Source organism: Pseudoalteromonas sp. R3 (genome assembly GCF_004014715.1).
GTDB lineage: Bacteria > Pseudomonadota > Gammaproteobacteria > Enterobacterales > Alteromonadaceae > Pseudoalteromonas.
This window is the reverse complement of the sequence record NZ_CP034835.1, coordinates 922744-1038086: the sequence shown is the minus strand read 5'-3', so window position 1 is coordinate 1038086 and position 115343 is coordinate 922744. Positions and strand designations below refer to the sequence as shown.

General features: G+C 48.0%; 87 protein-coding genes, 36 tRNA genes and 4 pseudogenes (2 of these 127 only partly in view). 67 read left to right on the top strand and 60 right to left on the bottom strand.

The genetic code is table 11. The features are described from left to right. The 4 genes in view from ELR70_RS09585 to ELR70_RS09570 are tightly spaced (each overlapping or abutting the next) and all read left to right on the top strand, a layout consistent with a single transcriptional unit that may run on beyond the window. A protein-coding gene (locus tag ELR70_RS09585) for an ABC transporter permease subunit (RefSeq protein WP_054017325.1) crosses the window boundary here: on the top strand, positions 1 to 81 show its final stretch. 954 nt of this gene lie to the left of the window's left edge; 81 of the gene's 1035 nt are visible here — the last part of the coding sequence; its start codon lies beyond the left edge, outside the window; its stop codon occupies positions 79 to 81. Continuing rightward, positions 68 to 961 (top strand): ABC transporter permease subunit, encoded by an 894-nt coding sequence (locus tag ELR70_RS09580; protein ID WP_054017324.1) that lies wholly within the window; start codon positions 68 to 70, stop codon positions 959 to 961. The genes ELR70_RS09585 and ELR70_RS09580 overlap by 14 nt, the downstream gene beginning before the upstream one ends. Next, positions 961 to 1968 carry an oligopeptide/dipeptide ABC transporter ATP-binding protein gene (locus tag ELR70_RS09575; protein ID WP_054017323.1) on the top strand — a complete coding sequence of 336 codons (1008 nt, stop codon included), beginning with the start codon at positions 961 to 963 and terminating at the stop codon, positions 1966 to 1968. Before ELR70_RS09580 ends, ELR70_RS09575 begins: the two co-directional genes overlap by 1 nt. Continuing rightward, positions 1953 to 2714, top strand: a complete 762-nt coding sequence (locus ELR70_RS09570) for an ABC transporter ATP-binding protein (RefSeq protein WP_054017322.1) — start codon at positions 1953 to 1955, stop codon at positions 2712 to 2714. The genes ELR70_RS09575 and ELR70_RS09570 overlap by 16 nt, the downstream gene beginning before the upstream one ends. Positions 2715 to 2786: 72 nt before the next feature. Here the strand turns inward: ELR70_RS09570 and ELR70_RS09565 are convergent, their stop codons facing one another. The 11 genes from ELR70_RS09565 to ELR70_RS09515 all read right to left on the bottom strand — a co-directional run bounded on the left by ELR70_RS09565 (position 2787) and on the right by ELR70_RS09515 (position 12722). After that, positions 2787 to 4700, bottom strand: a complete 1914-nt coding sequence (locus ELR70_RS09565; protein ID WP_054017321.1) for a SurA N-terminal domain-containing protein — start codon at positions 4698 to 4700, stop codon at positions 2787 to 2789. Between the two features lie 335 nt (positions 4701 to 5035). Next, entirely contained in the window at positions 5036 to 5308 is a 273-nt protein-coding gene (gene hupB / locus ELR70_RS09560; RefSeq protein ID WP_010386462.1) for a nucleoid-associated protein HU-beta, read from the bottom strand. Positions 5309 to 5534: 226 nt separating this feature from the next. Next, the gene (gene lon / locus ELR70_RS09555; protein ID WP_054017320.1) at positions 5535 to 7898 is read right to left on the bottom strand and encodes an endopeptidase La; all 2364 of its coding nucleotides are present in this window, start codon (positions 7896 to 7898) and stop codon (positions 5535 to 5537) included. 345 nt (positions 7899 to 8243) lie between these two features. Then, the gene (gene clpX, locus ELR70_RS09550) at positions 8244 to 9527 is read right to left on the bottom strand and encodes an ATP-dependent protease ATP-binding subunit ClpX (protein ID WP_054017319.1); all 1284 of its coding nucleotides are present in this window, start codon (positions 9525 to 9527) and stop codon (positions 8244 to 8246) included. A 142-nt stretch (positions 9528 to 9669) separates the two neighbouring features. Beyond that, positions 9670 to 10287 carry an ATP-dependent Clp endopeptidase proteolytic subunit ClpP gene (gene clpP / locus ELR70_RS09545; RefSeq protein WP_054017318.1) on the bottom strand — a complete coding sequence of 206 codons (618 nt, stop codon included), beginning with the start codon at positions 10285 to 10287 and terminating at the stop codon, positions 9670 to 9672. 282 nt (positions 10288 to 10569) lie between these two features. Beyond that, positions 10570 to 11877 (bottom strand): trigger factor, encoded by a 1308-nt coding sequence (tig, locus tag ELR70_RS09540; RefSeq protein WP_054017317.1) that lies wholly within the window; start codon positions 11875 to 11877, stop codon positions 10570 to 10572. 333 nt (positions 11878 to 12210) lie between these two features. After that, positions 12211 to 12287, bottom strand: a tRNA-Pro gene (locus tag ELR70_RS09535). A 19-nt stretch (positions 12288 to 12306) separates the two neighbouring features. Then, positions 12307 to 12383, bottom strand: a tRNA-Pro gene (locus ELR70_RS09530). Positions 12384 to 12402: 19 nt separating this feature from the next. After that, positions 12403 to 12478 (bottom strand) — tRNA-His (locus ELR70_RS09525). A gap of 21 nt (positions 12479 to 12499) precedes the next feature. Next, positions 12500 to 12576 (bottom strand) — tRNA-Arg (locus ELR70_RS09520). 69 nt (positions 12577 to 12645) lie between these two features. Then, positions 12646 to 12722, bottom strand: a tRNA-Pro gene (locus ELR70_RS09515). A gap of 392 nt (positions 12723 to 13114) precedes the next feature. On the opposite strand from ELR70_RS09515, the gene folD reads away from it, so the two are divergent. Next, complete coding sequence (folD, locus tag ELR70_RS09510; protein WP_054017316.1) at positions 13115 to 13969, top strand: bifunctional methylenetetrahydrofolate dehydrogenase/methenyltetrahydrofolate cyclohydrolase FolD; 855 nt, start codon at positions 13115 to 13117, stop codon at positions 13967 to 13969. 132 nt (positions 13970 to 14101) lie between these two features. Further along, on the top strand, positions 14102 to 14653 hold the full coding sequence (locus tag ELR70_RS09505; protein ID WP_054017315.1) for a GNAT family N-acetyltransferase: 552 nt from the start codon (positions 14102 to 14104) through the stop codon (positions 14651 to 14653). Between the two features lie 14 nt (positions 14654 to 14667). On the opposite strand, the gene ELR70_RS09500 is transcribed toward ELR70_RS09505, so the two are convergent. Beyond that, entirely contained in the window at positions 14668 to 14973 is a 306-nt protein-coding gene (locus tag ELR70_RS09500; RefSeq protein WP_054017314.1) for an FHA domain-containing protein, read from the bottom strand. A 233-nt stretch (positions 14974 to 15206) separates the two neighbouring features. Here ELR70_RS09500 and ELR70_RS09495 point away from each other — a divergent pair, with 233 nt between their 5' ends. Then, positions 15207 to 16037: a transporter substrate-binding domain-containing protein gene (locus ELR70_RS09495; protein ID WP_054017313.1), complete on the top strand. Its 831-nt coding sequence runs from the start codon at positions 15207 to 15209 to the stop codon at positions 16035 to 16037. A gap of 89 nt (positions 16038 to 16126) precedes the next feature. On the opposite strand, the gene pyrC is transcribed toward ELR70_RS09495, so the two are convergent. After that, positions 16127 to 17170 (bottom strand): dihydroorotase, encoded by a 1044-nt coding sequence (gene pyrC / locus ELR70_RS09490; RefSeq protein ID WP_054017312.1) that lies wholly within the window; start codon positions 17168 to 17170, stop codon positions 16127 to 16129. Positions 17171 to 17380: 210 nt separating this feature from the next. Between pyrC and ELR70_RS09485 the strand changes: the two genes are divergently transcribed. The 5 genes from ELR70_RS09485 to ELR70_RS09465 all read left to right on the top strand — a co-directional run bounded on the left by ELR70_RS09485 (position 17381) and on the right by ELR70_RS09465 (position 23969). Beyond that, the gene (locus ELR70_RS09485) at positions 17381 to 19771 is read left to right on the top strand and encodes an EAL domain-containing protein (protein WP_200908229.1); all 2391 of its coding nucleotides are present in this window, start codon (positions 17381 to 17383) and stop codon (positions 19769 to 19771) included. Between the two features lie 585 nt (positions 19772 to 20356). Beyond that, positions 20357 to 21244, top strand: a complete 888-nt coding sequence (locus ELR70_RS09480; RefSeq protein ID WP_054017350.1) for a LysR family transcriptional regulator — start codon at positions 20357 to 20359, stop codon at positions 21242 to 21244. Positions 21245 to 21325: 81 nt separating this feature from the next. After that, positions 21326 to 22090 (top strand): YdcF family protein, encoded by a 765-nt coding sequence (locus ELR70_RS09475; RefSeq protein WP_054017311.1) that lies wholly within the window; start codon positions 21326 to 21328, stop codon positions 22088 to 22090. A 173-nt stretch (positions 22091 to 22263) separates the two neighbouring features. Next, positions 22264 to 22623: a hypothetical protein gene (locus tag ELR70_RS09470; protein ID WP_054017310.1), complete on the top strand. Its 360-nt coding sequence runs from the start codon at positions 22264 to 22266 to the stop codon at positions 22621 to 22623. A 149-nt stretch (positions 22624 to 22772) separates the two neighbouring features. Beyond that, on the top strand, positions 22773 to 23969 hold the full coding sequence (locus tag ELR70_RS09465; RefSeq protein WP_054017309.1) for an iron-containing alcohol dehydrogenase: 1197 nt from the start codon (positions 22773 to 22775) through the stop codon (positions 23967 to 23969). 21 nt (positions 23970 to 23990) lie between these two features. Here ELR70_RS09465 and ELR70_RS09460 read toward each other — a convergent pair whose 3' ends face one another. Beyond that, on the bottom strand, positions 23991 to 24455 hold the full coding sequence (locus tag ELR70_RS09460) for a GNAT family N-acetyltransferase (RefSeq protein ID WP_054017308.1): 465 nt from the start codon (positions 24453 to 24455) through the stop codon (positions 23991 to 23993). Positions 24456 to 24553: 98 nt separating this feature from the next. Further along, positions 24554 to 25210, bottom strand: a complete 657-nt coding sequence (locus ELR70_RS09455; protein ID WP_054017349.1) for a glutathione S-transferase family protein — start codon at positions 25208 to 25210, stop codon at positions 24554 to 24556. Between the two features lie 110 nt (positions 25211 to 25320). Here ELR70_RS09455 and ELR70_RS09450 point away from each other — a divergent pair, with 110 nt between their 5' ends. Both ELR70_RS09450 and ELR70_RS09445 read left to right on the top strand, forming a co-directional pair. Further along, positions 25321 to 26151, top strand: a complete 831-nt coding sequence (locus ELR70_RS09450; protein WP_054017348.1) for a LysR substrate-binding domain-containing protein — start codon at positions 25321 to 25323, stop codon at positions 26149 to 26151. Positions 26152 to 26272: 121 nt separating this feature from the next. Then, the gene (locus ELR70_RS09445; protein ID WP_054017307.1) at positions 26273 to 26869 is read left to right on the top strand and encodes a porin family protein; all 597 of its coding nucleotides are present in this window, start codon (positions 26273 to 26275) and stop codon (positions 26867 to 26869) included. Between the two features lie 41 nt (positions 26870 to 26910). Here ELR70_RS09445 and uvrB read toward each other — a convergent pair whose 3' ends face one another. Together uvrB and ELR70_RS09435 are read right to left on the bottom strand one after the other, a co-directional pair. After that, the gene (gene uvrB, locus ELR70_RS09440; protein WP_054017306.1) at positions 26911 to 28923 is read right to left on the bottom strand and encodes an excinuclease ABC subunit UvrB; all 2013 of its coding nucleotides are present in this window, start codon (positions 28921 to 28923) and stop codon (positions 26911 to 26913) included. Beyond that, a complete protein-coding gene (locus tag ELR70_RS09435) occupies positions 28920 to 30299 on the bottom strand; it encodes an MATE family efflux transporter (RefSeq protein ID WP_054017305.1) in 1380 nt (459 codons plus the stop codon). Before ELR70_RS09435 ends, uvrB begins: the two co-directional genes overlap by 4 nt. A 1119-nt stretch (positions 30300 to 31418) precedes the next feature. Here ELR70_RS09435 and ELR70_RS09430 point away from each other — a divergent pair. The 13 genes from ELR70_RS09430 (at position 31419) to ELR70_RS09370 (ending at position 42762) form a co-directional block, all read left to right on the top strand. After that, positions 31419 to 31495 (top strand) — tRNA-Asn (locus tag ELR70_RS09430). A 19-nt stretch (positions 31496 to 31514) separates the two neighbouring features. Then, positions 31515 to 31591, top strand: a tRNA-Asn gene (locus ELR70_RS09425). Positions 31592 to 31625: 34 nt separating this feature from the next. Continuing rightward, positions 31626 to 31702, top strand: a tRNA-Asn gene (locus ELR70_RS09420). A gap of 21 nt (positions 31703 to 31723) precedes the next feature. Next, positions 31724 to 31800, top strand: a tRNA-Asn gene (locus ELR70_RS09415). 195 nt (positions 31801 to 31995) lie between these two features. After that, the gene (locus ELR70_RS09410; RefSeq protein WP_054017304.1) at positions 31996 to 33939 is read left to right on the top strand and encodes an EAL domain-containing protein; all 1944 of its coding nucleotides are present in this window, start codon (positions 31996 to 31998) and stop codon (positions 33937 to 33939) included. A 171-nt stretch (positions 33940 to 34110) separates the two neighbouring features. Then, on the top strand, positions 34111 to 34692 hold the full coding sequence (rsxA, locus tag ELR70_RS09405) for an electron transport complex subunit RsxA (protein WP_010386487.1): 582 nt from the start codon (positions 34111 to 34113) through the stop codon (positions 34690 to 34692). A 1-nt stretch (position 34693) separates the two neighbouring features. Then, positions 34694 to 35248, top strand: a complete 555-nt coding sequence (rsxB, locus tag ELR70_RS09400) for an electron transport complex subunit RsxB (RefSeq protein ID WP_054017303.1) — start codon at positions 34694 to 34696, stop codon at positions 35246 to 35248. Between the two features lie 9 nt (positions 35249 to 35257). Next, a complete protein-coding gene (gene rsxC, locus ELR70_RS09395) occupies positions 35258 to 37993 on the top strand; it encodes an electron transport complex subunit RsxC (protein ID WP_054017302.1) in 2736 nt (911 codons plus the stop codon). Continuing rightward, positions 37990 to 39048 (top strand): electron transport complex subunit RsxD, encoded by a 1059-nt coding sequence (rsxD, locus tag ELR70_RS09390; protein WP_054017301.1) that lies wholly within the window; start codon positions 37990 to 37992, stop codon positions 39046 to 39048. Before rsxC ends, rsxD begins: the two co-directional genes overlap by 4 nt. Further along, positions 39045 to 39686 (top strand): electron transport complex subunit RsxG, encoded by a 642-nt coding sequence (rsxG, locus tag ELR70_RS09385; RefSeq protein WP_054017300.1) that lies wholly within the window; start codon positions 39045 to 39047, stop codon positions 39684 to 39686. Before rsxD ends, rsxG begins: the two co-directional genes overlap by 4 nt. Then, complete coding sequence (locus ELR70_RS09380; protein ID WP_054017299.1) at positions 39679 to 40377, top strand: electron transport complex subunit E; 699 nt, start codon at positions 39679 to 39681, stop codon at positions 40375 to 40377. Before rsxG ends, ELR70_RS09380 begins: the two co-directional genes overlap by 8 nt. Positions 40378 to 40445: 68 nt before the next feature. Then, positions 40446 to 41081 (top strand): endonuclease III, encoded by a 636-nt coding sequence (gene nth / locus ELR70_RS09375; RefSeq protein ID WP_054017298.1) that lies wholly within the window; start codon positions 40446 to 40448, stop codon positions 41079 to 41081. 106 nt (positions 41082 to 41187) lie between these two features. After that, positions 41188 to 42762, top strand: a complete 1575-nt coding sequence (locus ELR70_RS09370) for an L-lactate permease (RefSeq protein WP_054017297.1) — start codon at positions 41188 to 41190, stop codon at positions 42760 to 42762. Between the two features lie 31 nt (positions 42763 to 42793). Here the strand turns inward: ELR70_RS09370 and ELR70_RS09365 are convergent, their stop codons facing one another. From ELR70_RS09365 to ELR70_RS09315, 11 genes are all read right to left on the bottom strand, one after another. Next, positions 42794 to 43594, bottom strand: a complete 801-nt coding sequence (locus ELR70_RS09365; RefSeq protein ID WP_054017296.1) for a hypothetical protein — start codon at positions 43592 to 43594, stop codon at positions 42794 to 42796. A gap of 58 nt (positions 43595 to 43652) precedes the next feature. Beyond that, a complete protein-coding gene (locus tag ELR70_RS09360) occupies positions 43653 to 44207 on the bottom strand; it encodes a hypothetical protein (RefSeq protein ID WP_054017295.1) in 555 nt (184 codons plus the stop codon). Positions 44208 to 44334: 127 nt separating this feature from the next. After that, a complete protein-coding gene (locus ELR70_RS09355) occupies positions 44335 to 45915 on the bottom strand; it encodes a PAS domain-containing methyl-accepting chemotaxis protein (protein WP_054017294.1) in 1581 nt (526 codons plus the stop codon). Positions 45916 to 46114: 199 nt separating this feature from the next. Further along, positions 46115 to 46190: transfer RNA gene (locus ELR70_RS09350), tRNA-Glu, on the bottom strand. Positions 46191 to 46259: 69 nt separating this feature from the next. Beyond that, a tRNA-Glu gene (locus tag ELR70_RS09345) sits at positions 46260 to 46335 on the bottom strand. Between the two features lie 153 nt (positions 46336 to 46488). Continuing rightward, positions 46489 to 46564, bottom strand: a tRNA-Glu gene (locus ELR70_RS09340). Between the two features lie 153 nt (positions 46565 to 46717). Further along, a tRNA-Glu gene (locus ELR70_RS09335) sits at positions 46718 to 46793 on the bottom strand. A gap of 69 nt (positions 46794 to 46862) precedes the next feature. Then, a tRNA-Glu gene (locus tag ELR70_RS09330) sits at positions 46863 to 46938 on the bottom strand. Between the two features lie 70 nt (positions 46939 to 47008). Continuing rightward, a tRNA-Glu gene (locus ELR70_RS09325) sits at positions 47009 to 47084 on the bottom strand. Between the two features lie 69 nt (positions 47085 to 47153). Further along, positions 47154 to 47229 (bottom strand) — tRNA-Glu (locus ELR70_RS09320). 71 nt (positions 47230 to 47300) lie between these two features. After that, positions 47301 to 47376, bottom strand: a tRNA-Ala gene (locus tag ELR70_RS09315). Positions 47377 to 48017: 641 nt separating this feature from the next. Between ELR70_RS09315 and ELR70_RS09310 the strand changes: the two genes are divergently transcribed. The 8 genes from ELR70_RS09310 (at position 48018) to ELR70_RS09280 (ending at position 51348) form a co-directional block, all read left to right on the top strand. Beyond that, a tRNA-Val gene (locus ELR70_RS09310) sits at positions 48018 to 48093 on the top strand. Positions 48094 to 48188: 95 nt separating this feature from the next. Continuing rightward, positions 48189 to 48264 (top strand) — tRNA-Val (locus tag ELR70_RS09305). Between the two features lie 149 nt (positions 48265 to 48413). After that, positions 48414 to 48489 (top strand) — tRNA-Val (locus ELR70_RS09300). Positions 48490 to 48597: 108 nt separating this feature from the next. Beyond that, a tRNA-Val gene (locus ELR70_RS09295) sits at positions 48598 to 48673 on the top strand. Positions 48674 to 48788: 115 nt separating this feature from the next. Next, positions 48789 to 48864: transfer RNA gene (locus tag ELR70_RS09290), tRNA-Val, on the top strand. A gap of 34 nt (positions 48865 to 48898) precedes the next feature. Beyond that, positions 48899 to 48974 (top strand) — tRNA-Val (locus ELR70_RS09285). Between the two features lie 55 nt (positions 48975 to 49029). After that, positions 49030 to 49106: transfer RNA gene (locus ELR70_RS24820), tRNA-Gly, on the top strand. Between the two features lie 607 nt (positions 49107 to 49713). Then, entirely contained in the window at positions 49714 to 51348 is a 1635-nt protein-coding gene (locus tag ELR70_RS09280) for a response regulator (protein ID WP_054017229.1), read from the top strand. A gap of 28 nt (positions 51349 to 51376) precedes the next feature. Here ELR70_RS09280 and msrB read toward each other — a convergent pair whose 3' ends face one another. The 6 genes from msrB to ELR70_RS09250 all read right to left on the bottom strand — a co-directional run bounded on the left by msrB (position 51377) and on the right by ELR70_RS09250 (position 59641). After that, positions 51377 to 51832 (bottom strand): peptide-methionine (R)-S-oxide reductase MsrB, encoded by a 456-nt coding sequence (gene msrB / locus ELR70_RS09275; RefSeq protein ID WP_054017230.1) that lies wholly within the window; start codon positions 51830 to 51832, stop codon positions 51377 to 51379. Positions 51833 to 52003: 171 nt separating this feature from the next. After that, positions 52004 to 52489 (bottom strand): DUF2919 family protein, encoded by a 486-nt coding sequence (locus ELR70_RS09270; RefSeq protein WP_054017231.1) that lies wholly within the window; start codon positions 52487 to 52489, stop codon positions 52004 to 52006. Positions 52490 to 52605: 116 nt separating this feature from the next. After that, on the bottom strand, positions 52606 to 54627 hold the full coding sequence (ligA, locus tag ELR70_RS09265) for an NAD-dependent DNA ligase LigA (protein WP_054017232.1): 2022 nt from the start codon (positions 54625 to 54627) through the stop codon (positions 52606 to 52608). Positions 54628 to 54708: 81 nt separating this feature from the next. Further along, positions 54709 to 55437: a cell division protein ZipA gene (gene zipA / locus ELR70_RS09260; RefSeq protein WP_054017233.1), complete on the bottom strand. Its 729-nt coding sequence runs from the start codon at positions 55435 to 55437 to the stop codon at positions 54709 to 54711. A 16-nt stretch (positions 55438 to 55453) separates the two neighbouring features. Beyond that, a complete protein-coding gene (locus tag ELR70_RS09255; RefSeq protein ID WP_054017234.1) occupies positions 55454 to 58861 on the bottom strand; it encodes an AAA family ATPase in 3408 nt (1135 codons plus the stop codon). Positions 58862 to 58909: 48 nt separating this feature from the next. Continuing rightward, the gene (locus ELR70_RS09250; RefSeq protein WP_054017235.1) at positions 58910 to 59641 is read right to left on the bottom strand and encodes an RNA methyltransferase; all 732 of its coding nucleotides are present in this window, start codon (positions 59639 to 59641) and stop codon (positions 58910 to 58912) included. Between the two features lie 134 nt (positions 59642 to 59775). Here ELR70_RS09250 and ELR70_RS09245 point away from each other — a divergent pair, with 134 nt between their 5' ends. After that, positions 59776 to 60072, top strand: coding sequence for a hypothetical protein (locus ELR70_RS09245; RefSeq protein WP_054017236.1), 297 nt, complete (start codon positions 59776 to 59778; stop codon positions 60070 to 60072). A 134-nt stretch (positions 60073 to 60206) separates the two neighbouring features. On the opposite strand, the gene ELR70_RS09240 is transcribed toward ELR70_RS09245, so the two are convergent. Next, the gene (locus ELR70_RS09240; RefSeq protein WP_054017237.1) at positions 60207 to 60809 is read right to left on the bottom strand and encodes a CBS domain-containing protein; all 603 of its coding nucleotides are present in this window, start codon (positions 60807 to 60809) and stop codon (positions 60207 to 60209) included. 226 nt (positions 60810 to 61035) lie between these two features. Further along, positions 61036 to 61311 (bottom strand): hypothetical protein, encoded by a 276-nt coding sequence (locus ELR70_RS09235; RefSeq protein WP_054017238.1) that lies wholly within the window; start codon positions 61309 to 61311, stop codon positions 61036 to 61038. Positions 61312 to 61564: 253 nt separating this feature from the next. Between ELR70_RS09235 and cysZ the strand changes: the two genes are divergently transcribed. Then, a complete protein-coding gene (gene cysZ, locus ELR70_RS09230; protein WP_054017239.1) occupies positions 61565 to 62293 on the top strand; it encodes a sulfate transporter CysZ in 729 nt (242 codons plus the stop codon). A 42-nt stretch (positions 62294 to 62335) separates the two neighbouring features. Here the strand turns inward: cysZ and ELR70_RS09225 are convergent, their stop codons facing one another. Continuing rightward, complete coding sequence (locus tag ELR70_RS09225) at positions 62336 to 63865, bottom strand: response regulator (RefSeq protein WP_054017240.1); 1530 nt, start codon at positions 63863 to 63865, stop codon at positions 62336 to 62338. A gap of 156 nt (positions 63866 to 64021) precedes the next feature. Here ELR70_RS09225 and ELR70_RS09220 point away from each other — a divergent pair, with 156 nt between their 5' ends. Next, entirely contained in the window at positions 64022 to 69586 is a 5565-nt protein-coding gene (locus tag ELR70_RS09220; RefSeq protein ID WP_054017241.1) for a response regulator, read from the top strand. Here the strand turns inward: ELR70_RS09220 and ELR70_RS09215 are convergent. The 15 genes and pseudogenes from ELR70_RS09215 to hemA form a co-directional block, all read right to left on the bottom strand. Continuing rightward, on the bottom strand, positions 69572 to 70108 hold the full coding sequence (locus ELR70_RS09215; RefSeq protein ID WP_200908227.1) for an ATP-binding protein: 537 nt from the start codon (positions 70106 to 70108) through the stop codon (positions 69572 to 69574). The two genes, ELR70_RS09220 and ELR70_RS09215, sit on opposite strands and share 15 nt — an antisense overlap. A gap of 74 nt (positions 70109 to 70182) precedes the next feature. Then, a complete protein-coding gene (locus ELR70_RS09210) occupies positions 70183 to 71691 on the bottom strand; it encodes a serine hydrolase (RefSeq protein WP_054017242.1) in 1509 nt (502 codons plus the stop codon). A 69-nt stretch (positions 71692 to 71760) separates the two neighbouring features. Next, positions 71761 to 72543, bottom strand: a complete 783-nt coding sequence (locus ELR70_RS09205; RefSeq protein ID WP_054017243.1) for an AraC family transcriptional regulator — start codon at positions 72541 to 72543, stop codon at positions 71761 to 71763. A gap of 133 nt (positions 72544 to 72676) precedes the next feature. Further along, positions 72677 to 73761: pseudogene (gene rlmM, locus ELR70_RS09200) on the bottom strand (23S rRNA (cytidine(2498)-2'-O)-methyltransferase RlmM). A gap of 23 nt (positions 73762 to 73784) precedes the next feature. Then, entirely contained in the window at positions 73785 to 74153 is a 369-nt protein-coding gene (locus ELR70_RS09195) for a DUF423 domain-containing protein (RefSeq protein WP_054017245.1), read from the bottom strand. Continuing rightward, a complete protein-coding gene (locus ELR70_RS09190) occupies positions 74146 to 74808 on the bottom strand; it encodes an alpha/beta family hydrolase (RefSeq protein WP_054017246.1) in 663 nt (220 codons plus the stop codon). The genes ELR70_RS09195 and ELR70_RS09190 overlap by 8 nt, the downstream gene beginning before the upstream one ends. Next, positions 74805 to 75698 carry a transcriptional regulator GcvA gene (locus ELR70_RS09185; RefSeq protein ID WP_054017247.1) on the bottom strand — a complete coding sequence of 298 codons (894 nt, stop codon included), beginning with the start codon at positions 75696 to 75698 and terminating at the stop codon, positions 74805 to 74807. Before ELR70_RS09185 ends, ELR70_RS09190 begins: the two co-directional genes overlap by 4 nt. Before the next feature lie 62 nt (positions 75699 to 75760). Continuing rightward, positions 75761 to 76615, bottom strand: a complete 855-nt coding sequence (gene kdsA / locus ELR70_RS09180; protein WP_054017248.1) for a 3-deoxy-8-phosphooctulonate synthase — start codon at positions 76613 to 76615, stop codon at positions 75761 to 75763. A gap of 34 nt (positions 76616 to 76649) precedes the next feature. Further along, positions 76650 to 77899: pseudogene (locus ELR70_RS09175) on the bottom strand (DUF819 family protein). A gap of 97 nt (positions 77900 to 77996) precedes the next feature. After that, positions 77997 to 78800, bottom strand: coding sequence for a tetratricopeptide repeat protein (locus ELR70_RS09170; RefSeq protein WP_054017250.1), 804 nt, complete (start codon positions 78798 to 78800; stop codon positions 77997 to 77999). A gap of 144 nt (positions 78801 to 78944) precedes the next feature. Next, the gene (locus tag ELR70_RS09165) at positions 78945 to 79319 is read right to left on the bottom strand and encodes a SirB2 family protein (protein ID WP_054017251.1); all 375 of its coding nucleotides are present in this window, start codon (positions 79317 to 79319) and stop codon (positions 78945 to 78947) included. Between the two features lie 30 nt (positions 79320 to 79349). Next, positions 79350 to 80891 carry a DUF3369 domain-containing protein gene (locus ELR70_RS09160; RefSeq protein WP_054017252.1) on the bottom strand — a complete coding sequence of 514 codons (1542 nt, stop codon included), beginning with the start codon at positions 80889 to 80891 and terminating at the stop codon, positions 79350 to 79352. Between the two features lie 145 nt (positions 80892 to 81036). Then, positions 81037 to 81884: pseudogene (gene prmC / locus ELR70_RS09155) on the bottom strand (peptide chain release factor N(5)-glutamine methyltransferase). After that, complete coding sequence (gene prfA / locus ELR70_RS09150) at positions 81884 to 82969, bottom strand: peptide chain release factor 1 (RefSeq protein WP_054017254.1); 1086 nt, start codon at positions 82967 to 82969, stop codon at positions 81884 to 81886. The pseudogene prmC and the gene prfA overlap by 1 nt, the downstream one beginning before the upstream one ends. Positions 82970 to 82976: 7 nt before the next feature. Continuing rightward, positions 82977 to 84233, bottom strand: coding sequence for a glutamyl-tRNA reductase (hemA, locus tag ELR70_RS09145; RefSeq protein WP_054017255.1), 1257 nt, complete (start codon positions 84231 to 84233; stop codon positions 82977 to 82979). Between the two features lie 83 nt (positions 84234 to 84316). On the opposite strand from hemA, the gene lolB reads away from it, so the two are divergent. The 18 genes from lolB (at position 84317) to ELR70_RS09055 (ending at position 91261) form a co-directional block, all read left to right on the top strand. After that, on the top strand, positions 84317 to 84904 hold the full coding sequence (gene lolB, locus ELR70_RS09140) for a lipoprotein insertase outer membrane protein LolB (protein WP_082353338.1): 588 nt from the start codon (positions 84317 to 84319) through the stop codon (positions 84902 to 84904). After that, entirely contained in the window at positions 84901 to 85758 is an 858-nt protein-coding gene (gene ispE / locus ELR70_RS09135; RefSeq protein WP_054017257.1) for a 4-(cytidine 5'-diphospho)-2-C-methyl-D-erythritol kinase, read from the top strand. The genes lolB and ispE overlap by 4 nt, the downstream gene beginning before the upstream one ends. Positions 85759 to 85836: 78 nt before the next feature. Next, on the top strand, positions 85837 to 86784 hold the full coding sequence (locus tag ELR70_RS09130) for a ribose-phosphate pyrophosphokinase (RefSeq protein ID WP_010386544.1): 948 nt from the start codon (positions 85837 to 85839) through the stop codon (positions 86782 to 86784). Between the two features lie 199 nt (positions 86785 to 86983). Then, positions 86984 to 87592 (top strand): 50S ribosomal protein L25/general stress protein Ctc, encoded by a 609-nt coding sequence (locus tag ELR70_RS09125; protein ID WP_054017258.1) that lies wholly within the window; start codon positions 86984 to 86986, stop codon positions 87590 to 87592. 19 nt (positions 87593 to 87611) lie between these two features. Then, positions 87612 to 88196: an aminoacyl-tRNA hydrolase gene (pth, locus tag ELR70_RS09120; protein WP_054017259.1), complete on the top strand. Its 585-nt coding sequence runs from the start codon at positions 87612 to 87614 to the stop codon at positions 88194 to 88196. A gap of 58 nt (positions 88197 to 88254) precedes the next feature. Continuing rightward, complete coding sequence (gene ychF / locus ELR70_RS09115) at positions 88255 to 89346, top strand: redox-regulated ATPase YchF (protein ID WP_054017260.1); 1092 nt, start codon at positions 88255 to 88257, stop codon at positions 89344 to 89346. A 245-nt stretch (positions 89347 to 89591) separates the two neighbouring features. Further along, a tRNA-Met gene (locus ELR70_RS09110) sits at positions 89592 to 89668 on the top strand. A gap of 114 nt (positions 89669 to 89782) precedes the next feature. After that, positions 89783 to 89867 (top strand) — tRNA-Leu (locus ELR70_RS09105). A 39-nt stretch (positions 89868 to 89906) separates the two neighbouring features. Then, positions 89907 to 89981, top strand: a tRNA-Gln gene (locus tag ELR70_RS09100). Between the two features lie 2 nt (positions 89982 to 89983). Next, positions 89984 to 90060, top strand: a tRNA-Met gene (locus ELR70_RS09095). A 4-nt stretch (positions 90061 to 90064) separates the two neighbouring features. Continuing rightward, positions 90065 to 90149 (top strand) — tRNA-Leu (locus tag ELR70_RS09090). Between the two features lie 36 nt (positions 90150 to 90185). Beyond that, positions 90186 to 90260, top strand: a tRNA-Gln gene (locus ELR70_RS09085). A gap of 19 nt (positions 90261 to 90279) precedes the next feature. Continuing rightward, a tRNA-Leu gene (locus ELR70_RS09080) sits at positions 90280 to 90364 on the top strand. Between the two features lie 42 nt (positions 90365 to 90406). Continuing rightward, positions 90407 to 90481, top strand: a tRNA-Gln gene (locus ELR70_RS09075). Between the two features lie 103 nt (positions 90482 to 90584). Further along, positions 90585 to 90669: transfer RNA gene (locus tag ELR70_RS09070), tRNA-Leu, on the top strand. 117 nt (positions 90670 to 90786) lie between these two features. After that, positions 90787 to 90861, top strand: a tRNA-Gln gene (locus ELR70_RS09065). 116 nt (positions 90862 to 90977) lie between these two features. Further along, a tRNA-Leu gene (locus ELR70_RS09060) sits at positions 90978 to 91062 on the top strand. 114 nt (positions 91063 to 91176) lie between these two features. Next, positions 91177 to 91261: transfer RNA gene (locus tag ELR70_RS09055), tRNA-Leu, on the top strand. A 116-nt stretch (positions 91262 to 91377) separates the two neighbouring features. On the opposite strand, the gene ELR70_RS09050 is transcribed toward ELR70_RS09055, so the two are convergent. After that, complete coding sequence (locus ELR70_RS09050; protein WP_054017261.1) at positions 91378 to 92541, bottom strand: FAD-dependent oxidoreductase; 1164 nt, start codon at positions 92539 to 92541, stop codon at positions 91378 to 91380. Between the two features lie 326 nt (positions 92542 to 92867). Between ELR70_RS09050 and miaB the strand changes: the two genes are divergently transcribed. The 7 genes from miaB (at position 92868) to ELR70_RS09015 (ending at position 99447) form a co-directional block, all read left to right on the top strand. Beyond that, positions 92868 to 94301, top strand: a complete 1434-nt coding sequence (gene miaB / locus ELR70_RS09045; protein ID WP_054017262.1) for a tRNA (N6-isopentenyl adenosine(37)-C2)-methylthiotransferase MiaB — start codon at positions 92868 to 92870, stop codon at positions 94299 to 94301. Between the two features lie 53 nt (positions 94302 to 94354). Next, positions 94355 to 95437, top strand: a complete 1083-nt coding sequence (locus tag ELR70_RS09040; RefSeq protein WP_054017263.1) for a PhoH family protein — start codon at positions 94355 to 94357, stop codon at positions 95435 to 95437. After that, positions 95437 to 95895 (top strand): rRNA maturation RNase YbeY, encoded by a 459-nt coding sequence (gene ybeY, locus ELR70_RS09035; RefSeq protein ID WP_046002926.1) that lies wholly within the window; start codon positions 95437 to 95439, stop codon positions 95893 to 95895. The genes ELR70_RS09040 and ybeY overlap by 1 nt, the downstream gene beginning before the upstream one ends. A gap of 22 nt (positions 95896 to 95917) precedes the next feature. Further along, positions 95918 to 96796: a CNNM family magnesium/cobalt transport protein CorC gene (gene corC / locus ELR70_RS09030; RefSeq protein WP_054017264.1), complete on the top strand. Its 879-nt coding sequence runs from the start codon at positions 95918 to 95920 to the stop codon at positions 96794 to 96796. Further along, positions 96774 to 98354 carry an apolipoprotein N-acyltransferase gene (gene lnt, locus ELR70_RS09025; RefSeq protein WP_054017265.1) on the top strand — a complete coding sequence of 527 codons (1581 nt, stop codon included), beginning with the start codon at positions 96774 to 96776 and terminating at the stop codon, positions 98352 to 98354. Before corC ends, lnt begins: the two co-directional genes overlap by 23 nt. Before the next feature lie 318 nt (positions 98355 to 98672). After that, positions 98673 to 98939, top strand: coding sequence for a helix-turn-helix domain-containing protein (locus ELR70_RS09020; RefSeq protein WP_054017266.1), 267 nt, complete (start codon positions 98673 to 98675; stop codon positions 98937 to 98939). Continuing rightward, positions 98923 to 99447 carry a GNAT family N-acetyltransferase gene (locus ELR70_RS09015; RefSeq protein ID WP_054017267.1) on the top strand — a complete coding sequence of 175 codons (525 nt, stop codon included), beginning with the start codon at positions 98923 to 98925 and terminating at the stop codon, positions 99445 to 99447. The genes ELR70_RS09020 and ELR70_RS09015 overlap by 17 nt, the downstream gene beginning before the upstream one ends. Positions 99448 to 99713: 266 nt before the next feature. Here ELR70_RS09015 and ELR70_RS09010 read toward each other — a convergent pair whose 3' ends face one another. From ELR70_RS09010 to ELR70_RS09000, 3 genes are all read right to left on the bottom strand, one after another. Further along, the gene (locus ELR70_RS09010) at positions 99714 to 100118 is read right to left on the bottom strand and encodes a hypothetical protein (RefSeq protein WP_152968683.1); all 405 of its coding nucleotides are present in this window, start codon (positions 100116 to 100118) and stop codon (positions 99714 to 99716) included. A gap of 57 nt (positions 100119 to 100175) precedes the next feature. Further along, positions 100176 to 100649: a hypothetical protein gene (locus ELR70_RS09005; protein ID WP_054017269.1), complete on the bottom strand. Its 474-nt coding sequence runs from the start codon at positions 100647 to 100649 to the stop codon at positions 100176 to 100178. A gap of 184 nt (positions 100650 to 100833) precedes the next feature. After that, a complete protein-coding gene (locus ELR70_RS09000; protein ID WP_128064553.1) occupies positions 100834 to 101379 on the bottom strand; it encodes a hypothetical protein in 546 nt (181 codons plus the stop codon). Between the two features lie 391 nt (positions 101380 to 101770). On the opposite strand from ELR70_RS09000, the gene ELR70_RS08995 reads away from it, so the two are divergent. Continuing rightward, complete coding sequence (locus ELR70_RS08995) at positions 101771 to 103729, top strand: discoidin domain-containing protein (protein ID WP_054017271.1); 1959 nt, start codon at positions 101771 to 101773, stop codon at positions 103727 to 103729. A 58-nt stretch (positions 103730 to 103787) separates the two neighbouring features. On the opposite strand, the gene ELR70_RS08990 is transcribed toward ELR70_RS08995, so the two are convergent. The 3 genes from ELR70_RS08990 to ELR70_RS08980 form a co-directional block, all read right to left on the bottom strand. Beyond that, entirely contained in the window at positions 103788 to 104534 is a 747-nt protein-coding gene (locus ELR70_RS08990; RefSeq protein ID WP_054017272.1) for an SDR family oxidoreductase, read from the bottom strand. 86 nt (positions 104535 to 104620) lie between these two features. Further along, on the bottom strand, positions 104621 to 107845 hold the full coding sequence (locus ELR70_RS08985) for a S41 family peptidase (RefSeq protein ID WP_054017273.1): 3225 nt from the start codon (positions 107843 to 107845) through the stop codon (positions 104621 to 104623). Between the two features lie 142 nt (positions 107846 to 107987). Next, positions 107988 to 108476, bottom strand: coding sequence for a winged helix-turn-helix transcriptional regulator (locus ELR70_RS08980; RefSeq protein WP_054017274.1), 489 nt, complete (start codon positions 108474 to 108476; stop codon positions 107988 to 107990). A 372-nt stretch (positions 108477 to 108848) separates the two neighbouring features. On the opposite strand from ELR70_RS08980, the pseudogene putA reads away from it, so the two are divergent. The 3 genes and pseudogenes from putA (at position 108849) to ELR70_RS08965 (ending at position 115040) form a co-directional block, all read left to right on the top strand. Further along, a pseudogene (putA, locus tag ELR70_RS08975) lies at positions 108849 to 112651 on the top strand (bifunctional proline dehydrogenase/L-glutamate gamma-semialdehyde dehydrogenase PutA). A gap of 190 nt (positions 112652 to 112841) precedes the next feature. Continuing rightward, on the top strand, positions 112842 to 114065 hold the full coding sequence (locus ELR70_RS08970) for an aromatic amino acid transport family protein (protein WP_054017276.1): 1224 nt from the start codon (positions 112842 to 112844) through the stop codon (positions 114063 to 114065). Positions 114066 to 114374: 309 nt separating this feature from the next. Next, positions 114375 to 115040, top strand: coding sequence for a hypothetical protein (locus ELR70_RS08965; RefSeq protein WP_128064552.1), 666 nt, complete (start codon positions 114375 to 114377; stop codon positions 115038 to 115040). A gap of 298 nt (positions 115041 to 115338) precedes the next feature. Here ELR70_RS08965 and ELR70_RS08960 read toward each other — a convergent pair whose 3' ends face one another. Beyond that, positions 115339 to 115343 carry the 3' portion of a hypothetical protein gene (locus ELR70_RS08960; protein ID WP_082353340.1) on the bottom strand. 520 nt of this gene lie beyond the right edge of the window, so only the last 5 of its 525 coding nucleotides appear in the window; its start codon lies off the right edge, out of view; it ends in the stop codon at positions 115339 to 115341.

Genomic DNA, 115343 nt, shown 5'->3' with positions numbered 1-115343 from the left:
ATTTTCGCGAATATGCTGGCAGATGTGATCCACACACTCCTTGACCCGCTAGCCAGGAATCAGGCCCATGGCAAAGTTTAACCTCTTTACAGAAGAGTCTAACCGCTCTCCATTATCCCGGCTGTGGCGTAAGTTTAAAGCGAACCACCCGGCATTGGTTGGGCTGTGGCTATTTATTGCGTTGACGCTGCTCGCCCTGTTGGCTCCTTTGTTAGCCCCTTATGGTATCGATCAGCAGCATGCCGATGCCTTATTGCTTCCCCCTTCCTGGCACGATGAGGGGAATGTTAACTTTATTCTGGGTACAGATGATTTGGGACGTGACGTTTTGTCTCGCCTGATGCGAGGTGCCACTTACACCTTTGGCTTGTCAATCGTCGCGGCACTGTTAACCACTCTGATGGGGGTAGTGCTGGGCACGTTAGCTGGGTGTAGTCAGGGTTTTAAGTCTAGCTTGCTCAACCACCTACTGGATATTACCCTGGCCATCCCGTCGCTGCTACTGGCCATTATCATTATCGCCATTTTAGGTCCTGGTCTGTTTAACACTGTATGGGCGATTATCTTCGCGTTGCTCCCTCAGTATATTCATTCTATCCGAAACCTGGTGGTTGAAGAGCTTAATAAGGATTATATCAGCGCGTTCAGACTGGATGGTGCAAGCCGCTGGCAATTAATTATGCGTGGTGTACTACCCAATATCTATGAACATATCGTGGTTATTTTCACCTTAGCTCTGTCGACTGCCATTCTGGATATCGCGGCCCTGGGCTTTTTAAAACTCGGTGCTCAACCCCCCACCACTGAATGGGGAGCGATGTTGGCGGAAAACCTGGGGTTGATCTATCTGGCTCCATGGACCGTGGGCCTGCCCGGCGCGCTGTTGTTTTTATCCGTGCTTGCGACTAACCTTGTCGGTGACGGGCTACGCGACGCATTGCAGGCGAGAAAGGCAGATTAATGCAATTACTTGATATCAAAAACCTCACCATCGAATTACCCACTGACAATGGCGTGATCCGCGCTGTAGACCGGGTTAGCCTAAGTCTTAAGGAGGGTGAGGTGCATGCCCTGGTGGGTGAATCCGGGTCTGGCAAAAGCTTGATAGCAAAAGCCATCGTTGGGGTTTTAAACAACCGCTGGCGCGTTACCGCTGACCGCATGCACTGGCAGGGGGTAGATCTGATGCGCTTGAGCCCGGAAAAACGCCGTAAGCTGGTGAGCCGGGATATTGCCATGATCTATCAGGAGCCAAGCCGGAGTCTGGACCCGACCGCCAAGATTTTTGAGCAAGTGGCAGAGTCACTGCCCGATAGCTGTTTTAAAGGCGGCTTTTTTAGTCGCCGCAATGAGCGCAAAGAAAAAGTAAAAGCCTTACTGCACAAAGTCGGGATCCGGGATCACCGTCGCGTGTCGAGCAGCTACCCTCATGAGCTTTCAGAAGGTGTCTGCCAGAAGGTGATGATTGCCATGGCCATTGCAAGAAGTCCCAAACTGTTAATTGCAGACGAGCCGACTACAGCACTCGAAACCACGACCCGGGCGCAGGTTTTCCGTTTATTGAAAAGCCTCAACCAGCTTAAAAATATGTCAATTTTGATGATCACTCATGAGCTGGAAGAAATCGCCGACTGGTCTCATGCTATGCATGTGCTCTATTGTGGCCAGATGGTCGAAGCGGGACCCACAACGAAAGTGTTTTGCCACCCTTACCATCCCTATACACAAGCACTGGTGAAATCACTGCCTGACTATGCTCACGGAATTGGCCACAAAGCATCATTCTTTGCACTTAAAGGCACAATACCACCGTTACAGCACTTACCAATAGGTTGCCGGCTGGGCCCTCGTTGCCCGCAAGCACAGCGTGAGTGTGTCGTTACACCGGATCAGGTTAAGTCGCACGGCCATGCCTATGCCTGCCACTTTCCGTTGCTTCAGGAGAAGAAAAAATGCAACCCGTGTTAAAAGTGCAATCACTGAATAAGACTTTTAACACGCGCGCAGGTCTGTTCCGAAGAAAGCGCGTCAAAGTGCTTAAAGACGTTTCCTTCGCAGTTGCCCCCGGTGAAACACTGGCTGTGATTGGCGAAACAGGGTCTGGAAAAAGCACTCTGGCCCGCGTTCTGGCAGGTGCCGAACACGCAGACTCAGGGCAGATCTTGCTCAACGGTGAAATGATTGAAGACAATGGCCATCAAAATCATGATTGTCGTCATATTCGTCTTATCTTTCAGGACCCCACTCGCTCGCTTAACCCGGGTCTGACCATTGGCGATATGCTGGACGACTGTCTGAGATTAAACACGCAGCTCACCAAACACCAGCGTGACAAAAAAATAGTTGCCACACTATCTCGAGTCGGGTTGCTCTCTGAGCACTATGATTATTACCCACATATGTTCAGTGGCGGACAATTACAGCGGGTCGCACTCGCCCGGGCATTAATCCTGGACCCTAAAGTCGTGGTACTGGATGAAGCACTGTCATCGCTCGACCCTTCAGTACGTGCTCAGACTGTGAACCTGCTGCTACAATTACAACGTGATTCCGGGCTCAGCTACATTTTGATTACCCACCACCTGAGTCTGGTGCGCCATATGAGTGACAAACTACTCGTCCTGAGCCGAGGTAAAAGCGTTGAGTATGGCCAGAGCGAGTCTATTTTTCGCGCGCCCAAATCTAAAGTTATGCAGAAGCTTCTGGCAGTATAATACCAACTAACGCATTATCCAGACATAAAAAAACGCCGGACAATACCGGCGTTTTTTATTCAATACAGTGAATTACTGAACTTCGTCGCTGAACTGAAGCGTCGGACGCACCACATCAGCGTCAGACTCCAGCGCATTCAATAATGCCAGGAAGTTCTTATTCACGACTGACATAGTGATGTTCTGTTTCTGTTGTGGCTCAACCTCACCTGTTACTGCCGTGGTAGTTACACCTTTCAATACTAACAGTGCTGCGTCACCGCTATTTAGCTCAACTAAAGCAGGTAGTGTCTTATCACTCTCTGGGTGAGCCAGTTTAAACGCCTGCTGGACAATCTCAGGAGCAACCGCAAAGCTTTGTCTCTTCAGCGCAGCTTCACTTTTAACCTCAGCAGACTCTGCTGCTGCGATATCGCTCAGTGCTTTGCCGCCTTCAAGTTGTGCAAATAAAGTTTTCGCTTTCTCTTTAATAAGCTCAGAAGCCTTTTCATTCTCAAGACGCGTTTTGATCTGTGCAGTCACATCTTCCAGTGGTTTAACTGTTGCAGGCTTGTGCTCTAGTACACGCACCACAACGATGTGCTCATTACCCGCTTCTAATACTTCTGAATTTACTCGGTCTTCAATCAATTCCGGAGTAAAAATGGCATTAGCAATTGTCGGGTCGTTAAGCGGTGCAGGCAACGCCATGCGCGATACCAGCTCAGTGCTTTTAAGTTCAATGTCAGCCACAGCTGCTGCATCTTCAAGAGAATCGGCCACTTCAAAGGCTACCTCAGCAATTTGAGATTGTTTTTCATAAAACGCATTTGCCTTCGCAGTGCTTTCCAACTCCGCTCTTAAGTCTGCTGCAACATCTTCGAATGCTTTAGACTGCTGAGCCTGAAGGTCCGTCAGCTTAATGATATGGAAACCAAATTCAGTTTCAACTACCGGAGAAATATCACCGACGTTTGCCAGTGCAAATGCAGCCTCTTCAAACTCAGGCTCCATCATGTCGCGCTCGATCCAATCCAGATCACCGCCCACTTCCGCAGACGCAATGTCATCGGACTCGGTAGATGCAAGCTCAGCAAAGTCTTTTCCACCTTGCAACTGCTGGTAAAGAGATTCCGCTTTTTGTTTCGCCGCATCTGCGTCTTCTGCATTTTCAATCAGAATGTGCGCCACACGACGACGCTCTTCTTCCAGGTACTGCGCCTGGTTTTCTTCATAGTAAGCACGTACCTCTTCGTCAGAGATCGGCTTTTCCAATGTAATATCGTCTGATTTCAGTTCAAGATACTGCAATGCAATCTGCTCAGGAGCCTGGAATTGCTCTTGATTCAGCTGATAGTAGTCTGAAATCTCTTCTTCAGTAACTACCACGTCTTGCTTCACTGTATCTTTGCTCAGCGTCATGTAGTCAATGTCACGGGTCTGCTGTTGCAATGCCAAAGTGTGCTTAAGCTCGTTATCCAGCACAAAATCGGAACCAGCCACGGCAGAAACCAATTGATTGCGGGTCATTTCTTCACGCATGTATTCGCGGAATGTATCCGGTTGGAAGTTCATCTGACGGATCAGCTGTAGATATCTGTCGTTACTGAACTCACCACCAAGCTGGAAGTAAGGCAGCTCAAAAATTGCCTGCTTTACTTGATCATCGCTCACTCTGAGTCCCAGCTCTATCGCTAACTGGTTTTGTAATTCTTGTTGTACCAGACGGTCAACGACCCCACTGCGGACCTGAGCCATGTATGCTGGATCAGCAGAGATTTGCGTAAAATACTCACCAAACTGACGCTCCAGACGTGCACGTTCATTTTCAAAGGCGCGTGAGAATTCCATTTGTGTGATCTTTACCCCATTGACTTCTGCTACGGCCTGCTCTGTGGTTTGACCTAGGTAACCACCGATCCCTGCCAACGCAAAAGACAAGATCACTACACCAAGAATAATTTTGGCTGCCAGGCCTTGTGAGCCCTCTCTAATCTTTTCTAGCATTTATTCTATCTCTTATCTAAGTCAAAGCATGTTCAGTACTTTGGGTTTATCGCATATCCAGGTCTGTTGTGCATGGCACATCAGCACCTGTCTTGTCTCTGTACCTATTTATATGGATAAGTGCTGCGATTGCAAGCATATTCACGCGACCTGTCGGCAAGCCACTTACACTTCAGTATGATTAGCTCAGTCCACAATGGAGCAAGCCAATTGCGGCATCATCCAGATGGTATAAAAAAAGCGTATCTTAGCAGATACGCTTTTTATCTTGAAGCTTATCTCGTCTAATTACACTATCTTAACATAGGTAGTTCGACAGATTGAGCTGAATCTGCTTAGTTTACCGCGTCTTTCAGAGCTTTACCGGCTTTGAAAGAAGGGATGTTAGCTGCAGCGATTTCGATTGCGGCGCCAGTTTGTGGGTTACGACCAGTACGTGCTGCACGCTCGCGTACTGAGAAAGTACCAAAACCAACTAGGGCAACTGAGTCACCATCTTTTAGCGCACCAGTTACTGACTCAATGAATGAATCCAGAGCACGACCAGCAGCCGCTTTAGAAATATCAGCATCAGCTGCGATTTGATCGATTAATTGAGATTTATTCACAATATCATCCTCTTACATTGTTATTATCAAGAGCGATGAGGGCTTACCACTAACATCACTTTTGTAGTTAACTCAGAGAGATCTGACGACTCTCTATTTCATCTAATGTCTCAAAGCCTAGTAACTACGGGGGTTTGTGAGCTACCAGGCTAAATACAGTGCTTAAGTTAGCATACCATTTAGATTTGAAAACCCTTTTTACGCACTTTTATGTACTTTTTCTGCTTTACTCGGCCGACTTTTGCGACTCAATGGTAAAACTGTCTACCGGATGAGCAAGTGCCAGCGATAAAACGTCATCAATCCAGCTCACCGGATGAATTTCAAGACCTTCCAGAACATTTTGCGGGATCTCTTTGAGGTCGCGCTCGTTCTTTTTAGGGATAACAACAGTTTTGATGCCACCTCGATGTGCAGCTAACAGTTTTTCTTTTAATCCACCGATTGGTAAAACTTCACCACGTAACGTGATTTCCCCGGTCATAGCCACATCGCTACGTACGGGGTTGCCTGTGAGGCTTGAGACCAGGGCTGTCACCATGGCGATACCGGCACTGGGGCCATCTTTGGGCGTCGCCCCTTCTGGCACATGCACATGGATATCACGCTTCTCGTAAAAATCATCATTAATTCTGAGCTTTTCAGCGCGATTACGTACCACCGTCGTTGCAGCCTGAATCGACTCTTGCATTACATCGCCCAAAGAGCCCGTGTAAGCAAGCTTACCTTTACCAGGTACCGCCGCACACTCGATTGTCAGTAAATCACCACCCACTTCTGTCCACGCCAAACCAGTCACTAAACCAACGCGGTCGCCATCTTCTGCCTTACCGTAATCAAAGCGCTGAACACCCAGATAGCTCTCCAGATTGTCGGCATTGATCACCACTTTGTCCTTAGACTTACTTAGCAGAATACTCTTAACCGCTTTACGGCATAGTTTGGACATTTCACGCTCTAGGTTACGTACGCCTGCTTCACGCGTGTAGTAGCGGATAGTATCAATAATGGCACTATCTTCAATCTCAATTTCGTGTTCCTTCAACCCATTACGTTTAATTTGTTTCGGGATAAGGTGCTGCTTAGAGATGTTGAGCTTTTCATCTTCGGTATAGCCAGAAAGGCGGATCACCTCCATCCTGTCAAGTAAAGGACCTGGAATGTTGAAGCTGTTGGAGGTCGCCACAAACATTACATCAGACAAATCGTACTCTACTTCGAGATAATGATCGGCAAAGCTACTGTTTTGTTCTGGATCCAGCACTTCGAGTAGCGCTGAAGCAGGGTCGCCTCGCATGTCAGAAGACATTTTGTCGATTTCGTCTAGCAAGAACAGCGGATTCTTTACACCCACTTTGGTCATGCTCTGGATGAGCTTACCTGGCATTGAACCGATGTAAGTACGTCTGTGACCACGGATCTCAGCCTCATCTCGCACGCCACCCAATGCCATGCGTACATATTTACGTCCCGTTGAACGAGCAATCGATTGTCCCAAGCTGGTTTTACCTACCCCTGGCGGACCGACCAAACACAAAATGGGCCCTTTCAGCTTGTTGGTGCGCTGTTGAACCGCCAAATATTCGATAATTCGCTCTTTAACTTTCTCAAGTCCATAATGGTCGGCGTCGAGGATTTTTTGCGCATTCGCAAGATCTTTTTTGACCTTAGAGCGCTTTTTCCACGGCACACCTATCAAAGTGTCAATATAGGAGCGTACCACAGTCGCCTCAGCAGACATGGGCGACATCATCTTAAGCTTGTTCAGCTCCGAGGTCGCTTTTTCTTCCGCTTCTTTGGGCATCTGAGCTTCAGCAATGCGTTTTTTCAATGCTTCAAACTCGTCTGGCACATCATCGAGCTCACCCAGCTCTTTCTGGATGGCTTTCATTTGTTCATTGAGATAATACTCACGTTGAGACTTTTCCATTTGCTTTTTAACGCGCGAACGGATTTTCTTCTCAACCTGAAGCAGGTCAATCTCACCTTCCATTAGTGCCATCAGATACTCTAGGCGGTCAGTGACATTGTAAAGTTCCAATACTTTTTGTTTTTCTGGCACTTTTATTGGCATGTGGGCCGCCATAGTATCAGCAAGACGTGCCGTTTCATCAATGCCGGAAACGGAAGTCAGTACTTCTGGCGGGATCTTCTTGTTGAGTTTTACATACCCTTCAAACTGACTAATGGCACTGCGAATAAAGATATCCTGCTCCGGGCCTTCGATGTTTTCAGAGGCAATAAACTGTGCTTCTGCTAAAAAGTAGTCGTCGGTTACCAGAAACTTTTCAATTTTCGCTCGCTGAGTACCTTCTACCAGTACTTTGACAGTACCGTCAGGCAGCTTTAGTAATTGCAAGACAGTGGCGACAGTACCGACCTGATAAATATCATCAGTGTCGGGATCATCAATAGATGCCTCTTTTTGTGCCACTAAAAAAATTTGCTTGTCATTTTCCATCGCGGCTTCGAGGCATTTTATTGATTTTTCTCTGCCTACAAATAGCGGGATCACCATATGAGGGTATACGACCACATCACGCAGTGCCAATACGGGTATCTCGACTCGATCCATTCTCTCAAGCGTCATTATATTCTCTTCGCACTTCATTAATTTCAAGGATTAGGGTGGTATATGGGGGTTGTCTTCAAAAAGTTCAACCTATCTACCAACCCGTATCGATTTCTAGTTTGAGTTTATACCAATTTGCTTAATTAAGTGTTCTATTTTGAGGCGAGAAAACAGGCTCGATAACAAGGCAAAAATTTTGCTATTTAGTTGTTCTAAATGAGAAATTTTTAACGCTGGTAGCGTCATATTTGCTCCGTCAAATTGAACAGGTATTAAGTGAAATTGGTATTATAGATTACTGGTACTACCAAACTGTAGACAAAAAAAGGAGCCCGAGGCTCCTTTTGCGATAAAACGAGGCCATTACTCCGACGCTGCTTTATCCTGATTGTTATTCTCGTATATTAAAATTGGGTCTGACTCACCTTTAATGACGGTTTCGTCTACCACAACTTTACTCACATCTTCTATCGAAGGTAGTTCGTACATGGTGTCTAGTAGCACACCTTCCACAATGGAACGTAACCCACGAGCACCGGTTTTTCTTTCCATGGCTTTATGAGCAATCGCTTTAAGCGCGTCTTCGCGGAACTCAAGCTCAACCCCTTCCATCTTGAACAGTGCACCATACTGTTTAGTTAATGCATTTTTAGGTTCATTGAGGATTTGGATCAAAGCATCTTCATCCAGCTCGGCTAAAGTAGCCACGACAGGTAAACGGCCAATGAACTCAGGAATTAGGCCATACTTGACCAAGTCTTCAGGCTCGACATCTTTGAAGGTTTCGCTCAAAGAACGTTCGCTGTCCGAAGATTTAACCTGAGCACCAAATCCGATACCGGTGTTAGTGTGGCTGCGCTGCTCGATCACTTTGTCTAAGCCCGCAAATGCCCCACCACAGATAAACAAGATTTTTGATGTGTCAACTTGCAAAAACTCTTGTTGCGGATGTTTACGTCCACCTTGCGGTGGTACTGATGCAACTGTGCCTTCAATTAATTTTAGCAACGCTTGTTGCACACCTTCACCAGATACATCACGTGTGATTGACGGGTTATCTGACTTACGTGAAATTTTGTCAATTTCGTCAATGTAGACAATACCACGTTGCGCTTTTTCTACATCGTAGTCACACTTCTGTAAGAGCTTCTGGATAATATTTTCAACATCCTCACCCACATAGCCAGCTTCAGTCAACGTGGTAGCATCAGCCATTGTGAAGGGCACGTCTAGCAAACGCGCTAGTGTTTCTGCAAGGAGTGTTTTACCACTACCTGTTGGACCAATCAGCAAAATGTTACTTTTGCCCAGCTCAACATCGCCTTTCAGACCCTGATTTTTTAAACGCTTGTAATGGTTGTACACTGCAACCGACAGCACTTTCTTGGCATGCTCCTGGCCGATTACATAGTCATCAAGGTGATTTCGGATCTCTCTAGGTACCGGCAATTTATCAGACGAATCATGTTGCGGCGCTATATCCTTGATTTCTTCTCTAATGATGTCGTTACACAGTTCGACGCATTCATCACAAATGTACACTGACGGACCAGCGATCAACTTGCGTACTTCATGTTGGCTCTTACCACAAAATGAGCAGTATAAGAGCTTACTATTCTTGTCGCCGTCTGTAGGAGTGTCTGACATTCAGCTACCTCTTAAATTTGGTCAGTTATCTATTTAGATAACACAATACATATTTTAACTATACCAAAGAAATTTGCCTTTAGCATAGCCGGGCCAGTTGCATTTATCTAACGAATCTCAGATTGCCCCTGACCCAAATAGATTATTTGATGTTTCTGCTGCTGTGAACAGCATCAACCAGGCCATAATCTACGGCTTGTTCTGCATTCATAAAGTTGTCACGATCGGTGTCATTCGCAACCACTTCATAAGGCTGGCCCGTGTGCTCAGCCATCAGACGATTAAGCTTTTCTTTGATCGTCAGGATTTCTTTCGCATGAATTTCAAAATCGGACGCCTGGCCCTGGAAGCCACCAAGAGGTTGGTGGATCATCACTCGTGAATTTGGCAGACAGTAACGCTTGCCTTTCGCGCCACCAGATAGCAAAAATGCGCCCATACTTGCGGCTTGCCCTACACACACAGTGCTAACGTCTGGCTTGATAAAATTCATCGTATCATAAATAGACATACCCGCGGTGACAGAGCCACCAGGAGAGTTAATATAAAGGTAGATGTCTTTTTCAGGGCTTTCTGATTCCAAGAACAGCAGTTGAGCAACGATCAAGTTTGCCATATGGTCCTCAACCTGACCGGTCAAGAAAATGATCCGCTCTTTGAGCAAACGAGAATAGATGTCATACGAACGCTCACCTTTTGCTGTTTGTTCAACAACCATCGGGACTAAAGCGTTTAGAGGATCAAACATACCGTCATTCATTTTATAGATTCCTTATAAACAGGGAAGTGCACTGCAAAACCTGGCCACCTGTCAGTCTCATCGGGAAGACAAGCGATATTCGTTTACTCAATTGACTAGGAGTTTATAGACATAAGTTTATACATAAGATGCTGATAAACAAAAGTATACACACAACCGTGTTGCTTTGAGCAAATAAACAAAAATGGCTCGCAGCACTGCAAAACACAGAGCAATACGAGCCATTTAAACGTTAGCTTAACAGTAAGTCAATAATTTCGTCTTTGACGAGATCAAAAGGGCTTACTGAGCCGCCTGTTGTGGGTTCATGATGTCGTCAAAAGACTTCTCAACATCAGCAACCTGAGCAGCTGCCAGAATCGCATCTACTGCCTGCTCTTCCATTGCTACGTTACGCATTTGCTGCATTAGCTGGTCGTTACCTTTGTAATAAGCAACAACTTCACTTGGATCTTCATAAGCAGAAGCAACTGTCTCGATCAACTCTTCAACTTTTGCATCGTCTACTTTGATGTCGTTCGCTTTGATAACTTCACCCAGTAGAAGGCCCGTTTTAACGCGTGTTACTGCTTGCTCGTGGAATAGCTCAGCCGGAAGCTCAGGCATATTCTTAGCATCACCACCGAAACGCTGTGCAGCTTGCTGACGTAGCGCGTCGATTTCTTGGTCGATCAGTGCTTTAGGCACGTCAACTTCGTTAGTCTCTAACAGACCTTTGATCGCTTGATCTTTGATTTGAGCTTTTACAGCCTGACCAAGTTCACGCGTCATGTTTTTCTTCACTTCTTCTTTCAGTGCGTCAACGCCACCTTCAGCTACACCGAACTTAGTTGCGAATTCGTCAGTCAGCTCAGGCAACTCCTGAACTTCAACTTTCTTCACAGTGATCTTGAACTGAGCCGCTTTACCTTTCAGGTTTTCAGCGTGATACTCTTCAGGGAAAGTCACATCTGCAACCACTTCTTCGCCTGCTTTCTTACCGATGATGCCATCTTCGAAACCTGGGATCATGCGACCTTGGCCTAGCTCCAGTGGGAAGTCTTCAGCTTTACCGCCTTCGAATTCTTCACCTTCAACAGTGCCCAGGAAGTCGATTGTTACACGGTCTTTTTCACCCGCAGCTGCATCGCTTTCAGTCCAGCTTGCGTGCTGTTTGCGCAGAGTTTCCAGCATGTTAGCCAGATCTTCTTCTGTTACGTCAACAACAGGCTTCTCAACTGAAATCTTTTCCAGGTCTTTCAGTTCAACTTCTGGATAAACTTCAAAAGTCGCATCAAATTCAAGGTCCTTACCCGCTTCCAGTGACTTAGGAGCAAAAGTAGGTGCGCCAGCAGGATTAATTTTCTCAGCGATAATTGCCTCGATGTAGTTGCGTTGCATCAGTTCACCAGCAACCTCTTGCATTACAGCGGCACCGTAGCGCTTTTTGATAACAGATACAGGTACTTTACCGTGACGGAAGCCATCGATACGCTGTGTTTTAGCCAGTTGTTGTAAGCGTTTTTTTACTTCAGTCTCAACGTTCTCAGCTGGAACTGTGATAGTCAGACGGCGCTCAAGACCTTGAGTCGTCTCAACAGAAACTTGCATGATATAACCTCAATTTTCATTTTTGGCGACTACGCGCCTTCCTTACAAACAAGCCGACTTTTTGTCAGATCAGATGACAGCAGAGCATCATATCTACTCAATCTCGATTGAGCAGACCACCGCAAAAAACACCCCTACATTTGATGTTTAGAATCAGTGCTGATCCCCGTCAGACTTGCTGCCTGCCCAGACAGGGCGCTATGTTAAATAATAGACGCGGCATTATAACCTATAAAACGGGAGAGTCGAGTAATCACAGCAAATAATTGATATAGCAAAGAGTAAAAATAAGGGGATAAAAAGAGATTTGTACGAAATAAAGAGAAGAAGAGATGGTCGGCGATGCAGGATTTGAACCTGCGACCCCTTGGACCCAAACCAAGTGCGCTACCAAGCTGCGCTAATCGCCGAATTTTAACTTTTTGAAGATGGTCGGCGATGCAGGATTTGAACCTGCGACCCCTTGGACCCAAACCAAGTGCGCTACCAAGCTGCGCTAATCGCCGAACATATAGGTTTTGTAGATGGGGCGACTGACGAGGCTTGAACTCGCGACAACCGGAATCACAATCCGGGGCTCTACCAACTGAGCTACAGCCGCCACTACAATGTGGATTTAAAATGGCGCACCCGGAAGGATTCGAACCTTCGACCGACGGCTTAGAAGGCCGTTGCTCTATCCAACTGAGCTACGGGCGCGGCGCAAAGAATGCTTCTTCGTGCATACCACCAACTTTCGTTGATTTACTTTACTCTTAGTAAGTAAAGTGGTCGGCGATGCAGGATTTGAACCTGCGACCCCTTGGACCCAAACCAAGTGCGCTACCAAGCTGCGCTAATCGCCGATTTGTTATTTTCAGAGTTTCTCTTGCGAGCCCCTCGTTGACAACGGGGTGCATAATAGTGATTTGCCTGGGTGAGGTCAAACATTTTTTTTAGAAATCATGCCAACTGACTATTTTTACTGCAAAACGTTTAATTTATATAACAAGACGACTGGTTTTTCAGCAATTTTGCCTGTCGCTGAGATAATAAAGTTACGCGGCATCGGATCCAGCTTGGCTATTTGAGGGATTTTTGCGAAAATAGTAGCGGCTTCATAAGTTTTTCAGTACTCAGTTCTGAGCAAGCCCTCACGCTGATACAGATGACTCAGTGAACTCCTATAAATAGAGTATCCTCTTTAATACACTCTATAATCGTTCAAGTAATTAACCCTTAAATTTAAAGGTCAGTCATGACGGCAAACATCATCGACGGTAAAGTCATTGCGAAACAAGTTCGCAGCACCGTAGCCAACCGCGTTGCAGCGCGGATCAATCAGGGTCTCAGAGCGCCAGGACTAGCAGTTGTACTTGTTGGCCAGGACCCCGCTAGTCAGGTATACGTAGGCTCAAAGCGCAAAGCATGTGAAGAAGTAGGCTTCGTATCTAAGTCATATGATCTACCCGCAGACACAAGTGAAGAGCAGTTACTGGAATTGGTGGACTCACTCAACCAAGATCCTAGCGTTGATGGTATCCTGGTTCAGCTTCCATTGCCTGACGGATTAGATGCCGAGAAAGTGCTGGAACGTATTCACCCGCACAAAGATGTTGATGGTTTCCACCCTTATAATGTCGGACGACTGGCGCAACGTATGCCAGCGCTACGCCCCTGCACGCCAAAAGGGATCATTACGCTGCTTGATTCAACGGGCGTTAGATATAAAGGGATGCATGCAGTCGTTGTTGGTGCGTCTAATATCGTTGGCCGCCCCATGTCGCTTGAGCTATTGCTCGCAGGATGCACAACCACTGTCTGCCATAAGTTCACCCAAGACCTGGAAGCCCACGTGAGGCGTGCCGATCTGCTGGTCGTTGCTGTTGGTAAACCTGAGTTCATTCCAGGTGACTGGATAAAAGAAGGTGCCATAGTCATCGATGTGGGCATTAATCGACTTGAATCAGGCAAGTTAGTCGGCGACGTACAATATGATGTGGCCGAACAACGCGCCAGCTTCATCACCCCTGTGCCCGGTGGTGTAGGACCAATGACCGTCGCAAGCTTAATTGAGAACACACTTGAGGCCTGCGAAAACTACCATAGCTAAATCCTATATTGCAGGTGCACATAGCACCTGCTCCTTTCCCGCTTTCTCGCCATTTCAATCTGGAACACAATCTAGCATGTTTTCAAATATGGGCTAATATTGAGCTGCCATTGCTCTCAATAAAGGACCATAATGACAGCTTTAATCCAGCCACATCAGCAAGCCTATTCGCTGCAATGCTATGCACCGGGCACACTTAACGATATAGACAAGCTTAGACTGGGTGAGTTTCGCAGCGCAGTATGGCGCGAGCAAGGCCATATCGTCAGTCACTGCCCAACACCCGATTCATGGCTTGAGAGCGCAGATATTGAGGCATATATCTGGCTGGCAGCACACCAGGGAAACATCATCGCCACAGCCAGAATGAACCTTTGCACTGACCTGGCACATTTACCCGAACAACAACTTTACCAACCGCTGAGTCACCAACTGCTTACCCCGCTGGCAACCTGGGGACGGCTTGCCGTCGCTACGCAGTGGCGTAACCAAGGGTTGGCTAATCATCTGATTAAAGCGCGCCTGATGCTGGCTAAAGAATTGGGTTGTCGGAATATCGTGTTAGATTGTCCGGTTTCACGGGTCGCAGCTATGCGGGCACATAGCTTTAAGGTGCTGCTACCACCACAGGCTGGTATTTTTTTCCCTGACATTCAATTTGTCGTCATGGGCCGTACGCTCTAGGACGTCATTCTGTTTTAACCGGGCGGCGCCAAGCAACTCACAATAAAGCTGTGCGGGTGTAAATCTGAAAAAGTGATCACATCGCCCAGGTTAAGCACTCTATCTGCATCAGGTGATATCTTAAGCTGGTTCACAAACACACCGTTTTTACTGATATCTCTGAGCGTCCAATGCTCACCTGTCCAGGCAATTACCGCATGGTGACGCGATATCTCGATTCCTAACACCAAAGTATCAACCTCACTCTCTGCCCGACCAAAACGGTGCTTAGATTTAAGAAGGATGTGGTCATTGGTTTGTGTTAATAAAAGATGTGCCATGCCTGTGCCTATCTGAGTATCCTAACGTCGAATCTTGCTAAAGTGCGTATCTCACAAAGAAGAAATACCCAACTCCTGAGCATGAGATTGTAATCGTTACTTCATAATGATGACATTACGCCGCCTTACACTTTTCGTAGCTTGCATTATTAATTCTGTATGTAAATCCAATACTGGCATCTGGACAGATATTATCTAAAGTTAAAATAAGATTTACCGCTGGAAATACAGCCGTGTCAGAAGTGGGTAAGGCGAGACGATGCAGGAAACTGCATCAAAAGTATTCAGATTATATACAAGCGGTGCGCTTGCTGGTGTTATGTATTTTTTTTGCCAGCGCCCTTGTACGTGCCGCAAGCCCGATACCAGTCACTATTTTAGCTGATGATAGCTATCCACCCTACTCTTATGTTCAAGATGGAAAATTGGTTGGGATATACCCCACCCTAATCCTGGAAGCCGCAAAACTCATTAAGGAAGAATATCTGGTTGAGTTGCGTCCCATTCCCTGGAAAAGAGGCGTTGCCGCGCTAGAACATGGTGAAGCATTCGCTCTGATGCCACCTTATATCCATCTTGACACACGCCCCTATATTTGGCCCTACTCTGTTGCGCTCAAACAAGAAGAAGTCGTGGCCTTTTGCAACCCCGGTGTCACGTTACAAAATATCACTCAGAGTCATAGCGAGAAGGAGCCAATTAATATCGGCTTGAACGCGGGCTTTTTGATCCTGGACGATGCACTCAAGCAAGCAAGAAAAAACGGACATATTGTTGTCTGGGAAAACAAGAACACCCGCGCTAACATCATCAAGCTATTTAAAAAGAGGATCGACTGTTACATTAATGACCGACTCTCAACCTTAATTGGTATTAGTGAGCTACAGGATCAATTGCCCGGATTATCAGCACAATCATTTGTCGAAGACCGTGTGGTACTGAGCCGCAGTGCCCATATCGGATACTTGAAAGGGTACGAAGGAAAATATCCCTTTAAAGCTGACTTTATCACAAAAATGGATGCGGCCTTGAACACCGTTTTGCAAAAATCGACACATCCCTGACGAGTGCGAAGCGAAGCCAGCTAGATCGCACTGTATCAAATTACACAAAAAAGGCAGCCGAGGCTGCCTTTTCATGTGTGGTTGAGTGGTTACTCAGCGATAACCTGCCAATCAACGCTGGCACCCGCTTTGATTGGCACAACCTGAGTAGCGCCCAGAGGATAAGACTCAGGTACTTGCCAACTGTTTTTTTCCAGTGTGATGGTATCTGCATTACGTGGTAAACCGTAAAAATCCGGACCAAAGTGGCTCGCAAAACCTTCTAGTTTATCCAGTGCGCCAGCCTCTTCGAATGCTTCTGCATACAGCTCTATGGCTGCATGGGCTGTATAAGCACCAGCACAACCACATGCCGCTTCTTTTTTATCTTTAGCATGAGGCGCCGAATCCGTGCCCAGGAAGAACTTTTTACTGCCACTGGTCGCAGCACGCAATAGCGCTTGCTGATGTGTATTGCGCTTTAGTATCGGTAGACAGTAGTAGTGAGGGCGGATGCCACCAGCTAGCATGTGATTACGGTTGTACAGTAGATGGTGCGCAGTAATTGTCGCTGCGACATTATCCGGTGCCGATTCAACAAACTCGACCGCATCCTCAGTGGTAATGTGTTCTAACACGATTTTCAGTTTGGGAAACGCGTCGACAACTTTTTTAAGTTTAGTGTCGATAAACACTTTTTCACGATCGAAAATATCAATCGAAGAGTCCGTCACTTCACCGTGCACAAGCAATAACATACCCACTTCCTGCATCACTTCAAGAATAGGGTAAATATTTTCAACGTCAGTCACACCAGAGTCTGAGTTGGTGGTCGCACCTGCCGGGTAAAGCTTTGCAGCAACTATATGTCCACTGGCTTTTGCAGCTCGGATCTCATCAGCACTGGTATTATCAGTCAGGTACAATACCATCAGCGGCTCAAATTGCGCTTTCGGCTGTGCTGCAAGGATACGCTCCCGATAAGCCAGTGCGCTTTGCGTACAAGTCGCCGGCGGCACCAGATTAGGCATGATGATAGCACGCCCCATGTAGCGACTGATGTCGCGCACAGTGTCAACGAGTACCGCACCATCACGAAGATGCACATGCCAGTCGTCCGGACGAGTGATTGTTAAGGTCTGTTTACTTGTCATTGCTATTTCCCACTACTGAATTTGCCCGATCATAGGCCGAGCCAGCAGGTTAGTAAAGTTTTTCAGGTTAACCCGACACCCTTTGGGATTTGCAATGTCGCAAAAGTGTCATCAGGTTTACAGCGAATAGCAATTTAATTGCAACATTGACTGTAACGCATGATTTAAGAGCGTTAACATGGTAGAAGATTAAGTAATCAGGCCCATGCCATGCCAATACTGTCAGAAACAAAACTAGAATCAAAAACCGAACAGTTAAGCATCATTAACCAGTTTTCATCGTCGCTATTGCAGATCACGCACCTGGATGAACTCTTTGAGTATGTAACCAGTCAGGTAGTAAGCCGATTGGGGTTTGTTGATTGTGTTATTTATCTTAGCGACCCTGCGGGTCAGTTTTTGGATGTCGTCGCCAGTATGGGGGTTGCACACAAAGACATTGGCCACGAAGTACGTCAACAACGTATCCCTATTGCAGCTGGGATCACAGGTCATGTTGCGCGTACTAAGCAACCGTTTCTCTCTGGTAACGTTGCCCTTGAACCTATGTACATAGCCGACGCCCGGCCTGCGCTGTCAGAGCTATGTGTGCCATTGGTTTATGAAAACACGTTATTGGGCGTGATTGACTGTGAGCACCCTGAGCCCGATTACTTCACACAGGGGCATTTGCAGATCCTCTCTACAGTTGCCCACCTACTCAGTGCTAAGATTCATCAGGTGCGAACACTGGACCACCTTACAGCCACAGTAGATCAACTGCATCAGGCACAACAACTGGAAAAGTGCTTGCTGAAAATCGCGAATATCACTTATCAGTCAAGAAACCTAGAGGCATTTTATGATGAACTTTATAGCATCATCTGCTCACAACTACCTGCGGAAAACTGCTTTATCGGGCTTTACGACACCCAACTTGACGTCCTGGAGATAGATTATCTAATCGAGGCGGGCGTAAAATGCAGTGCTCACCAAAAGGTCTCCAAAGAACAGATCAAGCACACAGCCTCTTACTATATTATCAAACAACAAAAACCCTTATTGTGTGATCACCAGCAGTTTTTAACACATATAAGGCAGCAGAATTTTAAGATGGTCGGTCGCTCCCCCCGCTCCTGGCTAGGTGTTCCCTTTGTCGTCAATGATCAATATCAGGGCGTCGTTGTACTGCAAAGCTATGACAACGACCAGGCATTCAGCCAACACCATAAAGCCATTTTAACCTACATCAGTCGTCAGCTTAGTATGGCTATCGACCGACGCCTTGCCCGTCAAGCTCTGGAACACAGAGCACTGCATGATGACTTGACCGGCCTGGCCAATCGCTACCTATTACTGGAGCGTATCAAACATGCCATTTTATCTTTAGGGCGGAGTCAGTCTGCACACCAGCATTGTTTGTTATACCTTGACCTGGATCGCTTCAAAAGCATCAATGATGCGCTGGGGCACGATGTCGGCGATCACTTTTTAGTGGCCATAGTTGATCTTATCCGTGGCTGCATTCGCAAAACTGACACGTTTGCGCGCCTGGGAGGTGATGAATTCGCCATCTTTATGGAAAACATTAGTGACAAACACCAGGTCGAGCTGGCCCTGGAGCGGATCACGGGAGCCATTGCCAAGCCCATTCAAATCGACGGTCACCTACTGCAAGCTTCAAGCAGCATAGGTGTCGCCTTTACCTCGAGCGACTCAGACAACGCAATTACCCTGCTGCAACAGGCCGATGCAGCCATGTACGAAGCTAAATCTGCAGGACGTAGTCAGATCCGCTATTTCAATAATGAAATGCGTAAAAAGTTAAAGCAACAGGCCGATATAGAAAACGATCTACAAAATGGGATTAAGAACGGAGAGTTTGAGCTGTACTATCAGCCAATTTTTACACTCACTCAACCCAGAGTAGTCAGTTTCGAATCTCTGGTTCGCTGGCACCACCCTAAAAATGGCCTCGTCACACCGGATGACTTTATTCCCATCGCCGAACAGACGGGGCAAATTATTGAGCTCGATTTACACTTACTTGAATTGGCGGCACAACAAGTAGCACAGTGGCAGAGCGCCGGGTTTCAGGACATCAGCCTGACCGTCAATGTCTCTTCACGTCACTTTGCCAGTTTGGAATTTGTAGAGCAGATCGCAGCTTTATACCATACCTACCAACTGAACCAGGGGGCGCTCAGTCTTGAAATCACGGAGTCTGGGCTGATTGAAAACCTCAATCTGGCTACCAAGGTTATCAATGGCCTGTCACCTTTTGGTGTGAAGTTATATCTGGACGACTTTGGCACCGGATATTCGGCGCTTGGCTACCTGCACCAGCTACCGATCCATGTCCTTAAAATCGACAAGAGTTTTATCAATCAACTAACTGATGAAGAAAACCCACTGGTTGACGCCATTTTATCACTCGCGAAGTCACTGGACCTGGAAGTTGTTGCAGAGGGCATAGAAACTCAGCAACAGTTTCAGTTGTTGAGCACAAAATCATGTCAGTATGGACAAGGCTTTTTAATTTCTCACCCTCTTAAAACTGCACAGGCTTTGGCCTTTCTACAAACAGGACAGATTACGGGTACAATGAAAAATGCCCCCTGAGGGGCATTGGTTAACTGGCTTACACATTAAGCCGGTGTGGCTCTCAATGTTTTTATGCATATTGAATTGATTATGTCACTCCCCTATTAGACCTGCCCGGCAAACTCAAACCCGGCAGTGCTTCGAGACAAGTTAACCGACCATGATACATTTCTTTCATGCCTCGTAATTCACTGGGGCGTGAAGACCCTTAGCAGCGCCTGTTGTATTGGTTGTCTCATTAAATCCTTTTAACTGTTCAGTTGAGAGCACACTGCGTCGAGATAAACGAAAGTCTCTGAGTGTATCATGTCAGCATGCCAAGTTTTTTTGAAAGTTTAGATGGCCAAAATTTGCACCTCAGCTCTCATTTTCACAACGGATGCTTTCTCAAAACCAACTTGAGTAAAATTAAATTGTATTTTTTTAAAAAAAAGTCAAATAAAGAATGACAACGCTGTCAAAAATAATGCTATAGTGATTTTGTAAATATTTAGTCAATCGCTGTTGGATTTTTAGACGTCTAGACGTTGAATAGCTAAGGTTCACAGCGTAGTATGGGTGTAATCTGAGTTTTACTCACGTTTAGAATGAGATTTGTTGATGATGATAGATATAAAGCACTTAAAAACCATAGCGACCCTGAAAGAAACCGGATCACTGGTCAATACAGCGCGTGAGTTATTCCTCACTCAGTCAGCACTTTCTCACCAAATCAAAGATCTGGAAAACAAACTAGATTGTCAGTTGTTTGAACGCAAGACCCAGCCTGTCCGATTCACTCCACAAGGTATGCTGTTACTAGAATTGGCCAATGATGTTTTACCTAAAGTAGAAGCAACCAAATGTCGTCTGAAGGAAAGTCTGAATCAACCTATCTCACAATTGAGACTCAGTGTTGAATGTCACGCCTGTTTCCATTGGTTACTACCAACCATAAAAGAGTTCAATAACTTCTGGCCAGACATAAAGGTGGATTATGAACGTGGTTTTAGCTACGACGCAATCCCCGAATTACTCAGTGATGAGTTAGATTTAGTCCTGACCTCGGATATTCGCGAGCCTGAGCACGTAGAGTATGCACATATTTTTGACTTTAAACTGAAACTCATTGTTGCACCTGATCATGAGCTCGCCAAAAAAGCCTATGTCACTGCACTGGACCTAAAAGACGAGACCATCATTTCTTACCCCATCCCCAAAGAGCGTCAGGATATCTTCAAACATTTTATCCAGAATGCCCGATTTGATGGCACTTTGAAAACTGTGGACCAGGGGCTACTGATATTTCAGTTGGTCAGTGCTGGTATGGGTGTAGCAGCCCTGCCAGACTGGTTAGTTACCCCTTATGAAAGTCAGGGGTTGATCAAATCTATACCGTTAGGCGCATTGGGCCTGAATCGCCCCATGTATCTTGCAATGAAAAAAAATATGAAGGATAACCCAGTTTACCGCCACTTCCTGAATACATGTAAACAATCCGTCAATCGCTGAACAAGTAGTCAGCAGATTTACCCAAGCAATTGAGAGATAATGAGGTAAACTAGGGGCAAACTGATATAAACGGATCATTTTATGTTTGAGGTAAAAAAGGTGATTGGGTCGCTATTGATGCCCTTACCACTGACCCTGCTGTTGCTTGCGCTCTGCTTGCTGTTTGTCGCCAGGACAAACCACAAGTCATACCTGACCAGCTGGCTATTGGTGATTGGCCTCTGGGCAATCAGTACCCCTTACTTTGCAAATGTACTCATTACACCCACAGAGCAAAAGTTGACCCCGTTTTCAACAACCAAGCATAAAAATGTAGACTATGTTGTCGTACTGGGGTGTGGTGTACACCCAGCTCCCCAGCTGCCGGCAAATTTACAACTATCAGGCTGTGCGCTTTCCCGCCTGTCCGAGGGGTTGAGGCTGATTCACATCTACCCACAGGCTCAGCTAATTGTTTCAGGCGCCGGATATGGCAAAACAACAAACAGCGCTATGATGGCCAAGACTGCAATTGCCCTTGGCATACCGGCAAACAAAATTATTCAAAATCCAAAGGCCAGAGACACAGCTGAAGAAGCTTTATTACTCGCAACCAGACTAGTTGACAGTAAAGTAGCCTTGGTCACTTCCGCCAGCCACATGGCGCGGGCTCAGGATTTATTCTCTGCACAGGGTGTCGATACCCTTGCCGCGCCCGTACAATTTTATAGTTACGGCAATTCGCCGGAGTATCGGCGCTTTATCGCCAATGCATCTGTATTACACGCTGTAACCACCTATGCCCATGAACTGATAGGAAAGCAATGGATAGCACTGCGCCGAATGATCGACCCACAGGCTTTGTAATACCAATTTCACTTAATTAATCCAAAAGTTGGATATTTCCCCCTTGAGCAGGGACTGATTTGCGATGAATCAGAGCTTAAAAACGCAAAAAATTGAAAAATTACTCAAAAATAGGTATAAATATCGTTTAATCTTAACCTGCGTATCCGCGTATAACACGACTGGGATTTACGATGAGTAAACTAGATAAAACTGAAGTTTTAAGTGCATTTGAAGCCGCATATGAAGCCGCACACGGCAAAAAGCCAGAGATCACCACTAAACCTGGCTGGTACAGCATTGACGGTGGCAAAAATATGCGTCTGGCAGATGTAGCAGCTTTAACCGAAGAGCTAACTTCAGGAACAGCCGCGACAGAACAACCTGCGCCAAAGAAAAAAGCAACAACCAAGGCAGCAGCGCCAGCGGTTAAAAAAGCAACCCCATTCACGGTTGTCAAAGCAAATGAAGATGGCTATACCGCAGAAGAGGCCTGGATCATTGAGCTAGCAGAAAAGGACCATGACTGCCGTTTACCACGCGGAGTAGTGTAACTCTCTGCGTATGGGCCAGCACTTAAGCTGGCTCACCCTCCTTCTAAAGTAGCTTAATTTCAAGTACCTGCCACATTAAATCTTTGCCATACACGGGCAATTTCAGCTATGCTTTTGTGCAATAAACCACCACTCGAGCTATCCGGGTTATGCACCTACTCTATCGCTGTTATCACTTTTTACTGAAATGCATTGTCAGATTTATTGGTATTCCGGCACCGGAACTCTATAAAGGGTTAACGGGGCTTAACAGCGCCATTCAAGATCTGACTTTACCACATGATACTCAGGTCTTGCTGGTAACAGACAAAGTCCTGAATGAGCTAAACGTCATTTCACCCGTCATCACAGCACTGGAGGCTCAAAACCTGCGCCCTGTCGTTTATGATCAAGTTCAGGCAAACCCCACGGTAGAAAACATAGAACAAGGCTATCAAACCTACCTTTCAAATGAGTGCAAGGCGATTATCAGTGTTGGGGGTGGTTCGGTACTAGACGCAGCAAAGCTTATTGGTGCTCGGGCTGCTCGGCCAAAACACACTGTTGATGCCTTTTCAGGCTTGTTTAAGGTGCTTAAAACACTACCACCAAATATTGCAATACCGACTACAGCTGGCACAGGATCTGAAACAACGGTTGCAGCTGTGTTCAACGACGAAAAAAGGGGTAAAAAGCTCGCTGCTGCGGACTTTTGTCTGGTCCCGCAACGTGCTGTTTTGCTGAGCCAGCTCACTACCAGTTTACCGGCCGGGATAACAGCAACTACAGCAATCGACGCACTGACTCACGCCATTGAAGCCATCTTAAGCATAAACGCGACTAAGCTCACGAATGCCAAAGCACTCGAAGCATGTGAGCTCATATTCACCCATCTGCCTATTGCTTACACTGATGGTCAGAACCTGCTGGCAAGAGAAAAACTACTATATGCATCTTTCCTGGCAGGGCAAGCATTCACACGAACATCGGTAGGCTATGTGCATGCCATTTCACATCAACTCACAGCCAGATATGGTACCCCACATGGTCTGGCAAACGCAGTATTGCTGTTACCAGTTCTACATTGGTACGGCAGCAGAATACATCGTCAGTTGGCGGACATTGCTCGTCATTGTAGCCTGACTTCTTTGGATTACCCTATTGAGCAACAAGCGCAAGACTTCATCACACACATTACGCAATTGCTGACACAGCTCAACATTCAGGCTCACCTCAGTGAAGTACTCAGTGACGATATTCAGTCACTGGCAGTCCAGGCACTTGAAGAGGCTCATCCAGATTACCCAGTACCACACTTTATGGCGCTGCCAGACTGCCAGCACATTCTGACACAAATACGCGCCTGACAGCCAACTCAGTTTGACTGATTACACATCGTTTCTGAATCGTTGCCGCGTTACAGTGCCCCAATGTGGGTCATCGTATGTATCTTCTTCCATATCTTTTACGCCGGCCTCAGCAATTGCCCTGCGCCAGAATTGCGTTGCATAGTCAGCACCAGCAATCTGCTTAACTGTCCACAGGCCTGGTGAATTGACCCAGATAGCGCGAGCAAACCGAGTACCTAGTCCTGCTTTGCGAAAACGAGGTACTATATAAAATTCACAGACCTCAAACTCTTTATCGTGATGCTGTGCAATCGCGGCCAACCCTGCCGGCGTTTTGTTTACATAACACAAATAGCCCGTGACACTCCCTTCCAACAAAGTATCTAATGCAAATAGCCCGTCAGGGCCCGGGCTTTTATCTGTGAGAGGAGAAAACTCAGCCTCGTAAGCCTGAGCCAGATTATTATAGATGGTTTGATTAACAGGGGTAACCGGGGTCAGCATTAGACATTTCCGCTATTGAGCAACATACAGCAATAAGTATATTGCTCAAATAAGGACACAGTATGCAGATAACCCTGATTTTAATACCCGCGGCTTAATTAGTCGCGAGGACTGCCAGCTTCATCACTTGGCACTATATCCCGCTCAAGCAAGGCAGCGGCTCGCCATTTATCTATGGCAGGGCAAGCAAGTACTTTTTCCATATACACACTTTCTTCAGAGCCAAGCTCTATGCCATAGGTGAGAAATCGCATTACAACCGGCGCAAACATGGCATCGGCTATACTCCAGTCACCAAATAGCCAGCCTCCCTGCTGGCCAAATTCCTGCAATTGTTCTCGCCAAATTTGTGTGATCCTTTCTATGTCTTTTTGTGCTGCCGCAGATAAGTTCACATAACGTTTTGCCCTAATATTCATTGGCATTTCCGCTCTAAGCGCCAAAAAACCGCTGTGCATTTCACTACTAAGTGCACGTGCCCGTGCCCGTAACTCTGGGTTCGCAGGCCAAGCCTTCCCAGAAAGATAAGCCTCGTTGATGTATTCGCAGATTGCTAAAGACTCCCAGACCACCACATCTCCATCAACAAGAAGCGGCACCTTGTTGGTTGGGCTAATACCAGACAAGGTCTGATAAAATGCGTCTGTTTCTAGTTTCAATATGGTTTCCTGAAAATTTAAGTCATACTTTTCAAGCAATAACCAAGCTCTCAAAGACCATGTAGAGTAATTTTTGTTGCCGATATAAAGCTTCATAGTCGTCCTTCTTTCAATAGCGATAATTTTTACAGCCCCCACTTTAAGTTGCTTTATCAAGCGAAACCAACGGATAATTCTAATATCAAACATCAAGAACTCTTATGGGTATGGATATAGAATCATTGCGCAGCTTTATCGCTTGCGTCGAAAACGACAGCTTTACTCGTGCAGCTAACCAGCTACACCGCACTCAGTCAGCCATTAGTATGCAGATGAAAAAACTCCAGGAAGATATAGGTAAGCCTCTGTTTGAAAAATCAGGCCGTAAAATGCATTTAACTCAAGATGGGCATACTTTAATGCGCTATGCAAAACAACTAGTTAGACTGCACGATGACACTCTGACACACATGCGTCAAAGCGAACGAGCCACACTGCTCAGGCTGGGTTGTCCTGACGATTATGCTGACACTATTTTACCTTCACTCATCACTTTGCTGCATCAACATTGGCAGAACCTTGAACTTGATATTCACTGCATGTCCAGCAACCGAATAAAAGACGCCCTCGATCAGGGTGAACTGGATTTGGGTGTGATCACGCGAAGCCCAGATTCCGAGGAAGGATTATTCCTATACCATGATCAGGGGGTATGGGTTGGCACTTGGCATCCAGAAACGCCTATTTCACTCGCCGTATTTCAACGAGATTGTCGCTTTCATCAGGCCGCCATTGAGGGGTTAATGAAGCAGGAACGGCCATTTAAAGTCATTGCTAATTGCCAAAATGCTTCAGCTTTACGCGCTCTGGTTAAGGCTGAGTTAGCAATCGGCGCGCTCGCACGAAGTAGCGTAGAAGGTCTTAATATTCTTAGTGATCAGGATTTGCCACCATTACCTTCTATAGACGTTGTTCTGATCAGAAGCAATACCCCCCCAAACCCTGTCAAGGAGACAGACCTTAAGCAAATCAGCCGTGGTTTTCACCCTACTGACTAATTGATTCATATTTGCTCACAGCCCCCCTACAAGCGCTTACATTTTATGACACCCCACAAACAGACTCTCACAAGGAGTCTGAATAAACTTGTCAGCAAGTTAATCAAACGGAATGACAGCAATGAAATCTTTATCTCTCCTCTCACTGGTTTTTGCAGTTTCAGCCTCTTTTGCATCGCAGGCTGCACAGCATGATGAACAACACCGCGTAGGTGCTCAGCTATTTGGCGGTAGCGCCTCTTACAATAGCTCCGATCAGGATGGTGACGGTGTTACCCATGTATACTTTTACTACAACTATCAATACGATTCGACCTGGGCACTGGAAGCCGCTTACAACACAGGTATGGAAGCGGATGAATGGGAATGTAAGGACGATAGTGATGATAAGTTCACTTGTACACGTAACGATAAAGCCTTGTTTGGCCTTGGTGCAAACGAGTTAGACTATGACAACTTTGTATTGGCTGTTAAAGGTCAGTACCAGCTTAGCGATAATAACTACCTGTATGCTAAGCTCGGCGCACATTATTACGACTATGAAATTGGCTACAAAGGCAAAACCATGGTTGAAGAAGATGGCATCAGTTTCCTGACAGAAGCCGGCTGGCAGTACGATTGGGACAATGGGATGTCGGTTAACGCCAGTATTCAATACCTGGATATGGGTGACCTGGACACAACAAACTTAGGTTTAGGTGTCAGCTACCGCTTCTAAATAAAAACCAAAAGCGCAGCCCTTGCTGCGCTTTATTGTATTTAACTTTTCAGCAATTGTTGCTGCAACAGATGCACTTCATCTCGTATTGCAGCCGCCTTCTCGAACTCCAACTCACGTGCGTATTGCATCATCTGAGACTCTAGCTGCTTTATCTGCTCAGTCAATTCAGCAACACTGTGTGTTTGCTTAGAAGGTGTTGCCTTTTTCGACATTTTCGGCATAACTTTAGACTGCTCTGCCGAGACTTCTTCACCCAAATCCATTACATCTGTGATTTTCTTCACTAAGGCTTGCGGTTTTAAGCCATGCTTTTCGTTGTAAGCATGCTGAATAGCTCGACGTCGCTCTGTTTCATCAATTGCCTGACGCATAGATTTGGTGATCGAATCCCCATACAAAATGGCTTTACCATTGATGTGCCGCGCAGCCCGACCAATTGTCTGAATAAGTGACCGTGCTGAGCGCAAGAAGCCCTCTTTATCCGCATCCAGAATGGCAACCAATGAAACCTCTGGCATATCCAGGCCTTCACGTAGCAAGTTAATGCCAACCAAGACGTCAAACACTCCTTTGCGCAGATCCCGGATAATTTCCATTCGTTCTACGGTATCAATATCAGAGTGTAAATAACGTACCCGGACATCATGGTCATTGAGGTAGTCGGTAAGATCTTCTGCCATACGCTTGGTCAGAGTCGTAACCAGAACACGCTCCTTGAGCTCGACACGACGATAAATTTCAGATAAGAGATCATCAACTTGAGTTGCCACGGGGCGTACTTCCAGTTCCGGGTCTAACAGCCCCGTAGGGCGGATCACCTGCTCGGCCACTTCACCACTGGATCTATTGAGTTCATAGTCCCCAGGCGTAGCAGAGACATAAATAGTCTGCGGTGCAATCGCTTCGAACTCTTCAAATTTCAGTGGGCGATTATCCATGGCAGAAGGTAGCCTGAACCCGTACTCAACCAGGTTCTCTTTGCGGCTGCGATCCCCCTTATACATGGCACCAATCTGTGAAACGGTGACATGAGATTCGTCAATGATCATCAAGGCATCATCTGGCAAATAATCCAGCAAGGTCGGTGGTGGCTCTCCAGGTGCACGACCAGATAAGTAACGGCTATAGTTTTCGATGCCTGAGCAATAACCCAACTCGGTCATCATTTCAATGTCATACTGTGTGCGTTGTGCGACCCTTTGCTCTTCTATCAACCGATTGTCAGTCAATAACTTGTTGCGCCGCTCTTTGAGCTCAAGTTTGATTTTTTCAATCGCATCAAGAATTTTTTCACGCGGTGTAACATAGTGAGTTTTAGGATAAATAGTGGCCCGAACTAAGTGTTTTTCCACAGCGCCGGTTAGTGGGTCAAACATGCTGATACGCTCGATTTCTTCATCGAACATTTCTACTCTGATAGCATAGGTATCTGATTCTGCGGGGAAGATATCAATTACCTCGCCTCTGACCCGATATGTGCCGCGGCTAAAATCCATATCGTTACGGGTATACTGAAGTTCAGCCAAACGCCTGAGCATTGCGCGCTGTTCCATAGTTTCGCCCACTTTAAGCAACAGCATCATCTTCATATATGAATCTGGATCGCCCAAACCATAAATGGCAGAGACAGATGCAACGATAATCGTATCCCGACGCTCCAGCAATGCTTTTGTCGCAGACAAACGCATCTGTTCTATGTGCTCATTGATTGACGCATCTTTCTCTATAAAGGTGTCACTGGCCACCACATAAGCTTCTGGCTGGTAATAATCATAGTAAGATACGAAATACTCAACCGCATTATTAGGGAAAAATTCTTTCATCTCACCATACAGCTGCGCTGCCAGTGTTTTGTTATGCGCCATGATGATGGTTGGCCGATTCAGGGTATGGATAATATTAGCCATGGTAAAGGTTTTACCAGTTCCGGTAGCCCCCAGCAGAGTCTGATGGGCCAAACCCGCTTCCAATCCGTCACAGAGCTGAGCTATTGCCGTAGGCTGATCACCACTGGGTGAAAAGTCCGAAACCAGGTCAAATACATCACTCATACCACTTCCTCCTGTCGTGTGCTTAGCTGCATTGCTGCTAACGTACTGGTGAACCATTTATACGCCAATATGGCAGTAAATAGATTACCAAATGCAGCACCGATAAATAGCCCCTGAATGCCAGCAAAGTGAGAACCCAGATAGGCACATGGTATATAGAAGACAAACAACCTAACCACACTTAATACTAATGCGCGCATTGGCTTATGCAATGCATTGAACGATGAGTTAGTCAGGATGATTACCCCTTGCAAGCCATAACTTAAGGGTAAGGTATAGATAAATAATTTAATGATCTCGACAACTTGTGGTTCATCACCAAAGGCCTGACTGATCCAATGGGAAGCCGTAATGAGCAATATATAAATACCAAATTGCCACGCCATGACAAACTTCAGAGTGGTACGATATGCGTCTTCAACTCGCTGATATTTCTGTGCTCCGAAATTTTGACTGACAAAAGGAGGCAGGGTCATAGACAAAGCTAACACCACCAGACTGGCGATGGATTCGATACGGCTACCAACACCAAAAGCGGCCACGGCCTCTGCACCATACGTGGCGATAATCGCCGTCATGACCGCCATCGCTATTGGCGTGAGCATATTGGCCCCTGCAGCTGGCAATCCAATCTTTAATATTTTACTGGTCGCCTGAACAATGCTCTGTTGCGGACTGGATAATTGTAGTAAACGCTTCTTAACTGCCAGCAGATATAAAATAAATACTACGCCTACGCTCCAGGCAATCACACTGGCAATGGCCGCCCCTTTGACACCTAATTCAGGAAATGGACCATAGCCAAAAATCAGCAAGGGATCCAAAATGGCGTTAATCAGTCCGCCCAAACCCATAATCAAACTTGGCGTTTTCGTATCACCACTGGCTCTGAGGATTGAGTTACCAATCATCGGCATAATCAGAAATACAGCGCCCGCAAACCAGATTGAAATATAGTCATAGATATAAGGCATGGTTTGCGCACTGGCACCCAGCAAGGTAAAAATAGGCTCTATCGATGCGTAACCAATGGCTGATAAAATTGCCACCATCACCGCAGATACCAGCAGTGCAACAAAGCCATCGAATTTAGCTTCTTCCATGTTGTTGGCACCTAAGGCTTTTGCAATGACCGCAGATGTTCCAATACCCAACCCGATGGCAAGACTAATAACAGTAAAAGTTACTGGGAAGGTAAAACTCACAGCCGCTAGAGGCTCTGTGCCGAGTAAGCTGATAAAAAAAGTGTCGATTAAGTTAAAACTCATCAGAGTGATCATGCCAAAAATCATGGGAACGGTCATACGTCTGAGCGTTTCCACGATTGACCCATTGAGAATATCACTACCGGGATTTGATTGACGAACTGCGGACATAGTTTGCTTTACCTCATTTGGAAGCGAGTATTCTAATGGATCACTTTCGATGATGCACTTAATTAAACATCCAGCCTGTGCGGATTAAACAGCTGTTATGTATTACGTTTGGCACTGCTACCAGGGTTTAGTCCAAAACGGCCATCGCATGACAATATCCTGCTTTGACGACAAACGAGTGAAGCGGTTAAGTTCGCGGATACCTGGCAGTGCATTAAAAATTGTTTTATTGGGGTATTTCACACCAACTCAAACATTTTTAGCAAAAAGTTGGTTTTTTAGAAAAACAGAACTTGATTCGGGTCACTTTTTGCACATCTATGGGGCGAGGACGAAATAAATCCGTCATATTGTGCATTTCTCGTTCCAGTATGGTGCAAATTAAATAACCACTTGAAATGTAACAACTAATTATTTTTCATCAAAACACTTGCATCGTCGCTATGCCGCGGAATATATGGCGTTGTAGCACTTTTTAAAGTTTAATAAACAATGTTATCCACAGATTCCGTGGATAACTTATCACAGCCTTTAAAAATAAAGGCCTAGCTCGCGATCCAAATGAAGGATCGCGCCCTTGCACCTGATCATCAGCTTATTCGATCTGGATCGAGTCACATTTCAAGGAAAGATCCAGCGCTGCTAGACCAATATCAAAATATTGCAAATTGGTAGCAACGACCCCAAAAAACACCTAAGCAATTGATAAAAAATGACTTTATATATTTTAGAACATTTATATGCAATAATTCTGTATATATTGGGTAATTTTTGTGCAATAAATTCCAATTATACTGTATTGTTATTCGATCATTTTCACGATCTTCGCGGGATCTCAAACCACAGACAAATCGGATCTCTGTTAAAGTGCAAAAAAAGTTCGCTTCGAACAAAATAACGACATAAGCATCAAAAATTATACATTTCGTAACTTTGTCCCACTCTGACTAGTTATCCCCTTCTCTCATTAGAAGGGGTCCAAATAGCTTAAAGGCAGCTAAAAAAGGGGCAAATCGAGCATTAATTCAACGAACGAACTGATTTTTTACAATTCAATGATTTTTATTGTTGACACCTTGCCTAGCGGTCATTAATATTTCGCCCCGTTGAGAGACATGCTTCCCCTTAGCTCAGTTGGTTAGAGCGACGGACTGTTAATCCGCAGGTCCCCCGTTCGAGTCGGGGAGGGGGAGCCAATCTTTCAATATAAACGATTCCCCCTTAGCTCAGTTGGTTAGAGCGACGGACTGTTAATCCGCAGGTCCCCCGTTCGAGTCGGGGAGGGGGAGCCACTTATTTTGGCTCATCGTTATTTACTCAAAAAGTTCCCCCTTAGCTCAGTTGGTTAGAGCGACGGACTGTTAATCCGCAGGTCCCCCGTTCGAGTCGGGGAGGGGGAGCCAATTTGAGTAACAGCATTTTGTTCCCCCTTAGCTCAGTTGGTTAGAGCGACGGACTGTTAATCCGCAGGTCCCCCGTTCGAGTCGGGGAGGGGGAGCCATCTCATTACATTCCCTTCTTTTTACTTAATCTCAGCTTTCTTTGTATTGGCAATTGTTCGATTATATTAGACTTTTTCCAATGAATGCTCTACCCTACAGGCATTCTAGGCGGCTATTTCACTCCTCAAAAATGCTGCTAAAGCAAGTCAGTCGACGAACGGAATTTAATCCCAGTTTCAGGTAGATGAATAACAATGGCAGGTTTTAAAAAACTCATATTTCTCCAGCTCGTTTCCTGGATTGTTTTTTCTGCGCTTGGTAGCTTCTTAATTGCAAGTAGCTTTGACAACGCCGTCAGCAGAGCCCAGCAAAATGCACAGAGTATGGTAAGTAACTATATTCAGGAAAAAACTATGGCAGATGTCACGCCAGAGCATATTCGCTTGTCTCTTGGCAGTGGCAATGTGTTTTCTTCCTTTATAGTGCGCGACTTTGCAGGTCAAACCGTACTAAACATCAATACCCAAAGCGAAATGCCAGTGTTAGCGGGCATTATTGCCGACACACTAAACTCTATCAGACCTCAGTTTGCGGTTAATAAAAGTAAAGACATCAAAATTGAATTTTTGATCAATGTGCAGAGTCAGGCTGAACTGTTACAGCAGGCGCTCGTTTTCATGACCATCATCTCCGCACTGATGGCCTTTATACCCATCTTCTATATGAAGACAATTTACCGCAAGCTCAACCGCAATGTGAGTATGACAGTTGCCGATGCTGTAGACATCTATATTACGCAAAACCAAGTAACTGAAAGCATAGATCAGGATTTCAACACCAATAAAGTGGCTGAACTTGGTGCTGAGTTGGCGCCCTCTTTCAATCGCCTTGCCCACTTTTTGAAGAGCAAGCAGGAAGACATTAAGTCTGCGGCACAGTCTATCAAGCAAGAAGCCTATAAAGATGTGGTGACCGGACTTGGAAACCGCAATATGTTTGTTGAGTACTATGAACACCAAATTGAGTCCGCCAGCGATAAGAGTTTCGGCTCACTGGCGATGGTGCGTTGTAGTGAACTGCAAATGATTAACCAAACTCGTGGTTATCAGAAAGGCGATTTGTATATTAAGGGGATTGCCGACATCGTCAAACATGTCAGCGGTACTTACACCGGTAGTCAGGTGTTCCGTCTCAACAGCTCTGATTTTGCGGTTATCTTACCTAATATCCCGTCTAAAGAAGCTGAACGCTTTGGTGAAACCCTGCAAGCCAGATTCACACAGTATCAGCAAAACCAGGAATTAAGTTCGGTTGCGAACACAGGTATTGTCCCTTATGAGTCTGGCAAGCCCTTAGGCGAGTTGCTATCCGTTGTGGACAACGCAATGAGTATGGCACAAAGCAAGCAAGCCAACGCCTGGCACCTACAACGCGAAACCGATTTGGTGAATAATGTCGGCGCGGGTTTCGGGAATCAAAACTGGCGACGTGTTATTCGTGAAGTCATTGAAAGCCGTCGCGTTATGCTAATGATGCAAAACATTATGCCAATTGGTAAAAATGTTAAAGCCTATGCCGAAATACAAGCACGCTTTAAAACCGAAGACGGGCAAATGCTACCCACAGCCTCTTTCCTCGCTATGGCCGAGAAATTGGAAATGGCGGTAGAAATTGATCAACTCATCATCGACACCTCAATCGAGATGATTAAGTCGCGCAATTTCAATGAGAAGTTCTTCGGGATCAATGTAACCGCCTCCAGTGCGCACAGCGACCAGTTTGTTATTTGGCTTGAGCGACGCTTGTTAAAAGAAGCCAACCTGGCATCTAAGCTTATCTTTGAAGTCAGCGAATTCGGATTGCAACAGAATATCAAAGCCAGTAAGCGCTTTATTGATATGGTACACCGGGTTGGTGCTCGGATAACCGTTGAACGGTTCGGTGTTGGACTCACATCCTTTAAGTTCTTCCGCGACCTGAAACCCGACTTTATTAAGATGGATGCCAGCTATACCCGGGGACTGGAAGAGGACAAAAACAACCAGTACTTTATGCGTCTGATGGTCGACCTGGCTCACCGCATCGGGGTCAGTGTGTTTGCCGAAGGAGTCGAAAGTCAGGAAGAAAAACACATAGTTGAAACCTTATGTCTGGATGGCGTTCAGGGTTACTACATCGAAAAGCCAAAAGAAATTTAATACTCTGATGACAAAGGGGCGAGTCTGTCGCCCTTTTGTCAACTTTACTAGCCATTTTTAACAAACTTTCCCCCTCTCTCCCGGCTAAATGCTGTGATCTCAGGCCCGAAATTGTTAGAATTCTCAGTCTATTCTGGTTCTCTGTAAATTCATTCACACTAAGGGGCAAGCATGACAGAGTATATTCTGTTGCTTATTGGCACAGTGCTGGTAAATAACTTTGTATTGGTGCAATTCCTCGGCTTGTGCCCGTTTATGGGTGTCTCAGGCAAACTCGAAACCGCTATTGGTATGTCACTCGCGACCACCTTCGTTCTGACATTGGCTTCTGTCACCAGCTACCTGGTCAATCAGTACATTTTGCTTCCCCTGGATCTGACTTTCCTGCGCACCATGAGCTTTATTCTGGTGATTGCTGTGGTTGTGCAGTTTACAGAGATGGTCGTTCGTAAAACCAGCCCCACTTTGTATCGCTTACTTGGCATCTTTTTGCCGCTTATCACCACCAATTGCGCGGTGTTAGGGGTTGCGCTGCTCAACATCAAAAACGATCACACCTTTATTGGTTCGGCAGTATATGGGTTCGGCGCGGCCGTTGGCTTTTCACTGGTGTTGGTGTTATTTGCCGCACTGAGAGAACGTCTGGCCGTCGCAGATGTACCAGCACCGTTTAAAGGTGCCTCAATTGCCATGATCACAGCCGGACTGATGTCATTGGCCTTTATGGGTTTTTCTGGATTGGTGAAGTTCTAAGATGACACTGTTTTATGCACTTATTGCCATCGGCGCACTGGCGCTGGTTTTTGGCCTTATTCTCGGCTACGCCGCTGTTAAGTACCGCGTTGAAAGTAACCCGATTGTTGATCAGGTAGATGCCATCTTACCGCAAACACAATGTGGTCAGTGTGGTTATCCTGGTTGCCGCCCCTATGCAGAAGCGATTGCAAATGGGGACGACGTAAACAAATGCCCACCAGGTGGCGAGGCAACGGTGAAAAAATTGGCCGATTTAATGGGCGTTGAGGCCAAACCCCTGGCCGGTGGCGAAGAAGCCGAGCCCATTAAAAAGGTTGCCTATATACGCGAAGATGAGTGCATTGGTTGCACTAAGTGCATTCAGGCCTGTCCGGTTGATGCCATCGTCGGCGCGACCCGGCAAATGCATACCGTCATTGCAGACGAATGTACCGGCTGCGACCTGTGTGTCGACCCCTGCCCTGTCGATTGTATTGATATGATCCCGGTGGCACCAACCGTCCAAACCTGGAAGTGGCAAATTGACGCCATTCCTGTAAAGCAAATCGACTAAGAGGTTTAAGTGGAAACTTTACTTGAGCAAATTGAACACGGTAAACTGTGGCAGTTTCCCGGTGGCATTCATCCACCGGAGCAAAAATCTGTGTCAAATCAGGCGAGTATTGGTCGTATTCCCCTGCCCGACTATCTGGTGCTACCTCTGAAGCAGCATATTGGAGCCAACGGTCAGCTGCTGGTAAATAAAGGGGACACCGTACTAAAAGGTCAGGCACTAACCCGCCCGGGCGCAAACTGGTCATTGCCTGTGCATGCCCCTACTTCAGGGGTGATCTGTGACATCAAACCTATGCCTTCAGCACACCCTTCCGCTTTGCCTGAGTTGAGTATCGTACTCACCCCGGACGGCAAGGACAGCTGGTGTGAACTTAGGCCGGTTCCGGACTTCACCCAGCTCGATAACCAGGCATTAATCGACATTATTCACCATGCTGGTATTGCCGGGATGGGCGGCGCGGGTTTTCCAACCTATGTCAAAGCAGACAGCGCAAAGCATAAACCTGTTGAATTTTTAGTGGTCAACGGCGTTGAATGCGAGCCTTATATCACCGCTGATGATCTGCTCATGCGCGAACATGCCGAGCAAATTGTACAGGGCATAGAGATTATGCAGCACCTGCTAAATCCGGAGTATGTGCTGGTTGGCATTGAAACCAATAAACCTGAAGCCATTCAGGCGATGACCGCAGCGGCGGCTCACAATAATAAAATCCTAATACGCGGTCTACCGGTGAAATACCCCTCGGGTGGTGAGAAACAATTGATACAGGTACTGACCTCTAAAGAAGTCCCCAGCGGTGGAATACCTGCCGATGTTGGCGTTTTGGTACAGAATGTCGGTACTTTGTTTGCCGTCAGCGAAGCCGTATGCAAAGGCAAACCGCTGATTGAACGCGTGGTAACTGTGACCGGAAACACCATCCAGACACCACAAAATGTCTGGGCACTGCTAGGCACAGAGATTAAGCACTTACTTACTTGCCAGGGCTTTGAACCTGTAACTGAACAGCGAGTTATCATGGGGGGGCCTATGATGGGTTTTACCCTGCCAACGGTACGAATTCCAGTCGTAAAAACCACTAACTGTATTCTGGCACCGGATAACCAGGAGCTGGCCGTTGCCGGCCCTGAGCAGGCATGTATTCGTTGTAGCGCTTGTGCTGATGCCTGCCCTCAAACTCTGCTGCCACAACAACTACAGTGGTTTGCCAAAGGCAAAGAGTACGACAAGCTGGAAGAGCACAATTTGTTCGACTGTATTGAGTGCGGTGCCTGTGCCTATGTTTGTCCAAGTGAAATCCCGCTGGTGCAATATTATCGGGTTGCCAAAGCCGAGATCCGCGAACAAAAGCTCGAAAAAGTGAAGGCAGAGCGTGCTAAAGAACGCTTTGAGGCACGTAAAGAACGACTCGAGCGGGAGCAGGAAGAACGTCAGAATCGTCATAAGCGCTCAGCTCGCAGCAGTACCCGCAGTGCAGAGCAAAGCGATAAAGTCAGCGCCGCAATGGAGCGCGTCAAACAGAAAAAAGACAGCCAGTCTGCTGTACAAGCCGCGATTGAGCGGGCCAAAGCCAAAAAAGCGGCCGATGGCACGCTGGAGCCGGACAATTCAGAAGTGGCACTGGAGCGTGCTAAGCGCAAAGAAAAAGCGCGTCAGTACAAAGCAGAAAAAGACGCACAAGCTGCACCTGAGATGCATGCCGGCGGAGAAGGCTCACGCAAAGATGCCGTTGCCGCCGCCATAGCAAGGGCTAAAGCTAAAAAAGCAGCACAACAAAATGACGCGACTGACTCTTTTGCTGCCACAGCAGAGGATCCGCGTAAAGCCGCTGTCGCTGCTGCCATTGCACGCGCCAAGGCGAAAAAGTCAGCCCAACAGGACAACGAGGCGACGCCGTCGCAAAGCGACACAGGAGCCGAAGATCCTCGCAAGGCTGCTGTGGCCGCCGCCATCGCCCGTGCTAAAGCAAAGAAAGCCGCCAAAGAAGCCGAACAGCAAATAGACGCTAAGCCAGCCGATTCTACCGCTGAACCGGAAGATCCTCGCAAGGCCGCTGTCGCCGCTGCGATTGCCCGTGCTAAGGCAAAGAAAGCCGCCAAAGAAGCCGAACAGCAAATAGACGCTAAGCCAGCCGATTCTACCGCTGAACCGGAAGATCCTCGCAAGGCCGCTGTCGCCGCTGCCATTGCCCGTGCTAAGGCGAAGAAAGCCGCCAAAGAGGCCGAACAGCAAGCAGACGCAGAACCTAGCGATACACCTTCTGAGCCGGAAGATCCCCGTAAGGCCGCCGTCGCTGCTGCGATTGCCCGTGCTAAGGCGAAGAAAGCCGCCAAAGAGGCCGAACAGCAAACAGACGTAGAACCTAGCGATACACCTTCTGAGCCGGAAGATCCCCGTAAGGCCGCCGTCGCCGCTGCAATAGCCCGTGCTAAGGCGAAGAAAGCCGCCAAAGAAGCCGAGCAGCAAACAGACGCAGAACTTGTCGAGGCACCCGTTGAGCCGGAAGATCCCCGCAAGGCCGCCGTTGCCGCTGCGATTGCCCGTGCTAAGGCGAAGAAAGCCGCCAAAGAGGCCGAGCAACAAACAGGTATAGAACCTGGCGACGCGCCTCAGAGCACTCATGAAGCGCCGCTTAGCGCCGAAGAAAAACGTCAGGCCGCGATTAAAGCCGCTGTTGCACGCGCAAAAGCAAAAAAGCAGGCCGCAGCCGAAGACCAAGAAGGAAATGATCCGTCATGAAATTAACCATGGCTTCATCGCCCCACAATCACAGCCACAAAACCCTCAGCCGCCTGATGCTGACGGTTATCGCCGCCTGTATCCCGGGTATTCTGGTACAAAGTTACTTTTTTGGCCCCGGCACCCTGTTTCAGCTCTTGCTGGCACTGTTAACGGTCAGCGCGACCGAAGCCGCAATGATGAAACTGCGCAACCGCCCAGTGTGGCCAACACTCAGTGACGGCAGTGCCTGGCTGACTGCCGTACTGCTTGCTGTGAGCATTCCGCCTCTGGCTCCCTGGTGGGTCACCGTAATTGGCTGTGTGTTTGCCATTGCAATAGTTAAACAGCTCTATGGCGGGCTGGGCTTTAATCTGTTCAACCCCGCCATGGCCGCTTATGTGTTGCTGTTGATCTCATTTCCGGTGCAAATGACCAGCTGGACACCCATTATCGAAATACAGGCAACGCCGCTGTCAACCGTGGATCAACTGGTGCTCATTTTTACCGAACAAACCCTGTCGGGCATCCCGCTGGCAGAAGCGCGTCAGGTGATTGATGGCACAACCTCAGCCACACCGCTTGACCATGTGAAAACGGCCGTATCACAAAATCTGACTGTTTCAGAAGCCACTAACAATGTCGCGTTCGGCGACTATGCCGGGCAAGGCTGGCAGTGGGTTAACCTGGCTTACCTGTTGGGTGGTTTGTATCTGCTAAAAACCAAAGTCATTAACTGGCATATCCCGGTGGCATTTATCGTGACCCTGGCGGTGTGCAGCGGCATTGGCTATGTTTTGTCACCTGCAGCACAGGCGGGTACGCTTTTCCATCTATTCAGTGGTGCAACTATGCTGGGCGCGTTTTTTATTGCCACCGATCCGGTATCGGCCAGTACCACCAACCGTGGCCGTTTAATTTATGGTGCGCTGATTGGTCTATTGGTTTATCTGATCCGCCACTTTGGTGGCTACCCGGATGCCGTCGCTTTTGCCGTGCTGATCATGAACATGGCGGTACCTTTGATTGATTACTATACGCAGCCTCGTACTTACGGGCATGGAGCAAGCTCATGATCCTGTCATCGATGAAAAAGAACGGCCTGATCCTGACCGCCTTTGCACTGGCGACCACCGGCAGTGTTGCGCTGGTACAAACCTTTACAGCGCCAGAGATTGCCAAACAGGAACAACGCCACCTAATGCGCATATTGACCCAGGTCATTCCAAAAGCGCAATACGACAACGAGCTTTACCTCGATTGTACTTTGAGTGAAGCTCCAGAGCTTGGCCCCAATGGCCCGCATATTATCTACCGCGCGCGCTTACAGGATGAGCCAGTCGCCTTGCTGGTGCAACATATCACCCCTCGTGGCTATAGCGGTAATATCGACATACTGAGCGCGGTCTATAACACAGGTGAAATTGCCGGTGTGCGGGTCACTCGCCACGAGGAGACTCCCGGGCTTGGCGATAAAGTAGAACTGGCCAAATCTGACTGGATCACCCGTTTCAGGGGAACAACCGTGACCCAGGAGCAAGACCCCGCTTTTAATGTACAAAAAGATGGCGGACAGTTTGACCAATTCACCGGCGCAACGATTACACCACGCGCCGTAGTGCAAAGCGTCAATGCCGCTGCCTGGTATGCTCGCAGCAACTTTGACGCGCTGTTCGCAGAGCCAAACCACTGTCAGGAGACCATCGATGAGTGAATTTAAACAACTCGCCCATGAAGGTATGTGGAAGAATAACCCGGCACTGGTCCAGCTACTGGGTCTGTGCCCGTTGCTGGCCGTCACCAGCACGATAACCAACGCTTTGGGCCTGGGGCTGGCCACACTGCTGGTATTGGTTGGCTCCAATGTCACGGTTTCCGTCGTGCGAAACTGGGTACCTAAAGACATTCGGATCCCGGTATTTGTGATGATCATCGCCGCCTTTGTAACCATAGTGCAGCTGCTAATGAATGCTTACACTTTCGGTCTGTACCAGTCACTTGGCATCTTTATTCCGCTGATTGTGACCAATTGTGCCATCATCGGCCGGGCTGAAGCCTATGCCTCAAAAAATACGCCCCTGTTATCAGCTTGGGATGGGGTCATGATGGGTCTGGGATTTGGTGCTGTACTGGTATTACTGGGAGCCATGCGTGAGCTGATTGGTCAGGGCACGCTGTTTGATGGCGCCAACCTGCTACTGGGAGATTGGGCAACCGCATTACGCATCGAAGTCATAGAGTTCGACAGTCAGTTTCTGGTGGCCATTTTACCGCCAGGTGCCTTTTTAGGGTTGGGGTTAATCATCGCTGCCAAAAACTATATTGATGCACGTAAAGAGGCCCAGGCTGAGCCCGTCGCCAGTTTGGAAAAAGCGCCCCGTGCCCGTGTCACCAGCTTAGATTAACGCGCGGTGGGAGAGCCGTCACTCTCCCACTGAGCTCAGATAGGATCAACAGCAAGTAAGTCAGTACTATGAATAAAGCAAAACGACTCGAAATTCTCACCCGTCTGCGGGATGACAACCCTAACCCGGAGACTGAGCTGGAATACACCTCACCGTTTGAGCTGCTGGTCGCCGTCACTTTATCAGCCCAGGCCACAGACGTGAGCGTGAATAAAGCCACCCGTAAGCTATTCCCAATCGCCAACACACCACAGGGGATTATTGATCTGGGTGTGGATGGCCTCAGGGACTACATCAAAACCATCGGCTTGTTTAACTCCAAAGCCAACAACGTCTACAAAATGTGCCACATTTTGATGGAGCAGCATGGCGGCGAAGTGCCGGAGAATCGCGAAGCGCTGGAAGCCCTGCCTGGCGTGGGTCGTAAGACCGCCAATGTGGTGCTTAATTGTGCCTTCGGCTGGCCTACTATCGCCGTCGATACCCACATTTTCCGTGTATCAAACCGCACCAAATTTGCCATGGGCAAAGACGTCGTCGCGGTTGAAGAAAAGCTCGAAAAGGTAGTCCCCAAAGAGTTTAAAGTCGACGTACATCACTGGCTGATTTTGCTGGGCCGCTACGTATGTACCGCGCGCAAGCCCAAATGTGGCAGCTGCATTATTGAAGATTTATGTGAGTTTAAAGAAAAAACCTCTGGCTAACCTATCGCGCCAATAAGACCATGGCTGTTCAGTAATAAACAACATATTCATTGTCTTATTGGCATGCTAAGCTCATCACATTAAGTAATGGATTTCTTAAACCCCGATGACGCTACCACAACTGTTCACGGCCCTGGTGCCTATTCTCAGCGTATTTATCCTGTTGGTCCTGTTCAGACTGCCAGCTAAGCAGGCCATGCCATTTAGCCTGCTCGTTACCTCCTTATCGGCTTATTTTATCTGGCAAGTGCCTTTAGCGCATATCATTGCCGCCACGTTGGAAGGGCTTGTCATCGCCCTGACCATAGTGTGGATTGTTTTCGGCGCAATTTTTTTACTGAAAGTGCTGCAGCAAACTGGCGCTATCCATACTATTAAACATGGCTTTGCCGGGATAAGCCCCGACAAGCGGGTGCAGCTGATCATCATTGCCTGGTTGTTTGGCAGTTTTCTGGAGGGGGCCGCGGGGTTTGGTACGCCCGCTGCCATTGCCGCCCCTTTGCTGGTTGCGCTGGGGTTTACACCGCTGAGCGCCGTGGTGCTGGCACTGATTGCCGACTCCAGTGCGGTCTCATTTGGTGCCGTTGGTACACCTGCGATTGTCGGGATTGGTCAGGGTGCGGCGAATATTGATTACGCCGAGGTGAAGCACATTGCCTTAACTGCCATTGGTATTGATATCATTGCCGCCGCCCTGCTACCTCTGATCATGGTTGTACTGTATTGCCGCTTTTTCAGCGACTCACCCAGCTGGCGCACCGGGTTCGTTATGGCACCTTTTGCGGTTTTCAGTGCGCTGGCATTTACCCTGCCCGCCTATAGCGTCGCCTGGTTGCTGGGGCCTGAGTTTCCTTCTGTACTTGGAGCGATGGCAGGCTTGGCCATCGTCTGCCCTCTAGCACGTAAGGGGTTCTTATTGCCGAAACCCGAAGCCTCAACAGCACCTCAAGTTGAAGATACACCCGTCCCCTCACTAAGCTTACTCAGAGCCTGGTTACCATACGTCTTGGTTGCAACACTCCTGGTGCTGACCCGGATCCCTGCGCTACCTTTTAAGGCTATGCTGCAAAGCGTGAACTTTGAATGGGATCAGATCCTGGGGTCAGCCATTTCTGTGAATGTGATGCCTCTGTACCTGCCTGGCAGTGTGTTTGTTGTGACCGCGCTCCTGGCACTTTGGCTGCAAAATGGCAAGACGGTACAGCTGCGCGTAGCCCTGAGCAATAGTGTCAGAATGTTATTCCCCTCTTTGATTGCGCTGAGTGCAGCGGTGCCTATGGTGCGCATTTTTCTTCACTCTGAGGTCAACAACGCCGCCCTCCCAGCTATGCCCATGGCGCTGGCCGAGACGGTTGCCATGCATTTGAGTGATCTGTGGTTATTTCTCGCGCCCTTGGTAGGCGCGTTGGGGGCATTTATCGCGGGTTCGGCGACCTTTTCTAACCTGATGTTTGCCAGCTTTCAGCAAGCGTTGGCGGCAGAAGCCGGGCTGGAGATGCAACTGGTGCTCGCACTACAAATGCTCGGCGCGAATGGCGGCAACATGATTGCCGTGGTGAATGTGGTTGCCGCCGCCAGTGTCGTCGGCCTGCACGGCAAAGAGGGGGATATTATTCGCTACACCCTGATTCCAATGCTCTATTACTGCCTGGCGGCCAGCCTGATTGCCTGGCTGCTTTAAATTATCGCATTGCGCGAGGTAAGACACTGGTTCAATGGTTATTTAATTTATCAGCCTGTGCCATATGATAATTAAGCAGCGTAATTTTTGCCTGTATCACCGCCGACTCATCTGCCTGAAACTGTTCAAGCAGGCGCTTTAGTTGTGCCTGATCCGCGCTTATTGTTGCCAGAGACTCCAGCGCACTCAGGCGTACCAGTTCACTCTCGCTGTGACGGGCTTTGGCGACAATATCCTGCATCTGACTGAGCGGCTCTGTGCCTGGTTCAAACTGCTCCACGCTTTGCGCCAGCAGGTGAATGGCAAAACTCTGAGACAGCTCACCTTTGTGCCTGGCTTGTGTCAGTAAATCAGAAAAAAACTGCACGGAGGCAATCTGTGGCATGGCTTCAAGATAGTGCTCTACCTCATCAAACTGAGCATACACATCGCCCTGTGAAGTACGCAGATTTGTCAGCAGATGCTGTTCAATGAGTCTGGTTATATCCTGATTTTCATAATTAGCCAGATCCGGATAAACACTGCTGTTTAAGCCTATATCCTGCGCTATTGATAACAGCCTGGCCTTGTTTTCGTCTTTGTTTTCAGGTTCATCATTAAGCTCTGAGTGCGCGGACAACGCACTGGTGTAAAGCCGTTCTTCCTGTATTGGCTGTTCCGAGCTCAATCGCGGTGGGCGCTCCTCTGCCTGAGGTGCAGATATAGTGTCAAGGCTTTCTATGCCGCCTGCTGAGGTATCGAGGTGGGACACTTCTTTGTGCAGTGTCGCGGCAGCCACGAGAAAGCCGAGCATAAAGCACAACACGTTGATCATCAGGTATTTTGCTTTCATCGTTAAATCCCGGCTGTAAAGCTAAGGCTGACCTTATTGTGCCAGCCCCAGGTAGCGCTTAGTGAATATCGAAGCGTACGCCCTGACAACCATTGTTATGATAGGCTGTGCCCGCACTCTTGATTGACCAGAATACTTCTCCGCGCGTTGAATTAGCATTGGTTGGGGTGAAAGTACGTTTGCAGGTTTTGGTTTTTTTATTGTCCCAGACCGGCTTTCCGTGTTTCAATTTTACGAAGGTATAATCCAGTTCCATTTTATATTCTTCGTTGATATTGGCGCTCAGGTCAGGATAAAAACCGTGACCATACCCTGATGTGAGGTTTTGTTTTCTTTTTTCACGAAACACGACGGTGTTGTCACTCAAACGCTTGATCTTTAACTCAACCGTGGTGACGGTATAACCACCTCGGTTGCAATAGAAAATCATGGACTGGTTGCCGCGCGTAGTGTTAGCCCAGTTGTAAGGTGCCACGTCTCGCCAGATCTCGCAGTCTTGCTTTTTGCCAGAGAAATAACCGCCATCAACCCCTGCGACGCTCACTTGCGTATTGGCCAGAGTCATAACAAGCGCAGTGGCACCTATTTTTAAAGTTTTCTGTAAATTGCTCATTCATCATCCCTTTGTGTGATTTTTATGTGCATATCCAGGTTAAAAGCGGCGATTTTGCCACATAAATTACCCAAGCGAAATCATACCAGCAAGGAATTTTCTATTCACATCTTTTTAATATTTTTCTTTAATGGCTAAGCCTGAGCAGGAATTGATCAACCAGAGCAGCCTGATCTGCCAGCGCTTGCTCTGTGTTCCGCATTGCTGCTGTGGTGTTGTCTGCACTTTGCATAGACGCATTGGCCAGTTGCGAGATATTGACCGCCTTGTCATTTATCTCGTTGCTTGCACCCGACATTTGATCAGTTGCAGTGGCGATTTCGTAATTCAAAGCAGAAATATCTTTCACCATATGCTCTATCGATGCCAGGTTCTCTTTGGTTTGTTCCGCTTGTGCTACACATTCATTAGACTTTTCAACCCCATTTTGAATGGCCTCTACCGCGCGCTCGGCACGTTGCTTTAGCCCTGCAACAATATCATCTATCTCTCTGGTCGATTCCTGAGTGCGTTGTGCAAGCGCTCTGACTTCATCTGCCACCACAGCGAACCCTCTGCCCTGCTCACCAGCTCTTGCCGCTTCTATCGCAGCATTCAGAGCCAGCAAATTAGTTTGCTCAGAAATATCTCGTATTACGTCAACAACTCCGCCGATCTGCACCGTTTGCTCATTCAATTGGGCAATATCATGTTGAGTACGACTCAATTCTTCGCATAAAGTGTGGTTGATTTGCATGCTGGCCTGCACCACAGAGTTAGAATCCAGTACCGATCGCAGTGCACCTTCTGAGCGATTCGCTGCATCACTGGTATTGCCGGCAATGTCAGAAATAGCGGTCGTCATTTCGTTCATAGCCGTAGCCAAAGAGCCTGTCTGGCTCTGCTGCTCCTGTAACAGCTCTGTATTGCTGTGACATTCCGACACCGTTTCCTGCGCATGTTGGTCAACCAGCTGGCTGGCATCCTGAACCCTGCCAAGGACCGCACGTAATTCAGATCCCCGTGCCAGCAGTGCCAGTTCAATCGCCGCGACATCATTAACTTTATCCAGGTAAATTTTTTGCATTAGAGGGTTATCGTAGACCTGTTTGGCTTTTTCACTCAAACGACGCACCGGAGACAACCTTTGATAAGTCAGCGCGAGCACACCAATTAACAGTAATGTTTCCAGGACATAGTTCCACGGTGCCGGTAAGCTGGTAAAAACCATACTTAAGATATAAGACACAACTAAGATCAACATCATCTGCGCGGACAAAGACATAGAAGAACGTGTCAGTTTGGCAGACGCAACGCCTTTATCGAGCTGCTGATAGATACTTTCAGCCCGTTTTACCACATCCCGATCTGGCTTGGTTCTGACCGACTGATACTCGGCGGTTTGACCATGCTGATCTTTGATAGGCGTCACATAAGCATTTACCCAGTAATGATCACCATTTTTACAACGGTTTTTTACTATGCCCATCCAGGGCTTGCCGGAGCCTATAAACTGCCAGAGATCTTTGAAGGCTGCCCTGGGCATGGTTGGGTGACGTACCAGATTGTGTGGTTGACCTTCAAGTTCGTCCAGTTCAAAGCCAGCAACGTCACAAAAGCTTTGGTTCGCATATGTGATCCGCCCTTTGGTATCTGTGGTAGACAGCAGGTTATAAGAGACCGGATAATCATTTTCCTTATCCGTATAATCGGTACATCTTTTGGCCATGATACTCACCTAAAAAACGCGATACTAACCCATTTTTCGTAGGTGAGCTTGTTAATAAAGCCCTAACTTTGTTTTAAATCAAACAATTTAAGTAAATGAAATATATGAAAAAATTCATTTAAATGTTGATATTTAAGATTGATAGAGATAATCGGAGAAAAAAGGAGTGTTACTGAGGGAATAGTATTACTAAGAAGAGTGGCGTCCCCTAGGGGATTCGAACCCCTGTTACCGCCGTGAAAGGGCGGTGTCCTAGGCCTCTAGACGAAGGGGACACTGAATGTGTCACTAGGACTGGCTATTTATACTCTTACCATACGAGTTTCGTACTTACTGAAAGTAAGTGGCGTCCCCTAGGGGATTCGAACCCCTGTTACCGCCGTGAAAGGGCGGTGTCCTAGGCCTCTAGACGAAGGGGACAAAAAATTTGCTTATTGAAGCACCGCTTCAATAATTTTTTGTTAGCGTGAAAGTCGAGCCAGCGAGACCGAACTTCCTTTAACAAAATCTTTTGTCACTAGGACTGGCTATTTAGACTCTTACCATACGAGTTTGGTACTTACTAAAAGTAAGTGGCGTCCCCTAGGGGATTCGAACCCCTGTTACCGCCGTGAAAGGGCGGTGTCCTAGGCCTCTAGACGAAGGGGACAAAAAATTTGCTTATTGAAGCACCGCTTCAATAATTTTTTGTTAGCGTGAAAGTCGAGCCAGCGAGACCGAACTTCCTTTAACAAAATCTTTTGTCACTAGGACTGGCTATTTATACTCTTACCATACGAGTTGGTACTTACTAAAAAGTAAGTGGCGTCCCCTAGGGGATTCGAACCCCTGTTACCGCCGTGAAAGGGCGGTGTCCTAGGCCTCTAGACGAAGGGGACACTGAATGTGTCACTAGGACTGGCTATTTAGACTCTTACCATACGAGTTTCGTACTTACTGAAAGTAAGTGGCGTCCCCTAGGGGATTCGAACCCCTGTTACCGCCGTGAAAGGGCGGTGTCCTAGGCCTCTAGACGAAGGGGACACTGAATGTGTCACTAGGACTGGCTATTTAGACTCTTACCATACGAGTTTGGTACTTACTAAAAAGTAAGTGGCGTCCCCTAGGGGATTCGAACCCCTGTTACCGCCGTGAAAGGGCGGTGTCCTAGGCCTCTAGACGAAGGGGACACTGAATGTGTCACTAGGACTGGTTGTTTATACTCTTACCATACGAGTTGGTACTTACTAAAAAGTAAGTGGCGTCCCCTAGGGGATTCGAACCCCTGTTACCGCCGTGAAAGGGCGGTGTCCTAGGCCTCTAGACGAAGGGGACACAATCATTTAGAAGCAGCATTCGAAGCCAGTTCCAAATATTATATCACTAGGACATTTACGCACTGAATTTGGTGGAGCTAGGCGGGATCGAACCGCCGACCTCTTGCATGCCATGCAAGCGCTCTCCCAGCTGAGCTATAGCCCCTCACCAACAGCAATGAAACTGTAACGCCACATCGCTGAGTGCGGGGCGCATTCTATGCATCACAGAAAACAAAGTCAACACCTTTTCTGCAAGTTTTTTCTAACTGCTGCAAAAACACCCCAAGAGGACAGAATATAAGCGAATTCACCTGGCCAATCAATAGAAGTATCTGTTTTTGCTTAATTAAAAACCAATTATTCACAATGAGACTAGCAATCGTTTAATTCGTCAATATATCAATGCCTCTAAGCATGTTATCAATCAACGCAGACAATAAGGCCTGACAGACGCTCTGTAATCATTCAACGATCAACCGTTACTCAAATCAGAAATACCACTTTGACATAAATGTCTTTATATACCCATAAAGCCGCCCTAATTTAAAAAGTCTATTGTTCATACAACTCTTATACACATGTACTTACTTGCTCACCCCCTGCCCTATTGCATTCAGCTATCATTGCATTTTGCAATACATGTATTGCTTAGGCATATAATGAAGAGAAATACCTAAAAAACGAACACCTGAACACAAAAGAAGCATACAGATAAAAAATCAGGATTTTGTGTTGACTCCTTTGAAAGGAAACATATAATAGCGCCCCACAACGACACGGCAATGTGTAGTTGGTTTCAAATATGGGTTGTTAGCTCAGTTGGGAGAGCATCGCCCTTACAAGGCGAGGGTCACTGGTTCAAGTCCAGTACAACCCACCATAATTTTGGTGACTTGGTCGATGTAGCATCGTTTTAGTTTTCACCAAGATTTGGGGGAAGGTCAGTATAGACATTCACATTTGAAACAGCGTATTGGGTTGTTAGCTCAGTTGGGAGAGCATCGCCCTTACAAGGCGAGGGTCACTGGTTCAAGTCCAGTACAACCCACCATAATTTGGTGAACTTGGTCGATGCAGCATCGCGCTCATTCTTACCAAGGCAAGGGTTACTGAATTAAAGTCAGTACAACCCACCATAATTTGATTGTCTATAATAGAACAAAAGATTATGGCTCAATACGCAAAAGTCAGAATAGTTATGGGTTGTTAGCTCAGTTGGGAGAGCATCGCCCTTACAAGGCGAGGGTCACTGGTTCAAGTCCAGTACAACCCACCATTAATTTGGTGAACTTGGTCGATGCAGCATCGCGCTCATTCTTACCAAGGCGAGGGAGCTGATTCAGGTCAGTACAACCCACCATAACTAGAGACAAAATTTTAAGATGGGTTGTTAGCTCAGTTGGGAGAGCATCGCCCTTACAAGGCGAGGGTCACTGGTTCAAGTCCAGTACAACCCACCATTAATTTGGTGGACTTGGTCGATGCAGCATCGCGCTCATTCCTACCAAGGCAAGGTTTCTGAATTAAAGTCAGTACAACCCACCATCTTAAAAACTAATTGCCAAAAAATACTCTGGGTTGTTAGCTCAGTTGGGAGAGCATCGCCCTTACAAGGCGAGGGTCACTGGTTCAAGTCCAGTACAACCCACCATTTCTTTTAGAGTATTTTTCCTGCATTTATGCATGGGTTGTTAGCTCAGTTGGGAGAGCATCGCCCTTACAAGGCGAGGGTCACTGGTTCAAGTCCAGTACAACCCACCATCACTTAAAAAAGACCACAATCACTCACACTTTTTTATTTTTCGCTCTATCATTCGTGTTTTGATCGATGCGGCATCGCGCTCATTCTTACCAAGGCGAGGGTCACTGGTTCAAGTCCAGTACAACCCACCATCACTTAAAAAAGACCACAATCACTCACACTTTTTTATTTTTCGCTCTATCATCCGTGGTTTGGTCGATGCGGCATCGCGCTCACTCTTACCAAGGCGAGGGTCACTGGTGTAAGTCCAGTACAACCCACCATCACTTAAAAAAGACCACAATCACTCACACTTTTTTATTTTTCGCTCTATCATCCGTGTTTTGATCGATGCGGCATCGCGCTCATTCTTACCAAGGCGAGGGCCACAGGTGTAAGTCCAGTACAACCCACCATCACTTAAAAAAGACCACAATCACTCACACTTTTTTATTTTTCGCTCTATCATCCGTGTTTTGATCGATGCGGCATCGCGCTCATTCTTACCAAGGCGAGGGCCACTGGTGTAAGTCCAGTACAACCCACCATCACTTAAAAAAGACCACAATCACTCACACTTTTTTATTTTTCGCTCTATCATCCGTGTTTTGGTCGATGCGGCATCGCGCTCACCCAAAACAATGCCTGGTCCCCTACTTTCTCTGTATTCTTACCAAGCTTTTTAATCCTTATGTTTCAAAAGAAAAGATAAACGACTAGACTAAAAGCATTCCGAGTTTATTCCTTGCCCTTTACTCTATGTCTGTTCAACCCTTTGTAAATGCAAAAATTTTGATCGTGGAAGAACAGCAACTGGCGCTGAGCTACATTAAACAGTCGCTGGACCAGTTGGCTTATAAAAACGTTCAGTTTGCCGAAAATGCCCAACTGGCAAAGGAAAGCTGTATCCATCATAAATTCGATTTGATCATCTGCTCGTTTGACCTGAGCAAGCGTCAAAATGGTTATCAGCTTTACGAAGAGCTACTTAAAAAGCGCCTGATACGCCAAAGTACCGGGTTTATTTTTACCTCAGCCGAAACCAGCCCTGAACTGGTGCACAGTATTGTTGAATTGCAACCTGATGACTTCCTGGTAAAGCCTTTCAGTATTAAAGAGCTCAAAGCACGCATCGAGCGTGTTTTAAAGCGTAAACGTAGCCTTAAAACGCTCTACAATCTGATTGACGACGAAAACTACTCTAAGGCACTTAAACTTATTAACTCAGAGCTTGAAAGCGGTGAGCACGCTTACAGCCCGATATTGCTTAAACTCAAAGGTGAAATACTGTTAAAGCTTAAACAATATAGCGAAGCCAAGCAGTTCTACCGCTCCATGCTCGAGCTACAAAAGTTTACCTGGGCTAAGCTCGGCCTTGTGGAAACCTTAATTGCAAATAACGAAGACATGCTGGCGCAGAAAATGCTGAAATCCCTGATCGAAAAAAGCGAGACTCGCCTGGCTGCTTTGGATTTATTGTCTCGTCTGGAGCTTAAGCTTAACCAATTTGAGGAGGCACAAGCGTCGCTAGTACAGGCCTCACAGATTGCGCCACGCAATATTGAAAGGCAAAAGTCACTCAGTACAGTCGCACGCATCAACCATGATTATGAGTGCAGTTACAACGCACAAAAAGAAATAGCCAATTTTGCTCGTTTTTCGATGCACGATAGCCCTGAAGTTTATTTGAATGCCGCCCGTGCCGGGATTGATTTCGCACTCAGCACAGATCAACACGATCAGATCACCCGCCTGACCAGGCAGACCCAGCAATACCTGAGCGATCTAAAAAAGCAGTTTCCCAATGCCAATAACCAGACTCAGATTGACGTGCTCAATGCTCGATTACATTACCTCAAAGATGAACATACCAAAGCACGACAACTGATGGAGCAGTTGGAGGATGAACCTCAGATCCGCTCTGTTGATGCAGCGTTGGACAAAGCTAAGGCGTTCCATGAACTGGGGTTTCAGCACAAAGCAGAGGCACTGTTTGGCCAGATAATCACACACTGCGAGCGTCATCAACAGCAAGACGACCCCACTTTTATGCACCTGCTTCAGCAACAGCAAGATGAACGTCGTCATATCACAATGGGCCCTAAAGAGCTCAATAATCATGCCGTAAAACAATTCCAGAAAGGACAACTTGACGTCGCACTGGAAGCCTTTACGCAGGCATTTAGGGTGATGCCTAAAAACGCCAGTATTGCACTGAATCTGCTGCAATGCCTTGCAGATGCAACAGGAAAGAAAGCCGCTACATTTAACTCAAACCTAGCGGCGAAGTGCTACAAAACACTGAGCGCAGCTCAGCTTGAGCCTGAACAGCAAGAGCGATTTGACAAACTACAGGCTCAACTAGAAGAAATGAATCTGGATTTCAGACCCTGACGGAACAGAGGCAGCTAAGTAACAGCTATTAATGTGTGCCCTCTTCCTGCTTTTTCAGCGACAACGCATTCACACAATAGCGTAATCCACTCGGTTTAGGGCCGTCTGGAAACACATGCCCGAGATGGGCATCACACACATTACAGACTATCTCTACTCTGTCCATACCGTGCGTTCTGTCAAGTCGGTAAGCTACCGAATCTGCACTGTGTGGCTGAGTGAAAGAAGGCCAGCCAGAACCACTGTCAAACTTCTCATCCGCATCGAACAGGAGCTGATCACAGCAAGCACAGTGATATTTGCCTGGGGAAAAAACGCTACAGCTTTGTGAACTGAATGGACGCTCAGTCCCGCGGTTTCGGGTGATATGAAATACAGAAGGTTCTAATATGGCTTGCCACTGCATCAGGCTTTTTTCAACCCGCCTGGGGGGCTGTGGGTTGCCATTATCTGCGAATTGCAGAATATCTCGCCAAGTCAACATGTCTCGTTCTCCGGTTGATGTAGAGTTACTCCATATTGGCAAACACTTAAGATTTGTCTTATTGTTATAGAGTGTCATGAGCTAATCAGGATCAGATTAACGTTATATTTTTACGCCAGTATGAAAGCCACATTCGCCCTAATGTTTAGTTGTCAGCCCGTCAGCGTCAAGTCAATTATTTTCAGGTTCAGGCCAATCCCCAAAAAAACACGTTAAGTATCGGCTTTTGAGTAAATACAAAATTACCCAGGAGACGAGTACCGCCTGAATAGCCAGATAAAAAGAGAATTGATAGTGTGCCTGGACAATTTGCATCCCCAGCCACACCAAATCTAAGCAGGCAGCGATCAGCAGTGGCCAGCGCATATGACGCCAGTAGCGGGCTAATTTAGGTGAGCTGGTTGGCCTGCGCAAAGAAAACAGCACGGTCGGGATCAAGGCCAGGCTAGCTATCATGACTGCTACAAAAAAATGCTGCTTCGAATGAAAAAATAATGACATGAGGTCTAGGTCCGGACGCCAGGTCAGGGCTGACACCAGCCACAAAAACAACGGCCTGAGCAGCACCAGCAAGGTCAGATTAAATCCAACAGGCGTGCGATATACCCCGTATTTATCCCAGTACTCGGGCCCGTACCCAGCCTGTAACTTGCTCATACCACTTCTCTCATTTGATGACGGGCTAATCAGCCCGCCTGTTGTTTATACCAATTTGCTTAATTAAGTGCCCTATTTGTTCCTTCAAATTGAACAAGTATTAAGTGAAATTGGTATTACCTCTGATGTGAGTCAAGCAATGCAATCAATGCCGCTTCATCCAGGATATCGATCCCCAGGTCCTGCGCCTTAGTTAGCTTAGACCCCGCTTTTTCGCCCGCCACCAGTGCGTGCGTGTTCTTAGAGACACTGCCGGACACTTTGGCACCTAAAGCTTGCAATCGCGCTTTAGCGTCGTTGCGGTTAAGCTGGCTCAGCGTACCCGTCAGCACGTAAGTCAGGCCAGCCAGTGGCTGTTCACTTTCTGCTTTTGCCTCAATTTCAGGCCAGTGCAATCCTTGCTCGAGCAAGTCACTCACCACTTTTTGATTGTGTGGTTCACTGAAAAACGCATGAATATGCTGAGCAACAACAACACCCACATCACTCACTTCCTGTAAACTCTCAATGGAGGCATTCATCACCTTTTCAAGCGTCAGATAGTGATTTGCCAGGTTTTGTGCAGTGGCTTCACCCACTTCGCGGATCCCAAGGGCATATAAAAACTTAGCCAGGGTCGTTTGCTTGGCTTCTTCAAGCGCACCAACCAGATTCTTGGCCGACTTAGGGCCCATCCGCTCCAGTGACTCAAAATGGCCCTGACGCAGGGTAAACAGTTCAGCAGGCGTGGTGATCAGTTCCCGCTCAACCAGTTGCTCAACAATCTTGTCGCCCAGTCCATCGATGTCCAACGCCTTGCGTGAAGCAAAGTGTTTAATCGCTTCTTTACGTTGAGCGCGGCACACCAGACCACCGGTGCAACGCGCAACAGCTTCACCTTCCACACGCTCAACGTGGGAATCACATACCGGACAGACATCCGGGAAAGTGATATCGCGAGCATCTTCAGGCCTCTTTTCCAGCACCACCTGGGTGATCTGCGGGATCACATCACCGGCGCGTCGAATGATCACGGTATCGCCCACTTTGACACCCAGACGGTCGATTTCGTCACGGTTGTGCAAAGTCGCATTCGAGACGGTCACGCCGCCGACAAATACCGGCTCCAGCCGCGCAACTGGGGTGATGGCGCCAGTGCGGCCCACCTGAAATTCCACATCAAGTAACTGCGTTAACTCTTCCTGTGCCGGAAATTTAAATGCAATGGCCCAGCGCGGTGCACGCGCAACAAAGCCTAGCTGCGCCTGAAACGGTTTATTGTCGACCTTGATGACCACGCCATCAATTTCATACGGCAACGCGTCACGCTCAGCCATAATGGCTTCATAGTATTGATAAGCGGCACTGGCGCCCGTTACCTTTTTTGTTTGCGGGCACATAGGCAAGCCCCAGTCTTTTAACTGCTGCAATTGCGCATAATGGGTATCAGCCAGCTCAGCGCCCTGCACTACACCCATTGAATAGGCATAAAACATCAACGGGCGTTTAGCGGTTATTTTAGGGTCCAGCTGACGCAGGCTTCCCGCCGCTGCATTGCGCGGGTTAGCAAAGGTTTTTTCATCACGCTTTGCTGCGGTTTCGTTCAGCCGTGTAAATCCGGCCTTATCCATAAAGACTTCACCACGCACTTCCAGCTCAGCCGGAATATCGTCACCACGCAAACGCAGCGGAATGTTACGTATGGTTTTCACGTTTTCGGTGATATTTTCACCTACCTGACCATCACCTCGCGTTGCGGCCTGAACCAGCACCCCATCACGGTAGAGAATAGACACAGCGAGACCATCCAGCTTAGGCTCACAACAAAAGTCCAGCTCGTCGTTGTGCAGCAGGCGCTCTTTTATGCGACGATTAAAGGCATTGAACTCAGCCTCATCAAATGCATTGTCCAGTGACAACATAGGCACCTGATGCGTTACCTGCTCAAATTTGCTCAGCGCAGCACCACCGACTTTTTGTGAGGGAGAATCCGGGGTTAGATAGTCAGGATGCTGGGTTTCCAGCTCAATCAGAGCGCGCATTACCCGGTCATATTCGGCATCGGGTACCGTGGGCTGATCCAAGACATAGTACTGGTAGTTATAACTTTCCAACTGCTGTCTTAATTCATTGATTTGTTTGCTGATAGTTTCTGACATTACAACCTCTTAATAACACAAAAAGCCACGGACCTAAGTCCGTGGCTCTGTCGCGTCTATGCCCGCAGGCAGTATTAACGCTTAAACGGTATATTCGCGCACCTTTTCAACATAGGCACGGGTGGTATTCACTGTGAGTGGCTCACGACTGCTGTCCAGCACACTGGCACCAAATTCATCGGCCAGCTTTTTCGCGGCGCTGTGCAGCATATTGAACGCCGCCATGCTGTCACCTTCACACGGCAACGTCATAAACAGGCTGACACCTCCGGTGCTGAACTGTTCCATATTATCGATATCGAACGTGCCCGGGTTATACATATTCACTAACCGGAACAAGACCGGACCATTGCCGGATGACTCTACATGGCGATTGAAAAAGCCTTCATCTGAGTACTTAAAACCGAGGCTCAACACACAAGGCAGCAGCTTAGAGCCCGCCATTGTCAGGCCTTCTGGCATCTCGATATGGAGAATAATAAAGTCCTGCGGCACTGTTTCCTGTGAATCAGCCTCCTGCTGTGCCTCTTCCTGTTGCTCAGCAGAATCTGAAGGTGTTTCTACAACCTCGCTCTGGCTTTGGTCTACCGCAGACTCTTTGTCTTCATCGACGGCAGAAAAACTCATTTCATCCAGCTGGGGCTCTTCCTCGCGCTGCGGCTGAGGTGCGGCTGCGGTTTTTTTGTTGGCTGCGGGGTTATCGGTGTCCTGGTTCTCTTTTTTTCTCACCGACCATAAGCCATGTATCAATAATCCACCAATGATCAGCGCACTGATCACGATTAATGCCCATCTTAATTCTGTGGCCATTGCTCACCTTTACTTATTATGCATGCGCCATTTGCACTGCTTGTTCTATGTCTACGGCAACCATACGTGAAACCCCGGGTTCCGCCATGGTTACCCCCGTCAGCCGGCCCGCCATTTCCATCGCGACCTTGTTGTGGCTGATGTAAATAAATTGCACCGTTTGCGACATTTCTTCGACCAATCGGCAGAAGCGCCCAACGTTCGCATCGTCCAGCGGTGCATCTACTTCATCCAGCATACAAAAAGGAGCCGGATTTAGCCTAAATATTGAAAATACCAATGATAATGCGGTCAGGGCTTTTTCTCCACCACTTAACAGATGAATTGTCGAGTTTTTCTTACCCGGCGGTCTTGCCATGATGGTTACACCGCTTTCTAACAGGTCATCGCTGGTGAGTTCCAGATAGGCACTACCGCCGCCAAACACTTTAGGAAACAGCTCCGCCAGGTCCTGATTAACCTGATCAAAGGTGCTTTTGAAGCGGCTGCGTGTTTCGCGGTCAATCTTACGAATGGCACCTTCGAGCGTTTCCAGTGCCGCGCTGAGGTCATCCAGCTGCTCGTCAAGGTAACGCTTGCGCTGCTGCGCCTCATCAAATTCTTCAATCGCCGCAAGGTTGACCGCTCCCAGTAAACTTAACTGTTGCGCAATACGAGTTAGCTTGCCCTGATGACTGCTCGCCTGCGCATCTTCCGGTAACTGCGCTAATACGTCTTTAAGTGTCTGACGTAGCTCAACTAAAGGTTCAAGTGCGGCCTGCGCCTTCACCATCAGGCTTTGCTCCTGCAGTGCTAACTGCTGGCGTTGCTCTTTAAGCTGCGCGCTTTGTGCCTGGGCATCCTTGAGCGCCAGCTGTTTATCGGCGAGTTGCTGTTTTGCTTCACTCAGTTTTGCTGCCGTTTCCTTTACTGCCTGCTCCAGTTCAGTATGACGGATCAGCAGCTCTGTTTGCTGTTGCTCAAGTTCAACACCTGGCTCCTCACAGCTATGTAATTGTTGTTGTACCTGAGCCAAGTTCTCACTGCCCTGCTCCAGACTTTGCACCAGGTGGCTAAGTTTAGTCTGACCCAGTTGCGCATCACTTTGCGCCTGCTGGAGTTTCATTTTGGCCTGATGGTACTGCTGCTGAATATCGCGTTGTTGCTGTTGCTGTTGCTGATGTGCCCGTTTGAGTACTTCAAGTGCCTCGCCCGCCTGGAGCATTTGCAGTTGCAGCTGCTCTTGCGCTTCTTGTGCCTGCCACAGGGCCTGCTCACTCTCTTCATGCTGCGCCACCAGCAATTCGCCCTGCTCATCCAACTCGCCCTGACTACTCTGAAGCTGACTGCTTTGCTGCTGCCAGCTGGCTTGCTGAGCGAGTAACATATCCACCCGAGTCTGGCTACTGGCCACCTGTTTAGCCGCCTCATGGACTGCTTGCTTGTTTGCTTCGAGCTGTTGTGAGCACTTTGTCACAGCAGATTCTAAAGGCGTCAGTGACGCTTCCAGCTCACTCAACTGCGCTTCGATTTCCGGTAACGCGGCCTTATGAACGCGCAGTTCGCTGTAGTGCGCAAGCAAACTTCCGGACTGACCATCTTCCTCCTGCGCCTGCCAGTTGCCACCATATAAGGTGCCTTCATCGTCGATAGCGGCAAAGAAAGTACCACAGACGTTAAAATGACGAGCCTGCCCCAGCCATGCAATCTGGTTGAGAAAGTCCGGGTAAATTTCTGACTGCACAAGCGTTGCCACACTGCCCGGCGTTTTTTCGCCCTCCGGCGCCCCCCAGATACGGCTGGCATAGTCTTGTTCAGTGATCCGCAAAGACCCAAGCCCGAACATGGCACGCTCTACGATGGCTTCAAGACCCGGCTCTACTCTCAGCACACTGAGCAATGGTTCTCCTGGCGCGTCCTGACTGTCTCCTTGCTGAGCATAGGTGAGTTTTTCCAGCGCCTGAACTTGGGCCTGCGCCTGCCCAAGCCTGACTTGTTGCGCCTGAAGCTTTTGCTGTAATGCCGCTTTTGCCTCGCTCAGACGTTGTAGTTCTGCGCCCAGGCGCTGGTTTTCTTGTTGCGAGAGGGCCATTGCGTGGACCAGCTCCTGATGGACCGTTTGTTGCTCAGCGAGCGCCTCAGCCGGGTTTTGCGCACTGTGCTGTGCTTGTTGCTGCGTCAGTTGTGCCTGTTGCTGCGTCAGGTGGTGTTGTTGTTGAGTCAGGCGTTGCAGCGCCAGCTGGCACTGCTGAGTATGCTGACGTGCTTTTTCCAGCGCCTGTTGTGTCGTTTGAGTGCTTGCTTCATGTGCATGTAACTGCTGCATTTTCTCTTCAATGAGCAACTCGGTTTCTGCCAGCTTTTCAGCACTGATCTGTGTTGCTTCCTGATGCACTTCACATTGCTCAGCAAGCTCTGCGCAATGTTGCTGTTGTTGTTCATGAAGCGCCTGAGCCTGCGCAATTTCTTCGCTCAACTGAGTTTGTTTATCTGCCAGTTCGCGGCGTTTTTCGCTCAAGTGGATCTTTTGCTGTTCAATGCGCGTTAACTGGGTTTGTGTGTTATGAAGTTGCTGCTGTAATTCTGTCTGCGCATCACTGAAGTGGGTAACCTGTTGCTCAAAGGTTGCCAGCACATCGTCATGTCCGCCGTGGGCTTGCTCTAAAAAAGTCAGTTTGTCGTTTAACTTAGCTATCTGGCTGGTTTTTTCCTGCTGCCTGGCATGCAATTCCTGCCATTTTAGCACTGCCAGCTGGCCTTTAAGGGTGCGTTCCTCGGCCTTAAGGTCACGGTACTGACGTGCAGCTTCAGCCTGTTTGGCCAATCTGTCGAGCTGATTTTGCAGCTCCTGACGCATATCCAGCAGACGCTCCAGATTCTCTCTGGTGCTTTTGATCCGCGTCTGAGTTTCCCGGCGACGCTCTTTATACTTGGAAACCCCAGCAGCTTCTTCCAAAAAAATGCGTAATTCTTGCGGTTTGCTCTCTATCAGGCGCGAGATCATCCCCTGCTCTATGATGGCATAACTGCGTGGGCCCAGGCCGGTGCCAAGAAAAATATCGGTGATGTCACGTTTGCGGCATTTACTGCCATTGAGAAAATACAGCGACTGACCATCGCGAGTCACCAGACGCTTAATTGCAACCTGAGTGCGGTCTGCCATAGAGCCGGGCAAACGCCCCTCGGTGTTATCGAACAGCAGCTCAACGGAAGCCTGAGAGACGGGTTTACGGTGGGTCGAGCCATTGAAGATCACGTCCGTCATGGCATCGCCACGGAGGTTTTTGGCGGAGCTTTCACCCAGCACCCAGCGCACAGCATCAATCACGTTGGACTTGCCGCATCCGTTGGGACCAACAACACAGGTCATTGGCTCCGGGAAGGGAATTTTAGTCGGCTCTACAAAGGATTTAAAACCGGCCAGTTTAATGCTGCTCAGGCGCATAGAGATAACAGCTTAATGACAAACGCAATAGTTCAAGGTCAGTCTACCTTAACCATGGCGTTTCATGTTATCAAGGATGATCCCCGTGGCCATCGCTACATTAAGCGACTCCGCGCCGCCAAAAGCCGGAATAGTAATGGGCTGGTTAATATGCTCTGCCACGGCAGCGCTGATACCATGCGATTCGCTGCCCATCACCAAAATACCTCGCGTTGCAAATGACGTCGCATGCACGCTTTGACCTTCCAGAAAAGCCCCATAAACCGGGCCATCGTAAGTACTTAACAAGGTACATAGGTCTGTTCTTATTACATCAACCCGCGCAAAAGAACCCATGGTTGCGCTGATCACTTTGGGATTAAGGTGGTCGGCACTGTGCTCGCTGAGGACTATCTGGCGCAAACCGTACCAATCCGCAACACGAATAATGGTACCCAGGTTGCCAGGATCGGATACGTCATCCAGTGCCAGAACCAGCCCGCTTGTGTTCAGCTCTGCCTGTGGTTCTGTCTCAGCAATGGCAATAGCCGCATTGTTACTGACCAGGGTGCTGACCTTACTCAACTCAGCCTCATCGCACAACACCAGCTCATGAGGCTCCAACAAGGCCCGGTTGGCAGCAATAAAATCGGCGCTGGCAAAGATCTGTTTAACCGGTTTACCCGCATTCAGAAGTTCCTGAACATTTTTAGCCCCCTGCACCAGGTACAGGCCATGTTGTTTACGATATTTTTTTTGCGCCAGGGCGCGGAGCAGCTTTTGTTGATTTTTCGACAGCATACCTACCTCATTGGTTTACCCGCGAAGTATAACCGCAATAACACAGAAAAGGCAGACTCATCCATCTGCTTGCTTGCCAAAGCGCCACTGCGCGCCTTAAAATAGGGACGTCTTCATACCTATAAGTTGTATTTATGTCCATTGAACTCCAGGTCATCCTGCTCAACCTTATTATTTTATGTCTGGCCTATTTTGTCATTTACCCACGTTACGCTGGTAATGATTTAAAAAAGGTCTCGATTCAGGATTTGATAGCAACCGTCGTTTCACTGGCTATTGTCGGCTCAGTCTACTATGACTCTGGGTTATCTTTTTCTTTGGTCTTATTTGAGGTGAACTGGACCTGGTTTACCGTGATTTCCTTTACCCTGATTGAACTGCCGTTGTGCTACTGGTATGCCAAACGCCACGGCGTTAAATTTCCAGAGTAATACCCGCTTCACTTAATACATTGTTCAATTTGAAAGAACTGATTGGTATAAAAAAGGCACCCTCAGGTGCCTTGGCGTTAATTTACATTAACTTTAGGAAATAAATCGGTTGGACTATGCTGGGTTGATTGGTCTTACAACTCGCTGTGATGCAGCACAGACACCACAATGTCGTTAAAGTGTTCCGCCGGGCGCAGCTGATTAACTGAACGACCACCTACCTTTATCAACTCCACCAAATCAAAGTAGCCACAAATCTGGCCAGTTTCAGGCGCTGTTACCAGCAAGTAATCAAGGCCATGCGCTTCCATGGTCACCAGTACATCACCAGAGCGCGCTGTACGCAAATCGGTCAGACTTATTTGCTTGAGTGTTTTAAGCGGTAGCATAACGTCGCTGGCAACAAGCTCACTGCGCTTGCAGCCACGCAACTGAGCCTCTTTTAAAATATGCCGACTGCCCAGTCGGGCCTGGGAAATGATCCCCAGCACTACGCCATCGTGAGCCACAAACATGGAGGCCACATGGGTTTTGTTCAGCACCAGCGTGGCTTCATCAACACTGGTATCCGGGTCCAGATACACTGCACTCTGGCCATCCAGATTGTGCATATACTTTTGTGCCGATACCGACAGGCGATCAAGCCCATTCTCTTCGGCTCCACCCAGTAAAGGGTTAACCTGAACAGGAACATCAGCAGTCACATCAAGCGTATTAAGTCTGTTAAACGTATTCATTATTCACCTCTGTTTCGGGAATATACCAATGCGATTTAACACCTGTTCAACCAAAGGCAAGTCAACTCCGGCGATAATACGCTGAGTTTATACGCTGTAATTTGGCTAGGTGTTTTCACACAAAGGTCATTGCCAGTCGCGAGCCATAGGAAATAGCAGCACTGACTTTAAGCACATCACGGCACAGCCCATCAGGCGTGCAAAGTTCAAATAAGAAATGAGTGATTTAGGCTGAAACAGGTGGGGCTCTAATCCCCTGATGATAGCAAGTAAACGGGTGATATAAGCTGACGGTATCCGGGAAGTCGCGAGCAGGTTGCACATTTTCCAGGTTGGCAGAGCCAGGTACAGGAGTGTCTGAATCGCAGTCTAGTTTATCTTCGTCAGGGTCAGATAAAAGCTCTACCAGCTGCGCAGTTTTGACTGACGCACTGTTGCCAGCGGCGTTCACTGTCAGTGACACCATCAGACACAATGCTAATAACCAAAAATGCGATTGCATGGGCAAACTCCCCGAGTACGATAACTTGAATGTATAGGCAAGCAGGTGCGGTTTCAACCAGCAAAGCGCAATAATCTGTAAATTTATTTTTCCTTACACCAAAGTACACTCGTTCCGCTTTGCTTAGTTAACGAGAAACCTTCGCAAACACAATAAGATGACAGGCATGCACAATTTGTTACTGAACAGACTGCCCTTTTTTATCGACCTGACCTTATAATGGGCATAGAACTTTAAATACAGAGGTATTTCAATGCAACTGACCAAAGGTATGGAGTATTTTGTCGCGGGCTTTTCCTTACTGAGCCAAAAAGGACTTAAACGCTTTGTATTTATTCCTTTGCTTATCAATGTGTTGCTATTTGGCGGCTCGTTGTTTTTCCTATATGACTGGCTGACACAAGGCTTTGCCTATCTGAATGAACTACTGCCTGACTGGCTAAGCTGGCTGGAGTGGTTAATGTGGCCCATTGCTGTGTTAGTGATTTTATTCAGTTACAGCATGGTGTTTACCGTTATCACCAACTTTATTGCTGCGCCATTCAATGGCTTGCTGTCCGAAAAAGTCGAGCTACATCTGACCGGGCAAAAAATTAATGATGATGGTTTCGCCGATTTAGTTAAAGATGTGCCACGTATGCTGGGCCGCGAATGGAGCAAACTGGTTTACTACCTGCCGCGTGCCATAGGCTTTTTTATCCTGCTGTGGATGCTCCCCTTCATTGGTCAGATACTCTGGGTGTTGTTTTCATGCTGGATGTACAACGTACAGTACAACGACTACCCCTTCGACAATCACAAAGTCTCTTTTAAAGAGATGAAAGACACTTTAAAAGCACACCAGGGGCTGTCTTATGGTTTTGGGTTTGCGGTCATGGTGTTAACCAGCATTCCGATTGTTAATTTGATTGTGATGCCGGCAGCGGTATGTGGCGCAACCAAATTGTGGGTCGAGAATTACCGCCCCCAATTTCGTAACTAACCGCTAATACTAGCCTCCTGAGCATAAGTGCTACCCAGGAGGCTAGTTTGCTTTTTCTCCTAAGGGCAAACTGACCGTCACCTCAGTGCCTCTTTGCTCATCGGTGTTAAAATCTATCTGGCCCTGCTGCGCTTCGACGAGCAATTTGGCGGTGTAAGTACCCACACCTGCTCTGTCAGGCTTACCAAAAGTCACAAACTTATCGAAAAAACGCGTTCTGACACCGTCCGGCACCGGATCGGGATTTTGAATGATCACCGTCAGCTGTTGCTCCGCAGGCTGTGCACTGATGGTCACCAGGGGCTTGGTCTTAACCGCTTCCAGCGCATTGCTGATAAGATTATGGAATAAGGTGTAACACAAAGCCGGTTCACCAAAAAACAATAGATCTTTAGATACCACAGTGCGGAGCTGGATTTTTGAGGCTTCAACCAGCGGGGCTAAGTCTTCCAGTACTGCTTCTATGACTTTGTGCAAAGGGTGAGTGACCGGATTGAGGCGATACTCATTGGCTTCAATTTTTGCCAACGCTGACATGCTGTCCATAGCATGCTGAAGCCGTAAACAGCTATGCTGAATAAAGCTCAGGTAACGTCTGGCACGCTCCGGGTCTTTGATGTGCCTTGCCAACATCGCCGTTGAACTGCGAATATCCGATACCGGTTTGGCAAGATTAGTCTGCGTCAGGCTGTCAAACTCATCCCGCAATCTTGCATTATCCAGCATGGCGTCTATCTGTGCACGCATCAGACGATTCGATTCTATATTACGACAATGCGCTCGCACCCGGGATTTAACCACCGACGGGTTCGCAGGCTTGGTAATATAGTCGACCGCTCCCAGTTCAAGCCCCCGTACCACATGCTCCGTTTGCTCCAGCGCGGTTAAAAAAATCACCGTAATATGCTGGGTGTGAGGATCGTCTTTAAGACGACGGCAGACCTCCAGCCCATCCATACCCGGCATCATAATATCCAGTAAAACCAGGTCCGGTTGTGGCTCTGCTGCGCAGATCTGCAATGCCTTTGCGCCGCTCAACGCCGCTTTGACTTTGTATTCTTTACGCAGCACATCACCGATAATTTTAATATTGTCTGCCACATCATCGACCACCAGCACCTGAATGGGTTGCTCTACAACGGTTTCTTCTTCGCTCATTTCTCCATGGTAGGGCCTGACCGGTTTATTCAGAGCCCGACGCAATCGCTCCAACATGATTTTGCTGGAAAAGGGTTTGACCACATATTCAGACACGCCACATTTTATGGCCTGCAACACCTGAGATTGTTGAATGGAGGTAGCAGTCATGACAAAAGGAATCGCAGCAGTACGCGGGTTTTTTCTGACTTCTTTTAACAAGTCGATACCTGCCAACTTAGGCAACATCCAGTCGGCAATTATGAGGTGGATATCCTGATACTGCAGCTTATCAAGTGCATCGGCACCATTGGGGCTTTGCAATACATTGACCCGCCCAAGGCCAGTCACAATATTAGCCACCATAGAACGAATGGTTTCGTGCGCCTCAACAACCAGAATAGTCATAGTGGTTACTGCACTGCCATTATCCATTGTTCTCTCCTAAAGCTCATTGCCTCAGCATGAGGCTTGGCACAGTTAAGGTGTTGCAAGGTCAGAAAATTTATTTGCTATTATTGTGCACAGGTTTCTAATATCTGTCTAACATTTGTACAGCGATTCAATGGACCAGCCAGCAGGCCAAACACTATGCCCGTCACCTCTGTCTCAAGCACAACCCGACCAACGCGCTGGGGTTTAGCATTCACTGTTAGTTTAGCGGTGAAATGGATCTTATGTGCTTTATTCGCACAAAAAGTACTGGCTACCACCCTCAAGATTGAAAATATCGCCACCTATAACGGCTTGAACACGCCCCAGATCTACGCCGTGAGCAAAGATCAGCAAGGGTTTATGTGGTTTGGCAGCGCCGATGGCATTAAGCGCTACGATGGCTATCAGTTCAGTAACTTTAGACATGACCCAAACGACCCCAGCTCGCTGTCAGCCGACAGTGTCAGTGTGTTACTGTTTGATAGCCGTGGCCGTTTGTGGGCCGGTACCTGGGGCGGTGGCCTGAACCTGTTTTTAGGTGCACAGCAAGGGTTTCAGCATTTTCGCCATGACCCCAACAATCCACAGTCTCTGGGAGCAGACAAAGTACAAGCCCTGTTCGAAAGTGAGGATGGCAGTCTTTGGGTTGGCACCAATGGCGGTGGACTCAATCGTCTCAAATCAGATGGCAGCGGCTTCGAGCGTTTTGTCCACGACCCGGACAACCCAACGAGCCTGGGCAACGACCGAGTGTGGAGTATTACCGAAGCGCAGGATGGTGCTATCTGGTGTGCTACCTCAGACGGACTTTACCGACTTGACCGCCAAAGTGGCCAGTTCAGCGCATTTAAGGTTGCCCCGCAGTCGCTGGATCATCCGGAAGTCCGACAAGTCTCCGTTGCTGCCGATGGCCGACTCTGGGTAGCCACCCGCACCAGCTTTGGACGCTTTGACCCGGATGCTGAACGTTTTCATACCTATCAGCTCCATGATCACAGCCTGCCCAGTGTATCCAGCCTGTTACACCACCAGGGCGATATTCTGCTGTCGACCTTTGCCGGTATCTACCACTTTTCTCCATTGCAAGAGAAATTTATACCCACAGCACAGGACGGCAAACTGGCTTTACTGCAAAACCGCGATGTTCGCCAGGTATTAATTGATCAGACCGGGCTGATGTGGGCGGCTACGCGCTACTCAGGTGTTATTAAAGTATTCCCCCACCCGCCTGCTTTTAAAGCCTGGCATCACTTTTTGGCAGACCAACAGCTTTCTGGGCTATTTAATCAGGTACTGAGTATGGCAAAGGCCATTGAAGGCGGTGTATGGCTTGGTACCGGTCGTGGCTTAGTACATTTTGATGGTCACGGGCAATTTACCCCGTTCGCGTCACCCGAGGAGCTAACGGGCGACTATCGCCTCAGAGTACATCACCTCAACCGGGATACCGAAGGTCAGCTGTATGCAGGCACCAATTTTGGTCTGTTTAAAGTCGATGAGCTAGATCGTACTTTAACTCCCTTTATGCCAGCCGGAGTGCGAGAGGGCTCACCCGTCGATTATATCAACTTTGATGCTCAGGGGTGGGTGTGGCTGATCATAGCTGGTGAGCGCAGAGTCACACGCTGGCACCCACCAAGCGGCGAAGTACAATACTTCCTGCCCAATACGGATCCGACTTTTGTGCTGTTCGACAGTGACAGTCAAGTCTGGATAGGCAGCGATGGGGATGGCCTGTTTCGCCTGAGCCCGGACTTAACACAAATACAGCACTACCTGCCCGATAACACCCCCACCAGTCTGGATGGCCGCCATATCAATCAGGGTATTCAGAGCGGCCGTAACCTGTGGTTTGCCAGCAATAATGGAATAACTCGTTATACACTGGATGGTGGGCAGTTTAAGCGTTTTAGTAACACCACATCTCAAGCCAATTTTGCGGTGAAATCCATTGTCGCCGATGAACTGGGATTACTGTGGCTGGCAACCTCTGGCGGCGTCTTTCAGCTTGATCCACTCAGTGGGATCTTTCATCAGTTTACAACCCATGACGGACTGGGCAACAACCACTTTCTGGCGCGCTCGTTTGTCACCTATAATGAACAGATCCTGTTTGGTAGCATAGATGGTATCACTGGGTTTAACCCGCTCACGGTCTACGTCAATATTTCCCCGCCGCCACTGGTTTTTACCCATGCTGAGCGCGATGGGGAGCGAATTAACAAACTCGATAGCGGTATTGAGTTTACACATAGAGACAGAAACCTGACCGTCTACTTTGCCGCACTAGATTACCATGCCACAGAAGATAACCGCTATCGCTATAAGTTGCTGGGGCACGATGCACAGTGGAGCACAATCACAGATACACCCCGCGCCAGTTACCGCTCACTTGAGCCTGGCGAATATGTGCTGCAGGTTGTGGGGAGCAATAATCATGGTGTCTGGAATGATACGCCTATTGGCTTACCTATCATCTCTTTGCCTGCCTGGTATGAAACCCTGTGGTTTAAAGTGCTGCTGCCTGCTGTGCTCATCATCTCGATAGTGACCATAGTGCATATCAGGGAGCGCAGACTGCGCCTTGCCAGCCTAAAACTGGAACAGAAAGTCGCACAACGCACTCAGGATCTGGTGGTATTAGGCGAAGTGGGTAAAGAAGTGGCGGCAACCTACGACATGAAAGTCATTTGCGAAACCATTTATCAACACCTCAAGCAAACTCTGCCCTGTGAGTTTTGTGCGGTGGGCATTTATCATCGCGAGCAGCAGTACATAGATTACATCTACGCCGTACAAGATGACGAGCCGTTTGCAGCGTTGATCAGCAAACTGAGCACCAGCCGGGGCGCCGATGTGTACTGTGTCAAAGAGGCCACTCAGGTTTATGCTGCCAGCCCGCAAGACTGGCACAAACTGGCGTTAGATGCCGCTGACAATCTTCATGGCACTGCCACACAAACTGTATTTTGTGCTCCGCTGATAGTCGATGGCGAAGTGCTGGGCGTGTTTACCCTACAATTTAACCATCAGCACGCGCTCACCCGGGCACAGCGCGCGATATTACGTGTCGTTGCCAATCACCTCGCTGTGGCTCTGGCCAACTCCTTATCCTATGGCGAACTCAAAGAAGCTGAACAGCGGCTGGAGCTGGCAATGTCAGGTGCCAATGCCGGCACCTGGGAATGGGATATCAGTAGTGGACAACTGATCACTAACGATGTCTGGTCAGAAATGCTGGGCTACCAGTACGATGAGCTGGAGCAGCTGTACGGCCCTAGCATTGCACGCTGGCACCAGCTCATTCACCCGGACGACCTCAGTGCCACCGAAGACGCACTATTGGCCCATGCGCGTGGTGAAAGCGATACCTTTCGTCATGAAATGCGTATGAAATGTGCCGATGGCAGCTGGAAGTGGATCCTTAGTATTGGTCGCAGTGTGGTCGCCAAACATGGTCCCGGTGGCAAGGAAGTGTTTGGTATTAATATGGATATCAGCGACGCCAAAGCGCTGCAAGTGGCGCTGCAAAAAGCCAAGGATAAAGCGGAAAGCGCCACTCAGGCCAAGTCCGACTTTTTATCGAATATGTCCCATGAGATCCGTACTCCTATGAACGCCATCATAGGTATGAGCTATCTGGCCCTGCAAACCACTTTGGATCGTCAGCAACGTAATTATGTCGAGAAAATCAATCGCAGTGCCGAGTCGCTCCTTGGGATCATCAATGACATTCTCGATTTTTCTAAAATTGAAGCGGGACGGCTCGATATTGAAGCCATTGAGTTTGATCTGGAAGAAACCCTGACGCAAAGCATAGATCTGCTGGCTATCAAGGCCCGGGAAAAGGACATTGAGCTTTGTGTGATGCTGGATCCTGGGATCCCGGCACGTCTGGTAGGCGACCCGCTGCGGATCTCACAGATATTATTAAACTTAGGCAGTAATGCGATTAAGTTCACCGATAAGGGCGGTGATGTGATCATCGATGTGTCACCACAGGCAGGCGATAAAGATACCCTCACACTGGCATTTGCGGTTATAGACACCGGTATTGGCATGACCGATGAACAACAGCAGAAACTCTTTAAATCTTTTAGCCAGGCGGATACTTCAACGACACGTAAATACGGAGGAACAGGCCTGGGACTGGCGATTTGTAAAAAGCTGGTGGAGCTGATGGGCGGTCAGATCAGCTGCCAGAGTATTGCCGGTGAAGGCAGTACCTTTGCTTTTGATATTGTGGTGCGGCTATGTGATAACTGCGATACCCGTTTACCTGAGTTGTCCGTGCAACACGCGGTGATCCTCGATGATAATCAGTACGCTGCAAGCACACTAAAACGCTACCTGCATGTTTTTGGGATCAGCGCAGAGGCCATCAGCCGGGACACCTTAGACAATGAAGCGCCTGCTTTGACGCACGCGCAATTCATTCTGGCGGACAGTCGTAGCCTGGATATCTTACCCGACTCAGTGCGCGCAAAACTCCCCGTCATACTGCTGAATCACGGTGGAGAAATGGCACAAAGCGAGGTCAGCTATACCTTGTCAAAGCCGGTTTTCCCCAAGCCACTTGCCGCCTGCCTGCTTAGCCTGTTTGGCGATCCTAGTACCTGCGAGCAACACGATACGAGTGCCGACGAACACCCCAACGCTGTCGCGGGCGCACACCTACTGTTGGTTGAAGATAACGACCTTAATCAGGAGCTGGCCATTGCCTTATTAGAAAAAAATGGCATTGAGGTTGATGTAGCTGAGCACGGCCAACAGGCACTGGAGATGCTGCACCAGCGTGACTACGATGGTGTGCTCATGGACTGCCAGATGCCAGTGATGGACGGCTACAGTGCAACTGAAGCTATCCGCCAGCAACCCGGATGGCAGGACCTGCCGGTCATAGCCATGACCGCCAGTGTGATGCTGGATAATCGCCAAAAGGCGCTGGAATGTGGCATGAACGACATCATTGAAAAACCCCTGAACCCACGCAAAATGTTTGCCACCCTAACCCGCTGGATAACCCCGACTCGACCTGCGGATATACCAGCCACCAGCGAACAGACATTGCCAGCATCCACGGATGCATCGAAGGACTTAGCTGCGATAGCCGGGCTGGATACCCAGACGGGACTCGCCATCAGCGAAGGCGACTCAGCCCTGTACAAAAAGCTGCTGGGACGATTTTGTGATAAACAGGCGCAATTTGAACAAGCCTTTGTCGAAGCCCAGTCACACACGGACACAGATCCACAGGGCCCGATGCGGTGCGCCCATACACTCAAAGGCAGCGCTGGTAATATCGGGGCTGTTCAGGTGGCACAGCTGGCCGCTGAGTTAGAAACCGCCTGTGCCAACAATGCACCGATACAAGCCATAATGGATGAGCTACTCCCCTGCCTGACTGCACTGATTGATGCAATGACGCTGGCACTGGGTAAGTCGCAGGACATAGACCCTCCCAGCGAGGCAGGTCATTCAGAAAACGCACATCAGCACATTGATATAACGGCTTTACTGGCTGAACTCAAAGCACTGATCAGTGATTCGGATATGGATGCCAGCGACCGGGCTGATACATTACTGGAGGCGCTAAGCGGCACACCCCAGCAGCCCCTCGCTGAGCAACTCTTTAACCAGATTGAGGATTTTGATTTTGATGGCGCAGAAGAAACTTTGACTGCACTTGAGCAACAGCTGGCATCCTCACTGGACGTCTGAGCCGCTGACGTCCGTTACTTGTACTAAGGTCAGGTTTTCACTTTCCTCAGGTGGTTCAAAATACTGGCTAACCTGATAAAACACCGCTTCGGTATCAAAGTGGGCTCGCACCGGCTGTTCAACCCGGCGCTTGGCCAGCTGGGCGAGACATTGCTCATCACTGACATCCAGATAGTAAAGTTGATGTTTGGCCTGTACCGCTTCGCTCAGCTCAACAAACCAGGTGCGTTGCCGTCGGGTGTTAGCCGGAAAATCCATCACCACATTCAGCCCCAGCTGCAACAGGCTTTGCACATGCGCTTTAATAAAAGGTTTGATTAGCCGGGACTTATCGATGTAATCATCGAAGGTTTGAATTTGGCCCGGGTAATGCGCCGCCAGCCAGTCATCCTCCGACAACACCACCGCCTGATGCTCCTGAGCCAGCTGACGCGACAAGGTGGATTTGCCAGCCCCCATCTTGCCGCATAAATAATAGAGTGTGCCGTGTTGTGCCACTGTGCCGTCCTTGTGTAATGTCATCGAAAGGTCAGTTTTAACATATTACACACCTGGGTCAACTACTGTGGAAGTGAACCACAACACATCCACTCTACCTACAGACGCTGATAAACCCGACCTGCCCACTCCAGGCTGACAGGCTTCCCTTCTTCATTCAGTATAAATTCGACAGGCTGAGGCTGAGCAAACGGCACATCATAGAGTGCAAACCGAGCTTGAGTAGCCGGTTTGAGCATAAAATGATAGTCAAAACTCTGTCCGCTCAGATGGTCACCCTTTACTGTCAAAGTCAGATCGAGGTAAGCATTGTCACCGCGATAGTGTCCGGCATAGTTTGCTAGCTCTTTTTTTGAAGGCGTATAACGCCACTGCTGCCAGTGTTCAGCTTGCTCGGCATCATTCAGGCGTTGTTGACGTCGATTAAGCAGTTTGGCGACTTTGTCCTGATAAGTGCTCAGATTTTCCCGCTCAGCGGTTTTATATTCAGGTGCATCCAGCAAATACAACAAATACTGCTTAATCGTCTGAATGGTATAACGGCCCGTCATATTGTCTGAGTTCGAAAAAGTCGCCAGTCCTATTTTTAGCTCTGGCACAATGGCCATCAAAGAACGTGAGCCGGTATAGCCACCACCATGGATCAGCACAGAGTAACCTTTAAAGGTGCAGATATTCCATCCAAGTGAATAACCATGACAGGGGATCCGGTAAACATTGCGCGCTTGCGGGTCAAGCGCTACCGCCTGCTGATGTGACAGTGCCAGATCCGCGGCAGAAATATTGCCCTTACCCGCGGACAAATTCAGTTGCAACCAATGTGCTATGTCTGAGGTAGAGGTGACTATACCACCTGCAGAGTGCATCATTGCATCGGTTTTTGGCGGAACCGCTTTCCACCCCGCTTCACTTCCCTGCCAGATATGGTTCCAGGCAACCTCGTTAGCCGCAAAGTCTGATGTACGCGCTGAACTGTGCGGCATGTTAAATGGCTTAAACAGTACCTTTGCAAGCCAGTCCTGCCAGCTGCGACCAGTTACCTGTTGTAAGATTGCCCCGTAAATATTATACCCAAGGTTGTCATACTCGAATCCTTCATCGCGTTTTTTACCATACCGCTTGATAAGCCATGGATAGTCATCGACCGCCACTTCCGTCATATAGGCCTCCATTTCAGTTACAAAATCCGCACTGACAGGTACCTGGTGAGAGAGCAAATCAATTAAACGCCACTGTTTGGCATCAACTCCTTCGGGAAAACTGCTGGCAGGCCAAAACTGACTAAGAGGTGCGTACAGATCAAGCACCTTTTGATGATGCAGGTGAGCGGCAACCAGCCCCATATAGGCTTTTGTCTGAGAAGCAATGTAAAGCGGTGTCTGTGGCGTGACAGGCAAATTGGTACCAGCCCTGCGCTTCCCCCATACTTTATTGAGCAACACCTTATCCTGATTAACCACCACCATACCAAATCCTGGGCCAAGCTCCGGTGTACGCTCGATATAATCGGCAATATAATCTGCAGCCTGTTGCGGTGTGGCTGCCAATGCAGAGAGGGGATTCAGCGTCAGTGCACAAGCTAAAGTGAGTAGTGCGTGTAATTTCATAATGATTTCCGGATGGTTATTATTTTGTGCATATCCTAGCTTGCTGATTTAGCACTGTATTGAACAGATTTAACCTGTTTTGCTATGAAACAACTTTTGAAGTTTCCCGGGTGACAGACCTAACCTGCTCGTCATAGCTCTGCTCATATGACTCTGATCGGAAAAACCGGCATGAAATGCGCTATCACTCAAGGGCAGGCCTTGAGTCATCGAGCGCAGTGCTTTACTCAACTGCAGCTGTTGTTGATATGCACTGGCAGAAATATGAAAGTATTGTTTAAATGCACGGGAAAAATACACCGGATGGATCCCTTGCTGTGTTGCCAATTCGCTAAGTGACACTGGCTGTTCGGCCTCTTCCAGCAACTTTTTAGCTCGCACCAGCCAGTCGGGTCGCTGCCGCTCTCTGACGGTATGTTGAGGGATACCACATTCACTCAGTGTGTCCCAGAACAGGTCATGCAACGTATCTAACTGACCATGATACAACGCCTGTAAATAAGATGCCTGCCCTGTCCGGGGGCCTGCAGTCAGCCGAGACTGCCACTGATATCGAGGTGAAGTTAATTTATCAAACCGGGTAAGCAGCTCAGGTGACAAGGAAAACGAGAAGATCAGCGTACCCTGAGCACCGTATTGATCGCTGTGCAAAATATGCTGCGGCTTAAAACATAATCCCGGCGTTGCTATATCGAAAGCCGACTGCTCAGTTTGCTCACGCAAGCCGCCACTGAGCAGCACGGATAACTGTGCATGATCATGTCGATGTGCAGGCATCATGCTGCCTGGCGCATAATAGCTCAGCGTTGCCTTTAGCTGAGGAGACACAGTGTGCTGCAGTAGTCTTGTCATCAGTTACTCCTTTGCTGCTGATTTTATTTAAATAACAGCAAAGTGCAAAAACAAGAGCGTAAGAAAATATTGCGGGAAATAAAACAAGTAAAATGAAGGCGGCAACCCTGCAAGGGCACCGCCTAAATAGGGCTTAGCTGTAGAGGTTTTGCGGCACTTTCAGTACCTGAATGTGCACGGTTACTTCTTCGCGGTCGTGATAAAGATGTTTGGCCTGTAGCTCATAGCCTACGCCGTACTTTTTCAGCTCGTCGTGGATCAGCGTTAAACACTCATAAACCGTATCAAAGCGCTTTTTCATGGGCAGTTTGAGATTGAAGATCAGCTCGCGGACAAAACCGTTCACTATCCAGTCGACCATCAATTCGCTGACGCGGGTTGGTTTTTCGACCATATCACACACCAGCCAGTCAATGTTGCGCTTTTCGGGGCGGTATTTAAAGCCATCTTCACGGAAGTGTTTCACCTGCCCGGTTTCCATTAAATCGTCGTTCATCGGGCCATTGTCGATTGCCGCTACAAACAACCCACGGCGTACCAGCTGATAGGTCCAGCCACCCGGACAGGCACCCAGATCCACGCCGCGCATGCCAGAGCGAACCCGCTCAGGCTCGTTCTCTTTACCAACAAAGACATTGAAAGCTTCATCCAGCTTAAGCGTTGAGCGGCTCGGTGCATCGGCTGGCATCTTCAGCCTGGGGATCCCCATAAAGAACGGCGAGTTGTTATTGCTGAATGAGTAACCGACATAGGCGGTGTCGTTTGCCAGAAACAGCACATGCAGCACTGGCTTATGGGCTTTGTGGTCGCGGGTCAGCTTATTTTGCTTTTCAAGCGCTTTGGCAAGTGGCGTCGAAAATTTCTTACAGAACTTCGACAGCTCTTTGCCTTCATTGGTATCCGGGTTTCTACCCGCAGATCGCCACACAAAGGGAAATCACCAACCACCTGTTTGATCTCAGATACGCGGTCTTCAACGGGCATTTTGCTTAACAGCACACCCACAAACCACTGGCGGGCAAACACCAGGCTGGAAAAATCAACCTGCTTGAGTAGCTGCTCACTCTGAGCCGGGTCAAAGCACTCAAAGGTCACATAGCCCGTATTGGGCTTAGCTTTTACGTAACCGGCGACATGATGTAACGCGGCGTGATGCGTAATTTCAGCCGCCGCATCGCTTTCGAAGCCGCTTCGGCAATAAATAACCACACTAGACATAGTGATAAAAAGTCTCTAATCAATTAAAAGGGCTGGCGGGCAACCTGAAACAGCAGCCAGGCCCAGCCAAGAATAAAACACAGTCCGCCCAGTGGCGTAATTGGTCCCAACCACTTAGCACCGGTCAGCGCCAGCAAATACAGGCTGCCACTGAACAGGACAATCCCGGTCGCAAATAAATAGCCCGAGAGCTGAACTTTCACGCCCCATTTCAGGAGCAAGGCCACGGCCAGCAAGGCCAGACCGTGGGTCATCTGATATTCAGCGCCGGTTTTAAATATGCCAATGGCATAGTCGCTCAAACGGCTTTTCAGGCCATGAGCGGCAAAGGCCCCCAGCATGACCGACAGCATACAAAATGCCCCGCCCAGCAGTAAGAATAGCTTAGCCATTGAGTATCTCCGCAATTTTAGCAGCAATGGCCTCAGCGGCCAGCTGGCGGTTTTGCGCTTCTGTCAGGCCGCTGGCTTTGCGCGGCTTCAATGAATGGTCGCCATCTTTAAGCCATACCAGCTCTGGCCAGCTCTGCTCTTCAGCTTGTGCAGCTAAAGCCGTGACCTCGGCTTGATTACCAAACGTATCACGCTCTCCTTGCAGCACCACAAACGGGCAAGGGATATCGGCAAAGTGCTCGGTACGCAGTTTCTCGGGCTTGCCCGGTGGGTGGAACGGATAACCCAGCGCAAACACGCCCTGTACCTGAATATCATCTTCACAGACCAGCATAGATGCCATCCGCCCGCCCATAGACTTACCACCGATAAACACAGGTAAGCCGTCGAGCTGCGCGCTCAGCACATCGCGATAATGGGCCAGCAATTTAGGTGCTCGCTCCGGCGGGCGACGTTTATCCAGCGCCTTTGCCATCTGCATATAGCCAAAATCAAACAACCCGACGGTGACTCCTAAAGCACTCAGGCGGTTTGCCATGTCCTGCATAAAGTCGCTGTCACGGCCCGCTCCTGCGCCATGGGCCAGGATCAGCTGCGCCTGAGGTGCGTCAGCCTGATGCCACTCGATATCAATCTTTACATCGCTCTGCGTCATTGTTGTTCCTGCTCTACCATTTCCAGCATCCAGTTTTTGAAGGACACTATTTTACCTAATTCAGCCTGAGATTCACGACACACCAGATAGTAAGCATTTTTACTTTCCAGGTGGTGGCTAAATGGAATGATCAAACGGCCGGCATCCAGGTCGGGTTTGGCCAACACGCTATTGCCCAGCGCGATCCCCTGGCCATGCACCGCTGCCTGAGTCACCATAGACGAGTGACTGAAAATTGGTCCGGTGTTAGCCGGCACATTGCGCACCCCGGCGGTTTTCAGCCAGGCTTTCCAGGCGCGTCGGGTGGTATCGTGAAGCAGAGTGTGATTCGCGAGGTCGCTGGGCTGATCCAGCGGCTTAGGGCCATTGAGCAGCAAAGGGCTACACATGGGCACCAGGTATTCGGTGTGCAGCTTATGGGTTTGCACGCCGCTCCAGTTGCCCCGGCCATAATAAATGGCCACGTCCACGTCATCGGTTAATGAGTTTTCATCCAGATCCTGTGCTTTTATTCGCACATCAATGTCCGGATGTAGTTCATTAAACAGGCTGAGCCTGGGCACCAGCCACTGAATCGCAAAACTGGGCGTCAGACTCACTGTAAGAGATCCTTTTGCACCCCGTGCCAACAGTTTTTCTGTGGCATCGATCAACTGAGAAAACAGCTCTTTGATATCCAGGAAATAGCCCTGCCCTTCTTCGGTCAACAGCAGAGACCTGTTTTTACGTAAGAAAAGTTTAACCCCGAGGTGCTCTTCCAGAATCTTGATCTGGTGGCTGATGGCTGCCTGGGTCACAAACAGTTCTTCGGCAGCTTTGGTAAAACTCAGGTGCCGGGCTGCGGCCTCAAAAGCTTTCAGTGCGTTTAATGGAGGTAATCGTCGTGACATGGCGGGAATTCCAAACCAGGCTTATAAAAATGGCGGAGTATCCTCCGCCAACAAGTCTATGCTTAGAGATCAGCAGCGCTGGTATCCAGCGGAGCAAAACTCTTTACCAGATCGTCCACGGCTTTCATCTGCTGCAAATACCCTTCCAGCTTCGCCAGCGGCAGTGCACACGGACCATCACATTTGGCTTCGTTTGGATTGGGGTGTGCTTCAATAAATAAGCCTGCCAGACCCAACGCCATACCGCTGCGTGCCAGCTCAGCCGCCTGTGCACGACGACCATCGGCCGAATCACTGCGACCGCCCGGGCGCTGCAGAGCGTGTGTGGCATCGAAGATCACCGGCGCCATATGCTTCATGTCATCCATGCCCAGCATATCGACTACCAGGTTGTTATAACCAAAGCTGGTGCCGCGTTCACACAAGATCACTTGTTCGTTGCCCGCCTCGCTCATCTTTTTGATGATGTGACGCATCTCATGCGGCGCCAAGAACTGAGGTTTTTTTACATTGATGACATTGCCGGTCTTAGCCATAGCCACAACCAAATCAGTTTGACGCGCCAAAAAGGCTGGCAACTGGATCACATCAACCACTTCGGCAACCGGTGCCGCCTGATGAGGCTCATGAACGTCAGTGATCAGCGGCACGTTAAAGGTATTTTTGATTTCTTCAAAGATTTTAAGCCCCTCTTCCATACCCGGACCGCGGTATGAGTTGATAGAAGAGCGGTTGGCTTTATCGAACGATGCCTTAAACACATAGGGGATGCCCAGTTTGCTGGTCACTTCAACATAGTGCTCGGCAATGCGCATTGCCAGGTCACGTGATTCAAGCACATTCATGCCACCAAACAGCACGAAAGGTTTGTCGTTTGCAACCTCGATGTCTGCTACTTTGATAATCTGTGTATTCATTGTCTTTCCTAAAAATAGTCGCTAACTGGCGGCACTAACTGCCAATTACACGTAAAATTTGTCCGCACAACCAGGCTGCGTAGGTGCCCAACGCATAGCCCAATACGGCTAACAGCACACCTACAGGTGCCAGCGCCGGGTGGAATGCCGACGCAACCACAGGCGCTGATGCCGCACCACCTATGTTGGCTTTACTGCCAACCGCCACGTAAAACACCGGCGCTTTAATGAGTTTAGCCACCAAAAATAATAACCCCACATGCACCGCCATCCAGATCAGGCCAATTACCACGTATTTAGGGCTTCAACAATTTTGGTGATGTCCATGTGCAAGCCTATGGTTGCTACCAGGATATATAAGAAACTACTGCCCACTTTGGAGGCGCCCACAGCCTCAAAGTTGCGCGCTTTTGTAAATGACAGAGCGAGGCCAATGGTGGTGACCAGAACGATGATCCAAAACAGTTTAGAATGCAGGGAAAACTTCTTCAGCTCTGGGAAATTACTGGCGAAGTAAGGCACCAGCAAATCGGCGGCGAAATGCGCCAACCCGGTTGCGCCAAAAGCAAAGGCGACCAGTAGCATTAAGTCTTTTAATTCAGGCCGTCTTGCATGCTCCGCTTCAAAGGCCTGCACTTTGTCAATCAGGCGCTCAATCGAGGCCGTATCTGCGCCGGTTCGCGCATCAATGTCTTTATGCCTGGCGGCCAAAAATAGCAAACCAGCCATCCACAAGTTGGCGACCACTATGTCGACTGTGACCATAATGGTAAAGATCTCTCCGCCGGCACCATAGATTTCTTTCATCGCCACCATATTGGCACCGCCGCCAATCCAGCTACCGGCCAGTGCAGCCATACCGCGCCATACCGCTTCAGGCCCGGCGACACCGAGTAGTTCAGGCATAAAAGTGGCCGTGATCAGTAGCGCTATCGGCCCGCCAAGCACCACGCCGACCGTACCAGTCAGAAACATAATGATGGCGCGTTTACCCAGCCCCATGATGGACTTAAGATCGATGCTCAACGTCAGCAACACCAGACAAGCTGGCAATAAAAAGTACTTAGCAACCGTATAAACATCGTTACCGCTGCCATCGACAATCCCAAAGGTGTTTAGCAAAGATGGCAGGAAATAGCACATCAACAGGGCGGGCACATAGCGATAAAACTTGGCCCAGAATCCCGTTTTCAGATTAGAGGTATAAAACACAAACCCCAGGATAATTGCTAACAGGCCAAGCACAACGGCATTATTGGTAATGAGTACACTACTCTCTTGCATAGGATCTCTCTGTTTCCTTGATTATACAAAAACCGCTCAGGAAGTTAGCACCGATGACAGGCATAACTCCCTCCTGTGCAGTGCGCACTGACCTCACCTAATGGAGGATATTATTATGGTCGGCCAGCTCAGCGATTTGATTTTGAATGAGTTCAATGGTTGGGTCGTCTGGGCATTCATCAACAAAAAATTGCAGATCATCTTTTGCCATTTTTGGACAATTGAGTTGATTAAGCAGATAGCCCCTATCACGACGCTCATAAGGGTCATCACCCAGTAATTCCATCAACATCTCGACACAGCTCAGTGCATGACCAAATTTCTCAGCTGCAATAAACGACCATTTTTGCTGAGCAAGATAAAGCTTGAAGGCTTCCTCTCCAAACACCAGCTCCAGAGGCTCCTGCTCTTTGTCATCACCATTTTCAGGGATCACATACCAGGCTTGGTGGCCTGAGCTGGGGTCTATTATATAGCCTTCTTCGTCGCTCAGAGCAATGTGTACCTGCACATCGCCCTGATTAATCGCCAGGCTTGCTGTAAGGTTAGCTCGCTCCAGCAAATGTACCAGAATAAGCGCCAACGCCATGCTGGTGCCACTGTGCATCTTTAAAGCGTAACAAACATTGTTTAGTAAATGTTCTGGCACTTTTTGGTCCGTGCCACTAAATAACCATTGGGTATAAAACGTATCGAGCAGCGCATCCACGCACGTGTGTTTGTCGGCATTTTTATGGCAAATGTCGTCAACGGCCTGCTCAAGCTCTGCCAGTAAACATAGCGTGTGGGAGGTATCGGCCTGAGCATCCCAGTGTGGCTCAGCCCAGATACAACGTAACAAGGCCGGGGTAGAGAAATGCTCCGAACTTGCGTCGTGTTCATCGAACCAGATATCAGTCATAAATAACGAACTGTTTTCTACTGTCTAAAATTATAATGGGCTAGTGTAACATTTTTCATCACATTCCCAAGGGGATTTTTATTTTGAGGAAAATAGACAGAGCTTTGGGCGGGTGGCCGGACAGCGGGCTGCCCGGCGCAAATATTACAATATGAGCGCGTTTTTAGCGCTGGCAAGGTAGCCAACGGCCAGCAGGGTCAGAGTCGCAAGTACCAGAGCTCCTACTTGCTTTGCTTTTGTTGTTGACTTTGCAACCACAAAGCCCAACACAATATACGCAATCACCAAAACGATTTTTTCCATCAACCAGGGTTGCTGCGCAGGGTTCAGACTGGCCATCACAGCCAGTGAAACAGCGCTGATCAACAGTAAAGTATCGACACTATGACTGGCGATAAACACCCCTTTATTGGCAGCCAGCTTGCCACTGGCCAAACGCGAAACGGCGCGGGTATAAAACAAAATAATACTTAAAACTGCAAACATCACATGCGTGTGTTTAAGTGCCATGTAGTCCAAAATTGCCCCTTATTTAAATCAGCTATAAAATCAATCTTCTAACCGAGCCAGGATCTGTTCCAGCTCGTCAATTACAGTATTGAACACATCAACCAGCTTAGGGTCAAAGTGCTTACCCTTTTGACTGTTTATTTCGGCCACCACTTCGTCCAGGCTGTACGCCGGGCGATAGCAACGCTCGTGACGCATGGAGTCGTAGACATCTGCAATCGCCGCAATACGTCCGAAGATATGGATCTCTTCACCTTTTTTACCACTCGGATATCCGCTACCGTCCCACCGTTCATGGTGATCGCGAGCGATCATAGCGCCGGCATTAACTATCTCACGGCGTGAGTCGCGCAGAATCTGGTAACCCTTTTGAGTATGAGACTTCATTACATCCCATTCTTCGGGCTCCAACTTATGTGGCTTGTTCAAAATCGCGTCGGGAATGCCTACATTACCAACGTCGTGTAAGGGTGAGGCAAGACGTACCAGCTCGGCTTCGCGATAGCTGAGACCGTAGTGCTTGGCCAGCACATAACAGATGTTTGCAACGCGCTTAACATGATTGCCCGATTCCGTAGAGCGCTGCTCAAGCGCTTCGCTTAATCGATATACCAACTCCTGCTGAGTGTCTTCTATCTCTGCCTGAAGCTGAACATTTTCATAGGCCAGTTGTACGTTTTGCGAGAATATTTTGATCAAGTGCTTTTGCGTGTCGGTCAAAAATTCAGGGATACCTGAGACAAACAGCATAGACGCATGGTTATATTCACTCGAACAATACGCAAACAGATAATTGTCCTTATAAACTATGCCACGGTCTTGCAATGCCTGACGACAGGCATCCATTTGTTCTGGGTCCAGCACGTCTTCAATCGGCTTACCTTCACTTCTGGCAAACTCGCCACGACCTGTAAACACCACCAGTTTGTCACTGCTATTGGAGGGGTCATTGCTGGCAACCAAAGACGTTGCATAAATGGCTTCATCAACAGTCCCTAACAAAGAAGTCAGCTGCTGGATCACCCCTTCGATAAACTGGTCGATGGAATGCGAAGCAAAAATATTTCGTGATGCAGTGATGATTTTTTCCAGCCCCTGACGAGACTGATCAATAGACAGAATGTCACGGTAGGAACGCAAGCTCGACATCACTACAGTAAACAGCTTTTGTGCCGTCAACTCAGTTTTGGATTTATAGTCATTAATATCGTAATTGACGATGACCTGACGCTCCGGGGCCTGACCTGGCTGTCCGGTACGCAATATAATGCGAATGTTGTTATTTTTAGCCGTCTCGCGAATATATTGCGCAACTCTCAACCCTGCGTCATCCGTTTCCATCACAACATCAAGTAGCACAATCGCTGCATCAGGGTGGTCCATAACCACCTTTTTTGCTTCCTCGCCAGAATAGGCACTGAGAAATTCAAGGCGCTTTTTCTGAAACTCAAAGTCACTTAGCGCGAGTTTGGTTACCGCATGCACCTCGGGTTCATCATCAACAATGATCACCTTCCAGGTGCCACTTTTTTCCTGTACTTCTACTTCACCCGGATCGTCTGAAAACAAAAAATCATCCATTGGAGAGTCCTTAACACTCTTTTGTACTCGTATCTCGCCAGTATTGCGCGTGCTGACGGACATGAAACCGGTTGAGGATAACCGGCTTGTTGCTCGCTTATACGGCATCGCTACTTTTATTGTAGCTTTGCTCAAGAAATAACGATTATTGCGGCTTTTGCGCCATCGTTACCCTATCACAGCCTGCCATATCTTTTATTGTAAGTATATTGCGATAGTTCATTTGTGCAAAAATCTGCTGAACACCAGCAGCTTGTTGATAGCCATGCTCAAACATCAGATACCCATCAGACGTAAGATGCGCCTGCGCTTGCTCAATAATATGACGAATATCGGCATAACCTTGATCCGGTGCCACCAAAGCGGATAAAGGCTCAAAACGCACATCCCCTGACTCAGGTGTTTATCTGTTTCACAAATATAAGGCGGGTTGCTAACAATCAGATCAAAACACTGATCTGTCAACGCTGAAAACCAGTCACTCTGGCGGATTTGCACATGCTCAAAACCCAGACGCTGGCGGTTTTTCTCTGCCAGCGCCACAGCATCGCTTGAGAAGTCAACACCGATTAGTTGCCAACCAGGTTGCTCCGATGCCAACGCCAGCACAATGGCGCCCGTCCCGGTGCCCAGATCAAGTACTCTGGCCTGTGTCGGCAAAGCCAATGCCAGCGCCTGTTCAACCAGGGTTTCGGTGTCCGGGCGTGGGATCAGAGTACTGTTATTGACGTATAAAGGCAGGCTCCAGAACTCCCGCTCTCCCGTTAGATGAGCGACCGGCTCTCCGGCTTCTCGACGCGCGATCAGGGTTGCAAAACGCTGCTGTTGATCGGCGTTTAATTCTGCTTCGGGCCAGGCAAATAAATAACTACGGTTTTTTTGAAGGATATGCAAAAGCAGCACTTCGGCATCGAGTTTCGCCGACTCTGAGCTGCTCTGAAGTTGCCCGCTCGCCCAGGCAATCGCCTGAGCAAGGGTTAAATGTTGCGTCATTAATCGTCGCCCATGGCAGCTAACAGATCAGCCTGATACTCCAACACTAACGGGTCGATAACAGCGCCCAGATCACCTGCTACAACTTCATTCAGACGATAAAGCGTGAGGTTAATACGGTGATCCGTAATACGACCCTGCGGATAGTTGTAAGTCCGTATCCGCTCAGAGCGGTCACCGCTACCGACCAGGTTACGACGCTCACTTGCCTCGGCAGCCTGACGTTTTTCGTCTTCCGCCTGCTGCAGGCGCGCACCCAATACTGACAAAGCCTTAGCACGGTTTTTATGCTGTGAACGTTCATCCTGACATTCAACCACAACGCCGGTTGGAATATGGGTAATACGGATAGCAGAGTCAGTTTTGTTAACGTGCTGACCACCGGCGCCCGAGGCACGGAAGGTGTCGACTTTCAGATCTGCTGGGTTAATTTCAATGGCTTCCGCTTCCGGGATCTCCGCCATCACAGCCACTGTACACGCTGAAGTATGGACACGGCCCTGAGACTCAGTCTCTGGTACACGTTGTACACGGTGTGCGCCTGACTCAAACTTCAGCTTACCATATACACCATCGCCTTTGATGTTAGCAATGATCTCTTTGTAACCACCATGTTCGCCTTCATTGGCACTAACAACCTCAACCTGCCACTTCTGAGTTTCGGCATAGCGGCTGTACATACGGAACAAGTCACCTGCAAAGATAGCCGCTTCGTCACCACCCGTACCGGCACGGACTTCCAAAAATACGTTGTTGTCGTCTTTAGGATCTTTTGGCAGCATCAGGATCTGGAGCTGCTCTTCCAGTTCTGAAATTTGTTCTTTTGCTTCTTTATATTCTTCCTGAGCCATTTCACGCATATCCGGATCAGAATCCTTCAGCATTTCTTCGGCTGCTGCTACGTTTTCCTGCGCCTGCTGATAAGCAGTAAACGCCTTCACCACATCCTCAAGCTCTGAGTACTCTTTTGACAATGCGCGAAAACGGTTCTGATCGCCAATGACTTCCGGATCCCCCAGCATGGCTTCCACTTCTTCGTGGCGCTCTACCAAAGTTTCCAATTTACGATAAACGGACTCTTTCATTTAACTCTTATTCCTGCTCAATACCTAATGCTTGTTTTAATACTGCAATACGCTCAACGTCGCCCTCTTTAGCTGCCGACTGAATCGCTCGGGTCGGTGCGTGAGTAAGTCGATTAGTGAGTTTATTTGCCAGTTCTAACAAGACCTTTTCTGAATTCTTACCCGATTGTAGCTGATTTAACGCCTTTTCCACGAGCTCTAATTTAATCGTCTGGGCAGATTCTCGATATTCCCGGATCACATCCACCGATGTCAGTGAACGCTGCCACTGTGCAAACTCATGGGTTTTGTCATCAATGATGTGCTGTGCTTCACGTGCTGCTTGTTCGCGCGAAGCCATGTTTTCATTCACGATTGCCTGCAGGTCGTCTACCGTATAAAGGTAGGCAGCGTCTAAGTCATTTACCTGGCTTTCGATATCGCGTGGCACAGCAATATCGACAAACAGCATCGGCTTATGTTTGCGTTTTTTAAGAGCCTGCTCAACGACCCCTTTACCTATGATTGGCAAGGTACTGGCTGTTGAACTAATCACGATATCCGCCTGGTGTAATTGCTCTGGTAACTGAGCTAAAGAAATGACATGCGCGTTAATTTCATCCGCCAGAGATTGAGCCCGCTCAATGGTGCGGTTGGCAACGGTAATTGCTTTGGGGTTGTGTTGCGACAGGTGTTTGGCAACCAGCTCAATGGTTTCACCGGCACCAATCAGTAATACGTTGGTTTTTTCCAGCTGCCCATAAATATGCTTGGCCAGGTTTACCGCTGCATAGGCCACAGAGACGGCGCTTGCACCAATTTCAGTCTCGGTACGCACTTGCTTAGCCACAGAAAACGTTTTCTGAAACAAGCGCTCAAACACCGGTTGAATGCCGTTATGCGCTTTCGCACTGTTATACGCTTGCTTAATCTGACCCAGTATCTGAGGTTCACCCAACACCAAAGAATCTAAACCACAGGCCACTCGCATCAGGTGATTGACGGCATCCTGATTGTGGTGCACATAGACGTTTTCGGCCAGCTCTTGCTCTTCTATCTGGTGAAAATCCGCCAGCCAGCCCAGAAGCGCTTGGGAATTCGAGTCGCCAAGGCTACAATAGATTTCGGTCCGATTGCAGGTAGAAACAATCACAGACTCATTAAACTGCGGCAACTGTGATAGTTGCTGTAGCGCATCCGATAGCTGTTGCGGAGAAAAGGCGACTTTTTCCCTCAATTCGACGGACGCGGTTTTGTGATTGATCCCAAGTGCGATGATGGTCATAACTGCCAGTGTTGCTCAAGCCCTGCTTTAAAGCCGCTAATTTTACCAAAAATCAATCGAATATGGAAAGTAAGGAACTTAGTTTGAAACAGTTTCATTTGATTTTGCTCATGTTTTTATTGTTTCTGGGCGGGTGTGCACAGCGAATTACCGCGCCTGACGAGCATTTACAGCAGAATCGTCCCGAAAGTTATAACAATTGGCGAGCAACCGGTAAGCTGGCCTTTATCTCTCCCGAGGAGCGCCAGTCTGCAAACTTTAATTGGCAATACCGGGCACAAAAACAAACCCTGACGTTGAATACCTTTATTGGTACTCAGGTATTAAAATTAGAAGAGTTTGACCAGCACAGTGAGCTGACGCTCGAAGATAACACTTACACCAGTGCAGACAGCAGCGATTTAGTGTACCGTCTGAGCGGCTGGCAACTCCCTGTGTCACAAGCCCCGCAATGGTTAACGGGTAACATAGACGCCCCTGGCAATCAGTATAATGATAAACAACAATTAACTCAGGCCACCTGGCAAGACGAACAAGGTCTGCGCTGGCAGGTTGCTTACCAAACCTATCAACGCGTTAACGGACTGACACTGCCAACCCGGCTAACGCTGACGCACAAAGACATCACCATTAAGATCCGTATCAGCAACTGGCATTTTGAGACCTTATGAAGACACTGACATTAACGGCCCCGGCCAAACTGAACCTGTTTTTGCACATCAATGGACGTCGTGCTGATGGCTACCATGAACTCGAAACCCTGTTTACTATGCTGGAATACGGCGATGAGCTGACTTTTTCGCTTATCGAGCAAGATGTGCTGGAGATCGAGGGCGATGTCGCCGGCATTCCGTTGCAAGACAATTTGATTTACCGTGCTGCAGAAGCGCTCCGGCCCTATAAACAATCACCACTTGGTGTCCATGTTCAGCTAGTTAAAAAGCTTCCTATGGGTGGCGGCGTAGGGGGTGGCTCATCCGATGCTGCAACCACGTTGCTTGCATTAAACACATTATGGCAATGTGAATTGTCAATCGACCAGCTTGCGGATATCGGATTATCTCTCGGTGCGGATGTGCCTGTCTTTGTACGCGGAAAAACGTCGTTGGCGCAAGGGGTTGGGGAGGAGCTGAGCCCCTATACTCTGGCAACAAAACACTATCTGGTGGTCTTTCCCAATGTCCATGTTGGCACTGTTGAAGTGTTCACACACCCAGAGCTGCCGCGAAATACCCCGAAATTATCTGAGGGCTGGACCATCGAGCAGACACACAACGACTGTCAGGCATTAGTCAAAAAGCTCTACCCCGAGGTTGAAAAAACCCTGAGCTGGTTGCTAAAATATGCGCCGTCCAGAATGACGGGAACCGGAGGATGCTGCTTTGCAGAATTTGATTCAGCACAGGCGGCACAGCGTGTACTCGAACAACTCCCGTCTCACTGGACAGGCTTTGTTACACAAAGCGCAAGCGAGTCAATTGCCCACCGGCAACTGGCTGCATGGCGTGAAGATGAAGTAAAATAGTTTAAGTTAGCCTGTTTTGACACTGTCACAGACGCCGTCATTGCAAAATATATATTACAGTGCCTGAGGAACCCTACCGTGCCCGACATGAAGCTCTTCGCTGGTAACGCAACACCTGAGCTAGCTCAAAAAGTTGCAAAACGTTTGTTTATCGAATTAGGTGATGCCGTTGTAGGCCGTTTTAGCGACGGCGAGATCAGCGTTCAAATCAATGAAAATGTTCGTGGTTCCGATGTATTCATCGTCCAATCCACTTGTGCACCAACCAATGACAACCTGATGGAACTCATTGTGATGGTGGATGCTTTACGTCGTGCTTCTGCAGGTCGTATTACCGCCGTTATTCCATACTTCGGCTATGCCCGTCAGGATCGTCGTGTACGTTCTGCGCGTGTGCCAATCACTGCAAAAGTTGTTGCGGACTTCTTATCAAGCGTTGGTGTTGACCGCGTTCTGACCGTAGACCTGCACGCTGAGCAGATCCAGGGCTTCTTCGATGTACCTGTAGACAATGTGTTTGGTAGCCCGGTGCTGCTTGAAGACATGAAAGAGCGCGACTTTGACGATGTTGTGGTCGTGTCGCCAGATATTGGGGGTGTAGTACGTGCACGTGCAATCGCCAAACTCCTAGATGACAAAGACCTGGCTATCATCGACAAACGTCGCCCACAGGCTAACGTTTCTCAGGTCATGCACATCATTGGTGATGTGGAAGGCCGCGACTGTATCATCGTCGACGATATGATTGATACAGGTGGTACGCTGTGTAAAGCCGCTGCTGCACTGAAAGAGCACGGTGCTAAGCGCGTGTTTGCTTATGCTACGCACCCGGTTCTGTCTGGCAATGCCGCAGAGAACCTGCGCAATTCAGTGATTGACGAAGTGATTGTCACTGACTCAATTACGCTGTCGGACGAGCTGAAGTCTGTTGATAAGATCAAAGTACTGACGCTGGCTGATATGCTGGCTGAAACCATCCGCCGCATCAGCAACGAAGAGTCTATCTCTGCGATGTTTGAACACTAATCCGTGTTCACTGGCAAAGAAAAAGCACCTTAGGGTGCTTTTTTTATATCCAAAGGTTTGCAAGGCTGCTGGTTAGTGGTATATTAGCGCGCCTTTTTACTGGGCTTGCTTTGGATACAACCACGGCGAGTGCAGTGATTTACCGAAGTGCTTGGTCGCGAGCCCTTCGAAGTATTAACTAAAATAATTGGAGACACTCATGTCACAATACGTATTAAACGCTGAAGTACGCGAAACTCTGGGTACTGGTGCGAGCCGCCGCCTACGTCGCGCTGATAAAGTTCCTGCTATCCTTTACGGTGCAGGCAAAGACGCTGTTTCGCTTACTTTGGACCACAACAAAGTTATCCAGATGCAAGAAGACGAAGGTTTCTACACGCACATCCTGACTCTGAACATCGGTGGTGAGTCTGTTGAAGCTATCCTGAAAGACATCCAACGTCACCCGTACAAGCCTAAGGTAACTCACCTTGACTTCCAACGCGTTGACGCTTCTCAAAAGCTTCACACTAAAGTGCCTGTACACTTCATCAACGAAGAAGCAGCAACTAAAGGCGGCAACACTATTGCTCACCACGTAACTGAAATCGAAATCACGTGTCTGCCAGCTCAGCTTCCTGAGTTCGTAGAAGTTGACGTAGCAGCTATCGAAGTTGGCGCAACGGTACACCTTTCAGACATCACTCTTCCAGCTGGTGTAGTTTCTGTTGAGCTAGCTAAAGGTGCAGACCACGACCAAGCGGTTGTAACTGTAAACGCACCTAAAGGCGGCGCTACTGAAGAAACAGCTGAAGAAGCTGCTGAATAATTTTTAAGGTGTTAGCACCTTGAATACTATTCAAATGCTAGTGGGCCTGGCTAATCCAGGCCCCGAATACGCAAACACCCGTCACAATGCCGGTGCCTGGTTTATCGAAGAACTGGCCAAGCGCTACAACGTCCCCCTCAAAACTGACTCAAAACACCATGGCCTTAGTGGCAAGCTTATTCTGAACAATCAGGAATTTAAGCTACTGATCCCAACCACCTTTATGAACCTAAGCGGTAAAGCCGTAGGTAGCCTGGCAAACTTCTATAAGATCCCGCCAGAGCAGATCCTGGTTGCACATGATGAGATGGATATGGAACCTGGTGTCGCCAAACTCAAAAAAGGCGGCGGTCACGGTGGGCACAATGGTCTCAAAGACATTATCGCCAAGCTGGGCAATAACAAAGAGTTTATGCGCCTGCGTATTGGTATTGGCCACCCTGGACACAGAGACAAAGTAACAGGCTGGGTGCTGGGCAAAGCCCCTCAGGCAGATCAGGAAAAAATCGATGCTGTGGTAGATGAAGCCGTGCGTTGTATGGAAATTCTGGCCAAAGACGGTGTGTTAAAAGCACAAAATAGACTACATTCTTTTAAGCCGTAACACCGACTCTCCAGTCCCGTTACAGCTGTGATTGATGGCAAACTAAAGGTTTTAAACTATGGGTTTTAAATGTGGCATTGTTGGCCTGCCTAACGTAGGTAAGTCAACCCTATTCAATGCATTAACCAAAGCGGGCATCGAAGCCGCGAACTTCCCTTTTTGTACTATCGAGCCAAACACCGGCGTAGTTGCCGTTCCGGATCCGCGTCTGGACCAATTGGCTGCGATCGTTAATCCACAAAAAACCATCGCAACCACGATGGAGTTTGTTGATATCGCAGGCCTGGTAAAGGGCGCATCTAAAGGTGAAGGTCTGGGTAACCAGTTCTTAGCAAACATTCGCGAAACAGATGCCATTGGTCATGTTGTTCGCTGCTTTGAAGATGAAAACATCGTCCACGTATCTGGTCAGGTAAACCCGGCAGACGATATTGATGTTATCAACACTGAGCTGGTTTTAGCAGATATGGAAGCGGCCGACCGCGCAGCACAACGTAATGCTAAAAAAGCCAAAGGTGGCGATAAAGACGCTAAATTCCAAAACGAAGTACTGGAAAAGGTCAAAGCACACCTGGATGAAGGGTTAACACTGCGCTCATTAGAGCTGACAAAAGAAGAGTTAGCTGCGATTAAGCCGCTTAACTTCTTAACGATTAAGCCGACCATGTACATCGCAAACGTGACTGAGGATGGTTTCGAAAATAATCCATTCTTAGACCAGGTACGTGAGATTGCCGCAGCTGAAGAAGCGGTTGTGATCCCGGTCTGTGCTGCAATTGAATCTGAACTGTCTGAACTTGAAGAAGAAGACAAGCTAGAGTTCATGGCTGACCTTGGTCTGGAAGAGCCAGGGCTTAACCTGGTGATCCGTGGCGGTTACGAGCTACTGAAGCTACAAACCTACTTTACAGCAGGTGTTAAAGAAGTACGCGCATGGACTATTCCTGTTGGTGCCACTGCGCCACAGGCAGCGGGTAAGATCCACACCGACTTTGAGCGTGGCTTTATTCGTGCACAAACCATTGGTTTTAATGACTACATTGAATACCAAGGTGAAAGCGGTGCTAAAGACGCAGGTAAAATGCGCCAGGAAGGTAAAGATTACATTGTAAAAGACGGCGATGTGATGAACTTCTTGTTCAATGTCTAAGTAACTGCATTCAATATTGACCAAGTTTATTGGTCTAACAAAAAGCGCCTGATGGCGCTTTTTTTGTCTTTCTCTTACACTGTATGAAGAATTATTGGCTGAATTGCGCTAAAAACAGCCCGCTTCGCTTAATTTATCTGCAAACAAACTGTGTTAGGTATTTTTTTGCAAAAAAGGTGTTGACGACATACGGGCATATACGCATAATACGCCCCGCATCAGCGATGATGAGAAATTAAAGAGATGGCTATGTAGCTCAGCTGGTTAGAGCACATCACTCATAATGATGGGGTCCCCTGTTCAAATCAGGGCATAGCCACCATGCTTTAATTACTACCAAAACTCATCGAGCTAGCAAAACGCGGAAGTGGCGGAATTGGCCAGATGTCTAGAAATAGACGCTGGATTTATGTTCCAATATAGAAGCAAAAGATGTGCGGAAGTGGCGGAATTGGTAGACGCGCTGGATTTAGGTTCCAGTATCTTCGGATGTGAGAGTTCAAGTCTCTCCTTCCGCACCATGTTCTTTTAAGTCAGAACTAAAACAGATTTAGTTTCGTTGGAGTATCGCCAAGCGGTAAGGCAGCGGGTTTTGATCCCGCCATTCCCAGGTTCAAATCCTGGTACTCCAGCCAATGGCTATGTAGCTCAGCTGGTTAGAGCACATCACTCATAATGATGGGGTCCCCTGTTCAAATCAGGGCATAGCCACCACGTTGCGGAAGTGGCGGAATTGGTAGACGCGCTGGATTTAGGTTCCAGTATCTTCGGATGTGAGAGTTCAAGTCTCTCCTTCCGCACCATGTTCTCGATAAGAACTAAAATAATCAACTTTTCGTTGGAGTATCGCCAAGCGGTAAGGCAGCGGGTTTTGATCCCGCCATTCCCAGGTTCAAATCCTGGTACTCCAGCCATCTCTTATGAGATAAAAATGCGGAAGTGGCGGAATTGGTAGACGCGCTGGATTTAGGTTCCAGTATCTTCGGATGTGAGAGTTCAAGTCTCTCCTTCCGCACCATGTTCTTAAAGTTTGAACTGAAACAACTTTGAATAACTTTGTTGGAGTATCGCCAAGCGGTAAGGCAGCGGGTTTTGATCCCGCCATTCCCAGGTTCAAATCCTGGTACTCCAGCCATCTCTTCTTTGAGAGATACAATTTGATGCGGAAGTAGCGGAATTGGCCAGATGTCTTGAATTAGACGCTGGATTTAGGTTCCAATATCAAAGCGAAAAAACATGCGGAAGTGGCGGAATTGGTAGACGCGCTGGATTTAGGTTCCAGTATCTTAGGATGTGAGAGTTCAAGTCTCTCCTTCCGCACCATGTTCTTCAAGTTAGAACTAAAACTCTTGATTACGCTTTTTATTTCTGTAATATCAAGCGTTAAGAAGAAGGATATTATCTCTTTGATTTATCTGGATTCAAGATTTGAATTATTGCTGGAGTATCGCCAAGCGGTAAGGCAGCGGGTTTTGATCCCGCCATTCCCAGGTTCAAATCCTGGTACTCCAGCCATCTCATCACGAGATGAAAATTTAGTTAGATATACGATGCGGAAGTAGCGGAATTGGGTGTTGTCGAATAAGACGCAGGATTCAGGTTTCTTTTCATTGTAAAGATAGATAGTTAATGCGGAAGTGGCGGAATTGGTAGACGCGCAGGATTCAGGTTTCTGTAACTTCGGTTGTGAGAGTTCAAGTCTCTCTTTCCGCACCATCTAACTCTTATCTTGAAACTTTTCTTCTTTTAAAGAATTAAATACTCAATGCAGAATTGGCTGTTTTCTAACAGATTCAGGTTTCTTTTCCATTGATGAACTAAATATACGATGCGGAAGTGGCGGAATTGGTAGACGCGCTGGATTTAGGTTCCAGTATCTTCGGATGTGAGAGTTCAAGTCTCTCCTTCCGCACCATTTAGTTATTAAATCTTCTCCCTTATAGTCATAATTCTCTATTCTCTTAATTTTTCTTACTGTTCTATTAATCCGATTTAATTAACCTTGTTGTCATCACATATCATGAATGACGTCTAAACGACGCCACCCATAGCATGTTTCAATACTTCACGTTTAATTGGACCAGCATGATTAGCCACTTTTAACACCAGGTTGCGTAAATGCTTTAATGGTGCAATTTCGTTAGAGAAGCCAAAGTAGCAGGCGTCCATCATGCTCATCATCATCAGATTATCGTTACGACGGCTCTGCTCATAGCGACGCAGCAAGGTGGCGTTACCAATGTCCTCAGCGCCTTCAAGTGCGTTTGCCAACGCAGCCACATCTTTGAACCCTAAATTAACGCCCTGCCCTGCCAGCGGGTTAATGGTATGTGCTGAGTCGCCAATCAGGACGACACGCCCCTGATGGTATTGATTGGCATGTTGTCTGGCCAGCGGAAATACCGCGCTTTGTAACACCTCAAATTCACCGGGTAAATCGAAGAAGTGATTTTGTATCTCCTGCTTTAACTGTGTATTAGATAACGTCTTCATCTGCGCCAGCTCATTGCCATGGTGATACCAAATAAGATTGGCATACGGGTATTGCATGGGCAAAAAGGCAATCGGCCCGGACGACTTAAACTGCTGCCAGGTTTTTACCTGCTGCGGCGCATCCAGTTTGATCAGCACACCCATACAATGCTGCTGATATTGCCAACCGGTCACCCCAATGCCGGCCAGTTTGCGTACTACAGAGCGTCCGCCGTCAGCAGCCAAGAGTAAATCGGCCTGATAACTTTGCTCCGGGTAAATCAACTCAACCGAATCAGTATTTTGCTTGATTGCCTGCGGCGTACCAGAAACCTGTTCGACCTGAATGCCAAGGCGTTCGAACTGTGCCCATAAACTGGCCTGAATAAGACGGTTTTCAACAATGTGGCCTAAATGCGTTGCAGCCAGCTCCTCGCAATCAAATAGCAGGCTGTTATTTTCCTGCTCATACGCTTCGAGCTGCTGATACGGTGCCAGTCTGGCATTGCGAAGCAACGGCATTGCCTGGAGTTCATCCAGCAAAGCTTCTGAGAAGCGATTAATGGCTGAAACCCTAATATCTATGGTCTCGTCCGTTAGAGCCTGCATGGCATCCAATGGATGCGTTTCGAGCACAATGACTGTCAGGCCTTGCTGCGCGAGCTTAACGGCCGCTGCTGCGCCCACCATGCCACCGCCTACTATCAGCACTTTGTTTTTCATACCCTTTTTCCTTAGTTCTGCTTGCTAAGTCATATCCTGCTATTGTAACCCAATTCGCTCTGAAAGGTTCACAGCCCTGCATAGTGTAGCCGAGCAAATACAAGATGCCTTGATCTTGGTTTCTAAAGTTAAAAACTATACTTGGCTAGTGTCATTAGGTCATATAAAATACGCGTCCTTTAAACTAATTTCACGCAAGATCCTGGCAAAGATACAGGTTATGCTCTGTACTGGCACAGGTGATGAGCGGGTCGGCTTAGTGATATTAGTTGTTTTAGCGTCGCACACCGTGCTATTCACCGAGTTGAAAACGAGGCATTATTTCAATGAGTAAAAAGTTGCATATCAAAACCTGGGGCTGTCAGATGAACGAGTATGACTCCCAGAAAATGGCGGATCTGCTTGACTCCACCAACGGCTATCAGCTAACAGAAGAAGCTGAGCAAGCGGATGTGATCCTACTCAATACCTGTTCAATTCGTGAAAAAGCACAGGAAAAAGTATTCCACCAACTGGGTCGCTGGAAGCTACTCAAAGACGACAACCCGGATCTGGTGATTGGCGTCGGTGGCTGTGTAGCATCTCAGGAAGGCGACACCATTCGTCAACGTGCGCCTTTTGTTGATATCGTATTTGGCCCGCAAACTTTGCACCGTCTGCCTGAGATGATCAAACAAGTGCAGAGCAAGCAAGGCTCTGTAGTCGATATTTCATTCCCGGAAATCGAGAAGTTTGACCGCCTGCCAGAGCCAAAAGCAGAAGGTCCGAGTGCCTTTGTCTCTATTATGGAAGGCTGCTCTAAATACTGTACTTTCTGCGTTGTACCTTATACTCGTGGTGAAGAAGTAAGCCGTCCACTTGATGATGTTTTACTTGAAGTTGCCCAACTGGCAGAGCAAGGTGTGCGTGAAGTGAACCTGTTGGGTCAGAACGTAAACGCCTATCGCGGCGAAATGCACGATGGCGAAATTTGCTATTTCTCTGATCTGCTGCGCTTTGTGGCGGCCATTGATGGCATCGACCGTATTCGTTACACCACCTCGCACCCGGTTGAGTTCACACCGGACATCATCGACGCATACGCAGACGTACCAGAGCTGGTTGATCACCTGCACTTACCGGTTCAAAGTGGTTCAGACCGCATTCTGAACCTGATGAAGCGTGGCCATACGGCGCTTGAGTACAAGTCGACTATCCGCAAGCTGCGCAAGATCCGTCCGAACCTGAGCATGAGTTCTGACTTTATCATTGGCTTCCCGGGCGAAAGCAAAGCTGACTTCGAAGCAACCATGAATCTTATCAACGACATTGGCTTTGATATGAGCTTCAGCTTTATCTATTCAGCGCGTCCGGGCACGCCAGCGTCTGACTTGCCTGACGATGTCACCGAGCAGGAAAAGAAAGAGCGTTTGTACTTGCTACAAAACCGTATTAATCAAATGGCGCAGGATATCAGCCGCAAAATGCATGGCACTGAGCAGCGTATTCTGGTCGAAGGTCCGTCGAAAAAGAACCCGATGGAATTGCGTGGCCGTACCGAGAACAACCGAGTGGTGAACTTTGAAGGTCCTCACTCAGTGATCGGTCAGTTTGTTGATGTACGTATTACAGAGGCGCTGCCAAACTCGCTACGTGGTGAGCTGTTAAGGACCGAAGCAGAGATGGACTTACGCCGTGATGTGGCACCATCTGATATCTTAAATCGTGCCCCGGCAGAACCTGAAGCCAACGAACTGGGTGTAGCGACCTTTACGCCTTAGTCTTGGAATTTCGACGCCAGCTGATGCTGGCGTCTTGTTATTAGGAAGTTGTTTTGAGTAACCAAGTCAAGAATATCGAATTTTATCTGGAACCCTCCGACAATCACCGCCTATCTTCTTTATGCGGGCCTTTTGATGACAACCTGAAGCAAATAGAACGTCGTCTGGGCATAGAAATTACCCACAGAGATAACTGGTTTAAAGTCACCGGCCAGCCGGTTGTGGCAAAAGCCGCAGTCGACATCTTGAAATCTCTGTATGTCGAAACCCAGCCTGTGCGCGGTAAATTTGCGGATATTGAACCGGATCAGGTCCACCTGGCTATCACCGAAGCGAACTGCCTGGAGCAGGAAGCCCCAGATGTGTGGGAAAAAGAAGTGTTTATCAAAACACGTCGTGGTGTGGTTAAGCCTCGTAACCCCAACCAGAGCCAGTATGTGGCCAATATTCTGACCCATGACATCTGCTTTGGTATTGGCCCAGCGGGTACAGGTAAAACCTACCTGGCGGTAGCGGCAGCGGTAGATGCCCTTGAGCGTCAGGAAATTCGTCGTATTCTGCTGACTCGTCCGGCCGTTGAAGCCGGCGAAAAACTCGGTTTCTTGCCCGGTGACCTGACGCAAAAGATAGACCCTTATTTGCGCCCGCTGTACGACGCCCTGTTCGAAATGTTGGGCTTTGAAAAGGTTGAGCGTTTGATCGAAAAGAACGTGATAGAGGTTGCACCACTGGCCTACATGCGTGGGCGAACGCTGAACGACGCCTTTATTATTCTGGATGAAAGCCAGAACACCACCACAGAGCAGATGAAAATGTTCCTGACCCGGATTGGCTTTAATTCTAAAGCGGTGATCACCGGTGACATCACTCAGGTGGATTTACCACGTGGTGCGCGTTCTGGTCTGCGCCATGCCATTGATGTGTTGGGTGAAGTAGACGAGATTTCATTTAACTTCTTCAAGTCTCATGATGTAGTGCGTCACCCTGTGGTGGCACGCATTGTTGAGGCCTACGAGAAAAAAGAAGAAGCCGAGCGAAAGGAAAAGTTTAACAAACAGCAGGCAAGATTACAGGCACAGGCCAATACCGCGCCGGCTGATACACAGCCAAACGCTAACGATGAGGAGCGCTCATAATGTCGCTTGAGGTAGATCTACAGATTGCCAGTGACTTCGCCAACCTGCCCTCTGCTGAACAATTTCAGTTGTGGGCCGAAAAAGCACTCCTTGCGTATAAGGAAGAGGCCGAGGTCACCATACGAATTGCGGACGAAGCAGAAAGCCAGGAACTGAACAGCCAGTACCGTGGCAAAGACAAGCCGACCAACGTGTTGTCTTTTCCTTTTGAAGCGCCGCCTGGAATTGAGTTGCCTTTAGTTGGCGACCTAATTATTTGTCCTCAGGTGGTTTTTCGTGAGGCCGAAGAACAGGAAAAAACTTTCCATGATCATTTTGCCCACATGGTGGTACACGGGTGCTTGCATTTGTTGGGCTTTGACCATATAAATGAACAGGACGCCGATGAAATGGAAAGTCTTGAAAAAGAATTCTTAGCCGATCTGGGCATTGCTGACCCATATCGAGATGACGTTTAACCGACTGGAGTAACACACCGCAATGAGCGACGAAAACTCGCAAAGTAGTCAGGGTTCTTCGAGCAAGACCTGGCTGGGACGCATCACTCAGATGCTGCAAGGGGAACCCCAAAATAAAGAAGAGTTGGTAGAAGTAATTGCCGACGCGCAGGAACGAGCCCTGATCGACCCTGAAACCAAAGATATGATGGAAGGTGTACTCAGTGTCTCTGAACTGAAAGTCCGAGACATCATGATCCCACGTTCACAGATGGTGACGCTGGATATTGATCAGGACCTGGAGTCGCAGTTACCCGCTATGGTTGAATCGAGCCATTCGCGCTTCCCGGTCATTTGCGAAGACAAAGATCATGTCGAAGGCATTTTACTGGCCAAAGATCTGCTACCGCTGATTGTTCAGCGCGACAGTGAACTGCCAACCATCCGTGAATACTTGCGACCTGCCGTTGTGGTGCCAGAAAGCAAACGTGTTGATGCTCTGCTCAATGAGTTTCGTCAAAAACGCTATCACATGGCCATTGTCATCGATGAGTACGGCGGCGTTTCGGGCCTGGTGACCATCGAAGATATTCTGGAAACCATAGTAGGTGAAATTGAAGATGAGCACGACAACGAAGACGAACAGCAGGCCATTCGCCAGCTTTCTAAACACGTGTTCAACGTTCAGGCTTTGACCCCACTGGATGAATTCAACGACTTCTTTAAAACGGAATATGACACGCAAGAAGCTGACACCATAGGCGGGATCATCCTGCATGCTTTTGGCCATATGCCAAGCCGGGGTGAAACCATTGATATTGCACCTTTGCAGTTCAAGGTTACCAACTCGGACAATCGCCGTATTTTGCAGTTACAGGTGACCATGCCAAAAGCTGAACATGTTGAAGACGTTTTCGAATAAACTCACCACCTTACTGAAAGACAAGTTTGCGTGGCTGGCACTGCTTAGCGGTGCCTCACTGACCTTTAGTTATGCCCCTTTTGGGCTCTGGCCCCTGACTTTTTTGGCGCTCGCAGTTGGGTGTTATGTCACAGATCAGCCCACTACCCGACACGCCGCGAAATATGGCTTTTTATTTGGTTTTGGCTGGTTTGCAGCCGGAATAAGCTGGGTACATGTTTCCATCGCTCAGTTCGGGGGTTTACCCTTACCGGCCTCGCTGCTACTGATGGGCTTACTCTGTGCCTATCTGGCTATTTACCCTGCACTGGCATTTGCACTGGCGACACGTTTTTCGAATAAACCCTGGCAACGTATTGCGCTATTGTTAAGTGGCTTTGCGATATTTGAATATCTGCGTGGCACCTTACTGACGGGATTTCCGTGGCTTAGCTTTGGTTATAGCCAGACCGACGCACCGCTTAACATGCTTGCCCCCTGGATTGGCGAGTTTGGCCTGACCCTGGTGTGCGTGTTACTTGGCGCGCTGCTGTATTACCTGCTCTGGCAAAGGCGCTATCAGCTGACCATGATTGCCCTGCTGCCTGTGCTGGCACTCATCCTGTTTACACGCATAGTGGATAACCCGGTGCACTATAACGGCGAGCAAACCCGAACCTTGCTGGTTCAGGGCAATATTCAGCAAAGCCTGCGCTGGGAGCCGGAGCAGTTCTGGCCGACCATGTCAAAATACCAGGATATGACCCGCCCATTGTGGCAGCAGGCCGACTTAGTTGTCTGGCCGGAGGCTGCGATTCCTGAGCTGGAAGACTTAGCCTTCGACTTTTTGCATAATCTGGATAAAGCCGCCGCGTTTAATCAAAGCGCACTCATTACCGGCATCCCGGATTATCAATTTGATACCCGCAATGTCTATAACACTTTGATTGTGGTTGGTAAACAGCAAGCAGAGGATGAGCAAGGTCATTATCGCTATTTGCATCCCAACCGCTATCAGAAACACCAGCTATTGCCGATCGGAGAGTTTGTTCCCTTTGAAACCTGGTTGCGACCCATTGCGCCGCTGTTCAACCTGGCGATGTCGTCCTTCTCGCGAGGCGAAGCGCAGCAGCCGAACCTGATAGCCAACGGATTGCATATTTTACCTGCTATCTGCTACGAAATTGCCTTCAGCGAACTGGTGAGAAACAATTACACCAGCGAGTCGGATATGCTCTTTACCGTGAGCAACGACGCCTGGTTTGGTGATTCGCACGGCCCGCATCAGCATATGCAAATAGCCCGCATGCGTGCGCTGGAGCTACAACGTCCTCTGATCCGAGTGACCAACAATGGGATCAGTGGGATTTATGATCCACTCAGCCAGACTCAGCATACGCTCCCTCAGTTTGTTGAGGAAACGATGTTACTGGACGTAAAACTGATGAGCGGGAATAGCTGGTATAGTCAGCATGGCAATACGTGGATTTGGGTATTGTTGCTGCTTTTGACCACGCTGGTCATGCTCGAAAAGGGATTAATCAGAGTTAGATACCGGGTTGAGCGTGACTATTTATAAAAGTAGTCACGCTTTGAGCAAAGAGGTTTCCGACTAACCTTTACACACTGAAGCCCCTCTCAGATACTGCACCATGTTTGTGAGCTTTTTGCTTTAGTAAAGTGCACTATCACTTTCATTATGCCTTCATTTTTATTAAACCACTGAAAGTATTAGCATTATATTTTTGGCATAGTTCTTCCTTATTCAATAATAATGAACTCGGCAGGAATGAAAATATGCTCTATACATTTATCGACACCTTAAGTCTGATCTGGCGAATAGACTGCAGTGTATGGCCACTGCGGGACCAACAGTTTAACAGTGAGGAAAGCTAATATGGCTGCTAAACTCTCTGCCACGCACCCCAGTGTACTGCGTGCGGTGCATATGGTGCAAAGCCAGCAGCTGACCATTCATGAAGCAGCCGCACAGTTTGCCTTATCCCAGCGCACGCTTTACAGGGCACTTCGGGGTAAACAGCCCCGCACTCAGCCTCGCTATTCGCAGCTGTTACTTCAAAAGCAACAACTGGAGTCTCAGCTTCGTCAGATCCGTGAAGAACTGGCTTGTATGCAAAAGGATGGCTATGCGACTCATAATTGAACCTCTGGCACAGCTCACCATGGCGCATCAGCAAGCACTTTCATGTCAATTACAAGCTTGTGTCGCTCAGGGTGCATCCCTGGGGTTCTATCACCCTCTTTGTGACGCTGACGCGACCGATTACTGGACTCAGGTCAACACTGAGCTCACGGAGAAAAAACGCCTCTTACTAGGCGCTTACATCAATCAGCAGTTGGTTGCCTCGGTACAACTGGTCCCTTGTCAAAAACAAAATGGCCGGCATCGGGGTGAAGTCGAAAAATTACTTGTACATCCCGATTATCAACGTCAGGGTATCGCCCAAACACTGATGCAGCATCTCGAAGTTTATGCCAGTCAGCTGGGTATCAAGCTCTTAGTGTTAGATACACAAAGTGGTGATAAGTCAGAGCTGTTTTATCAGGCCGTTGGCTTTACCAAAAGCGGAGAGATCCCCCATTTTGTGAGTGATCAACAAGGCGTCCTGTATGCCACCAGCTATTATTTTAAGCTGGCTTCCCCAGGCTAATACCAATTTCACTTAATACCTGTGCTATTTGAAGGAGCAAATATGACGCTAACGGCGTTAAAAATTTCTCATTTAGAACAACTAAATAGCAAAATTTTTGCCTTGTTATCGACCCTATTTTCTCGCCTCAAAATAGAACACTTAATTAAACAAATTGGTATAACTTAATAAAGAGTAATGTACTATGAAGATATAGAAGTTTTAGTCCGGATGCAGCTCTCTTATTTCATAGCAAGTTTTGACTGTTTTCCACAGCAACGGCTTGATCAATTGAGCGTAACAATAAAGTTTTCCGCCAGCACCTTGCTTCTTTCTACTTTCAGGTCAGACGCAACAATCAACTTTTCTCCTTCTTTGGAAAGAACATAGCTGTTCCCAAACACATCGACCATACGTCCATTTATAAGCACGATCTTCTCATCACACTCGTCGTGCTTAATACGGTGATATATGACACTTTGCCAGTTGGGTTTGTTTATCAACTCCAGTTTATCAGGGTCTTGCTTCAACGCATCAGCGACATTTATTAATTGACACAGCCCGGTGATGAGCTTGTGGTGACGTGCCTCTCCTTGCCAATAATTGAACCACAACGAAAAACCCAGCATCGGCAGAATAAACAATCCCAAACAAAACCAAGTACATGCTTTCACTTTAAATAATTTCATCACTGGGCTAGTTCACCGACTCTCCATGCACGATTTGGTGTAATAAAAATAGTTTCATTTTTAGTCCTTTTTAAATGGTGGTGGTAACGGGGGAAATAAAGACACCTCCCTTTTATAACGATAGGTACCATTTGTACTGTTACGAATACTTAATACAGGGTCTATGCAGCCCAAGTATTCAATAATAAACTTAGCACCAGGTTCCAGCCTGGAGCGACAACCAACATCAAACTCCCCTTCCACCTCATAGTGCCTGCCATCTTCCAATATAGCGTTATCCCTATCCGTCAAGTTGTAAAGCAAAATGGTTTCCAATTGCCGACCACTTCTCGCCGCATCCTCGCCATAATACAGATATACGGGGTTCCTGCGCTGTGATCTCAACAGTAACCCTGTAACCTTAATGACCTTTCCATCGTAACGTTCAGGGTCAACAATAACTTTAAGTAGTGACACCTGAGTGGATTCAGACAATGCCGAAAATGATGCTACAAAGCATGCAATACAAAAACTTAATTTTACTAAATTGGACATCTTTTCGCTCCTGAAGTTGTAGTTGTTTGGCAACAAAGTCCAGATCACTGACTGGTCGGGCATAGACATTGCCAAAATTTGTTATTTTAGGAGTCATTCTGTTATAAAAAATGCGCCAACTAGCGGAGCATTTTTAAGTTAGCTCAGTAAACTAAATAAGCAGTGAATACCGTTACTCGTGTGCCTAGTCCTCAGGTGGGCTTCCTGAACCGATGACCAGTCGCTCCTGAATAATAGATGGATAAATACTCAGCCAAGAATCTTCATTAACCGACAAAATATGCTTGTTATTTCTATCTATGTATACATTCAGTATATTCGGCGGCTCAGGCTTACCAATCAAGGAGACGATCTCCATCCGCTTATTGCTAAACTCATCACTGCAAAAGGGCAGTTTATAAATTTCTGATATGCTTGCCAGTAAAACTTCAAAGCTCCCCTTCTCTTTACTGGAAAAAGGGGCCGGGCTCACAGTATAGCTCAGCTCATACTTAGGATGTGCATAGATATTAGATTTATAAACTTCCTCAGCAACCGAGATCTCTTCTGATTCCTGAAGCTCCCCCTTCGCCATTAAGACTTCCAGGCCAAACAGCTTGGCTCTGACCGTCTCGACCCCAAGCTGCTGATAAGGGAACGTATCCTCGCTCACATAATGAAAGCGAATATGTGCCAATGTATCTAATTCGTCCTGACAAGAAAAGCTCTGAAATGCAATCATTGCTATCATAAGAAAGGCGCTTTTTTCCAACATTACATAACCATTTTTCATAGAAATATATAAACGTCCAAGTAGTGTCTAGCTAAGTGGCTTGGTGGGATAGCACTTAATATACATGGAATTTAGTGTGGTACCCATCTAAATTAGTCTTCTAGCTCAGGCCTTCTAGCCGTTATTTCAAACTGACGTAGATAATGCGCCATCTGCCCTTAGACCGGCTCAATAAATTAATGATATTTGATTATGCCAACGGTCAAGCGTAACCGATGCCAAGCGATTGATGATTGTCAAAATAAGCCCATTGCAACCAGTGCACTTGCAGGGAGTAAAATTAAAAGGTTGTTGACTTTCAATTAACCCACTGATTTAATTTTATTTTTATTTATAAAAAGGAGCCTGCATGAGGGCAATACTTGGAGTAGTTGCAATACTCTTTACCATCATAGTAAACAGAGCGCACGCATTGACATTAATTGAAGATGTTGCAGTTAGCAGTGAAAAACAAACCATTACATTTAATGGTTACACTGATCCCGTTATTATTTCATCGGTGCCAACACTCAATGACAGTGAACCGGGCGTTATTTCCATTTCGAATGTGACCTCAACCAGTTTTGATGTTCAATTTAAAGAGTGGCCATATCTTGATGGCGTGCACGAAGAAGAACGTGTGTCATTTTTAATTGTTGAAAATGGCCGCCACCAGCTTGAAGATGGCAGCATCTGGGAAGCCGGAAAATTTAACCTTAAAAGTGGCAATACTCAGCTATTTTTTAAAGAAAGCTTTGCGCATGCACCTAGTGTACTACTGAGTGGCCAAACTCAAAACCGCAGTGATGCATATACATTGCGTGCTTCTAGCGTTTCCAAACTGACTTTTGGTGCAGACTTAGAAGTACAGGAGCTTGGTAGTGCACACACAGATGAAACCATTGGTTATCTTGCTATCTATAAAGAGACTAATAATGGGTTTACGAATGAAAACCTGGCTTATAACCTAACGCATCAAGCAACCAATCAAACCGGTTTTCAAACCCTGAACGGCAAGCTTTTTATACAAGAAGAGCAATCTAAAGACTCCGAGACAAACCATGTATTGGAAGTGGTGAATATTCTAAATTTGAAAAACCAACTCTTTGCGCAAGACATCACCCACTACGGTAAAGATACCATGTCGCTTCGCTTAGAAACCTCCAGCACATTCACAATTGAGCCTGGTGATAAAACAGGTCAATACGGGAATATCGCTTTAATCGGTTCAAATGGCTTAACCGAATCATCTTACACGACTAGCCAAAGCTACTATGCGGATAGTGCCTCTGGTGCATTCGACGGCTATAACAATTCAACACTGGTAAATAATGACGCCACTGAAGGAAAGATTAAACGAGGTATTTGGCTAAGTACTGTGGTTCAGGAACACTGGCTTCAGGTTGCCTTTGAGAAACAAGCTTACATTACGTCATTTAGACTTATGGTGCATAACAGTGCCGCTGACCTTGGTATGGGTGTTAAAGACATCACGTTACAGGTGTCTGATGATAATACCAACTTTATTGATCATGAGTCATTTACCCTAACCAGAAGTTATGATCAAACCGTAGAGCTTACACAGCCGGCAATCGGGAAATTTGTCAGGTTAAAGATCCACTCTACGCACGGGCATAACTATCGTGTGATTTCAGAATTAGAATATTATGGCGGTTTTGTTGGCAATGGCGCTCCTGAAGTACTAACTGAAGAGCCAAATCCAGCGAATGGCATTACCTGTGCCACCATTAAGCAGCAAAACCCAACTGCCAGCTCTGGTTTCTACGACATTGACCCTGATGGCGACAATGGCATTGCACCGTTTAGTGCATACTGTGAAATGACACAAAATGGCGGTGGCTGGGCGTTAGTTGCGCATCATACCGATGGACTTGAAAGTATCGTACATACCTCACCTGTTACCTTAAACACGGTCGGTGTACTTGCAAATGATCAATGGCAGGCCATTCGCAACAACATGACAACGGGTATGATGTTTGTTGATGAGCACAGCAAGGTTTCACAAATAAGCAAAAGCAAACTCGTAAACGCTAACTGTATTTCTGTGAAACAAAATAATGACTTAACTGAGCCTCAGGTACCTTACGATATTGCCGTTTTATGGCATAACGAAAATACTGGGTGCAGTATGTCAGGATTAGATTACTCATTTATTGCTTTGAGTATAAAATCTACCAGTCGAGGCGATGGCTACCTGCGCGCTGGCGCGTCGTTATACCAACACAGCGTTAAGTTCGATGTATGGCCTTATAGCCATGGAACTTACAGTGGCGCAGAGCAAAATACGTTGTACTACTACGTAAAATAAAAAGGTTGCAATGCAATAGAGGGAGCTTATGTGCTCCCTCTCAGGTTGATGAGTCGCCCTACTTCCCACCAGCCAAATCTATAAAAGTACCAGTCGCATAGCTTGCCTGTTCACTGAGCAACCAGGCGATGGCGCTGGCCACCTCTTCGGGCCTGCCACCTCTTTGCAGTGGCAGGAGTGATGCCAGCCTGTCGACTCTGCCGGGCTCACCGCCATCGGCATGAATATCGGTGTAGATGCAGCCCGGGCGAACGCAATTAACCCGGATCCCTTCTGCTGCCAGCTCCAGAGACAAACCTCGCGTAAAGCTATCAATGGCGCCTTTTGCTGCGGCGTAATCTACGTATTCATTGGCACCACCCAAATAAGAAGCTGCCGATGAGACATTCACTATGGCGCACCTGTCCATCTGGTGATGGGCACGGATCTGTTTAAGCACTTCTCTGGCACAGATAAAATACGGTGTCACGTTAGTACACAACATCTGATTGATACGCTCTGCGGTCATATCCTCCACGCGCATTTGGGTGTCCAGTACTCCGGCATTATTGACCAGGTGTGAAATCGGCCCAAGCTGTGTTTTGATGTCGTCGCACAACTGAACCACCTGTGCTTCTTCGCTAATATCAGCAGCAAAGTGGTGTGCTATGCCACCTTGTGCATGGATCTGAGCAACCACCTGCTCGGCTGCCGCACGATTCGATTTATAGTTAACTGCGACCAGATAGCCCTGCTCCGCCAGCAAGTTAGCCGTTGCGGCACCGATCCCCCGACTTGCGCCTGTTATTAATACTACTTTTTTCATTGTTATTATTTTTCCTGAAAAAAGGGGTGCCAAGCACCCCTTTATATTGTTGATAAGCTTTGTATCAAATACTTACTTAGCACTGATTATCGACCAAACTCAGTTGGTGCTGGTGGCACCGTGAGCTGCTTCTTCGGGTTTGCTTTCATCTCTTTAAGCAACTCCTCAACAGCACGCTCCACTGATGGATCTTTACCCGCGTGGATCAGCTCAGGACGATCAATCACTTCGATATCCGGGCTGACACCTTCATCTTCAATGATCCAGTTGCCATCATTGTCCAGAATACGGAAAGTCGCGGCAATCACCTGACCGCCGTCAACCAAACGAGGATTACCCGAAATACCGATCAAACCACCCCAGGTACGCGTACCGATCAGCTTACCAAGCCCTGCCTGACGGAAGTAATAAGGTAGCGCATCACCACCAGAACTAGAGTAGCCATTGATCAACATCGCCTTAGGACCATCGTGAGCAAACTGAGGCGTTTTCGTCGGCTCAACACCACGACGCTTCCAGTAGTTCAGAGGCTTACGTGCCAGCCAGGTGATCATGTGTTCAGGAATGAAGCCACCGCCATTGTAACGGTCATCAATGATCAGAGCATCTTTGGTTGTTTGTGGCATAAAGTGCTTAAACATCGCACGGTTACCCTCAAACAGCGTATTTGGCAGGTGAATGTAGCCAATGCGACCACCCGATAGCTTGTCCACATAGTCCATACGAGAGTGAACCCACTCCAGATAACGCAAACCACCTTCACTGGCGCTTGGCTTCACCGTTACCTTCCAGGCGCCATCCAGGCTTGGGGTGTCGTTGAGGCGTAGTTCAACCTGAGTACCCTGAGTATTTTCCAGCAGTTCGTAGAAGTTGCTCACGGTGTTTACCGCACGGCCATTAACCGACACTATGTAGTCACCCTTACTGGCATTAACGCCAGGCTCGCCCAATGGAGAGCGGAACTCTTCATGCCAGTTTTCACCCTGATAGATTTTTTCGATGCGCACAAAGCCTGAGCTGTGGGCACTGATCTGGGCGCCGAGCAGACCATGCTTCTTGCGTTTCGCTTTAGGCTCATCACCTGACTGAACATAGATGTGACCCGCGTTGATCTCACCTGCAATTTCGCTCAGTACATAGTCCAGATCATTGCGGTGTGCCACGGCATCAGCCATCGGCTGATAGCGCTTCAGGATAGCATCCCAGTCCTGACCATGGTGGTTTTCATCATAGAACCAGTCTCTGAGCGTTCGCCAGCCTTCGACATACATTTGTTGCCATTCAACTTTAGGGTCAATCTTCAGTATCATGTTACCCAGATCAAGTTGCGTTGCTTTCAGGTCCTGCTTGGCTTTAGGCTTGATCACACTGTATTTGCCGCCTGCACGCACAATCAGGTGCTCACCACCTGCCGCCACCTTATAGGCCTGTACGCCCTTGGCAACCGTTTGCACTTTGCCATCTTGTTTATTTGGGATCAGCTTCAATGTGCCTTCAGACAGCGCCAGTACGCCGTCTTTGACGCCATTTAAGTCTCCATAGTCACCCGCTTTCGCAGGCAATGCTACAACCCGTGACATAAAGCCATCTACCTGGAGCTGATTTTCAGTTGTACTGTCTTTGCTCTTATCGTCTTTCTCTTCGCTGACAATTGCCGCTTCATCGCTGTTAAACTGTGTCAGAGATGAAACCTTGTCATTCACTGCAACGGCATAAAGGCGTGTTGCATTGTTATACAAATAAGCAAACTCATAAGCGCTGAAGGTCAGGTTAAAATCGCGCTCCGATGTGAAATACAGATACTGACCATCCGGTGAGAAAGCCGGGTTCTGTTCATTGGTCATATCATCAGTCAGACGACTCAGCACTTTGCTTTGGGTATTGTAGTGCCACAAAGAAGCAAAGCGATTGGCATTGTTCTTTACAAAGATCAGATCTTCGCTGTTTGGAGACCAGGTATACTGGGTGATGCCATCATCGTCGTACTTGCCGGTATCGATCTTATGCAGCTCACCTGAGCTTACATCCAGCCACCACATAGTGTGGTTCTTATCAGCAAATAGCAGCTTTGAGCTGTCGGCCGACCAGATAGGGTCAAAACGCCAGATGGACCCGTTGCTGGTAAGTTGCTTAACTTCATTGTTATTAGCGCGGTCTTTCAGGTAAATCTCATACTCACCCGTTGCGTCACTCATATACGCAATATAACGGCCATTCGGTGACCAGCTCGCAGCAATTTCACGGCCTTCAGCCGTCATACTCAAGTTGCGCGTCGGGCCCTGCTCAACCGGGACTGAGAATACTTCACCACGCGCCGTGAATAGGGCACGTTTACCATCGTGAGAAACGTCCATTGAGTCAATGAACTTGCTGACATTTTTTGTGTAAGGCATAGCGTACTTGCGTACCCCGGGCACATTGATGGTCAGCTTTTCTGTGGTTTTAGTTGCTTCATCAAAGCGATACAAATAGCCGCCATTTTCATACACGATGGCATCTGGCCCGGCAGATGGCCACAGTACATCATACTCACTGTGGTTGGTCATCTTAACCGGTGCTTTCCCTTCACGGTATTTATACAGGTTTAGGGTATAGTCACGATCAGATACGAAGTATATGCTGTCGTTCACCCAGGTTGGCTGCTGATCAGTTGCTCTGTGTTCGGTCAGCTGTTTTGAGGTGTTGTTTTCTAAATCATACACCCAGACATCCTGTGCACGACCGCCCCGGCTGCGCTTCCAGGTTCTGAACTCGCGGTCAATCGGCGTATAGACAAACTGCTTACCATCTGGTGACAGCATACCACCACCACTTTCTGGAATGGCCAGCGGTTGCTCTAGTCCACCATCAGCAGGGATCATGTAAGGACGACCCATACGTTTACCCCAGGGCGTGCGGTTGGCACGAAACACAATATGCTTGCCATCCGGTGTCCAGTCAAACACTCGGTAATCAAACCCACCTCGTGGCGGCATTGGGCCCACATCATTGTAGTAAGTAAGCTGCTTCAGATTAGAGCCATCGGCATCGATCACATAAATCTGTCGGCTGCCATTGTACTCGGCCGCAAACGCAATGCGTTTTCCATCTGGTGAAAATTTGGGGAAGGTCTCAAAGCCAACATGGTCGGTCAGGCGGGTGCTGTTACCCGACTTGGTATCCGCAATGTAGATATCACCGCCATATACAAAAGTGACTTTGTCCTGATGAATATCAGGGAAACGCAGTAGCCGCGTGTCCTGAGTTTGATATGCAGCCGCCAATGGGGCAGCTACAGCCGCTATAGCGGCAACTAGATGCTTGAGTTTCATAAGCCTCACAAATTAGTTTTGTTATTTTATCTCATTTATAATAACAACTCTGTTCCTAATTACAGCTAACTTGCGGCCAAAAGCTTGTTACAAAATATGAAACCCGGATTATCTGTCCATGAGCTGATAATCCATCTTGTGATCACTGAAAGTTCAACACTTCCACGCCTCTGTCTTCTTTGATGTGCTCTATCACCATATAGGTGTGGTTAGTTCCAACCCCAGGTATTTCAACAATCTGCCCGAGTACTTCACGGTACTGACGCATATCCTGCACCCGGATCTTCAACAGGTAATCAAATCCCCCTGCAACCATATCGCAGGCTACGACATTGGGGATCTCCACCACATGCTGCCTGAATGTTTCAAATACAGACTCAGTGGAGCTTTTAAGCGTGATTTCAACATGCGCAACCAGGTGCTGTCCCAGCTTTGCCGCATTTAATTGAGCAGCATAGCCCTCAATATACCCTTCGGCCTCCAGCTTTTTCACGCGATCCAGGCATGGACTGGGGCTCAGATTGACGGCTTTCGCCAGGTTTACATTGGAAATACGGGCATTTTTTTGCAGGATATCCAGAATTGCCATATCGATCCTGTCGAGCACCCGCGTTTTAATTGAAGTGGTCATTCAGCATAAAATTCTGTGCAGCTTCGCAATTACCCGCAAATTTACCGTAATCAAAAAAAATAAGACAGCATATTCTGCTGTCTTTTCGATAGAATGTCCCCGAAATTTGACGTAACCGCCACATTAAGATCGTATCCGTGGCAAACCATTTATTAGAACGCGAGACTGGCTAAAAGTTGAACACGCCCTGAGGTGTGTTAAGGTTAGCACTATGACCGCATCATATTGTCGTAATTGAGACTTTTTGCAGGTACCGCCCAAATTTAATAGGTACGCAACGACTAGCAAGTACTTACCAACCTTGTTAGCACGCAAAGCATTAAGTTGTTCAATTTACAATCATTTTTGACTCTTATTTTATGAGGCTGAGTTATGCTTTATAACGGCGATTTGACAACCACCTGTCCTATCAGACAGAAGATCCGCGATTTTTACCGCATCGATGAAAACGAAGTTATCGACCATATTCTGCCGCTGGCAGAAGTCGGCGTAACGGCACGTAGCCGTGCCTGGGAAAGAGCCCGTCAGATGGTTTTGAATATTCGTCGCGATCAGGATGGCCAGAATGGTGTAGACGCACTGCTGAACGAATTCTCTCTGTCGTCAGAAGAAGGCGTAGTACTGATGTGTCTGGCTGAAGCCCTACTTCGCGTGCCAGATAAAGAAACTCAGGATCAGCTTATTCGTGACAAACTGGCCAAAGGTGACTGGAGCTCGCATTTAGGTAGCAGTGATTCTCTGTTCGTCAACGCCTCTAGCTGGGGCCTGTTGGTTACCGGTAAAATGGTGAACTACAGCGATAAAAATCAGGAAGAGCAGTTTGGTGTTCTGAAACGTACCATTGGCCGCCTTGGTGAGCCGGTGATCCGTAAGTCTGTAAACTTTGCTATGAAGATCATGGGTAAGCAGTTCGTAATGGGTGAGACCATTCAGGACGCCATTACCCGCGCCGCAGAAAAAGAACAAAAAGGCTATGTATACTCGTACGATATGCTGGGCGAAGGCGCACGTACAATGGCCGACGCTGAGCGCTACTACCAGAGCTACATGAATGCGATCCATGCCATTGGTAAAGCAGCGGCGGGTCGTGGTCCAATCAAAAGCCCGGGCATTTCTGTTAAGCTTTCTGCTATCCACCCACGTTATGAGTTTTCTCACAGCGACCGTGTAATGGACGAGCTGGTACCAAAGCTGAAAGAACTGGCTGTGGCGGCCAAGCAATACGACATCGGCTTTACCGTAGATGCTGAAGAAGCCGATCGACTGGACATTTCTTTAGACGTAATTGAAGCCGTCTTCTCAGCTCCAGAGCTGGATGGCTGGAATGGTTTCGGTCTGGCGGTACAAGCCTATCAAAAACGTGCCATTTTCGTTGTTGAATGGGTTGCTGATCTGGCACGACGCGTTGGCCGCAAGCTGATGGTCCGCCTGGTAAAAGGTGCCTACTGGGATACTGAAATTAAAACCACGCAGCAAGACGGTTTAGACCACTTCCCAGTATTTACCCGTAAAGCAACCACCGATGTGTCTTATAAAGCCTGTGCTATCAAGCTACTGGAAGCACGTGATGTGCTGTTCCCGCAGTTTGCAACACACAACGCCTACACAGCCGCAACCATCCTTGAAGTTGCGAAAGGCGACAATACTGGATTCGAATTCCAGCGCCTGCATGGCATGGGTGAGTCACTATTTGATCAAATCGTTGAAAGTGAAGGCATTCAGTGCCGTGTTTATGCACCGGTTGGCCATCATGAAGACTTGCTAGCTTATCTGGTACGTCGTCTACTGGAAAATGGCGCTAACTCATCGTTTGTAAACGCCATTGTCGACACTACTAAGCCGGTAGAGTCGTTACTGCCAGATCCGGTTGAAACCCTGCAAGGCCTGCGCAACAAATACAACAAGCAGATCAGCCTGCCTATCGAGCTGTATGGTGCTGAGCGTCCTAACTCAAAGGGTATGGACCTGACTGATATCAACGTGCTGACGCCATTCAAAGAGAATCTGGACAACTGGTTCAATGAACATCGTATCGAAGAAAATGATGTGCCAGAAGGTCGTATGGCGGTTCGTAACCCGGCCAATCATAAAGAGATTGTCGGTCATGTGCCTGTGCACGATGATGCGTACATGCAAAGCATTCTAAGTAATGCCGAAAACGCTTTTGCAGACTGGTCGCAAACACCAGTAAAAGAGCGTGCTGATCTGCTGCGCCGCGTCGGTGACATTCTTGAGCGTCATCACGATGAGCTGGTTGCAATCTGTATTAAAGAAGCCGGTAAGATCACTCAAGATGGCATCGATGAAGTCCGTGAAGCCGTCGACTTCTGTCGCTACTATGCAGCCCGTGCCGAAGAGCTGGCTAAAGACGAGCGCTTTGAAGCCCGTGGCGTGATTTTATGTATCAGCCCTTGGAACTTCCCGCTGGCGATTTTCCTTGGTCAGGTTGCCGCTGCTATTGTGACTGGTAATACAGTTATTGCAAAACCTGCTGAGCAAACCAGTATGATTGCATTGCGTTGTATCGAGTTGATGCGTACTGTGGGCTTGCCAGAGCACGTCGTACAGCCAGTTATTGCCCGTGGTAGTGAAGTGGGTAAGCACATTGTACCGGATGAGCGTATTCAGGCCGTGATGTTTACCGGCTCTACTGAAACCGGCACCCTGATTTCACAGATCCTGGCTGAGCGTAACGATATCCAGGTACCTCTGATCGCTGAAACGGGTGGCCAGAACTGTATGGTCGTTGACTCAACAGCACTGCCTGAGCAGGTTGTGGATGATGTGATTTCATCAGGCTTCCAAAGTGCAGGTCAGCGCTGTTCTGCACTACGTGTATTGTTCCTGCAAGAAGATGTGGCTGATGGCATTATCAAAATGCTTCAGGGTGCACTGCAAGAACTGCATGTTGGTGATCCAGCCATGTTGTCTACAGACGTAGGCCCAGTTATCGACGAAAAAGCATTGAATGCGCTAACCAAGCACGTTGATTTATGAAGAGCAATGGCAAGCTATTGTTCGAAGCTAAGATCCCGGACAACAGCGAGAATGGTGCTTACTTCTTTGCACCGCGCTTGTATGAAATCTCTGACCTGTCAGTACTTAAACGCGAAGTCTTTGGTCCGGTTGTCCATATCATCCGCTTCAAAGGTGAAGATCTGGACAAGGTAATCGACCAGATCAATGGCACTGGATACGGCCTGACTATGGGGGTTCACTCACGTATCGAAGCACGCTGTGAGTACCTGGCTAAGATGTCTCGCGCGGGTAATGTCTACGTTAACCGTAATATGATTGGTGCTATCGTTGGTGTTCAGCCGTTTGGTGGTCGAGGCCTGTCTGGTACTGGTCCTAAAGCAGGTGGTCCAAACTACCTGTTGCGCCTGGTTAAAGAAAAAGCGTCTCCGGATAACGTGCAGATGACCAATCTGACACCAGATGAGCTGGAAACACACCACTTCCCGGGTGCCGTTGAGCAGGTTGAAGCTCTGATGCAGAACTCGCTGCGCGACGAGAAGATCTGGCGTGCAACTCCACTGAATGACCGTGTTTCTGCGGTGCGTCAGCTACTGGCTAAGGTAGCCACGGTTGAGATCATCGACGAGTTGGCTGATGACTTAGCCCTGACGCTGGCAGATGCTCGTGCCCAGTTGAACCGCCTGGAAAAACGTATGCGTTCACACATAGTATTACCTGGGCCAACGGGTGAATCTAACACCCTGCACCTTGAGCCTCGTGGCTGTGTAGTGTGTTATGCCGATAAGAGTACCTCATTTAACTTCTGGGCGTTGTCGGTCATTACCGCTCTGGCTGCCGGTAACACGGTAATTACGGTTGCCTCTGAGTTATTCTATGAAGAAGCACAGGCGTTCCGCGATAAGTTTATCGCGACTGGCGTTGCCGAAGGGGTATTCCAGGTTGCTAAGCCAAACCAGTTACAGGCTATTCTGGCGCACCCTCACCTGTCTGGCGCAGTGGTTGCTGCCCGCTCATCACGCCTGGGCTACTTCAGTCAGCAACTGGCTGCGCGCAAGGGCGCCATTTTGCCAGTGATCAGCGCTGAGTACTACGATACGTTGATCAGCCGTCTGGTGACAGAGAAAACAATTAGTATTGATACCACGGCATCGGGTGGTAATACCTCTCTGATGACATTGGTAGAAGATGACGAATAATAGAATTCGTTAAATCTTAATTTCACTTAAGCCGGCATTCGCCGGCTTTTTTTATATTTAATATCAATGGCCTTAACACAGTTGTAATGCACAAATTACAAGCCTGTACCTTGATTTGTAGCAAAACTATTTCATTTTTTAGTTAACCGTTATATTGTGCCTGCTTCTCTCACAAAGTTAGGGGCTATGTGTGCAAAAGAACAAAACCATCGGCAGCATGTTAATTGTCGCCGGCACCACAATTGGAGCTGGCATGCTGGCGTTACCTATCGCCTCAGCAGGCCTGGGCTTTACCACTGCTTTACTCTTAATACTGGCAACCTGGGTGTTAATGACTTATACCGCATTACTGATGTTAGAACTGCACCAGTACGCCAGTAAAGAAGCGACCTTGAACACGTTGGCCAAGCGCATTTTAGGCAAGAAAGGTCAGTATATTGCTAATTTCTCCATGGTCTTTCTATTCTATGCCTTGTGTGCAGCCTATATCGCGGGTGGAGGCGCTCAGCTACAAGAAAAACTTACAGCCTTAACCAATATGGAGATAGCACCTCAGGCAGGCTCAGTGTTGCTGGCCGTACTTGTTGCAACAATCGTCACTCTGGGCACCAGTACAGTTGATAAACTCAACCGTGTTCTGTTTGCAATCAAGATAGTTGTTTTGGCCAGTTTGTTTTTTGTTCTGACTCCCTATGTGCGCGGGCAGCACTTATTAGATATGCCGGTAGAACAAGGGCTGATCATCTCTGCACTACCCGTTATCTTCACGTCATTTGGTTTTCATGGCTCTATTCCTTCCATCGTTAAATACGTTGGGCTGGATATACGCACTTTAAGAAAAGTGATGATAGTCGGGGCTTCATTACCCCTAGTGATTTATATCGGCTGGCAACTGCTTAGCCAGGGCGTGATGGCACAGAGCGCCCTACTCAACAGTGAAGGTTTGCCTGGATTCGTTGCCAGTATTTCTAATATTGCGCATAGTCCGCAAGTAAGCACTTTTGTCACCCTGTTTGCCGATCTGGCGCTGGCAACGTCATTTCTTGGCGTCAGCCTGGGTCTGTTCGACTTTTTTGCAGACGCCTTTAAAAAACGCAATACCGTGTCTGAGCGAGTGATCACTGCGCTGATCACTTTCTTGCCTCCTCTTGGCTTTGCACTGTTTTACCCGCAGGGATTTATCATGGCGCTGGGCTATGCTGCTATCGCACTCGTTGTGCTCGCCATTTTCCTCCCCGTTGCTATGGTCTGGCAACAACGTAAAACGCATCAGACGACCAAAGGCGATAACCCGACAGCTGACGGCTACCAGGTTGTTGGCGGTAATGTTGGACTGATTTGTGCTGGCTTATGTGGTGTACTGATCATTTCTGCACAATGTCTGCAAATGCTGGGTGTGATCCCGGCACTTTAACAATTAACCACACTTTTTGCCTCGATTTAACTGTGGCTGGCGATATAATGTCCGCACTAAGACATTCCCAGCCGTAGTTAAGAAGGACCGCATGAAACATCTCATCCCCCTCATTCTTCCAACCGTTTTGCTAATTGCCTGTGGCGGAGAAAACAGCGAACCATTAAAAGCCGATCCAAATTCGTCAAGTAACAATGGTCATCGGATACAAGCTCAACCGTACAAAGTTGCGGCAACGATTTTAGTGCGCAACGCTCGCTCAACAAGTTTGAGCGCACCGCTGTTTTCTGGCAGATCGAAGGAGCACGGTTGCAATCAAAGCCGCAGCTGCTTATCTATGCAGACAAGTTTTCATTAAATGCTTCTCACCAGCTCAGTTCAGACGAAACACTGTGCTTGCTGGCAGCCGACATATTTGGTTCAAGTGGTGCCCAGACTTGGATAGGTGACGACAATGGCTCGGTTAAACAGGGAGAATTGTATTACTACAGCCCTGCAATTACATTTACTGGTGCTTTACCTGAGCTGAAATCTCTTGATGACTGGCGCAGCCTGGGCTCTCCTGCACATACCACATTAACAACCCCAGCCAGTGACATCACTATCTGGTACCGTGATAAAGATGAAAACCGCTTTACGTTAGGTACATCAGAAAGCAACCAGAACCCTGTGACTATGAACTGCACCCAAGATGGGTTCGCATTATCCTATTCATTATCACAGGTAGCACAAAGCCAGCTGGATACCTTAAACCCTAGCTTCTGTGAAACTCAGGGTACAGGTGATAACGCAACAACACATTGCCTGAGCGTTGCTTTAACAACTACGGATAAACTAGAGTCATGTCAGTTTGGCACAACCAGTGTGGCGTTGCCTGACAGCTCGGGTAATAAAACAGCTGTAAAGGTCTCCGGCACACTCGCAATAGACAACGATGATGCCGAACTGAGTATTACTCAAATCGACATTAAGTAGTTTTTATACCAATTTGCTTAATTAAGTGTTCTATTTTGAGGCGAGAAAATAGGGTCGATAACAAGGCAAAAGTTTTGCTGTTTAGTTGTTCTAAATGAGAAATTTTTAACGCCGTTAGCGTCCTATTTACTCCTTCAAATTGAACAAGCCTATGGCAGTGTTACCTATGCGCTCCTGGCGCCTCGCACGCGAGGGGTTATACCAATTTGCTTCATTAAGTGTTCCATTTTGAGGCGAGAAAATATGAACTTCGGATTGTTAAGCCGACCTGTAAACAGGAGCAGGTAACAGCCCGGGGTTAGC

Bases quoted from the DNA above. Each gene is read 5' to 3' on its own strand.
- ELR70_RS09580 (WP_054017324.1), top strand. From the start codon at position 68: ATGGCAAAGTTTAACCTCTTTACAGAAGAGTCTAACCGCTCTCCATTA.
- ELR70_RS09575 (WP_054017323.1), top strand. From the start codon at position 961: ATGCAATTACTTGATATCAAAAACCTCACCATCGAATTACCCACTGAC.
- ELR70_RS09570 (WP_054017322.1), top strand. From the start codon at position 1,953: ATGCAACCCGTGTTAAAAGTGCAATCACTGAATAAGACTTTTAACACG.
- ELR70_RS09565 (WP_054017321.1), bottom strand. From the start codon at position 4,700: ATGCTAGAAAAGATTAGAGAGGGCTCACAAGGCCTGGCAGCCAAAATT.
- lon (WP_054017320.1), bottom strand. From the start codon at position 7,898: ATGACGCTTGAGAGAATGGATCGAGTCGAGATACCCGTATTGGCACTG.
- clpX (WP_054017319.1), bottom strand. From the start codon at position 9,527: ATGTCAGACACTCCTACAGACGGCGACAAGAATAGTAAGCTCTTATAC.
- clpP (WP_054017318.1), bottom strand. From the start codon at position 10,287: ATGAATGACGGTATGTTTGATCCTCTAAACGCTTTAGTCCCGATGGTT.
- tig (WP_054017317.1), bottom strand. From the start codon at position 11,877: ATGCAAGTTTCTGTTGAGACGACTCAAGGTCTTGAGCGCCGTCTGACT.
- folD (WP_054017316.1), top strand. From the start codon at position 13,115: ATGACGGCAAACATCATCGACGGTAAAGTCATTGCGAAACAAGTTCGC.
- ELR70_RS09505 (WP_054017315.1), top strand. From the start codon at position 14,102: ATGACAGCTTTAATCCAGCCACATCAGCAAGCCTATTCGCTGCAATGC.
- ELR70_RS09500 (WP_054017314.1), bottom strand. From the start codon at position 14,973: ATGGCACATCTTTTATTAACACAAACCAATGACCACATCCTTCTTAAA.
- pyrC (WP_054017312.1), bottom strand. From the start codon at position 17,170: ATGACAAGTAAACAGACCTTAACAATCACTCGTCCGGACGACTGGCAT.
- ELR70_RS09485 (WP_200908229.1), top strand. From the start codon at position 17,381: ATGCCAATACTGTCAGAAACAAAACTAGAATCAAAAACCGAACAGTTA.
- ELR70_RS09480 (WP_054017350.1), top strand. From the start codon at position 20,357: ATGATAGATATAAAGCACTTAAAAACCATAGCGACCCTGAAAGAAACC.
- ELR70_RS09475 (WP_054017311.1), top strand. From the start codon at position 21,326: ATGTTTGAGGTAAAAAAGGTGATTGGGTCGCTATTGATGCCCTTACCA.
- ELR70_RS09470 (WP_054017310.1), top strand. From the start codon at position 22,264: ATGAGTAAACTAGATAAAACTGAAGTTTTAAGTGCATTTGAAGCCGCA.
- ELR70_RS09465 (WP_054017309.1), top strand. From the start codon at position 22,773: ATGCACCTACTCTATCGCTGTTATCACTTTTTACTGAAATGCATTGTC.
- ELR70_RS09460 (WP_054017308.1), bottom strand. From the start codon at position 24,455: ATGCTGACCCCGGTTACCCCTGTTAATCAAACCATCTATAATAATCTG.
- ELR70_RS09455 (WP_054017349.1), bottom strand. From the start codon at position 25,210: ATGAAGCTTTATATCGGCAACAAAAATTACTCTACATGGTCTTTGAGA.
- ELR70_RS09450 (WP_054017348.1), top strand. From the start codon at position 25,321: ATGGATATAGAATCATTGCGCAGCTTTATCGCTTGCGTCGAAAACGAC.
- ELR70_RS09445 (WP_054017307.1), top strand. From the start codon at position 26,273: ATGAAATCTTTATCTCTCCTCTCACTGGTTTTTGCAGTTTCAGCCTCT.
- uvrB (WP_054017306.1), bottom strand. From the start codon at position 28,923: ATGAGTGATGTATTTGACCTGGTTTCGGACTTTTCACCCAGTGGTGAT.
- ELR70_RS09435 (WP_054017305.1), bottom strand. From the start codon at position 30,299: ATGTCCGCAGTTCGTCAATCAAATCCCGGTAGTGATATTCTCAATGGG.
- ELR70_RS09410 (WP_054017304.1), top strand. From the start codon at position 31,996: ATGGCAGGTTTTAAAAAACTCATATTTCTCCAGCTCGTTTCCTGGATT.
- rsxA (WP_010386487.1), top strand. From the start codon at position 34,111: ATGACAGAGTATATTCTGTTGCTTATTGGCACAGTGCTGGTAAATAAC.
- rsxB (WP_054017303.1), top strand. From the start codon at position 34,694: ATGACACTGTTTTATGCACTTATTGCCATCGGCGCACTGGCGCTGGTT.
- rsxD (WP_054017301.1), top strand. From the start codon at position 37,990: ATGAAATTAACCATGGCTTCATCGCCCCACAATCACAGCCACAAAACC.
- rsxG (WP_054017300.1), top strand. From the start codon at position 39,045: ATGATCCTGTCATCGATGAAAAAGAACGGCCTGATCCTGACCGCCTTT.
- ELR70_RS09380 (WP_054017299.1), top strand. From the start codon at position 39,679: ATGAGTGAATTTAAACAACTCGCCCATGAAGGTATGTGGAAGAATAAC.
- nth (WP_054017298.1), top strand. From the start codon at position 40,446: ATGAATAAAGCAAAACGACTCGAAATTCTCACCCGTCTGCGGGATGAC.
- ELR70_RS09370 (WP_054017297.1), top strand. From the start codon at position 41,188: ATGACGCTACCACAACTGTTCACGGCCCTGGTGCCTATTCTCAGCGTA.
- ELR70_RS09365 (WP_054017296.1), bottom strand. From the start codon at position 43,594: ATGAAAGCAAAATACCTGATGATCAACGTGTTGTGCTTTATGCTCGGC.
- ELR70_RS09360 (WP_054017295.1), bottom strand. From the start codon at position 44,207: ATGAGCAATTTACAGAAAACTTTAAAAATAGGTGCCACTGCGCTTGTT.
- ELR70_RS09355 (WP_054017294.1), bottom strand. From the start codon at position 45,915: ATGGCCAAAAGATGTACCGATTATACGGATAAGGAAAATGATTATCCG.
- ELR70_RS09280 (WP_054017229.1), top strand. From the start codon at position 49,714: ATGTCTGTTCAACCCTTTGTAAATGCAAAAATTTTGATCGTGGAAGAA.
- msrB (WP_054017230.1), bottom strand. From the start codon at position 51,832: ATGTTGACTTGGCGAGATATTCTGCAATTCGCAGATAATGGCAACCCA.
- ELR70_RS09270 (WP_054017231.1), bottom strand. From the start codon at position 52,489: ATGAGCAAGTTACAGGCTGGGTACGGGCCCGAGTACTGGGATAAATAC.
- ligA (WP_054017232.1), bottom strand. From the start codon at position 54,627: ATGTCAGAAACTATCAGCAAACAAATCAATGAATTAAGACAGCAGTTG.
- zipA (WP_054017233.1), bottom strand. From the start codon at position 55,437: ATGGCCACAGAATTAAGATGGGCATTAATCGTGATCAGTGCGCTGATC.
- ELR70_RS09255 (WP_054017234.1), bottom strand. From the start codon at position 58,861: ATGCGCCTGAGCAGCATTAAACTGGCCGGTTTTAAATCCTTTGTAGAG.
- ELR70_RS09250 (WP_054017235.1), bottom strand. From the start codon at position 59,641: ATGCTGTCGAAAAATCAACAAAAGCTGCTCCGCGCCCTGGCGCAAAAA.
- ELR70_RS09245 (WP_054017236.1), top strand. From the start codon at position 59,776: ATGTCCATTGAACTCCAGGTCATCCTGCTCAACCTTATTATTTTATGT.
- ELR70_RS09240 (WP_054017237.1), bottom strand. From the start codon at position 60,809: ATGAATACGTTTAACAGACTTAATACGCTTGATGTGACTGCTGATGTT.
- ELR70_RS09235 (WP_054017238.1), bottom strand. From the start codon at position 61,311: ATGCAATCGCATTTTTGGTTATTAGCATTGTGTCTGATGGTGTCACTG.
- cysZ (WP_054017239.1), top strand. From the start codon at position 61,565: ATGCAACTGACCAAAGGTATGGAGTATTTTGTCGCGGGCTTTTCCTTA.
- ELR70_RS09225 (WP_054017240.1), bottom strand. From the start codon at position 63,865: ATGGATAATGGCAGTGCAGTAACCACTATGACTATTCTGGTTGTTGAG.
- ELR70_RS09220 (WP_054017241.1), top strand. From the start codon at position 64,022: ATGCCCGTCACCTCTGTCTCAAGCACAACCCGACCAACGCGCTGGGGT.
- ELR70_RS09215 (WP_200908227.1), bottom strand. From the start codon at position 70,108: ATGACATTACACAAGGACGGCACAGTGGCACAACACGGCACACTCTAT.
- ELR70_RS09210 (WP_054017242.1), bottom strand. From the start codon at position 71,691: ATGAAATTACACGCACTACTCACTTTAGCTTGTGCACTGACGCTGAAT.
- ELR70_RS09205 (WP_054017243.1), bottom strand. From the start codon at position 72,543: ATGACAAGACTACTGCAGCACACTGTGTCTCCTCAGCTAAAGGCAACG.
- ELR70_RS09195 (WP_054017245.1), bottom strand. From the start codon at position 74,153: ATGGCTAAGCTATTCTTACTGCTGGGCGGGGCATTTTGTATGCTGTCG.
- ELR70_RS09190 (WP_054017246.1), bottom strand. From the start codon at position 74,808: ATGACGCAGAGCGATGTAAAGATTGATATCGAGTGGCATCAGGCTGAC.
- ELR70_RS09185 (WP_054017247.1), bottom strand. From the start codon at position 75,698: ATGTCACGACGATTACCTCCATTAAACGCACTGAAAGCTTTTGAGGCC.
- kdsA (WP_054017248.1), bottom strand. From the start codon at position 76,615: ATGAATACACAGATTATCAAAGTAGCAGACATCGAGGTTGCAAACGAC.
- ELR70_RS09170 (WP_054017250.1), bottom strand. From the start codon at position 78,800: ATGACTGATATCTGGTTCGATGAACACGACGCAAGTTCGGAGCATTTC.
- ELR70_RS09160 (WP_054017252.1), bottom strand. From the start codon at position 80,891: ATGGATGATTTTTTGTTTTCAGACGATCCGGGTGAAGTAGAAGTACAG.
- prfA (WP_054017254.1), bottom strand. From the start codon at position 82,969: ATGAAAGAGTCCGTTTATCGTAAATTGGAAACTTTGGTAGAGCGCCAC.
- hemA (WP_054017255.1), bottom strand. From the start codon at position 84,233: ATGACCATCATCGCACTTGGGATCAATCACAAAACCGCGTCCGTCGAA.
- ispE (WP_054017257.1), top strand. From the start codon at position 84,901: ATGAAGACACTGACATTAACGGCCCCGGCCAAACTGAACCTGTTTTTG.
- ELR70_RS09125 (WP_054017258.1), top strand. From the start codon at position 86,984: ATGTCACAATACGTATTAAACGCTGAAGTACGCGAAACTCTGGGTACT.
- ychF (WP_054017260.1), top strand. From the start codon at position 88,255: ATGGGTTTTAAATGTGGCATTGTTGGCCTGCCTAACGTAGGTAAGTCA.
- ELR70_RS09050 (WP_054017261.1), bottom strand. From the start codon at position 92,541: ATGAAAAACAAAGTGCTGATAGTAGGCGGTGGCATGGTGGGCGCAGCA.
- miaB (WP_054017262.1), top strand. From the start codon at position 92,868: ATGAGTAAAAAGTTGCATATCAAAACCTGGGGCTGTCAGATGAACGAG.
- ybeY (WP_046002926.1), top strand. From the start codon at position 95,437: ATGTCGCTTGAGGTAGATCTACAGATTGCCAGTGACTTCGCCAACCTG.
- corC (WP_054017264.1), top strand. From the start codon at position 95,918: ATGAGCGACGAAAACTCGCAAAGTAGTCAGGGTTCTTCGAGCAAGACC.
- lnt (WP_054017265.1), top strand. From the start codon at position 96,774: ATGTTGAAGACGTTTTCGAATAAACTCACCACCTTACTGAAAGACAAG.
- ELR70_RS09020 (WP_054017266.1), top strand. From the start codon at position 98,673: ATGGCTGCTAAACTCTCTGCCACGCACCCCAGTGTACTGCGTGCGGTG.
- ELR70_RS09015 (WP_054017267.1), top strand. From the start codon at position 98,923: ATGCGACTCATAATTGAACCTCTGGCACAGCTCACCATGGCGCATCAG.
- ELR70_RS09005 (WP_054017269.1), bottom strand. From the start codon at position 100,649: ATGTCCAATTTAGTAAAATTAAGTTTTTGTATTGCATGCTTTGTAGCA.
- ELR70_RS09000 (WP_128064553.1), bottom strand. From the start codon at position 101,379: ATGATAGCAATGATTGCATTTCAGAGCTTTTCTTGTCAGGACGAATTA.
- ELR70_RS08995 (WP_054017271.1), top strand. From the start codon at position 101,771: ATGAGGGCAATACTTGGAGTAGTTGCAATACTCTTTACCATCATAGTA.
- ELR70_RS08990 (WP_054017272.1), bottom strand. From the start codon at position 104,534: ATGAAAAAAGTAGTATTAATAACAGGCGCAAGTCGGGGGATCGGTGCC.
- ELR70_RS08985 (WP_054017273.1), bottom strand. From the start codon at position 107,845: ATGAAACTCAAGCATCTAGTTGCCGCTATAGCGGCTGTAGCTGCCCCA.
- ELR70_RS08980 (WP_054017274.1), bottom strand. From the start codon at position 108,476: ATGACCACTTCAATTAAAACGCGGGTGCTCGACAGGATCGATATGGCA.